The 115,343-nt window shown below is 70.1% G+C and carries 99 protein-coding genes, 1 tRNA gene and 5 pseudogenes (2 of these 105 only partly in view); 72 read left to right on the top strand and 33 right to left on the bottom strand.

Going from position 1 to position 115,343, the window contains the following annotated elements; all coding sequences use genetic code 11:
- On the top strand, positions 1 to 517 hold the 3' portion of the coding sequence (locus tag ACK1X7_RS11995; RefSeq protein ID WP_385151240.1) for an SCO1664 family protein. The gene continues 422 nt to the left of window position 1, outside the view; the window shows 517 of its 939 coding nt (coding positions 423–939); its start codon lies beyond the left edge, outside the window; its stop codon occupies positions 515 to 517.
- Positions 518 to 682: 165 nt separating this feature from the next.
- A complete protein-coding gene (mshC, locus tag ACK1X7_RS11990) occupies positions 683 to 1,912 on the top strand; it encodes a cysteine--1-D-myo-inosityl 2-amino-2-deoxy-alpha-D-glucopyranoside ligase (protein ID WP_385151237.1) in 1,230 nt (409 codons plus the stop codon).
- 169 nt (positions 1,913 to 2,081) lie between these two features.
- On the opposite strand, the gene ACK1X7_RS11985 is transcribed toward mshC, so the two are convergent.
- Positions 2,082 to 3,242, bottom strand: a complete 1,161-nt coding sequence (locus ACK1X7_RS11985) for a PAC2 family protein (protein ID WP_413115072.1) — start codon at positions 3,240 to 3,242, stop codon at positions 2,082 to 2,084.
- A 218-nt stretch (positions 3,243 to 3,460) separates the two neighbouring features.
- Here ACK1X7_RS11985 and ACK1X7_RS11980 point away from each other — a divergent pair, with 218 nt between their 5' ends.
- The 7 genes from ACK1X7_RS11980 to ACK1X7_RS11950 all read left to right on the top strand — a co-directional run bounded on the left by ACK1X7_RS11980 (position 3,461) and on the right by ACK1X7_RS11950 (position 11,377).
- Complete coding sequence (locus ACK1X7_RS11980) at positions 3,461 to 4,888, top strand: enolase C-terminal domain-like protein (RefSeq protein WP_413115071.1); 1,428 nt, start codon at positions 3,461 to 3,463, stop codon at positions 4,886 to 4,888.
- Positions 4,885 to 5,661, top strand: coding sequence for an SDR family NAD(P)-dependent oxidoreductase (locus ACK1X7_RS11975; protein ID WP_078640524.1), 777 nt, complete (start codon positions 4,885 to 4,887; stop codon positions 5,659 to 5,661). Before ACK1X7_RS11980 ends, ACK1X7_RS11975 begins: the two co-directional genes overlap by 4 nt.
- A 161-nt stretch (positions 5,662 to 5,822) precedes the next feature.
- A complete protein-coding gene (locus tag ACK1X7_RS11970) occupies positions 5,823 to 6,857 on the top strand; it encodes a sugar ABC transporter substrate-binding protein (protein ID WP_078640523.1) in 1,035 nt (344 codons plus the stop codon).
- Positions 6,858 to 6,859: 2 nt separating this feature from the next.
- Positions 6,860 to 8,446 (top strand): sugar ABC transporter ATP-binding protein, encoded by a 1,587-nt coding sequence (locus tag ACK1X7_RS11965; RefSeq protein ID WP_385151229.1) that lies wholly within the window; start codon positions 6,860 to 6,862, stop codon positions 8,444 to 8,446.
- Entirely contained in the window at positions 8,443 to 9,480 is a 1,038-nt protein-coding gene (locus tag ACK1X7_RS11960) for an ABC transporter permease (RefSeq protein ID WP_385151226.1), read from the top strand. Before ACK1X7_RS11965 ends, ACK1X7_RS11960 begins: the two co-directional genes overlap by 4 nt.
- A gap of 20 nt (positions 9,481 to 9,500) precedes the next feature.
- Positions 9,501 to 10,523, top strand: coding sequence for an aldo/keto reductase (locus ACK1X7_RS11955; protein WP_385151224.1), 1,023 nt, complete (start codon positions 9,501 to 9,503; stop codon positions 10,521 to 10,523).
- 2 nt (positions 10,524 to 10,525) lie between these two features.
- Positions 10,526 to 11,377 carry an amidohydrolase family protein gene (locus ACK1X7_RS11950; protein WP_385151221.1) on the top strand — a complete coding sequence of 284 codons (852 nt, stop codon included), beginning with the start codon at positions 10,526 to 10,528 and terminating at the stop codon, positions 11,375 to 11,377.
- Between the two features lie 22 nt (positions 11,378 to 11,399).
- Here the strand turns inward: ACK1X7_RS11950 and ACK1X7_RS11945 are convergent, their stop codons facing one another.
- From ACK1X7_RS11945 to ACK1X7_RS11920, 6 genes are all read right to left on the bottom strand, one after another.
- The gene (locus tag ACK1X7_RS11945) at positions 11,400 to 12,071 is read right to left on the bottom strand and encodes a FadR/GntR family transcriptional regulator (protein ID WP_014059528.1); all 672 of its coding nucleotides are present in this window, start codon (positions 12,069 to 12,071) and stop codon (positions 11,400 to 11,402) included.
- A gap of 162 nt (positions 12,072 to 12,233) precedes the next feature.
- The gene (locus ACK1X7_RS11940) at positions 12,234 to 12,704 is read right to left on the bottom strand and encodes a hypothetical protein (protein ID WP_385151218.1); all 471 of its coding nucleotides are present in this window, start codon (positions 12,702 to 12,704) and stop codon (positions 12,234 to 12,236) included.
- A 343-nt stretch (positions 12,705 to 13,047) separates the two neighbouring features.
- Complete coding sequence (locus tag ACK1X7_RS11935) at positions 13,048 to 14,658, bottom strand: glycerol-3-phosphate dehydrogenase/oxidase (RefSeq protein ID WP_385153945.1); 1,611 nt, start codon at positions 14,656 to 14,658, stop codon at positions 13,048 to 13,050.
- Positions 14,659 to 14,661: 3 nt separating this feature from the next.
- The gene (glpK, locus tag ACK1X7_RS11930) at positions 14,662 to 16,209 is read right to left on the bottom strand and encodes a glycerol kinase GlpK (protein ID WP_385153948.1); all 1,548 of its coding nucleotides are present in this window, start codon (positions 16,207 to 16,209) and stop codon (positions 14,662 to 14,664) included.
- A gap of 33 nt (positions 16,210 to 16,242) precedes the next feature.
- A complete protein-coding gene (locus ACK1X7_RS11925; RefSeq protein ID WP_382956919.1) occupies positions 16,243 to 17,037 on the bottom strand; it encodes an MIP/aquaporin family protein in 795 nt (264 codons plus the stop codon).
- Between the two features lie 297 nt (positions 17,038 to 17,334).
- Positions 17,335 to 18,099 carry an IclR family transcriptional regulator gene (locus ACK1X7_RS11920; protein ID WP_216342364.1) on the bottom strand — a complete coding sequence of 255 codons (765 nt, stop codon included), beginning with the start codon at positions 18,097 to 18,099 and terminating at the stop codon, positions 17,335 to 17,337.
- A gap of 238 nt (positions 18,100 to 18,337) precedes the next feature.
- On the opposite strand from ACK1X7_RS11920, the gene metH reads away from it, so the two are divergent.
- From metH to ACK1X7_RS11900, 4 genes are all read left to right on the top strand, one after another.
- The gene (gene metH / locus ACK1X7_RS11915) at positions 18,338 to 21,844 is read left to right on the top strand and encodes a methionine synthase (RefSeq protein WP_385153951.1); all 3,507 of its coding nucleotides are present in this window, start codon (positions 18,338 to 18,340) and stop codon (positions 21,842 to 21,844) included.
- 149 nt (positions 21,845 to 21,993) lie between these two features.
- Entirely contained in the window at positions 21,994 to 22,695 is a 702-nt protein-coding gene (locus ACK1X7_RS11910) for an HAD family hydrolase (RefSeq protein ID WP_390793886.1), read from the top strand.
- A gap of 339 nt (positions 22,696 to 23,034) precedes the next feature.
- Entirely contained in the window at positions 23,035 to 24,633 is a 1,599-nt protein-coding gene (locus tag ACK1X7_RS11905) for an ABC transporter substrate-binding protein (RefSeq protein ID WP_385153954.1), read from the top strand.
- Between the two features lie 51 nt (positions 24,634 to 24,684).
- Positions 24,685 to 26,280 carry an ABC transporter substrate-binding protein gene (locus tag ACK1X7_RS11900; RefSeq protein ID WP_413115070.1) on the top strand — a complete coding sequence of 532 codons (1,596 nt, stop codon included), beginning with the start codon at positions 24,685 to 24,687 and terminating at the stop codon, positions 26,278 to 26,280.
- A 129-nt stretch (positions 26,281 to 26,409) separates the two neighbouring features.
- Here the strand turns inward: ACK1X7_RS11900 and ACK1X7_RS11895 are convergent, their stop codons facing one another.
- Complete coding sequence (locus ACK1X7_RS11895; protein ID WP_009719179.1) at positions 26,410 to 27,081, bottom strand: response regulator; 672 nt, start codon at positions 27,079 to 27,081, stop codon at positions 26,410 to 26,412.
- Positions 27,082 to 27,094: 13 nt separating this feature from the next.
- Positions 27,095 to 28,000, bottom strand: coding sequence for a RecB family exonuclease (locus ACK1X7_RS11890; RefSeq protein WP_385142904.1), 906 nt, complete (start codon positions 27,998 to 28,000; stop codon positions 27,095 to 27,097).
- Between the two features lie 128 nt (positions 28,001 to 28,128).
- On the opposite strand from ACK1X7_RS11890, the gene ACK1X7_RS11885 reads away from it, so the two are divergent.
- The 3 genes from ACK1X7_RS11885 to ACK1X7_RS11875 all read left to right on the top strand — a co-directional run bounded on the left by ACK1X7_RS11885 (position 28,129) and on the right by ACK1X7_RS11875 (position 31,119).
- Positions 28,129 to 29,379, top strand: coding sequence for a site-2 protease family protein (locus ACK1X7_RS11885; RefSeq protein ID WP_216342375.1), 1,251 nt, complete (start codon positions 28,129 to 28,131; stop codon positions 29,377 to 29,379).
- Between the two features lie 48 nt (positions 29,380 to 29,427).
- Positions 29,428 to 30,393, top strand: coding sequence for a tRNA (adenine-N1)-methyltransferase (locus tag ACK1X7_RS11880; RefSeq protein WP_216342359.1), 966 nt, complete (start codon positions 29,428 to 29,430; stop codon positions 30,391 to 30,393).
- 96 nt (positions 30,394 to 30,489) lie between these two features.
- Positions 30,490 to 31,119, top strand: coding sequence for a hypothetical protein (locus ACK1X7_RS11875; RefSeq protein WP_385142901.1), 630 nt, complete (start codon positions 30,490 to 30,492; stop codon positions 31,117 to 31,119).
- A gap of 18 nt (positions 31,120 to 31,137) precedes the next feature.
- On the opposite strand, the gene ACK1X7_RS11870 is transcribed toward ACK1X7_RS11875, so the two are convergent.
- Positions 31,138 to 31,461, bottom strand: a complete 324-nt coding sequence (locus ACK1X7_RS11870) for a ferredoxin (protein ID WP_216342357.1) — start codon at positions 31,459 to 31,461, stop codon at positions 31,138 to 31,140.
- Between the two features lie 224 nt (positions 31,462 to 31,685).
- Here ACK1X7_RS11870 and arc point away from each other — a divergent pair, with 224 nt between their 5' ends.
- From arc to prcA, 5 genes are all read left to right on the top strand, one after another.
- On the top strand, positions 31,686 to 33,452 hold the full coding sequence (gene arc / locus ACK1X7_RS11865) for a proteasome ATPase (protein ID WP_137965053.1): 1,767 nt from the start codon (positions 31,686 to 31,688) through the stop codon (positions 33,450 to 33,452).
- A 259-nt stretch (positions 33,453 to 33,711) separates the two neighbouring features.
- The gene (gene dop, locus ACK1X7_RS11860; RefSeq protein ID WP_385142897.1) at positions 33,712 to 35,223 is read left to right on the top strand and encodes a depupylase/deamidase Dop; all 1,512 of its coding nucleotides are present in this window, start codon (positions 33,712 to 33,714) and stop codon (positions 35,221 to 35,223) included.
- A 135-nt stretch (positions 35,224 to 35,358) separates the two neighbouring features.
- Entirely contained in the window at positions 35,359 to 35,577 is a 219-nt protein-coding gene (locus ACK1X7_RS11855; protein WP_078640503.1) for a ubiquitin-like protein Pup, read from the top strand.
- A 109-nt stretch (positions 35,578 to 35,686) separates the two neighbouring features.
- Positions 35,687 to 36,532 (top strand): proteasome subunit beta, encoded by an 846-nt coding sequence (prcB, locus tag ACK1X7_RS11850; RefSeq protein ID WP_137965051.1) that lies wholly within the window; start codon positions 35,687 to 35,689, stop codon positions 36,530 to 36,532.
- Between the two features lie 53 nt (positions 36,533 to 36,585).
- On the top strand, positions 36,586 to 37,359 hold the full coding sequence (gene prcA / locus ACK1X7_RS11845) for a proteasome subunit alpha (protein ID WP_382962207.1): 774 nt from the start codon (positions 36,586 to 36,588) through the stop codon (positions 37,357 to 37,359).
- Positions 37,360 to 37,817: 458 nt separating this feature from the next.
- On the opposite strand, the gene ACK1X7_RS11840 is transcribed toward prcA, so the two are convergent.
- Positions 37,818 to 38,798, bottom strand: coding sequence for a LacI family DNA-binding transcriptional regulator (locus tag ACK1X7_RS11840; RefSeq protein WP_382962205.1), 981 nt, complete (start codon positions 38,796 to 38,798; stop codon positions 37,818 to 37,820).
- 1,027 nt (positions 38,799 to 39,825) lie between these two features.
- On the opposite strand from ACK1X7_RS11840, the gene ACK1X7_RS11835 reads away from it, so the two are divergent.
- The 11 genes from ACK1X7_RS11835 (at position 39,826) to ACK1X7_RS11785 (ending at position 51,100) form a co-directional block, all read left to right on the top strand.
- Positions 39,826 to 41,109 carry an MFS transporter gene (locus ACK1X7_RS11835; protein ID WP_385155731.1) on the top strand — a complete coding sequence of 428 codons (1,284 nt, stop codon included), beginning with the start codon at positions 39,826 to 39,828 and terminating at the stop codon, positions 41,107 to 41,109.
- Positions 41,110 to 41,118: 9 nt separating this feature from the next.
- Complete coding sequence (gene pafA, locus ACK1X7_RS11830) at positions 41,119 to 42,480, top strand: Pup--protein ligase (RefSeq protein ID WP_014059506.1); 1,362 nt, start codon at positions 41,119 to 41,121, stop codon at positions 42,478 to 42,480.
- 113 nt (positions 42,481 to 42,593) lie between these two features.
- A complete protein-coding gene (locus ACK1X7_RS11825) occupies positions 42,594 to 43,589 on the top strand; it encodes an FKBP-type peptidyl-prolyl cis-trans isomerase (protein WP_385155735.1) in 996 nt (331 codons plus the stop codon).
- A gap of 39 nt (positions 43,590 to 43,628) precedes the next feature.
- Positions 43,629 to 44,003, top strand: coding sequence for an FKBP-type peptidyl-prolyl cis-trans isomerase (locus ACK1X7_RS11820; protein ID WP_216343276.1), 375 nt, complete (start codon positions 43,629 to 43,631; stop codon positions 44,001 to 44,003).
- Positions 44,004 to 44,117: 114 nt separating this feature from the next.
- Entirely contained in the window at positions 44,118 to 45,083 is a 966-nt protein-coding gene (locus ACK1X7_RS11815; RefSeq protein ID WP_413115069.1) for a helix-turn-helix transcriptional regulator, read from the top strand.
- Between the two features lie 19 nt (positions 45,084 to 45,102).
- Positions 45,103 to 46,062 (top strand): helix-turn-helix transcriptional regulator, encoded by a 960-nt coding sequence (locus ACK1X7_RS11810; protein ID WP_119986468.1) that lies wholly within the window; start codon positions 45,103 to 45,105, stop codon positions 46,060 to 46,062.
- 13 nt (positions 46,063 to 46,075) lie between these two features.
- Positions 46,076 to 46,318 carry a hypothetical protein gene (locus ACK1X7_RS11805; RefSeq protein WP_014059501.1) on the top strand — a complete coding sequence of 81 codons (243 nt, stop codon included), beginning with the start codon at positions 46,076 to 46,078 and terminating at the stop codon, positions 46,316 to 46,318.
- 10 nt (positions 46,319 to 46,328) lie between these two features.
- Complete coding sequence (locus ACK1X7_RS11800; protein WP_385155741.1) at positions 46,329 to 46,532, top strand: hypothetical protein; 204 nt, start codon at positions 46,329 to 46,331, stop codon at positions 46,530 to 46,532.
- A 273-nt stretch (positions 46,533 to 46,805) separates the two neighbouring features.
- A complete protein-coding gene (tatA, locus tag ACK1X7_RS11795) occupies positions 46,806 to 47,096 on the top strand; it encodes a Sec-independent protein translocase subunit TatA (RefSeq protein WP_361501884.1) in 291 nt (96 codons plus the stop codon).
- Between the two features lie 66 nt (positions 47,097 to 47,162).
- Positions 47,163 to 48,128 carry a twin-arginine translocase subunit TatC gene (tatC, locus tag ACK1X7_RS11790; RefSeq protein WP_216343274.1) on the top strand — a complete coding sequence of 322 codons (966 nt, stop codon included), beginning with the start codon at positions 47,163 to 47,165 and terminating at the stop codon, positions 48,126 to 48,128.
- A gap of 149 nt (positions 48,129 to 48,277) precedes the next feature.
- Positions 48,278 to 51,100 carry a DEAD/DEAH box helicase gene (locus ACK1X7_RS11785; protein ID WP_390793890.1) on the top strand — a complete coding sequence of 941 codons (2,823 nt, stop codon included), beginning with the start codon at positions 48,278 to 48,280 and terminating at the stop codon, positions 51,098 to 51,100.
- Between the two features lie 70 nt (positions 51,101 to 51,170).
- On the opposite strand, the gene ACK1X7_RS11780 is transcribed toward ACK1X7_RS11785, so the two are convergent.
- The 4 genes from ACK1X7_RS11780 to ACK1X7_RS11765 form a co-directional block, all read right to left on the bottom strand.
- A complete protein-coding gene (locus ACK1X7_RS11780) occupies positions 51,171 to 52,433 on the bottom strand; it encodes an IPT/TIG domain-containing protein (protein WP_413115068.1) in 1,263 nt (420 codons plus the stop codon).
- A 164-nt stretch (positions 52,434 to 52,597) separates the two neighbouring features.
- The gene (locus tag ACK1X7_RS11775) at positions 52,598 to 53,389 is read right to left on the bottom strand and encodes an IPT/TIG domain-containing protein (protein WP_385145046.1); all 792 of its coding nucleotides are present in this window, start codon (positions 53,387 to 53,389) and stop codon (positions 52,598 to 52,600) included.
- Between the two features lie 395 nt (positions 53,390 to 53,784).
- Positions 53,785 to 54,666: a siderophore-interacting protein gene (locus ACK1X7_RS11770; protein WP_413115067.1), complete on the bottom strand. Its 882-nt coding sequence runs from the start codon at positions 54,664 to 54,666 to the stop codon at positions 53,785 to 53,787.
- A 46-nt stretch (positions 54,667 to 54,712) separates the two neighbouring features.
- Complete coding sequence (locus ACK1X7_RS11765; RefSeq protein WP_413116872.1) at positions 54,713 to 55,624, bottom strand: 5'-3' exonuclease; 912 nt, start codon at positions 55,622 to 55,624, stop codon at positions 54,713 to 54,715.
- Positions 55,625 to 55,856: 232 nt separating this feature from the next.
- Here ACK1X7_RS11765 and ACK1X7_RS11760 point away from each other — a divergent pair, with 232 nt between their 5' ends.
- From ACK1X7_RS11760 to ACK1X7_RS11740, 5 genes and pseudogenes are all read left to right on the top strand, one after another.
- Positions 55,857 to 57,005, top strand: a complete 1,149-nt coding sequence (locus ACK1X7_RS11760) for a quaternary amine ABC transporter ATP-binding protein (RefSeq protein ID WP_385145042.1) — start codon at positions 55,857 to 55,859, stop codon at positions 57,003 to 57,005.
- Positions 56,998 to 59,616: an ABC transporter permease/substrate binding protein gene (locus ACK1X7_RS11755; protein WP_390793893.1), complete on the top strand. Its 2,619-nt coding sequence runs from the start codon at positions 56,998 to 57,000 to the stop codon at positions 59,614 to 59,616. Before ACK1X7_RS11760 ends, ACK1X7_RS11755 begins: the two co-directional genes overlap by 8 nt.
- A 191-nt stretch (positions 59,617 to 59,807) precedes the next feature.
- Complete coding sequence (locus ACK1X7_RS11750; RefSeq protein ID WP_385145038.1) at positions 59,808 to 60,545, top strand: helical backbone metal receptor; 738 nt, start codon at positions 59,808 to 59,810, stop codon at positions 60,543 to 60,545.
- A gap of 276 nt (positions 60,546 to 60,821) precedes the next feature.
- Positions 60,822 to 61,457, top strand: a pseudogene (locus ACK1X7_RS11745) (alpha/beta hydrolase); the annotation flags it as partial.
- 33 nt (positions 61,458 to 61,490) lie between these two features.
- A complete protein-coding gene (locus ACK1X7_RS11740; RefSeq protein WP_385145056.1) occupies positions 61,491 to 62,387 on the top strand; it encodes a virginiamycin B lyase family protein in 897 nt (298 codons plus the stop codon).
- Positions 62,388 to 62,472: 85 nt separating this feature from the next.
- On the opposite strand, the gene ACK1X7_RS11735 is transcribed toward ACK1X7_RS11740, so the two are convergent.
- A complete protein-coding gene (locus ACK1X7_RS11735) occupies positions 62,473 to 65,784 on the bottom strand; it encodes an amidohydrolase family protein (RefSeq protein WP_413115066.1) in 3,312 nt (1,103 codons plus the stop codon).
- Between the two features lie 276 nt (positions 65,785 to 66,060).
- Between ACK1X7_RS11735 and ACK1X7_RS11730 the strand changes: the two genes are divergently transcribed.
- Positions 66,061 to 67,011 (top strand): alpha/beta fold hydrolase, encoded by a 951-nt coding sequence (locus ACK1X7_RS11730; protein WP_385145034.1) that lies wholly within the window; start codon positions 66,061 to 66,063, stop codon positions 67,009 to 67,011.
- A 33-nt stretch (positions 67,012 to 67,044) separates the two neighbouring features.
- Here ACK1X7_RS11730 and ACK1X7_RS11725 read toward each other — a convergent pair whose 3' ends face one another.
- Positions 67,045 to 67,968 carry a transketolase family protein gene (locus ACK1X7_RS11725; protein WP_398160092.1) on the bottom strand — a complete coding sequence of 308 codons (924 nt, stop codon included), beginning with the start codon at positions 67,966 to 67,968 and terminating at the stop codon, positions 67,045 to 67,047.
- A gap of 31 nt (positions 67,969 to 67,999) precedes the next feature.
- Positions 68,000 to 68,701 carry a transketolase gene (locus tag ACK1X7_RS11720; protein ID WP_413115065.1) on the bottom strand — a complete coding sequence of 234 codons (702 nt, stop codon included), beginning with the start codon at positions 68,699 to 68,701 and terminating at the stop codon, positions 68,000 to 68,002.
- Between the two features lie 225 nt (positions 68,702 to 68,926).
- On the opposite strand from ACK1X7_RS11720, the gene ACK1X7_RS11715 reads away from it, so the two are divergent.
- Positions 68,927 to 69,003: transfer RNA gene (locus ACK1X7_RS11715), tRNA-Pro, on the top strand.
- 234 nt (positions 69,004 to 69,237) lie between these two features.
- On the opposite strand, the gene ACK1X7_RS11710 is transcribed toward ACK1X7_RS11715, so the two are convergent.
- Complete coding sequence (locus ACK1X7_RS11710) at positions 69,238 to 70,329, bottom strand: integrase core domain-containing protein (RefSeq protein WP_385139588.1); 1,092 nt, start codon at positions 70,327 to 70,329, stop codon at positions 69,238 to 69,240.
- Between the two features lie 119 nt (positions 70,330 to 70,448).
- Between ACK1X7_RS11710 and ACK1X7_RS11705 the strand changes: the two are divergent.
- The 3 genes and pseudogenes from ACK1X7_RS11705 to ACK1X7_RS11695 all read left to right on the top strand — a co-directional run.
- Positions 70,449 to 70,805: pseudogene (locus ACK1X7_RS11705) on the top strand (RHS repeat-associated core domain-containing protein); the annotation flags it as partial.
- 288 nt (positions 70,806 to 71,093) lie between these two features.
- Positions 71,094 to 72,065, top strand: coding sequence for a polymorphic toxin-type HINT domain-containing protein (locus tag ACK1X7_RS11700; RefSeq protein WP_413115064.1), 972 nt, complete (start codon positions 71,094 to 71,096; stop codon positions 72,063 to 72,065).
- Between the two features lie 16 nt (positions 72,066 to 72,081).
- A complete protein-coding gene (locus ACK1X7_RS11695; RefSeq protein ID WP_385145025.1) occupies positions 72,082 to 72,522 on the top strand; it encodes a hypothetical protein in 441 nt (146 codons plus the stop codon).
- Here ACK1X7_RS11695 and ACK1X7_RS11690 read toward each other — a convergent pair.
- Entirely contained in the window at positions 72,514 to 73,023 is a 510-nt protein-coding gene (locus ACK1X7_RS11690) for a tyrosine-type recombinase/integrase (RefSeq protein WP_385145052.1), read from the bottom strand. The two genes, ACK1X7_RS11695 and ACK1X7_RS11690, sit on opposite strands and share 9 nt — an antisense overlap.
- Before the next feature lie 146 nt (positions 73,024 to 73,169).
- Positions 73,170 to 73,400, bottom strand: a pseudogene (locus tag ACK1X7_RS11685) (site-specific integrase); the annotation flags it as partial.
- A gap of 134 nt (positions 73,401 to 73,534) precedes the next feature.
- Between ACK1X7_RS11685 and ACK1X7_RS11680 the strand changes: the two are divergent.
- The 10 genes from ACK1X7_RS11680 to ACK1X7_RS11635 all read left to right on the top strand — a co-directional run bounded on the left by ACK1X7_RS11680 (position 73,535) and on the right by ACK1X7_RS11635 (position 83,369).
- Positions 73,535 to 75,127, top strand: coding sequence for a B12-binding domain-containing radical SAM protein (locus tag ACK1X7_RS11680; protein WP_236669566.1), 1,593 nt, complete (start codon positions 73,535 to 73,537; stop codon positions 75,125 to 75,127).
- A gap of 61 nt (positions 75,128 to 75,188) precedes the next feature.
- Positions 75,189 to 76,454, top strand: coding sequence for a radical SAM/SPASM domain-containing protein (locus ACK1X7_RS11675; RefSeq protein ID WP_236669565.1), 1,266 nt, complete (start codon positions 75,189 to 75,191; stop codon positions 76,452 to 76,454).
- A complete protein-coding gene (locus tag ACK1X7_RS11670; RefSeq protein WP_385142814.1) occupies positions 76,451 to 77,368 on the top strand; it encodes a phosphotransferase in 918 nt (305 codons plus the stop codon). Before ACK1X7_RS11675 ends, ACK1X7_RS11670 begins: the two co-directional genes overlap by 4 nt.
- A complete protein-coding gene (locus tag ACK1X7_RS11665; RefSeq protein ID WP_257630817.1) occupies positions 77,365 to 78,417 on the top strand; it encodes a hypothetical protein in 1,053 nt (350 codons plus the stop codon). Before ACK1X7_RS11670 ends, ACK1X7_RS11665 begins: the two co-directional genes overlap by 4 nt.
- Positions 78,414 to 79,244, top strand: coding sequence for a hypothetical protein (locus ACK1X7_RS11660; RefSeq protein WP_059148740.1), 831 nt, complete (start codon positions 78,414 to 78,416; stop codon positions 79,242 to 79,244). The genes ACK1X7_RS11665 and ACK1X7_RS11660 overlap by 4 nt, the downstream gene beginning before the upstream one ends.
- The gene (locus ACK1X7_RS11655; protein ID WP_390793899.1) at positions 79,241 to 80,257 is read left to right on the top strand and encodes a thymidylate synthase; all 1,017 of its coding nucleotides are present in this window, start codon (positions 79,241 to 79,243) and stop codon (positions 80,255 to 80,257) included. The genes ACK1X7_RS11660 and ACK1X7_RS11655 overlap by 4 nt, the downstream gene beginning before the upstream one ends.
- Positions 80,244 to 80,726 (top strand): nucleoside 2-deoxyribosyltransferase, encoded by a 483-nt coding sequence (locus ACK1X7_RS11650; RefSeq protein WP_385142802.1) that lies wholly within the window; start codon positions 80,244 to 80,246, stop codon positions 80,724 to 80,726. The genes ACK1X7_RS11655 and ACK1X7_RS11650 overlap by 14 nt, the downstream gene beginning before the upstream one ends.
- Positions 80,723 to 81,532 carry a bifunctional hydroxymethylpyrimidine kinase/phosphomethylpyrimidine kinase gene (gene thiD, locus ACK1X7_RS11645; RefSeq protein WP_385142799.1) on the top strand — a complete coding sequence of 270 codons (810 nt, stop codon included), beginning with the start codon at positions 80,723 to 80,725 and terminating at the stop codon, positions 81,530 to 81,532. Before ACK1X7_RS11650 ends, thiD begins: the two co-directional genes overlap by 4 nt.
- Positions 81,526 to 82,647, top strand: coding sequence for an NAD(P)/FAD-dependent oxidoreductase (locus tag ACK1X7_RS11640; RefSeq protein WP_413115063.1), 1,122 nt, complete (start codon positions 81,526 to 81,528; stop codon positions 82,645 to 82,647). Before thiD ends, ACK1X7_RS11640 begins: the two co-directional genes overlap by 7 nt.
- Positions 82,644 to 83,369 carry a TenA family protein gene (locus tag ACK1X7_RS11635; protein WP_059148735.1) on the top strand — a complete coding sequence of 242 codons (726 nt, stop codon included), beginning with the start codon at positions 82,644 to 82,646 and terminating at the stop codon, positions 83,367 to 83,369. The genes ACK1X7_RS11640 and ACK1X7_RS11635 overlap by 4 nt, the downstream gene beginning before the upstream one ends.
- Here the strand turns inward: ACK1X7_RS11635 and ACK1X7_RS11630 are convergent.
- On the bottom strand, positions 83,360 to 84,694 hold the full coding sequence (locus ACK1X7_RS11630) for an amidohydrolase family protein (protein ID WP_063805024.1): 1,335 nt from the start codon (positions 84,692 to 84,694) through the stop codon (positions 83,360 to 83,362). The genes ACK1X7_RS11635 and ACK1X7_RS11630 overlap by 10 nt on opposite strands.
- 80 nt (positions 84,695 to 84,774) lie before the next feature.
- Here ACK1X7_RS11630 and ACK1X7_RS11625 point away from each other — a divergent pair, with 80 nt between their 5' ends.
- From ACK1X7_RS11625 to ACK1X7_RS11610, 4 genes are read left to right on the top strand one after another with little or no spacing between them, the layout of a single operon-like run.
- Positions 84,775 to 86,172 carry a nucleotidyltransferase family protein gene (locus tag ACK1X7_RS11625; protein ID WP_413115062.1) on the top strand — a complete coding sequence of 466 codons (1,398 nt, stop codon included), beginning with the start codon at positions 84,775 to 84,777 and terminating at the stop codon, positions 86,170 to 86,172.
- On the top strand, positions 86,169 to 87,164 hold the full coding sequence (locus ACK1X7_RS11620) for a hypothetical protein (RefSeq protein ID WP_078640443.1): 996 nt from the start codon (positions 86,169 to 86,171) through the stop codon (positions 87,162 to 87,164). Before ACK1X7_RS11625 ends, ACK1X7_RS11620 begins: the two co-directional genes overlap by 4 nt.
- Entirely contained in the window at positions 87,161 to 87,667 is a 507-nt protein-coding gene (locus tag ACK1X7_RS11615; protein ID WP_078640442.1) for a hypothetical protein, read from the top strand. Before ACK1X7_RS11620 ends, ACK1X7_RS11615 begins: the two co-directional genes overlap by 4 nt.
- Positions 87,667 to 88,674, top strand: coding sequence for a pyridoxal phosphate-dependent aminotransferase (locus ACK1X7_RS11610; protein WP_413115061.1), 1,008 nt, complete (start codon positions 87,667 to 87,669; stop codon positions 88,672 to 88,674). Before ACK1X7_RS11615 ends, ACK1X7_RS11610 begins: the two co-directional genes overlap by 1 nt.
- A 15-nt stretch (positions 88,675 to 88,689) precedes the next feature.
- Here the strand turns inward: ACK1X7_RS11610 and ACK1X7_RS11605 are convergent, their stop codons facing one another.
- Positions 88,690 to 89,061 carry an inorganic pyrophosphatase gene (locus tag ACK1X7_RS11605; RefSeq protein WP_078640440.1) on the bottom strand — a complete coding sequence of 124 codons (372 nt, stop codon included), beginning with the start codon at positions 89,059 to 89,061 and terminating at the stop codon, positions 88,690 to 88,692.
- Complete coding sequence (locus tag ACK1X7_RS11600) at positions 89,054 to 89,305, bottom strand: phosphopantetheine-binding protein (RefSeq protein WP_059148728.1); 252 nt, start codon at positions 89,303 to 89,305, stop codon at positions 89,054 to 89,056. Before ACK1X7_RS11600 ends, ACK1X7_RS11605 begins: the two co-directional genes overlap by 8 nt.
- An 860-nt stretch (positions 89,306 to 90,165) precedes the next feature.
- Between ACK1X7_RS11600 and ACK1X7_RS11595 the strand changes: the two genes are divergently transcribed.
- The 8 genes from ACK1X7_RS11595 (at position 90,166) to ACK1X7_RS11560 (ending at position 100,892) form a co-directional block, all read left to right on the top strand.
- A complete protein-coding gene (locus ACK1X7_RS11595) occupies positions 90,166 to 90,639 on the top strand; it encodes a hypothetical protein (protein ID WP_125756106.1) in 474 nt (157 codons plus the stop codon).
- Positions 90,639 to 92,147 carry a class I adenylate-forming enzyme family protein gene (locus ACK1X7_RS11590; RefSeq protein WP_078640438.1) on the top strand — a complete coding sequence of 503 codons (1,509 nt, stop codon included), beginning with the start codon at positions 90,639 to 90,641 and terminating at the stop codon, positions 92,145 to 92,147. Before ACK1X7_RS11595 ends, ACK1X7_RS11590 begins: the two co-directional genes overlap by 1 nt.
- Positions 92,144 to 93,406, top strand: a complete 1,263-nt coding sequence (locus ACK1X7_RS11585; RefSeq protein WP_413115060.1) for a type III PLP-dependent enzyme — start codon at positions 92,144 to 92,146, stop codon at positions 93,404 to 93,406. Before ACK1X7_RS11590 ends, ACK1X7_RS11585 begins: the two co-directional genes overlap by 4 nt.
- Positions 93,399 to 94,601: an acyl-CoA dehydrogenase family protein gene (locus tag ACK1X7_RS11580; RefSeq protein WP_413115059.1), complete on the top strand. Its 1,203-nt coding sequence runs from the start codon at positions 93,399 to 93,401 to the stop codon at positions 94,599 to 94,601. The genes ACK1X7_RS11585 and ACK1X7_RS11580 overlap by 8 nt, the downstream gene beginning before the upstream one ends.
- A 322-nt stretch (positions 94,602 to 94,923) precedes the next feature.
- Positions 94,924 to 96,864 carry a condensation domain-containing protein gene (locus tag ACK1X7_RS11575; protein ID WP_398161497.1) on the top strand — a complete coding sequence of 647 codons (1,941 nt, stop codon included), beginning with the start codon at positions 94,924 to 94,926 and terminating at the stop codon, positions 96,862 to 96,864.
- Positions 96,865 to 97,015: 151 nt separating this feature from the next.
- A complete protein-coding gene (locus ACK1X7_RS11570; protein ID WP_385142772.1) occupies positions 97,016 to 98,920 on the top strand; it encodes an ABC transporter ATP-binding protein in 1,905 nt (634 codons plus the stop codon).
- Positions 98,917 to 100,746, top strand: coding sequence for an ABC transporter ATP-binding protein (locus tag ACK1X7_RS11565; protein WP_413115058.1), 1,830 nt, complete (start codon positions 98,917 to 98,919; stop codon positions 100,744 to 100,746). Before ACK1X7_RS11570 ends, ACK1X7_RS11565 begins: the two co-directional genes overlap by 4 nt.
- Positions 100,743 to 100,892 (top strand): hypothetical protein, encoded by a 150-nt coding sequence (locus ACK1X7_RS11560; RefSeq protein ID WP_390793906.1) that lies wholly within the window; start codon positions 100,743 to 100,745, stop codon positions 100,890 to 100,892. The genes ACK1X7_RS11565 and ACK1X7_RS11560 overlap by 4 nt, the downstream gene beginning before the upstream one ends.
- A 603-nt stretch (positions 100,893 to 101,495) precedes the next feature.
- Here ACK1X7_RS11560 and ACK1X7_RS11555 read toward each other — a convergent pair.
- From ACK1X7_RS11555 to ACK1X7_RS11545, 3 genes and pseudogenes are all read right to left on the bottom strand, one after another.
- The gene (locus ACK1X7_RS11555; protein ID WP_413115057.1) at positions 101,496 to 103,367 is read right to left on the bottom strand and encodes an AfsR/SARP family transcriptional regulator; all 1,872 of its coding nucleotides are present in this window, start codon (positions 103,365 to 103,367) and stop codon (positions 101,496 to 101,498) included.
- A 422-nt stretch (positions 103,368 to 103,789) separates the two neighbouring features.
- Positions 103,790 to 103,999, bottom strand: a pseudogene (locus tag ACK1X7_RS11550) (ATP-binding cassette domain-containing protein); the annotation flags it as partial.
- Positions 104,000 to 104,407: 408 nt separating this feature from the next.
- Positions 104,408 to 105,091, bottom strand: a complete 684-nt coding sequence (locus ACK1X7_RS11545; RefSeq protein WP_390793908.1) for a Gfo/Idh/MocA family protein — start codon at positions 105,089 to 105,091, stop codon at positions 104,408 to 104,410.
- 69 nt (positions 105,092 to 105,160) lie between these two features.
- Here ACK1X7_RS11545 and ACK1X7_RS11540 point away from each other — a divergent pair, with 69 nt between their 5' ends.
- Positions 105,161 to 106,243 carry an integrase core domain-containing protein gene (locus ACK1X7_RS11540; RefSeq protein ID WP_413115056.1) on the top strand — a complete coding sequence of 361 codons (1,083 nt, stop codon included), beginning with the start codon at positions 105,161 to 105,163 and terminating at the stop codon, positions 106,241 to 106,243.
- A gap of 493 nt (positions 106,244 to 106,736) precedes the next feature.
- On the opposite strand, the gene ACK1X7_RS11535 is transcribed toward ACK1X7_RS11540, so the two are convergent.
- The 3 genes from ACK1X7_RS11535 to ACK1X7_RS11525 form a co-directional block, all read right to left on the bottom strand.
- Positions 106,737 to 107,084, bottom strand: a complete 348-nt coding sequence (locus ACK1X7_RS11535) for a hypothetical protein (protein ID WP_123107486.1) — start codon at positions 107,082 to 107,084, stop codon at positions 106,737 to 106,739.
- Positions 107,085 to 107,515: 431 nt separating this feature from the next.
- A complete protein-coding gene (locus ACK1X7_RS11530) occupies positions 107,516 to 107,767 on the bottom strand; it encodes a hypothetical protein (RefSeq protein WP_385142753.1) in 252 nt (83 codons plus the stop codon).
- On the bottom strand, positions 107,764 to 108,864 hold the full coding sequence (locus ACK1X7_RS11525; RefSeq protein WP_413115055.1) for an integrase core domain-containing protein: 1,101 nt from the start codon (positions 108,862 to 108,864) through the stop codon (positions 107,764 to 107,766). Before ACK1X7_RS11525 ends, ACK1X7_RS11530 begins: the two co-directional genes overlap by 4 nt.
- A 132-nt stretch (positions 108,865 to 108,996) precedes the next feature.
- Between ACK1X7_RS11525 and ACK1X7_RS11520 the strand changes: the two genes are divergently transcribed.
- The 4 genes from ACK1X7_RS11520 to ACK1X7_RS11505 all read left to right on the top strand — a co-directional run bounded on the left by ACK1X7_RS11520 (position 108,997) and on the right by ACK1X7_RS11505 (position 110,911).
- Positions 108,997 to 109,497, top strand: a complete 501-nt coding sequence (locus tag ACK1X7_RS11520) for a hypothetical protein (RefSeq protein WP_413116871.1) — start codon at positions 108,997 to 108,999, stop codon at positions 109,495 to 109,497.
- An 87-nt stretch (positions 109,498 to 109,584) separates the two neighbouring features.
- Complete coding sequence (locus ACK1X7_RS11515; RefSeq protein ID WP_385142747.1) at positions 109,585 to 109,863, top strand: muconolactone Delta-isomerase; 279 nt, start codon at positions 109,585 to 109,587, stop codon at positions 109,861 to 109,863.
- A 203-nt stretch (positions 109,864 to 110,066) separates the two neighbouring features.
- Entirely contained in the window at positions 110,067 to 110,276 is a 210-nt protein-coding gene (locus ACK1X7_RS11510; protein ID WP_385142744.1) for a hypothetical protein, read from the top strand.
- A 110-nt stretch (positions 110,277 to 110,386) separates the two neighbouring features.
- Positions 110,387 to 110,911, top strand: a complete 525-nt coding sequence (locus ACK1X7_RS11505) for a hypothetical protein (RefSeq protein WP_385142741.1) — start codon at positions 110,387 to 110,389, stop codon at positions 110,909 to 110,911.
- 112 nt (positions 110,912 to 111,023) lie between these two features.
- Here ACK1X7_RS11505 and ACK1X7_RS11500 read toward each other — a convergent pair whose 3' ends face one another.
- From ACK1X7_RS11500 to ACK1X7_RS11490, 3 genes and pseudogenes are all read right to left on the bottom strand, one after another.
- A complete protein-coding gene (locus tag ACK1X7_RS11500; RefSeq protein ID WP_385142738.1) occupies positions 111,024 to 111,233 on the bottom strand; it encodes a hypothetical protein in 210 nt (69 codons plus the stop codon).
- The gene (locus ACK1X7_RS11495; RefSeq protein ID WP_385142735.1) at positions 111,230 to 111,763 is read right to left on the bottom strand and encodes a pyridoxamine 5'-phosphate oxidase family protein; all 534 of its coding nucleotides are present in this window, start codon (positions 111,761 to 111,763) and stop codon (positions 111,230 to 111,232) included. The genes ACK1X7_RS11500 and ACK1X7_RS11495 overlap by 4 nt, the downstream gene beginning before the upstream one ends.
- A gap of 302 nt (positions 111,764 to 112,065) precedes the next feature.
- Positions 112,066 to 112,344: pseudogene (locus ACK1X7_RS11490) on the bottom strand (SUKH-4 family immunity protein); the annotation flags it as partial.
- 38 nt (positions 112,345 to 112,382) lie between these two features.
- Here ACK1X7_RS11490 and ACK1X7_RS11485 point away from each other — a divergent pair.
- From ACK1X7_RS11485 to ACK1X7_RS11475, 3 genes are all read left to right on the top strand, one after another.
- Positions 112,383 to 112,691 carry a transposase gene (locus ACK1X7_RS11485; protein ID WP_385142732.1) on the top strand — a complete coding sequence of 103 codons (309 nt, stop codon included), beginning with the start codon at positions 112,383 to 112,385 and terminating at the stop codon, positions 112,689 to 112,691.
- 580 nt (positions 112,692 to 113,271) lie between these two features.
- Positions 113,272 to 114,432, top strand: coding sequence for a group II intron reverse transcriptase/maturase (gene ltrA, locus ACK1X7_RS11480; RefSeq protein WP_413115054.1), 1,161 nt, complete (start codon positions 113,272 to 113,274; stop codon positions 114,430 to 114,432).
- A gap of 106 nt (positions 114,433 to 114,538) precedes the next feature.
- Positions 114,539 to 115,343: the 5' portion of an IS3 family transposase gene (locus ACK1X7_RS11475; RefSeq protein ID WP_385142726.1), read on the top strand. The gene runs 89 nt beyond the window's last position; the window shows 805 of its 894 coding nt (coding positions 1–805); its start codon is at positions 114,539 to 114,541; its stop codon lies off the right edge, out of view.

Genomic DNA, 115,343 nt, shown 5'->3' with positions numbered 1-115,343 from the left:
CGGCGACGGCGATGGATCCGGGGAGACCGGGGGAGCGGAGCTGCTCGCGCTCGTCGAGGGCGACGAACCCGGCCCCGGCTGGAAGGCGATCGGCTACGCCGAGGTCGACGAGGGCCGCACGGCGCTGCTGGTCCACGCCGACGACGTACGGCTGCGCAGGCTGGCCGTCCTCGACGCGGTGATCAACAACGGCGACCGCAAGGGCGGCCATCTGCTGCCCGCGGCCGGTGGCCGGCTCTATGCGATTGATCACGGAGTGACCTTCAACGCCGACGACAAGCTGCGCACGCTGCTGTGGGGCTGGGCCGGGGAGCCGCTGCCGGACGATGTGCTCGAGGTGCTGCGCCGGTTGGCGGACGAGCTGGCCGACGGCGGCCCGCTCCGCGCCCGGCTGGCGGAGCTGATCACCGGGGCCGAGATCGAGGCCCTGAGGGCCCGTGTGGCCACGCTGCTGCGGACCGGGAAGCACCCCGAGCCCAGCGGCCAGTGGCCCGCCATCCCCTGGCCGCCGGTCTGAGACGGCCCGCCTCCGGGCGGCGCTCCGCCGTGTCCCCGCCCGGCGGCCGGGGAGGGCGGCTCAGGGGGCCCATGCAGCTCACGGGCGCGTCCACAAGACCGCCGATCCGGCCAACACCGCTGGTCCGGTTCGTATGCGGACGCTGCATCCGGTTACGCTCATTGCATGTATGCCTGGCCCGCTTCTGAGATTCCCGCCCTGCCCGGCAGTGGCCGGGACCTGAGCATTCACGACACCGCGACCGGGGGACGGATCACTCTGACCCCCGGTCCCGTCGCGCGCATCTACGTCTGCGGGATCACCCCGTACGACGCGACCCATATGGGTCATGCCGCGACCTACAACGCGTTCGACCTCGTTCAGCGCGTATGGCTCGACACCAAGCGCCAGGTTCACTACGTCCAGAACGTCACGGACGTCGACGACCCCCTGCTGGAGCGGGCCCAGCGGAACGGTGACGACTGGACGGCCCTCGCCGAGCGTGAGACCGCCCTCTTCCGCGAGGACATGACGGCCCTGCGGATGCTGCCCCCGCGCCATTACATCGGCGCCGTCGAGTCGATACCGGGCATCGTGCCGCTCGTGGAGCGGCTGCGCGATCTGGGTGCCGCCTATGAACTCGAAGGCGACATCTACTTCTCCGTGGAGTCCGACCCCTCCTTCGGGTCCGTCAGCCGGCTCGACGCCGAGGCCATGCGGCTGCTGTCCGCCGAGCGCGGCGGCGACCCGGAGCGCCCGGGCAAGAAGAACCCCCTCGACCCGATGCTGTGGATGGCCGCCCGTGACGGCGAGCCGAGTTGGGACGGCGGATCGCTCGGCTCCGGCCGCCCCGGCTGGCATATCGAGTGTGTGGCCATCGCCCTGGACCACCTCGGCATGGGCTTCGATGTGCAGGGCGGCGGATCCGATCTCGCCTTCCCGCACCATGAGATGGGCGCCTCGCACGCCCAGGTGCTCACCGGTGAGCGGCCGTTCGCAAAAACGTATGTGCACGCCGGAATGGTGGCCCTGGACGGCGAGAAGATGTCCAAGTCCAAGGGCAACCTGGTCTTCGTCTCGGCGCTGCGCCGCGACGGTGTGGACCCGGCGGCCATACGGCTCGCGCTGCTGGCCCACCACTACCGCTCGGACTGGGAGTGGACGGACGGGGTGCTGCGGGAGGCCGAGGAGCGCCTCGGCCGCTGGCGTGCGGCCGTCTCCCGGCCGGACGGGCCCTCGGCCGCCGCGCTGGTGGAGGAGATCCGCGAGGCGCTCGCGAACGACCTGGACTCCCCGGCCGCCCTGACCGCCGTCGACCGCTGGGCGGCCACGCAGACGGCCACCGGCGGTACGGACGAGGGGGCGCCCGGGCTGGTCTCGCGCGCCGTGGACGCGCTGCTGGGCGTGGCCCTCTGACGCGGCGTCGTATCGCCGCACCGCGACGGTGAACGTGAACGCGTGAGCCCGCGCCGGGATCCTCCCGGCGCGGGCTCGTCGCTGCTGTGCCGTACCGCTGTGCCTGCGCGTCGTATGGAGCGTGGCCCGTGGCGTACGCGCGCGGCGGCGCGGTTGTGGGGTTACCGGCCTACCGGCCGGAGCCGGACCCCTCGTCCCCCTCGCCGCCCCGCTCCGTGCCGCTCTCGTCCCGGCGGGAGGCGTCCTGGCCTTCGGAGCCCTGGGTGCCCTGGGTGCCCTGGGCGTCGTCCGGATCCTTGGCGTCCTCCTCGGCGCCGCCGCTGTCCTGCGCGTCGTTGGCCACCTCGTCCTTGGGGGACGGCCTGCGCGGCCGCCCATGGCCGGTGGCGGGATCCCGCAGATAGGGGGCGCCCGGGCCGCCTGTGCCGCCCTCTCGGCCCTCCGCGAGGCCGCCGCTCTCGGTCGCATGGCCGCCGGGGCCGGGCTGGCCGTCGCGGCGCCGCAGATAGCGCTCGAACTCGCGGGCGATGGCCTCGCCCGACGCCTCCGGCAACTCGGCGGTGTCCCGCGCCTCCTCCAGCGACTGGACGTACTCGGCGACCTCGCTGTCCTCGGCGGCCAACTGGTCCACGCCAAGCTGCCAGGCCCGGGAGTCCTCGGTCAGCTCACCGAGGGGAATGCGCACCGAGATCAGGTCCTCGAGGCGGTTGAGCAGGGCCAGGGTGGCCTTCGGGTTCGGCGGCTGCGAGACGTAGTGCGGCACGGCCGCCCACAGGCTCACCGCTGGGACGCCGGCGTGGGCGCAGGCTTCCTGGAGAACTCCGACGATCCCGGTCGGGCCCTCGTAGCGGGTCTCCTCCAGATCGAGGCTGCGGGCCAGGTCCGGGTCGGAGGTGACCCCGCTGACCGGCACCGGCCGGGTGTGCGGGGTGTCGCCGAGCAGTGCGCCGAGGATGACGACCATCTCCACGCCCAACTCATGGGCGTAGCCGAGGATCTCGTTGCAGAACGACCGCCAGCGCATGCTCGGCTCGATACCGCGCACCAGCACCAGGTCCCGGGACTTCTCCCCGGTGTCCGCCCGGACCACCGAGAGCCGGGTCGTCGGCCAAGTGATCTTGCGCACGCCGCCCTCCAGGGCCACCGTGGGCCGGTTCACCTGGAAGTCGTAGTAGTCCTCGGCGTCGAGCGAGGCGAAGACCTCGCCCTTCCACTCCCGGTCCAGGTGCCCGACCGCGGTCGAGGCGGCGTCTCCGGCGTCGTTCCAGCCCTCGAAGGCACAGATCATGACCGGGTCGATCAGCTCGGGAACCCCCTCAAGCTCGATCACCCAGCGCCTCCTTCCGACCGGGGCGGACGGATCGGTGCCGCCACCGGCTGCAGTTCCCATTGCGTGCCACCCAAGCCTACGGCTTTTCGGTGCTCCGGCCGCAGCCCCCGTCCAGAGGCACTAAGAGATTCATCCGATCTGTCTTCCGAAAGTTCCGGCGCACCTCTGGACGAAACCCTTTGGGCAACGCTATACATCGGATCACCGCGAAAGGTCCGATGTTCTCTCTCGCGCATCGTTTCAGGGAGCACCCATTGAGTCTGCGTCCATCCGTCACCGAGCTCGAGGTTCATGACATCCGGTTTCCCACCTCGGAGCAGCTCGACGGCTCGGACGCCATGAACCCGGACCCCGACTACTCCGCCGCCTACGTCGTGCTGCGCACGGACGCGGGGGAGGGAGCGGCGTCCGAGGGACACGGCTTCGTCTTCACCATCGGCCGCGGCAACGATGTCACCGCGGCCGCCATCCGCTCGCTCCGCCCCCATGTGGTGGGCCGCCCCGCGCCGCTGACGGCGGCCGACCTGGGCGTCCTGCACCGCGAGCTGACCCATGACTCGCAATTGCGCTGGCTCGGGCCGGAGAAGGGCGTCATGCATATGGCGGCGGGCGCGGTGGTCAACGCCGCCTGGGACCTCGCCGCCCGGCAGGCGGGCAAACCGCTGTGGCAGTTCCTCGCCGAGATGTCGCCCGAGGAGCTGGTCGACCTGGTCGACTTCCGCTACCTCACCGACGCGCTCACCCGTGACGAGGCGCTCGCCATCCTGCGCGCCGCCGAGCCCGGCCGCGCCGAGCGCGCCGCGCTGCTGCGCGAGCGGGGCTACCCCGCCTACACCACCTCGCCCGGCTGGCTCGGCTACTCCGACGAGAAAATGATCAAGCTGGCGCAGGAGGCCGTCGCCGACGGCTTCGGCCAGATCAAGCTCAAGGTCGGCGCCGATCTCGACGAGGACCTCAGGCGGATGCGGCTCGCCCGCGAGGCGGTCGGCCCCGAGGTGCGCATCGCCGTGGACGCCAACCAGCGCTGGGACGTGGCGGAGGCGGTGCGCTGGATGAGCGCCCTGGCGCCGTACGACCCGCACTGGATCGAGGAGCCCACCAGCCCGGACGACGTCCTCGCGCACGCCGCCATCCGCGCCGGACAGCCGGTCAAGGTCGCCACCGGTGAGCATGTCGCCAACCGCGTGGTCTTCAAGCAGTTGCTCCAGGCCGAGGCGGTCGACTTCGTCCAGATCGACGCGGCACGGGTCGCCGGGGTCAACGAGAACCTCACGATCCTGCTGCTCGCCGCCAAGTACGGCCTTCCGGTGTGCCCGCACGCGGGCGGCGTCGGGCTGTGCGAACTCGTGCAGCATCTGGCCATGTTCGACTTCGTGGCCGTGTCGGGCAGTTGGGACGACCGGGTCATCGAGTATGTCGACCACCTCCACGAGCACTTCGCCGATCCCGTGGTCATCGAGTCGGGCCGCTACCGCGCCCCGACCGAGCCGGGCTTCTCCGCCCGTATGTACCCCGAGTCGATCGCCGCCTACCGCTATCCGGACGGTCCCGAATGGCGGGCCCGCCTGGCGGGGCCCGAACCGGCACCGCCCGCACCAGCAACGCCCGCACCCGCACAGCCCGTACGACAGGAGGACAACCAGTGACCACCGGCGACTTCGAAGGGCTGGCCGCGCTCGTCACCGGGGGCGCCTCCGGTATCGGCGCCGCGATCGCCGCCACGCTGCGCGACCGGGGAGCGCGGGTCGCCGTGCTCGACCGCGATCCGTCGGGCGCCCCGGACGGCACGCTGGCGCTCAAGGCCGACGTCACCTCCGACGAGGCGATCAGGGCGGCGGTGGACGCGGCGGTGACCGAGTTCGGCGCCCTGCACACCCTCGTCGGCAACGCGGGCATCGGCGCGATCGGCAGCGTCGAGGACAACTCCGACGAGGAGTGGCACCGGGTGCTGGACATCAATGTGCTGGGCCTGGTCCGCACCGCGCGGGCCGCGCTGCCCCATCTGCGCGCCGCCGCGGCCGACCGGCCCGGCGCCGTCTCCATCACCCACACCTGCTCGATCGCCGCCACCGCCGGACTGCCGCAGCGCGCCGTCTACAGCGCCAGCAAGGGCGCGGTGCTCTCGCTGACCCTCGCCATGGCGGCGGACCACATCCGCGAGGGGGTCCGCGTCAACTGCGTCAACCCCGGCACCGCGGACACCCCATGGGTCGGTCGGCTGCTCGACCAGGCCCCCGATCCGGCGGCCGAGCGCGCCGCCCTGGAGGCCCGTCAGCCCACCGGACGGCTGGTCTCCGCCGACGAGGTGGCCGCCGCCGTCGCCTATCTCGCCAGCCCCGCCGCCGCGGCCGTCACCGGCACCGCGCTGGCCGTCGACGGAGGGATGCAGGGACTGCGGCTGCGCCCCGCCTCCTCCTGAGACACCGCCTCCTCCCGAGACACCGCTTCCCCCTGAGACACCGCCTCCACCCGGACAACGCCGCACCTCTGGACAACGGCTTCGCCCGACGCTACGCCCGAGACCAGCACCACCCGCACCACTCGACCCAGAACGACGAGAACGACCAAGGACGGGACTCGATGACGAGACTCCGCACCACCGGCACCGCCGCCTGCGCCGTGCTGCTGGCCGTCGCAGCGCTCACCGGCTGCAACCGCGAGAGCAATGGCGCCGGCGGCGGCAAGGTCGGCATCGACATGCCGCGGACGGACACCGACTTCTGGAACTCCTACCAGCAGTACCTGGAGAAGGGTGTCGACAAGGGCACCGTCTCCGCGCTGCCGCTGTCCAACTCGCAGAACGACATCTCCAAGCTGGTCGCCAACGTCCAGGCGTTCACCGATCAGGGCGCCAAGGCGATCGTCATGGCCCCCCAGGACACCGGCGCGATCTCCTCCACCCTGGAGCAGTTGGAGGAGAAGAAGATCCCCGTGGTGAGCGTGGACACCCGGCCCGACTCCGGCAAGATCTACATGGTGGTGCGGGCCGACAACCGGGCGTACGGCACCAAGGCGTGCGAGTACCTCGGCGAGAAGCTGGGCGGCAAGGGCCGGGTCGCCGAGCTCCAGGGCGACCTCAGCTCCATCAACGGCCGGGACCGCTCACAGGCGTTCGCCTCCTGCATGAAGAAGAAGTACCCCGGCATCAAGGTGCATGAGCTGCCCACCGACTGGAAGGGCGATGTGGCCTCCGCCAAGCTCCAGAGCCTGCTGGCCCAGCACAAGGACATCAACGGCATCTACATGCAGGCGGGCGGCGTCTTCCTCCAGCCCACGCTCGCGCTGCTGGAGCAGAAGAGGCTGCTGAAGCCGGCCGGTTCGGACAAGCACATCACGATCATCTCCAACGACGGGATACCCGAGGAGCTGGACGCGATCCGCTCGGGGAAGATCGACGCCACGCTCTCCCAGCCCGCCGACCTCTACGCCAAGTGGGCCCTGAACTACGCGAAGGCCGCTCTGGACGGCAAGACGTTCAAACCCGGCCCGACCGATCACGGCTCCAACATCGTCAAGATCGCGAACGGTCTGGAAGACCAGCTTCCGGCGCCGCTGGTCACCAAGGAGAACGTCGACGACAAGAAGCTGTGGGCCAACCAGCTCGAGAAGAAGTGACCATGGGCACGGTCGAGCAGCCCGCCGTGGTGCGGGCCCAGGGCATCGTCAAACGGTTCGGTCCCACCGTCGCCCTGGACCAGGCCCGGCTGGCCGTCCGGCCCGGGGAGGCCCACGCCCTCGTCGGGCGCAACGGGGCGGGCAAGTCCACGCTGGTGTCCGTCCTGACCGGGATGGAGCGCCCGGACGAGGGCGAGGTGACCTTCGGGGACGAGCCCGCCCCCGGCTACGGCGACACCGCCGCCTGGCAGCGCAGGGTGGCCTGCGTCTACCAGAAGTCGATGGTGGTCCCGGACCTGACGGTCGCCGAGAACCTCTACCTCAACCGCTTCCCGGGGGCGCGCCACATCCGCTGGCGCGCCCTGCGCGAGGACGCCCGCGCGCTGCTGGCCGAGTACGGCGTGGAGGTGGATCCGCAGACGCGGGCGAAGGACCTCAGCGTCGAGCAGCGGCAGTTCGTGGAGATCGCCCGCGCCCTCTCCTTCGGCGCCCGGCTGATCATCCTCGACGAGCCCACCGCCCAGCTCGACGCGGGCGGGATCGACCGGCTCTTCGCCAAGCTGCTCGAGCTGCGCCGGCAGGGGGTCGCCTTCCTGTTCATCTCGCACCATCTTCAGGAGGTCTACGAACTCTGCGACACCGTCACCGTCTTCCGCGACGCCCGGCATGTGCTCACCGCCCCGGTCGCCGACCTCCCCAAGGAGGAGCTGGTGGCGGCGATGACCGGGGACGACGGCACGGCGCCGGGGGGCGACTCCCGGGCGGCCGTCCGCGCCCCCGTCGCCCGTAAGGCGGCCGACCCGGGCGGGGAACCGGTGCTGCGCACCGAAGGGCTCACCCTGGAGGGCGAGTTCGACCCGCTGGACCTGGTGGTGCGCCCCGGCGAGGTGCTCGGCCTGGCCGGGGCCACGGCCAGCGGCAACACGGCGGTCGGCGAGACCCTGGTGGGCCTGCGCAAACCGGCCGGCGGGCAGCTCTCGGTGCGCGGCCGCCCGGTGCGCCCGGGCAGCGTGCCGCACGCCATCGACGCGGGCATCGGCTACGTCCCGGAGGACCGGCACGACCAGGGCCTGGTCCTGGGCCGCAGCGTCGCCGAGAACGCCACCCTGACCGTCACCGACCAACTCGGGCCCTACGGCACGGTGCTGCCCTCCCGGACCCGCGCCTTCGCCCAGCGGATGATCACCTCCCTGGACATCAAGACCTCGGGCCCCTCGCAGCCCGTTTCGGGTTTGTCCGGCGGAAATCAGCAGAAGGTCGTCATCGCGCGGGCGCTGGCCCGTGAGCCCAGCCTCCTGGTCGCCATCCGCCCGACCGCCGGGGTGGACGTGAAGTCCAAGGACGCGCTGCTCGGTGTCGTACGGGACGTCGCCGCGGCCGGCAGCGGCGCGGTCATCGTCTCCGACGAACTGGACGATCTGCGGGTCTGCGACCGGATCCTGGCCTTCTTCCACGGACGGGTGGTCGCGGAGTTCGACAGCGGCTGGAGCGACCGTCAGCTCGTCGCCGCCATGGAGGGCATGACGGAGCCGGGCACCAACGGCACGGCGGGGGACACCGAAGACCGCACAGAAGGAAGGCAGTCATGACCGATACCGCACGCCAGCGGACCGCCGAGGCGGTGGCTGACGGCCCGGCGGGGAGGGGCCGGCCGCGGATCGACATCGCGCGCTGGCGCGATCTGTCACTGGTCCCCGTGATCTTCGTCCTCGGGGTCATCGGCTTCATCGTCTCGCCCGCCTTCCTCACCGAGGACAACCTGATCGGCGTCGTCCAGCAGTCCACCGAGCTGGGGCTGCTGGTGCTCGGCGAGGCGCTGATCCTGATCAGCGGGCGGATGGACCTCTCCCTGGAGTCCACCATCGCCGTGGCGCCGGTGATCGCCCTGTGGCTCGTCCTGCCCGATCACGGGGCGCGGTTCGAGGGCCTGGGGCTGCTGCCGGTGTGGACCGCCATACCGCTGTGCCTGGCGGTCGGGGCGCTGATCGGCGCGGCCAACGGCTTCCTGATGCTCAAGCTGCGCGTCAACGGCTTCATCGCGACCCTGGGCATGCTGACCATGCTGCGCGGACTCCAGGTCGGCGTCGCCGAGGGCCAGTCGATCGTCAACGTCCCCGAATCCTTCCGCTACCTCGGCAAGGCCGACTGGCTGGGCGTCCCCGCCGCCGTGTGGATCTGCCTGGGGCTGTACGCCCTCGGCGGCCTGGCGCTGGGCTATCTGCGGCACGGGCGCGCGCTGTACGCGATCGGCGGCAACCCCGAGGCCGCGCGGGCGGCGGGCATCCGGGTGGACCGGATCACCTGGATCGTGCTGAGCGTCGGCGGACTCCTCGCCGCCTTCGCGGGCATCCTCTACACCGGCCACTACGGCTCGGTCGCCGCGACCCAGGGCAACGGCTGGATCTTCCAGGTGTTCGCCGCCGCGGTCATCGGCGGAATCAGCCTCAAGGGCGGCCGCGGCACGCTCTTCGGCGCGCTCACGGGCGTGCTGACGCTGCAACTGGTCGTCAATGTGATGACCCTGGGCGGGGTACCGCCCCTGTGGAACCAGTTCATCAACGGCTCGATCATCATTGTCGCGCTGATCATCTCCCGCTACGCCAGCGGCGAGAAGCAGGACTGAGAGCCGGTCGGGAGGAAGCCATGGTGGGCGACGGAGGACGGGTCCCGAGCGGCCCGCGCGAACTGGGGCGCTCGGGGGTGCGCGTACCACCCCTGGGCCTTGGCTGCGCGCCGCTGGGCAATCTCTACGAGGCGATGCCGGAGGAGCGCGCCAAGGACACCGTAAGGGCGGCGTTCGACACCGGCCTCACCTATATGGACACCGCGCCGCACTACGGCGTCGGTCTCTCCGAGGAGCGGCTGGGGCGGGCGCTGGCCGGGCGCGAGCGCGCCACGTACACCCTCTCCACCAAGGTGGGGCGGCGCTTGCGGCCGCGCGCCCCCGGGGAGCCGGTCCAGGCGGACGGGTTCGCCGACACCCCCGACCGGGTCCGGGAGTGGGACTTCACCCGGGACGGCATCCGCGCCACCCTCGAATCCTCCCTGGAGCGGCTCGGGGTCGACGCCCTGGACATCGTCTACGTCCACGATCCGGAAGACCACATCCGTGAGGTCTATGAGACGGGCTTCGCGGCGCTGGCCGAGCTGAAGCAGGAGAAGCTCGTCCGGGCCATCGGCTTCGGCATGAACCACAGCGACCTCCTCGCCCGGTTCGTCGCCGACTTCGATGTGGACGTCGTGCTGTGCGCCGGGCGCTGGACGCTGCTGGACCGCACCGCCCACGACGATCTGCTGCCGGTGTGCGAACGGCGCGGCACCTCCGTGGTGGTCGGCGGGGTCTACAACTCCGGGCTGCTCGCCGACCCCGCCCCCGGGGCCCGCTACGACTACCAGCAGGCGCCGCCCGAACTCCTGGCGCGGGCCCGGCGGCTGGCCGAGGTGTGCGCCGAGTACGAGGTGCCGCTGCGCGCCGCCGCGCTGCGCTTCCCCTTCGGCCATCCGGCGGTGGCCGCGGCGGTGGTCGGCTGCGCCACCCCGGCCGAAGTCCGGGACAACGCCGAGCTGTTCACCCACGACATCCCCGATGAGCTGTGGCAGGCTCTGGTGGCGCGCGGGCTGCTCGACCAGGACATCCCGCTGCCGGTTCCGAGCCCCCAGGAGTGACCTTGCCTCGCCGTATCGACGCCCACCACCATCTGTGGGACCTGACCCGCCGCGAGCAGCCCTGGATGGACGGCCCGTGGGCGGAGCCCATCCGCCGCACCTTCACCCCGGACGATCTCGCCCCGCATCTGGACGCCCATGGCATCGACGCCACCGTCGTCGTCCAGTCCAGCTCCTCCGTCGAGGAGACCCGGGAACTCCTGGCCCTGGCCGACGGGTCGGACCGGATCGCGGGCGTCGTCGGCTGGGCCGACCTCACCGACCCCGGGGTGGGCGAGGTGCTCGCGGAGCTGGCCGCCGGACCCGGCGGCGACCGGCTGGTGGGCCTGCGCCACCAGGTGCAGGACGAGCCCGATCCGCGCTGGCTGGACCGCGACGACACCCGCCGGGGACTCGCCGCCGTGGCCGCCGCGGGGCTGGTCTACGACCTGCTGGTCACCCCGCGCGAGCTGCCCGCGGCCATCGACGCCGTCCGCGAGCTGCCGCAGGCGCGCTTCGTCCTCGACCACGCCGCCAAACCGCCCGTGGCCGGCGGTGAGCGCGACCCCTGGGCCCGGCAGCTCACCGCGCTCGCGGCCCTGCCCAACGTCGACTGCAAGCTGTCCGGACTGGTCACCGAGGCCGACTGGGACGGCTGGAAGCCCGAGCAGGTGCTGCCATACGCGCAGCACGTCCTGGACGCCTTCGGGCCCGGCCGGGTGCTGTTCGGCTCCGACTGGCCGGTGTGCGTCCTGGCCGCGACCTACGACGAGGTGGTGGCCCTCGCGGAGCGGGCCACCCTCCCGCTCGGCGAGGACGAGCGCGCCGCCGTCTTCGGCGGCAACGCGGCCCGCGCCTACGGCCTCCGGCCGTAAGGCGCGCGCCGCCTGCCGGGGCTCACAGCGTGGAGCGCAGCCACTGCTCCACGCTCGCGATGTGCACCGTCGCCCAGGACCGTGCCGCCTCCGCGTCGCGGTCCCGCAGCGCGGAGAGGATCGCCCGGTGCTCATGGAGGGTGCGGCTGACCGCGTCCTCCTGGGTCAGACCGCGCCACACCCGGGCCCGGGTGGTGGGCCCGGAGAGCCCGTCGAGCAGTGAGCAGAGCACCGAGTTGCCCGAGCACTGGACGATGCCGCGGTGGAACTCCAGGTCGCAGGCGACCAGTTCCTCCACCGACGGCGTCTGCCCGAGCGCGTCGAGCTGTGCCTGGAGCCGGTCCAGCTCGGCCTCGCTGATCCGGGTGGAGGCCAGCGCCGTGGCCGCGGGCTCCAGGATCCGCCGTACCGCCAGGAACTCCAGTACGGTGTCATCGCGGTGGAAGTCCACCACGAAGCTCAGCGCCTCCAGCAGCAACTGGGGGTCGAGGCTGGTCACATAGGTGCCGTCGCCCTGCCGTACGTCGAGGATCCGGATCAGCGACAGGGCCCGCACGGCCTCGCGCAGCGAGTTGCGGGACAGCCCGAGATCGGCGGCCAGCTCACTCTCCTTGGGGAGCCGGTCACCGGGGCGCAGCGCACCCGAGACGATCATGCCCTTGATTTTCTCGATCGCCTCGTCGGTGACCGCCATGGTGGACCTCCCCGGAGCAAAACATCCGATGTATCAGGGGTCCATTATGACTTATGGCGCACGCGAAACCGGCGGCGTCTGCCGGGGGCGCCGCCGGTCCGCTGGGACCTGCTGCCGGGAGGGCCCGAAGACGGGCTCACAGCCGGTTGTTCATCGGATGGCTCAGAAGGTGAACGGCCCCGGGCTCTGGGGCGAGGTGGCGGTGCAGTTCACCGTGATCAGGCCGAAGATGACCAGCTTGAGCGACTTGGCCTCCAGGACGTCGCCCGCGGCCACCGTGCCCTTGAGCGGGCCGGTGGTCACATCGGAGCCGGTCGGGATGGCCGGGTTGGCGTTGCCGGTGAACGTCTTGGTTCCGCCGCCGCTCTTCGACAGCGTCAGCGTCGAGCTCACCGAGCCCGCCGGAACGTCGATCGGAGCCTTGATCGCGCCCGAGGAGAGGGTGATGGTCGCGGCCGTTCCGCTCTGCGTGGCCTTGAGGGTGGCCAGACCCGAACCGTAGGTCCCGCAGTCGGCGGTCAGGGTCGCGGTCGTGGGGTTGACCGCGGAGGCGGTCGGGGCCAGCGCGAGCGCGCCGGCTGCCAGTGCTGCTGTTCCCATTGCCGTGCTGATCCCGAGCTTGAAGCGTCTCATGGGACTGCCTTCCGGAGTGGGGGAGTGCGCCGATGTGTGGGGGGTTCCGCCCGTCATCCACGGGCGATGTCATTGATGCGCGCACCGCCGAAGAAGGCAAGAGCGATTCAGCAGATTTTTAACGCGCGAGTAAGTCCGCGGACGCCCTCCGGGATCACCGCCAACTGCCTTACGGACGACGGAACTTGGGGAAGCCTCAGGTCAGCTCCGCGGCGTGCTCGGCGCCCCCGGCGCAGCACCCCGGGGCGATCCGGCCCGGGCCCGAACCGAGTCCGGGCGGCCGGGTGGGAAGACGTCTCCTCCCACCCGGCCGCCCGGATCGGGGAAGGCGGCCCCGCGGGGGTCAGGGTCGCTTGGCCAGCAGATCCTCGACCCGGCTCCGGATGTCCTCGGAGTCCAGGCCGCGGATGGTCAGGGTGGTGCGGCGGCGCAGTACGTCGTCCGCCGTGCGCGCCCACTCGTAGTCCCGGGCGTAGACGACCTGCGCCCAGATCTCCGGGGCGTCCGGGTGGACGCGCTCCGCGAGCGCCGGGTCGCCGCTGGCCAGCCGGGCGATGTCGAAGGAGAGCGAGCCGTAGTGGGTCGCCAGGTGACGGGCGGTGTCGGCGGCCATGCGCGGGCCGGGGGTGCCGCCGTCCACCAGCAGCCGGTGCTCGACGGCGTGCGGATTGGCCAGGCCCGGCAGCGGCATGTGCTTGGGCAGCAGCTTGACCGGCTCCATGTCGTCGGCGAGCGGACGGCCCGGCAGCTCGGCCAGCTTCTGCATCACGGTGCGGCCGATGTGGCGGAAGGTGGTCCACTTGCCGCCGGCTATGGAGAGCATCCCGCCCCTGCCCTCGGTCACCACGGTCTCGCGCTTGGCCTTGGCGGTGTCGCCGGGGCCGCCGGGCAGCACCCGCAGCCCCGCGAAGGAGTAGGTGATCAGGTCGCGGGAGAGCTGCTGGTCGCGGATGGAGAAGGCCGCCTCGTCCAGGATCTGGGCGATGTCCTTGTCGTTGACCGCGACATCGGCCGGGTCGCCCTCGAACGCCTCGTCCGTGGTGCCCAGCAGCAGCATGTCCTCCCAGGGGAGGGCGAAGGTGATGCGGTACTTGTCGATCGGGGTGGCCAGCGCCGCCCGCCAGGGGGAGGTGCGCTTGAGGACCAGATGCGCGCCCTTGGACAGCCGGATCGACGGCGCCGCGTTCGGGTCCTCCATCCGGCGCAGATGGTCCACCCAGGGGCCGGTGGCGTTGAGCACCAGACGGGCGTTCACCCCGAACTCGGTGCCGTCGGCGCGGTCCTTGAGCTCGGCGCCGGTGACCCGGCCGTCGCTCTTGCGCAGGCCGATGACCTCGGCGTGGTTGAGGACGGTGGCGCCCGCCTCCACGGCCGCCCGGACCGTCATCAGGGCCATCCGGCTGTCGTTCATCTGGCCGTCGCCGTAGACCGCGACCGCCTTCAGGTTCTCGGTGCGCAGCTCGGGGACGTCGCGGGCGGCCCGCTCGGCGCCGATCACATGGCCGACGCCGTCCCGGAACGCGGAGAGCGCCGAGTAGGCGAAGACACCCGCGCCCAGCTTGGCCGCGCCGTGCGGGCCGCCCTTGTAGACCGGCAGATAGAAGGTGAGCGGGTTGGCCAGGTGCGGGGCGACGGTACGGGAGACCGCGCGCCGCTCGAAGTGGTTCTCGGCGACCAGCTTGACCGCGCCGGTCTGGAGATAGCGCAGGCCGCCGTGGAGCAGCTTGGAGGAGGCGGAGGAGGTGGCGCCGGCGAAGTCACCGGCATCCACCATCGCCACCCGCAGCCCGGACTGCGCGGCGTGCCAGGCAGTGGTGATGCCCAGAATGCCGCCGCCGATCACCAGGAGGTCGTACGTCGCCTTGGAAAGCTGTTCCCGGGTTTCGGCTCGGCTCGGGTTCGAACCGGCAGCCGGGTGCGTTCCGAGGGACGGAACGCATCGCAGGGTGGTCATTGATTACTCCTCGTCTTCGATCCAGCCCATGGTCCGCTGCACGGCCTTGAGCCAGTTCTTGTACTCGCGGTCGCGGACGTCCGCGTCCATTCGGGGGGTCCATTCGGCCGCCCGGCGCCAGTTGGCGCGCAGGGCGTCGGTGTCCGGCCAGAAGCCGACGGCCAGACCGGCGGCGTAGGCCGCGCCGAGGCAGGTGGTCTCGGCGACCATCGGGCGCACCACGGGTGCGTCCAGGGCGTCCGAGAGGGTCTGCATCAGAAGGTTGTTGGAGGTCATACCGCCGTCGACCTTGAGCGCGGTGAGCTCGACCCCGGAGTCCTTGGTCATCGCGTCGACGATCTCGCGGGTCTGCCAGGCGGTGGCCTCGAGCACGGCGCGCGCGATGTGCGCCTTGGTGACATAGCGGGTCAGGCCCGCGATCACGCCGCGCGCGTCGTCCCGCCAGTACGGGGCGAACAGGCCGGAGAAGGCGGGCACGAAGTAAGCGCCGCCGTTGTCCTCGACGGAGCTGGCGAGGGTCTCGATCTCGGCGGCGCTGTTGATCAGGCCCATCTGGTCCCGCATCCACTGCACCAGCGAACCGGTGACCGCGATGGAGCCCTCCAGGGCGTAGACCGGCTTCTCCTCGCCGATCCGGTAGCCGACGGTGGTCAGCAGCCCGTTGTAGGAGTTGACGGGCTTCTCGCCGGTGTTCATCAGCAGGAAGGTGCCGGTGCCGTAGGTCGACTTGGCCTCGCCCTCGGCGTAGCAGGTCTGGCCGAAGAGGGCCGCCTGCTGGTCGCCGAGCGCCGAGGCGACCGGCACGCCCGCCAGGATGCCCTCGGCCGTGTGGCCGTAGACCTCGGCGGAGGAGCGTATCCGCGGCAGCACGGCGGCCGGGATGTCCATCGAGGTGAGGATCTTCTCGTCCCAGTCGAGGGTGTGCAGGTTCATCAGGAGGGTGCGCGAGGCGTTGGTGACGTCGGTGACATGCACGCCGCCGTTGACACCGCCGGTCAGGTTCCAGATGACCCAGGAGTCCATGGTGCCGAAGAGGATGTCGCCCGCCTCGGCCCGCTCGCGCAGCCCCTCGACGTTGTCGAGCAGCCAGCGGATCTTGGGACCGGCGAAGTAGGAGGCCAGCGGGAGGCCGGTCTCGCGGCGGAAGCGGTCCTGGCCGACGTTGCGGCCGAGCTCGCGGCAGAGGGTGTCGGTGCGGGTGTCCTGCCAGACGATGGCGTTGTGCACCGGCTCACCGGTCTTGCGGTCCCACAGCAGGGTGGTCTCGCGCTGGTTGGTGATGCCGATCGCCTTGACGTCGATGGCGGTGATGCCGGCCTTGCTGATGGCGCCGGCGACGACCTCCTTGACGTTCTCCCAGATCTCGGTGGCGTTGTGCTCCACCCAGCCGGGCTTGGGGAAGATCTGCTCGTGTTCCTTCTGGTCCACCGAGACGATGCGGCCGTCGCGGTCGAAGACGATGCAGCGGCTGGAGGTGGTGCCCTGGTCGATGGCCGCGATGAACGGGCCCTGGCCGTGGGACGAGGCGCTCGTGGTGTGGGTGTCGGTCATGATCTGCTGCTCTCCTGCGGGTCGTGGGGTGGGCTAGGCGAAGGCGATCTCGTAGATCCCGCCGGCGATGGCGCCGCCGATGAGCGGGCCGACGACCGGGATCCAGGCATAGCCCCAGTCCGAGCCGCCCTTGTTGGGCAGCGGCAGGAGGGCGTGGGCGATACGGGGGCCGAGGTCACGCGCCGGGTTGATGGCGTAACCGGTCGGGCCGCCGAGCGAGAGGCCGATGCCGACCACCACGAAGGCGGTGATCATGACGCCGATGACGCCCAGGCCCTTGCCGTCGCCGTTGAGCCCCTGGGTGAGGATGGCGAGCACCAGCACGGCCGTGGCGATGATCTCGGTGGCCAGGTTCTGGGCGACGTTCCGGATCTCGGGGCCGGTGGAGAAGACGCCCAGCACCGGGCCGGCGTCGGTGGCCTGCTGCTTGTCCGCCGCCACCGTGTCCTGGGCGCCGGGGCCGCCGACGATCTCGCGGTCGGTGAGATGGGCGTGGAAGTGGCCGAGGTAGGCGAGCCACACCAGCGCCGCGCCGATCACCGCGCCGAGCATCTGCCCGAGGAAGTAGATGGGCACATCGCTCCACTCGATGCCGCCCTTGATGGCGAGGCCGAGCGTCACCGCCGGGTTGAGATGGGCCCCCGAGAGAGGCGCCGAGATATACGCGCCGGTGAGCACGGCGAAGCCCCACCCGAGGGTGATGGCGACCCACCCGGCCTCGAACGCCTTGGATCGCTTCAAGATCACGCCGGCGACGACACCGCAGCCGAGCAGAATGAGTACGGCGGTACCGATGGTCTCGCCGATGAAGATGTCGGAGCTGGACACCCGCGACTCCTTTGTCCTTCGTCCAGGGGAAGGCGAACCCCCGGGTTCTCACCGGTGGTCCGCGCCCTCGTGGGAGGGCGTTGGTCGGCCCGCGGCGAGTCCACCATAGCGAATATTGTCGTCAGGTGTTCGACAATGCCGACCGATGAACGGCAGTTTTCTTCACGGCGAAGACCCCGTCAAGGGTCGTGTGAAGGAAAAATCGCGCGTATGTGAAACCGTGATGAAGCAGGTCATGCCGGGATATGGGGGCAGATCCGCGCGGGTCGCCACGATTCAGAAACGGGCCGCCACGATTCAGAAACGCAGCGCGCCCAGGTCCCGGGAGACGGCGCGGGCGCAGTCCCTCACGGCGGCCACGAGCTCCGAGCGCAGCTCCCCGTCGTCGCACACCCGCTCGACCGCGCCCGTGATCCCCACGGCGCCCACGGGCAGCCGGCGCCGGTCGTGGATGGGCGCCGCGACCGACGCCACACCCTCCCAGGTCTCCTCCACGTCACAGGCCCAGCCGCGCGCCCGGATCAGGTCCAGCACGCCCTCGAACTCCCGCTCCCCGGTCACCGTGCGGGGGGTGAACGCCTTACGGTCGGCCTCGGTCACCTCGCTGTGGGCGACCGGGTCGTACGCGGAGAGCACCTTGCCCAGGGCCGTGGAGTGCAGCGGGTGCATCGCGCCGACCTCCAGCACCTGACGGCTGTCGTCGGGCCGGAAGACATGGTGGACGATCAGCACGCCCTGCTGGTGCACCACGCCCAGGTACACGCTCTCGCCGCTGGAGCGGGCCAGGTCGTCCGTCCAGACCAGGGCGCGGGCGCGCAGCTCGTGCACGTCCAGATAGCTGTTGCCCAGGCGCAGCAGCTCCGCGCCGAGCTGATAGCGGCCGGATGCCTCGTCCTGCTCGACGAACCCCTCCTGCTGGAGCGTGCGCAATATGCCGTGCGCGGTGCCCTTGGCCAGCCCCAGAGTGGAGGCGATGTCGGACAGTCCCAGACGTCGCTCACCACCGGCGAGCAGGCGTAGCATCGCGGCGGCGCGCTCCAACGACTGGATGTTCCGGGCCATCGCCAACCTCCTGACTGCGGTTCGACAATGCTGAACACTATCGGTCCATGTCGACCCCGCGGTACCGCAAGGCCCAGTGTCGACGATCAAGGGCCCGCCCGAGGGCCGCCCGGCCGCGCCCCATCCCGGCTGATGGAACGACCATCGTGAAATGACCACTGGCAGCTACCCTGGCGTGGTGCGCCGTCCCCAGGGAGGGCGCAAAGCCGACAGCCGTCGCACTCCAGGGAGCACATCCATGGCCTCGCACACGCCAACGCCCACATCCGCCGCCCGAGCCGAAGCGCTCCGCGAAGCGCTGGCCACCCGTGTGGTGGTCGCCGACGGCGCGATGGGGACGATGCTCCAGGCGCAGGAGCCCAGTCTCGACGACTTCCAGCAGCTCGAGGGCTGCAACGAGATCCTCAACATCACCCGCCCGGACATCGTCCGCTCGGTCCACGCGGAGTACTACGCCGCCGGGGTGGACTGCGTCGAGACCAACACCTTCGGCGCCAACCACGCGGCGCTCGGTGAGTACGACATCCCCGACCGCGTCCACGAGCTGTCCGAGGCCGGCGCCCGGATCGCCCGTGAGGTCGCCGACGAGTTCGCCGCCGACGGACGCCAGCGCTGGGTGCTGGGCTCCATGGGCCCCGGCACCAAGCTGCCCACCCTCGGCCACGCCCCCTATGTCACCCTCCGCGACGCCTACCAGGCCAATGCCGAGGGCATGATCGCCGGTGGCGCGGACGCCCTGCTGGTGGAGACCACCCAGGACCTGCTCCAGACCAAGGCCGCGGTCCTCGGCGCCCGCCGCGCCCTGGACGCCACCGGTGCCAATCTCCCCCTGATCTGCTCGGTCACCGTCGAGACCACCGGCACCATGCTGCTCGGCTCCGAGATCGGCGCGGCGCTCACCGCCCTCGAGCCGCTCGGCATCGACATGATCGGCCTCAACTGCGCCACCGGCCCCGCCGAAATGAGCGAGCATCTGCGCCATCTCGCCCGCCACTCCCGTATCCCGCTGTCCTGCATGCCCAACGCCGGCCTTCCGGTGCTGGGCAAGGACGGCGCCCACTACCCCCTGACCCCGGGCGAGCTGGCCGACGCCCAGGAGACCTTCGTCCGCGAGTACGGGCTCTCCCTGGTCGGCGGCTGCTGCGGCACCACGCCCGAGCATCTGCGCCAGGTCGTCGAGCGGGTCCGCGAGCTGACCCCCACCGAGCGCTCCCCGCGCCCCGAGCCCGGCGCCGCCTCGCTCTACCAGACCGTGCCGTTCCGCCAGGACACCTCGTATCTGGCGATCGGCGAGCGCACCAACGCCAACGGCTCCAAGAAGTTCCGCGAGGCCATGCTGGAGGCCCGCTGGGACGACTGTGTGGAGATCGCCCGGGAGCAGATCCGCGAGGGCGCCCATCTGCTCGACCTGTGCGTGGACTACGTCGGCCGGGACGGCGTCGCGGACATGGAGGAGCTGGCCGGGCGGTTCGCCACCGCCTCCACCCTCCCCATCGTCCTGGACTCCACCGAGGTCGACGTCATCCGGGCCGGGCTGGAGAAGCTCGGCGGGCGCGCCGTCATCAACTCCGTCAACTACGAGGACGGGGACGGCCCCGAGTCGCGGTTCGCCAAGGTCACCCGGCTCGCCCAGGAGCACGGCGCCGCCCTGATCGCGCTGACCATCGACGAGGAGGGCCAGGCCCGTACGCCGGAGAAGAAGGTGGAGATCGCCGAGCGGCTGATCGACGACCTGACCGGCAACTGGGGCATCCTCGAGTCGGACATCCTCATCGACACCCTGACCTTCACCATCTGCACCGGTCAGGAGGAGTCCCGTAAGGACGGCATCGCCACCATCGACGCCATCCGCGAGCTCAAGCGGCGCCATCCGGACGTCCAGACCACGCTGGGCCTGTCGAACATCTCCTTCGGCCTCAACCCCGCCGCCCGGATCGTGCTCAACTCCGTCTTCCTCGACGAATGCGTCAAGGCGGGCCTGGACTCGGCGATCGTGCACGCCTCCAAGATCCTGCCGATCGCGCGGTTCGAGGAGGAGCAGGTCAAGACCGCCCTGGACCTGATCTACGACCGCCGCGCCGAGGGCTATGACCCGCTCCAGAAGCTGATGGGGCTCTTCGAGGGCGCCACCGCCAAGTCCCTCAAGGCGGGCAAGGCCGAGGAACTGGCCGCGCTGCCCCTGGACGAGCGCCTCAAGCGGCGCATCATCGACGGTGAGCGCAACGGCCTGGAGGCCGACCTCGACGAGGCGCTCCAGGAGCGCCCCGCCCTCGAGATCGTCAACGAGACGCTGCTGGACGGCATGAAGGTGGTCGGCGAGCTCTTCGGCTCCGGCCAGATGCAGCTTCCGTTCGTGCTCCAGTCCGCCGAGGTCATGAAGACCGCGGTGGCGCATCTGGAGCCGCACATGGAGAAGTCGGACGACGAGGGCAAGGGCACCATCGTGCTCGCCACCGTCCGCGGCGACGTCCATGACATCGGTAAGAACCTCGTGGACATCATCTTGTCCAACAACGGCTACAACGTGGTCAACCTGGGCATCAAGCAGCCGGTCGCCGCGATCCTGGAGGCCGCCGAGGAACACCGTGCCGATGTGATCGGCATGTCCGGGCTGCTGGTGAAGTCCACGGTGATCATGAAGGAGAACCTGGAGGAGCTCAACCAGCGCAAGCTGGCCGCCCGGTTCCCCGTCATCCTCGGCGGCGCCGCCCTCACCCGCGCGTACGTCGAGCAGGATCTGCACGAGATCTACGAGGGCGAGGTGCGCTACGCCCGCGACGCCTTCGAGGGGCTGCGCCTCATGGACGCCCTGATCGCCGTCAAGCGCGGTGTGCCCGGCGCGGCGCTCCCCGAGCTGCGGCAGCGCCGCGTCCCCCAGCGCGCCGCCCAGGTGCGGGAGCCGGAGCCGGAGGAGGGTCCCGCGCGCTCGGACGTGTCCACCGACAACCCCCTCCCCACGCCGCCCTTCTGGGGCACCCGTGTCGTCAAGGGCATCCAGCAGGCCGACTACGCCTCCTGGCTGGACGAGGGCGCGCTGTTCAAGGGCCAGTGGGGGCTCAAGCAGGCCCGCACCGGCGAGGGGCCCGGCTACGAGGAGCTGGTGGAGAGCGAGGGGCGGCCCCGGCTGCGCGGCTGGCTGGACCGGCTGCACACCGGGAACCTGCTGGAGGCGGCCGTCGTCTACGGCTACTTCCCGTGCGTCTCCAAGGGCGAGGACCTGGTCCTGCTGAACGAGGACGGCAGCGAGCGGACCCGCTTCACCTTCCCGCGCCAGCGCCGCGGCCGCCGGCTGTGCCTGGCCGACTTCTTCCGGCCCGAGGAGTCCGGTGAGACCGATGTCGTCGGGCTCCAGGTGGTGACCGTCGGCTCGAAGATCGGCGAGGCCACCGCCGAGCTGTTCGCCGCCGACTCCTACCGCGACTATCTGGAGCTGCACGGCCTGTCCGTCCAGCTCGCGGAGGCGCTGGCCGAGTACTGGCACGCCCGGGTCCGCGCGGAGCTGGGCTTCGCCGGTGAGGACCCGAGCGAGATGGAGGACATGTTCGCGCTGAAGTACCGCGGCGCGCGCTTCTCGCTCGGTTACGGCGCCTGCCCCGACCTGGAGGACCGCGCCAAGATCGCCGATCTGCTCCAGCCCGAGCGGATCGGGGTGAAGCTCTCGGAGGAGTTCCAGCTCCACCCCGAGCAGTCCACGGACGCCATCGTGATCCACCACCCGGAGGCCAAGTACTTCAACGCGCGGTAGTCCTCCGGCGGCCGTTCGTGACCGCCTTACGGTGCTCACGAGGCGCGTCGGCGCCGCGCGACGTAGACTGGTCGATCCGGTAGAGGCCGGTCGCCTTCCCGCCAGTGGAAGGGGGCCGGCCTTCGTGCCCCTTATCCGGAGGTGTTTGGATGACCAGCAGCATCCCCGCCGTCGATACCCGTACGGCCGAAGGCTCGGCCCTGCAAGCCGTTCTGCTCGACATGGACGGCACCCTGGTCGACACCGAGGGCATCTGGTGGGACGCGGAGGTCGCCATCTTCGCCGAGCTCGGTCACGCGCTCGCCGAGGAGTACCGCCAGGTCGTCGTCGGCGGCCCGATGTCGCGCAGCGCCCAGTTCCTGATCGAGGCCACCGGCGCCGAGATCGCCCTCGCCGAGCTCACCGGCCTGCTCAACAGCCGCTTCACCGAGCTGATCGACGGCAGTGTGCCGATGCTGCCCGGTGCCCGCCGGCTGCTCACCGAGCTGGCCGCGCAGTCCATCCCCACCGCCCTGGTCTCCGCCTCCCACCGGCGGGTGATGGACCGGGTGCTGCGCTCGCTCGGCCCGGAGCACTTCGCCCTGACGGTGGCGGGCGACGAGGTCGAGCGGACCAAGCCGCATCCGGACCCGTATCTGTTCGCCGCGGCCGGGCTCGCCGTCGAGCCGGGGCGGTGCGTGGTCATCGAGGACACCGACACGGGCGTACGGGCCGCGGAGGCGGCCGGGTGCCGGGTGGTCGCGGTGCCGTCCGTGGTGCCGATCGAGCCCGCCGCGGGGCGTACGGTCGTCGGTTCGCTCGAAGAAGTCGATCTTTCATTTCTGCGTACTCTGGTCACTGCAATGCACTGAACGCGCACCGAGCGTATTTCTGTAAATTGCAAACTGAATAGCGCGGGCGCACTTTTCGCGTTCCGTTGGCGACAAGGGAACGTGATGTTTATCACTGCGCATGCGGTGGGCGGGTGGGGCGGTTGCCTGCCGCGCGTCCTGTCTGATGCGATTTGGGTGAACCCATGTGTCCGGATTAGTGGTATGCCGTACGAATCGTGGCGGCGTCCGGATATCGGTCGATGGCCGCTCGTTATCGGGGCGTGATATCGCCTCAACTTCGTTGTGTCTGAGCATGGTCGGCGCCGCGGACTAATCTCGTCGCGAGTAGCTTGATCGATGGCAGGGAGACTCCCGACAATGACGCGCAAGTCGCTGGTGCTGCCGGCTGTGGCCGGCCTCCTGATCTCCACGCTCGCCGCGTGCGGTGGTACCGACGGCTCGGGCTCGGACGGTAAGGCGATCGTCCTGGGCAGCACGGACCGCATAGAGGCGTCGAAGGCGGCGCCCGCTCCGCTGGACCCGGCCCTGGCCTACGACTTCGCCTCCTGGAGCGTGCTGCACAACGCCTTCCAGACACTGATGAGACTGCCCCGCTCGGGAACCGAGCCGATACCGGACGCCGCCGAGAAGTGCGGCTTCCAGGACCGGCAGAGCGAGCAGTACCGCTGCACGCTGCGCAGCGGGCTGAAGTTCTCCAACGGTCACGACCTGACCTCCAAGGACGTCAAGTTCTCCCTCGAGCGCGTGCTGCGCATCGACGACCCCAACGGCACCAAGTCGCTGCTGTCCAACGTGGACAAGATCGAAACCCCCAGCGACCGCGAGATCGTCATCCACCTCTCGCAGCCGGACGCGACCTTCCCGTCCAAGCTCACCACTCCGGCCGCCGCCATCCTGGACAGCGAGGTCTACAAGCCCGACGCGCTGCGCAACGGCTTCGAGATGACGGGCTCGGGCCCGTACTCCGCCAAGACCGAGGTGCGCGACAACCGGCTGGTCAAGGTCGTCTTCACCAAGAACTCGCACTACAAGGGCGATGTCCACCTGAAGGCCGACAAGGCGGAGATGCGTTTCTACGACTCCGCCTCGACCATGGAGAAGGCCCTGGCCAAGGGCGACATCGACGTGGTCCACCGCGGCTTCTCGCCCGAACAGATCGACAAGCTCAACAAGGGCGACGTCAAGGGCGTCCGGCTCTTCGAATCCTCCGGGCAGGGCATCCGCTATCTGGTCTTCAACACCTCGGACCCGGCGGTCAAGAACAAGGCGGTCCGGCAGGCCATCGCCCATCTCGTGGACCGCCAGGCGCTGGTGCGCGATGTGTACAAGCGGACCGCCGAGCCGCTCTACTCGATGATCCCCACCAGTATCTCCTCGCATATCAACTCGTTCCACAACGAGTACGGCGACCCGGACCCCGCGGTCGCCAAGAGCGTGCTGCGCGACGCCGGTATCAACACCCCGGTGAAGCTGACGCTGACCTACACCACCGACCACTACGGTCCGGAGACGGCCGGGGAGTTCAAGGAGCTGAAGAAGCAGCTCAACGCCAGCGGCCTCTTCTCCGTCACGATCAAGGGCTACCCGTGGCGGGACTTCCGCCCCGCGCTCATCAAGCGCCAGTTCTCCGCCTCCGGGATGGGCTGGCTGCCCGACTTCCCGGACCCCGACAGCTACACCGCGCCGTTCCTCACCACGGACAACTTCCTCAACTCGCCCTACCGCAACAGCACCATCCAGGACGAGCTGATCCCCAAGACCCGGCAGGAGGCCCAGCGCAGCCTCGCCGACAGGGACTTCCAGTCGATCCAGAACGCCGTCGCCAGCGACGTGCCCTATCTCCCGCTGTGGCAGGGCAACACCTATGTGGCCGCCCGCGAGAACGTCATCGGCGCCGAGTACGCCTTCGACTCCTCGACCATGCTCCAGCTCTGGGAGCTCGGCAAGGGCGACTGAGAAGAACCCACGGGGGTCAGGCACGAAACGACGAATGTGTGAGGAAGACCGTTGAGGAAACGTGATCAGTGGCTGGCAGCTCCCCTGGGCGCGGGACTGGCCGCCGCCCTGCTCACCGGATGCGGCAGTGAGGACGGGGACGCGGCGGGCAGCGGCGAGCACGTGGTCATGGGGATGTCGGACGAGGTGCTCGCCACCGACCCGGCCTCCGGCTACGACCCGGGCTCCTGGCTGCTGTTCAACAACGTCTTCCAGTCCCTGCTGAGCTTCCCGAAGGGCAGCACCACACCGCAGCCGGAGGCAGCGGAGAAGTGCTCGTTCAAGGACAACTCCAGCCGGGTCTACTCCTGCACGCTGAAGAACGACCTGACGTTCTCCAATGGCCATTCGCTCACCTCCGAGGACGTCAAGTTCTCCTTCGAGCGCACCAAGCGGATCAATGACGCGAACGGTCCGGCGCTGATGCTCACCTCCATCGGGAGCATCGACACCCCGGACAAGCGGACCGTTGTCTTCCATCTGAAGGACTCCGACGCGACCTTCCCGCAGAAGATCGCCTCCGGCGCCGGGTCCATCGTCGACCACCAGGAATACCCCGCCGACAAGCTGCGCACGGACCACAAGGCGGTCGGCTCCGGCGTCTACAAGCTGGACTCCTTCACCAAGGACGAGGCCGACTTCTCCGTCAACGGCGGCTACCGGGGGCCCGCCCGGCCGAAGAACTCCGGGCTGAGCCTGAAGTTCTTCCACGGCGGGCAGGCGCGGCTGAAGTCCGCCGTGCAGAAGGGCGATGTGGACCTCGCCTACCGCGGGCTGGCCATGCGCGACCTCGCCGACCTCCAGGCGCGGAGCCTCGGCGGCGGCAAGAGCCTGAACGTGGTCGAGGGCACCGGCGCCGAGGTCCAGCACCTGGTCTTCAACATGAAGGACCCGGTGGCGGGCAAGCTCGGCGTGCGCAAGGCCATGGCGTACCTCATCGACCGCTCCACCCTGGTGCGGGACGTCTACAAGCGCACCGCCGAACCGCTGTACTCGGTGGTCCCGGCCGGGATCACCGGCCACAACACCGCCTTCTACGACAAGTACGGCGACCGCCCGCAGCCCGGGAAGGCCAAGCAGGCGCTGCGGGACGAGGGCATCTCCGGCAAGGTCAAGCTGACGCTGTGGGGCACCCCGATCCGCTACGGCCCCGGCACCGTCCCCGGCCTGCGCCAGATCGCCCGGCAGCTCAACGCCAGCGGGCTGTTCGACGTCGATGTGAAGAGCGCGGACGTGGCCGCGTACGAGAAGGGCGTCGCCGGCGGGAAGTACGGCGTCTATGTGAAGGGCTGGGTGCCCGACTACCCGGACCCGGACAACTTCGTCGCCCCGTTCTTCGGCGCCGGCAACGTCCTGGCCAACCACTACACCTCGCCGCGGCTGTCCGCGCAGCTCATCCCCGCCACCGCCGAGCAGCCCAGCCGCGAGGCCACGGTCGGCGACTTCCAGCGGATCCAGGACATCGTCGCCGACGAGGTGCCGATGCTTCCGCTGTGGCAGGGCAAGCAGTACGCGGTGGCCCAGGACGACATCTCCGGGCTCCAGTGGACCCTCGACTCCTCGACGGTCTTCCGCTTCTGGGAGATCGCCAAGTCCTCCGACGGCTGACGGGGACGGCGTCTTGACGGCGGTACGTCTTTACGGCGTACGTCTTTACGGCGGTACGGCGGGAGGCCCGGGGCGCGCGCCCCGGGCCTCCCGCCGTACCGCCACCGTCCCCGGTGCCCCCGGTGCCGCCTACTGCGCGCCGGGGCGGACCAGGCCGCTCTCGTAGGCGTACACGGCGGCCTGGACCCGGTCGCGCAGCCCCAGTTTGGTCAGCACATGGCCCACATGCGTCTTGACCGTGGTCTCGCTGACGAACAGATCCGCGGCGATCTCCGCGTTGGACAGCCCCCGGGCCACCAGCTTCAGCACCTCGACCTCGCGCTCGGTCAGCGTGTGCAGGGTGTCCGGCACCGGCTCCTCGCCCGACGGGAGATGCCCGGCGTACTTGTCGAGCAGCCTGCGGGTGATGCTGGGCGCCAGCATCGCCTCGCCCGCCGCCACCACGCGGATGGCCTGCACCAGCTCGGTGGCGGGAGCGTCCTTCAGCAGAAATCCGCTGGCCCCGGCGCGCAGCGCCTCCACCACGTACTCGTCCAGGTCGAAGGTGGTCAGCACCAGCACCTTGGCCGGGCCGTCCCGCCCCGGACCGGTGATCTGGCGGGTCGCCTCCACGCCGTCCATCCGCGGCATCCGGATGTCCATCAGGACCACATCGGGCTGAAGCGCCCGCACCTGGTCGAGGGCCTGTAGACCATCCCCTGCCTCGCCGACGACCGCCAGATCCTGCTCCGCCTCCAGGATCATCCGGAAGCCGGTGCGCAGCAGCGGTTGATCATCGACCAGTAGGACGCGGATCGCCACGGGAACTCCTTCGCTAGACCGCGTCCATTCTGCCGGACTGAAGGGGCACGACCGCCAGGGGATACGGCGGCGGCGTACCCCCGAACTCCGGACAGTGCGCCTGGTGGTCGCACCAGCCGCACAGCCTGGTCTGGCGGGGGACGAAGGCACCGGTCTCCGTGGCCAGCCGGATTGCCTCCCACAGGGCCAGCACCTTGCGCTCCACCGCCCGCAGATCCCGCTCGTCCGGGTCGTACGTCAGCACATCGCCGCTGCCCAGATAGACAAGCTGGAGCCGCCGCGGGATGACCCCGCGCAGCCGCCACACCACCAGCGCGTAGAACTTCATCTGGAACAGGGCCTCGCCCGCGTACTGCGGCGCGGGGGCCTTGCCCGTCTTGTAGTCCACGATCCGCACATCACCCGTGGGAGCGATGTCGATCCGGTCGATGATTCCGCGCAGCCGCAGCCCGGATTCGAGCTCCGTCTCCACGAACAGCTCCCGCTCCGCGGGCTCCAGACGCGTCGGATCCTCCAGCGAGAACCACTGGTCCACCAGTGTCTGAGCCCCCGTCAGCCACTCGGCCAGCCGCTCCGGCGCCGGGGCGCCGTCCTCCTCCTGGAACAGCTCCGCCAGCTCCGGCTTGGCCGCCAGCAGCCGTTCCCACTCGCCCGGCACCATCGCCCGGGCCCGCGGCGAAGTGCGCTCGGCGGCCGGGGCGTCGAAGAGCCGCTCCAGCACCGCGTGGACCACCGTGCCGCGGGTGGCCGCCGCGCTGGGCTTCTCCGGCAATTTGTCGATCACTCGGAAGCGGTACAGCAGCGGGCACCGCATGAAATCGGCCGCCCGTGACGGTGACAACGAGGCGGCGCGGCCGGACTTCGGCGGCCCGTCCGACGGTTCGGCCTTCCCGGTGGTGGTTCCCGTGGTGGTTCCCATGGCGAAGACCCTACGACCCGCCACTGACAGCCGGACGCATACCATCGACGTCCGAGCCCCTCGCACTGCATGATCGTGGGGACCGTATCAAAAGAGGGGTGCGACCGAGCATCCGACGAGGGGACACCGTGGACAACAGCGGGCAGCGGCAGTCCGACAACGGGGAATCGGACCGCACGACCGAGCCCGAGGGCGGTAAACAGCCGCGCCCACGCGAGGCGGGCGGCGGCATTCTCATGGGGCGCCCGTTCGGCGTGCCCGTGTATGTCTCGCCGAGCTGGTTCCTGGTCGCCGCCCTCATCACCTGGGTCTTCGGCGGGCAGCTCGACCGGGTGCTGCCGGAGCTCGGCGCCGCTCGCTATCTGGTCTCGCTCTTCTTCGCGGTGGCCTTCTACGCCTCGGTGCTGGTGCACGAGCTGGCCCACACCGTGGCCGCGCTCCGCTTCAAGCTGCCGGTGCGCCGGATCCAGCTCCAGTTCTTCGGCGGTGTCTCGGAGATCGAGAAGGAGACCGAGACCCCCGGCCGGGAGTTCGTGCTCGCCTTCGTCGGCCCGCTGCTCTCCCTGGTCCTCTCGGGCGTCTTCTACCTGGGCATGCTGGTCGTGGAGCCCGGCACGGTGCCCGGGGTGCTGCTCGCCGGGCTGATGATCTCCAACCTGATCGTGGCCGCGTTCAACCTGCTGCCCGGGCTGCCGCTGGACGGTGGCCGGATGCTGCGCGCCGTCGTCTGGAAGATCAGCGGCAGGCCGATGACCGGCACCGTCGCCGCCGCCTGGAGCGGCCGTGCGCTGGCCGTCGCGGTGCTCATCGGACTGCCGCTGCTCACCCAGGCGGGCGGGCTCGGCGACGAGCCCGAGAGCTTCGGCAGCGTCGACTCGCTCACCGACGCGCTGCTGGCCGCCATACTCGCCGCGATCATCTGGACCGGCGCGGGCAACAGCCTGCGGATGGCCCGGCTGCGGGAGCGGCTGCCGGATCTGCGCGCCCGTACGCTCACCCGGCGCGCCGTCCCCGTGGCGGCCGACACCCCGCTCTCGGAGGCGCTGCGCCGGGCGAACGAGGCGGGGGCGCGTGCCCTGGTCGTGGTGGACGGTCACGGCACCCCGACCGCCGTGGTGCGCGAGGCCGCCATCGTGGGGATCCCCGAGCACCGCCGCCCGTGGGTCGCGGTCAGCGGTCTCGCCCAGGATCTCAAGGACGGTATGCGGGTCTCCGCCGAGCTCAGCGGCGAGGAGCTGCTGGACACCCTGCGGGCCACCCCCGCCACCGAGTACCTGGTGGTGGAGGAGAGCGGCGAGATCTACGGGGTGCTCTCCACGGCCGATGTCGAGCGCGCCTTCGTGGCGGCCATGGCCAGGACGCCCGCGGGCCCCTCCTGAGGCCCCGGTGTGGTCCGGGCAGGGCGAAGTGCCCGGTAGGCTGGTCACATGTCCGAACCGACCGGTGCCGCCCGCCGTCGCGGGCCCTTCCAGGTCGGGGACCAGGTCCAGCTCACCGACCCCAAGGGACGCCACTACACCTTCACGCTCGAGGCCGGGAAGAACTTCCACACCCACAAGGGATCCTTCCCCCATGACGAGCTGATCGGTGCCCCTGAGGGAACCGTCGTGCGTACCACGGGAAACGTCGCGTATCTCGCGCTGCGCCCCCTGCTCCCCGACTATGTCCTGTCCATGCCACGCGGTGCCGCCGTGGTCTACCCCAAGGACGCGGGGCAGATCCTGGCGATGGCCGACATCTTCCCCGGCGCACGTGTCGTCGAGGCGGGCGTCGGCTCCGGCTCGCTCTCCATGTTTCTGCTGCGGGCCATCGGCGACCAGGGCATGCTGCACTCCTACGAGCGCCGGGCCGACTTCGCCGAGATCGCCGCCCAGAACGTCGAGCGCTACTTCGGCGCCCCGCACCCCGCCTGGCGGCTCACCGTCGGCGACCTCCAGGACAACCTCAGCGACACCGAGGTGGACCGCGTGATCCTGGACATGCTCGCCCCCTGGGAGTGCCTGGAGCCGGTGTCCAAGGCGCTCGTCCCCGGCGGCATCCTGTGCGCGTACGTCGCCACCACCACCCAGCTCGCCCGCACCGTGGAGTGCATCCGCGAGCACGGCACCTTCAACGAGCCGTCGGCCTGGGAGACCATGGTCCGCACCTGGCATGTCGAGGGCCTGGCCGTACGGCCCGACCACCGCATGATCGGCCACACCGGCTTCCTGCTCACCGCCCGCCGGCTCGCGGACGGTGTGGAGCCCCCGATGCGCCGCCGCAGGCCCGCCAAGGGCGCCTACGGCGAGGACTACGTGGGCTGGGGCACCGCGAAGGACACCGGAGCCGGGGACGCCTCCGGGGGCGGCCGGAGCGCCTCCGGCGGCCAGGACACCCCGTCCGGCGACGCCTGACGGTCACCTGACGGACACCGGAGCCACAACGGCTCGGCGCGGCCACCGAATTCCCTGTGCGAGGGCGGTGGCCGCGCCCCTGTGAGATGTGGCACGATGCGGGACATCTCCCGCCTCAGCCCTTACATGGAGTCATCCCGCGTGCAGCCTCTGGGCCCGGATCTCGCGCACACCCATCCCCGTCCGGTGCACTGGGTCGCGACCGCGGCCGCCGTGGCCGCCGTCATCGCCGGGGGGTCGTTCTTCCAGCCCTCCGACGCCAAGGCCACCACGTCCACCGCCGCCTCCGCCCCGCGTGCCGGGGGGCTTCCGGCGGCCAAGGCCCCCGATCCCGGCGCCGCGGAGTATCCGATGGACTGCGGACGGGCCAGGCCCGACGTCGTCGACCGGGCCTCGGCGGACCTGGACGGCGACGGGCGGCCGGAGACCGCCGTCGTGGTGCGCTGCGCGACGGCGTTCGGCACCCCGCCCAGTGGCGTGTATGTGCTCTCCCAGCCGGCCCGCGCGGGCGCCGCGCCCCGCGTGGTGGCCACGTTCGTGGACCCGAAGGAAGGGATGAGCGTCAGCGATTTCGCGGTGCGCGGAAAGACGGTTTCGGCCACCTTGCTGGGATACTCCTCGGCCAAGGTGCCGCGGTGCTGTCCGGATCAGCAGCGCAAGGTCAACTGGCGGTGGCGGGACGGCAGGTTCGTCCTGAAGGCGCTGCCGGTTCCGGGGAGTGTGTGAGCGGTCGCTCGCGGAGTGTCACTCCGCCTCGGGGCCGTAGACCTCGACCCGGTCCGTGACGCGGCGTACATGGATGCAGTCGCCGGGGCATTCCTTGGCGGAATCCTTGACCTCGGTGAGCAGGGCCAGGGGGACCGGAGTGGTGGCACCCTTCTCCTGTAGCAGCTCATCGTCGGCGCTCTTGACGTAGGCTAGACCGTCGATGTCGAGTTCGAAGACCTCGGGGGCGTACTGGGCGCAGATGCCGTCGCCGGTGCACAGGTCCTGGTCAATCCACACTTCAAGATCGCCGAGCTCCTCGTTCCGCACGGTGTGCCCCCTGCTGTTCCTTCGATACGCCATTCAACAGTGTCTAAATATCGCCAGCCCTGACGGGTGTTGACCGTGTCGACGATACAACCGCTCGCTTTCCGATGTTGTTGGGTGGGTATTCGGCTGGTGTGAGGGAGTGCGCAAGGGTGAAGATCGGACACACGCCGACCGGGTTTGTGATCTAGGGGTTTCAACCCGCACCGGCCCAGGTAGGGTCAGGAAGCGTCCAGCTCCCCTTGGAGGAGGTGAGGACCGTGGCAGCCCACGACGACGACATCAACCGCGGCATCCGGCCGGGGCGGGGGTCTGATGACCCTGCCGGCCAGGTTGCCTATCTCGAGCAGGAAATCGCCGTCCTGCGCCGCAAGCTCGCCGACTCTCCGCGTCATACGAGGATTCTCGAAGAGCGGATCGTCGAGCTGCAGACCAATCTGGCGGGAGTCTCCGCACAGAACGAGCGGCTCGCGAACACACTCCGTGAGGCCCGCGACCAGATCGTGGCCCTCAAGGAGGAGGTCGACCGGCTTGCCCAGCCGCCGGCCGGCTTCGGAGCCTTTCTACAGGCGAACGAGGACGGTACGGCCGACATCTTTACCGGGGGCCGTAAACTCCGGGTGAATGTCAGCCCAAGCGTCGAGCTCGACGACCTCAAGCGAGGCCAGGAGGTCATGCTCAACGAGGCCCTCAATGTGGTCGAGGCCATGGAGTTCGAGCGCGCCGGGGACATCGTCACCCTCAAGGAGGTCCTTGAGGACGGCGAGCGCGCCCTGGTGATCGGACACACCGACGAGGAGCGGGTGGTGCGGCTGGCAGAGCCGCTGCTGCACACCACCATCCGCCCCGGTGACGCCCTGCTGCTCGAGTCCCGGTCCGGCTATGTCTACGAGGTCGTTCCGAAGAGCGAGGTCGAGGAGCTCGTCCTCGAAGAGGTTCCGGACATCGACTACAACAAGATCGGCGGTCTGGGAAACCAGATCGAGCTGATCCGCGACGCGGTCGAGCTCCCCTACCTCTACCCCGACCTCTTCAAGGAGCACGAACTGCGGCCGCCCAAGGGTGTGCTGCTGTACGGTCCGCCCGGCTGCGGCAAGACACTGATCGCCAAGGCCGTGGCCAACTCCCTTGCCAAGAAGGTCGCCGAGGTGACCGGCAAGCCCGCGGGGAAGAGCTTCTTCCTCAACATCAAGGGTCCCGAGCTGCTCAACAAGTACGTCGGTGAGACGGAGCGGCACATCCGGCTGGTCTTCCAGCGGGCTCGGGAGAAGGCCAGCGAGGGCACGCCCGTCATCGTCTTCTTCGACGAGATGGACTCCCTCTTCCGCACCCGTGGCTCCGGGGTCAGCTCGGACGTGGAGAACACCATCGTCCCCCAGCTCCTCTCCGAGATCGACGGCGTGGAGGGCCTGGAGAACGTGATCGTGATCGGTGCCTCCAACCGTGAGGACATGATCGACCCGGCGATCCTGCGCCCCGGCCGCCTCGATGTGAAGATCAAGATCGAGCGTCCGGACGCCGAGGCCGCCAAGGACATCTTCTCGAAGTACCTCACGGAGTCGCTGCCGATCCACACGGACGACCTCACCGAGCACGGCCAGTCGCCCAAGGCCGCGATCGGCGGAATGATCCAGTCGGTGGTCGAGCAGATGTACACCGAATCCGAGGAGAACCGCTTCCTGGAGGTCACCTACGCCAATGGCGACAAGGAAGTCCTCTACTTCAAGGACTTCAACTCCGGCGCAATGATCCAGAACATTGTGGACCGCGCCAAGAAGATGGCGATCAAGGACTTCCTGGACCACAACCAGAAGGGCCTTCGCGTCTCCCATCTGCTCGCCGCCTGCGTGGACGAGTTCAAGGAGAACGAGGACCTGCCGAACACCACGAACCCGGACGACTGGGCCCGGATCTCCGGCAAGAAGGGCGAGCGGATCGTCTACATCCGCACCCTGGTCACCGGAAAGCAGGGCGCGGACACCGGACGCTCCATCGACACGGTGGCGAACACCGGTCAATACCTGTAACACCGCAGTCCGGCTGCGGATGTCCTGGACGGGGCATCCGCAGCCGGATGCGCTTTTCGGACCGCATTCTTCGTATGAGTCCTACGAGCCCGACCGGAGCAATGACTGAAATGATCTCCGCAGCACCGCTTGGCCGTTCTAGGCTCTTCGGTACCGCACGATCGCGGCACGGGGGATCGGGGGCCGCATATGGACCGGGAGCGCAGCGGTACTTGAGCGCCGACCTCAGCCGGGGGCGGCGCCGGGCAAGGAGGGCCGCATGACCGTACGGCGCGTAATGGGTATCGAGACGGAGTACGGGATCTCCGTCCCCGGGCACCCGAACGCCAATGCCATGCTCACCTCATCCCAGGTCGTCAACGCCTACGCGGCGGCGATGCACCGGGCGCGTCGCGCCCGCTGGGACTTCGAGGAGGAGAACCCGCTGCGGGACGCCCGCGGCTTCGACCTCGCGCGCGAGTCCGCCGACGCCAGCCAGCTCACCGACGAGGACATCGGCCTGGCCAATGTGATCCTCACCAATGGCGCGCGGCTCTATGTGGACCACGCCCACCCCGAGTACTCCGCCCCCGAGGTCACCAACCCCCGGGACGCGGTGCTCTGGGACAAGGCGGGCGAGCGCATCATGGCCGAGGCCGCGCTGCGCGCCGCCGAGCTGCCCGGCGGCCAGCCCATCCACCTCTACAAGAACAACACCGACAACAAGGGCGCCTCCTACGGCACGCATGAGAACTACCTGATGAAGCGGGAGACCGCCTTCTCGGACATCGTGCGCCACCTGACGCCCTTCTTCGTCTCCCGCCAGGTCGTCACCGGCGCCGGCCGCGTCGGCATCGGCCAGGACGGCCATGAGCACGGCTTCCAGATCAGCCAGCGGGCCGACTACTTCGAGGTCGAGGTCGGCCTGGAGACCACGCTCAAGCGCCCGATCATCAACACCCGCGACGAGCCGCACGCCGACGCCGAGAAGTACCGCCGGCTACACGTGATCATCGGGGACGCCAACCTCTCCGAGCTCTCGACCTACCTCAAGCTGGGCACCACCGCCCTGGTGCTGTCGATGATCGAGGACGGCTTCATCGCCGTGGACCTCGCGGTGGACCAGCCGGTGCGCACCCTGCACCAGGTCTCGCACGACCCGACACTGCGCCGTCTGATCACGCTGCGCAGCGGCCGCACGCTGACCGCGGTGCAGCTCCAGATGGAGTACTTCGAGCTGGCCCGCAAATACGTCGAGGACCGCTACGGAGCGGACGCCGACGAGCAGACCAGGGACGTCCTGACCCGCTGGGAGGACGTGCTGAACCGGCTGGAGCGCGATCCCATGAGCCTGTCCGGCGAGCTGGACTGGATCGCCAAGCGGGAGCTGATGGAGGGCTACCGCCGCCGCGACACCCTGGAGTGGGACGCGGCCCGGCTGCATCTGGTGGACCTCCAGTACGCCGACGTACGCCCCGACAAGGGCCTGTACAACCGGCTGGCGGCGCGCGGCAAGATGAAGCGGCTGCTGGACGACCAGGAGGTCGCCCGCGCCCAGAACAAGCCCCCGGAGGACACCCGCGCCTACTTCCGCGGCCGCTGCCTGGAGCAGTACGCGGACGACGTCGCCGCGGCCTCCTGGGACTCGGTGATCTTCGATCTGCCGGGTCGTGACTCTCTGCAACGGGTCCCCACGCTGGAGCCGCTGCGCGGCACCCGCAACCACGTCAAGGAGCTGCTGGACCGCTGCCGCACGGCCGAGGACCTGGTCCGGGTGCTGTCCGGCGGCTGAAATGCCCCCCAGCCGGGAATCATCGAGGTGGCCTCCGTACGTTGTAGCGAGTGGGAGGCCGATGTCGGACCCGGCTTGTAGGGTCTGATCTTGAGACCGATCGAATCAGCGGGCGAACCGAGCGGGGTGAGGGACATGGCGACCAAGGACACCGGCGGCGGTCAGCAGAAGGCGTCGCGCTCGACCGAAGAGGTCGAGGAGCAGGCGCAGGACGCGCAGGCCGCGGACGACCTGAAGGAGCGGCAGGAGAAGCTCTCCGACGACGTCGACTCCGTGCTGGACGAGATCGACGACGTGCTCGAGGAGAACGCGGAGGACTTCGTGAGGTCGTTCGTCCAGAAGGGCGGGCAGTAAAGCGGGTCTTCTCCGTCCTGCGTCCCCGCGAAGGGGGCGCAGGACGGATGACTTCCATGGCCAGGGGTATGGTCCGTGCAGTATTTCAAGATCTGGTGGAAGGAAACGTGTGGAAGCCAACACTCGTAGCACAGGGCGTCTGCCGGCTGCCTTCCTGACGCCCGGCTCCTCGTCGTTCATGGACTTCCTGGGCGAGCACTCGCCCGAGCTGCTTCCGGGGAACCGTCCGCTGCCCCCGGTGCAGGGCGCCATCGAGGCCCCCCACGGCACCACCATCGTGGCGGTGAGCTTCCCCGGCGGTGTCGTGCTCGCCGGTGACCGCCGCGCCACCATGGGCAATGTCATCGCGCAGCGTGACATCGAGAAGGTCTTCCCCGCCGACGAGTATTCGGCCGTCGGGATCGCGGGGACCGCCGGTATCGCCGTGGAGATGGTCAAGCTCTTCCAGCTCGAGCTGGAGCACTTCGAGAAGGTCGAGGGCACCGTTCTCTCGCTCGAAGGCAAGGCGAACAGGCTGTCGACCATGATCCGCGGCAACCTCGGCATGGCGATGCAGGGCCTCGCCGTGGTCCCGCTCTTCGCGGGGTGGGACGTCGACCGGGAGAAGGGCCGCATCTTCTCCTACGACGTGACCGGAGGGCGTTCGGAGGAGCGCGGCTTCGCCGCCACCGGCTCGGGCTCGATGTTCGCCCGGGGCGCGCTCAAGAAGCTCTATCGCCAGGATTTGACCGAGGAGCAGGCCGCCACCGCCGTGCTCCAGGCGCTCTATGACGCCGCCGACGACGATTCGGCCACCGGCGGGCCGGATCTCGCCCGCCGCATTTACCCGATCATCACCTCCATCACCGAGGACGGTTTCAAGAGGTTCGGCGAGGACGAGGTGTCCGAGCTCGCCCGTGCCATCCATGAACGGCGCCTCGAAGAGCCGGACGGCCCCCGCGCCGCCCTTCTCTGAGAGGACGGTCCAGCCGGAATGCATTCGCCATTGACAGAAGGGACGGACAGCCGGTGACGACGCCGTTCTATGTTTCTCCTCAGCAGGCCATGGCCGACCGCGCCGAATACGCCCGGAAGGGCATCGCACGCGGCCGCAGCGTGGTCGTGCTCCAGTACGCCGACGGCATCGTCTTCGTTGCGGAGAACCCGTCCCGCGCGCTGCACAAGGTCAGCGAGATCTATGACCGGATCGCCTTCGCGGCGGTCGGTAAGTACAACGAATTCGAGAATCTGCGCATCGGCGGTGTCCGTTACGCCGATCTGCGTGGCTATACCTATGACCGTGAGGATGTCACGGCCCGCGGGCTGGCGAATGTCTACGCCCAGACCCTGGGCACGATCTTCTCCAGTGCCGCCGAGAAGCCGTACGAGGTCGAGCTGATCGTCGCCGAGGTCGGGGAGGGCCCCGAGGACGACCAGATCTATCGCCTCCCGCACGACGGCTCCATCGTGGACGAGCACGGCTCGGTCGCCGTCGGTGGCAACGCCGACCAGATCAGCACCTATCTCGACCAGCGCCACCGGGACGGCATGACCCTCGCCGAGGCTCTCAAGCTGGCCGTCGACTCGCTCTCCCGCGACAACAACGGCGGGGAGCGCAGCCTCACCGCCGAGCAGCTCGAGGTAGCGGTCCTGGACCGCAACCGGCCCCAGAAGCGCAAGTTCAAGCGCGTCCTGGGCGGCCAGCTCTCCCGGCTCCTGGAGTCGGGAGAGGGCGCCGCGGACTCGGAGGCGTCGTCCGACGCCGACGGGGCCGAGGAGTCCACCTCGGAGTCCGAGGACTGACCCGGCCGCCGCCGTTCGTTTCTCCGTCGCCGCCGCCCCGGGCCCACCCGGGGCGGCGGCGACGTTGTGGCGGCGGGCGGCGGCGTTGTGGCGGCGACGAGCCCACACGGCCCCCGCGCCCAGGAGCGTCCGGCGGACCGTGACGCCTGCGGCGGCCTGCTCCCCTCCCCGCCCCTTCCCGAACCGGGGCTCCGCCCCGGACCCCGGAGCCCCCGCTACCGGGCAGAGGCTGGCAGGCCGCCCGCTTCCCCGACTCGTCCGGCGGCATCGATATGCGGCTCCGCCGCGTGGCAGGGCTCTGCCCCGGGCTCCGAGCCCCAGACCCCGGGGTCCAGGGGCGGAGCCCCTGGTATCGGGAAGGGGCGGGGAGGGGAAAGCGTCGATATGCGGCTCCGCCGCGTGGTCCACCGGACACCCCGTAGGCCGCGCAACGACCGGAGAGGCGGCCCCGAGGCCGGTCAGGACCGTGGGGGAGGGGCCGTGGAGCCCCGGGGGATCAGCTCGACGGGCAGCACGGTGTCCCGGGGCGTCTCGCCGTCCAGAAGCGTCATCAGGGCCCGCATACCGGCCGCCCCCACCGCCTCCGCCGGGAGCCGCACCGTGGTCAGCTCCGGTTCCACCGCCGTGGCCAGCGCCAGATCGTCGAAGCCGGTCACCGAGATGTCGTCCGGGATCCGCAGCCCCAGCCGCCGGGCCGCCTTGCAGGCGCCCGCGGCCAGGATGTCGTCGTCGCAGACGAGCGCGGTCGGCCGGGGCCCGGGGCGGGCCAGGACGCGTTCGGCGGCCCGGCGGCCCTCCTCGACGGTCAGCCCCGCCGGTTCGGTGCCCAACGAGGTGCCCGGGACCTCGTCCATCGCCTCCGCCAGGGCCCGGGCGCGCACCTCGAAGGTCCAGGAGTCCACCGCCGCCGCGAGATGGGCCACCCGGCGGTGCCCGAGTGCCAGCAGATGCCCCGCCGCCTGCCGCGCCCCGTCCGCGATGTCGAGGTTGACCGTGGCCGCCGCGGCCGCGTCGTCCGGATCGCTGTCCAGCATCACCAGCGGCAGCCCGCCGCCGCGCACCGCGACCAGCGCGTCGGCCGCCATGGAGGAGGCGATCACCCCGTCGAGCGAGGCGCGCGCCGAGTCGAAGGGGTCCCGGGCCGGGCCCACGCCCTCGGGGGACGGATAGAGCACCACCCCGAAGCCGTGGTCGGCGGCGACCCGCTCGGCGCCGGTGTAGACGCGGGCGAAGAACTCGGTCGTCAGGGCGGGCACCACCATGAGCACGGTCCTGGTGCGGCCCAGACGGAGGCTGCGGGCCGCGAGGTTGGGGCGGTAGCCGAGATCGCGCGCGGCGGCCCGTACGGCCTCCACGGTGCGCTCGGAGACCCGTCCGGACCACTTCTCGCCGAGTACGAGGGACACGGTCGCCTGGGACACACCCGCCAGCCGCGCCACGTCCCGGCTCGTAGCCCGCCCCCCGACCGGCCGCCCCGCGGCCGCGCCCCCCGGTCCCGCGGCCGCCGCGTCCCCCGGACGAGCGGCTGCTCCGCTCCCCGGTCCCGCGGTCGCTCCGGCCCCCGGTCCCTCGGCCGCTCCGGCCCCCGGTCCCGCGGTCGCTCCGGCCCCCGGTCCCGCGGCCGCCGCGCTCCCTGGGCCTGCGGCTGCTTCGGCGACTGGGCCCTCGGCAGCCTCGCTCCCCGGGCGAGCGGTTGCTCCGATCCCTGAGCCCGCGTCCGCCGCGCCTCCCGGGCGAGCGGCTGCTCCGGCCCCCGGGCCCGCGGCTGCCCTGCCCCCTGGGCTCGTGGCTGCTCCGCTCCCTGGGCCCGCGGCCGTCCCGGTCCCTGGGCGAGCGGTTGCTCCGGCCCCTGGGCCCGCGGCCGTCGTGTCCCCCGGGCGAGCGGCTGCTCCGGCCCCCGGGCCCGCGGCTGCCCTGCCCCCTGGGCGAGCGGTTGCTCCGGCCCCTGGGCCCGCGGCCATCGTGTCCCCCGGACGAGCGGTTGCTCCGGCTCCCGGGTCCGCGGCCGTGCCGGCTCCCGGGTCCGCGGCCGTGCCGGCTCCCGGGTCCGCGGCCGTGCCGGCTCCCGGGTCCGCGGCCGTCCCGGCCCCCGGGCCCGCGGCCGTCCCGGCCCCCGGGCCCGCGGCCGTGCCGCTGCCGCCCGGGCCCTCGTGCCGTGCGGACTCACCCGTCCGGCCGGTTCCCCGGGGACCTTTCCCGGGGGCCCCGTCCGCCGTGTGGGCGCGGTCCGCGCTCGCCACCATCGCCTCCGCTCCCTCCGCCACCACGCGTCTCGCCGCCGGCTGCTCATTTTCGGTCCGCGAGTGGACCCGCGGTGGCGGCCATGGTACGTATGACGCTGGCAGTTATACGTACAACGTCACACACGACCCGCGCCGCACCCGCGACGCGCTCGCGACAACCCACAGGAATCCGCCGGACCTGGAGCAGGACCTGAAGCGGAGCCTGGCAAGGAAGGGGCAGGTAATGGCGGCTGGCTACGGGGAACTGCTGCGCACCCCGCACGCGGCACGGCTGCTCGTCGGCACGCTGCTGGGACGGCTTCCGAACGCCACCGCCGCCCTGGCCGTGCTGCTCTTCGCCCGTGCCGAGGGCGGCAGCTACGCCCTCGCCGGCGGGCTGTCGGCCGTCTACGGCGTGGCCAACGCGGTGGGCCAGCCGATGCTGGGCCGGGCCGTGGACCGCTTCGGCCAGCCCAGGGTGATGCTCCCCGCCGCCGTGGCCTCGGCGCTCGGGATGGTCCTGTTCGCCGTCGTCGGGCTCGATCCGCTGCCCGTGGCGTACGCCGCGATGCTGATCGCCGGGCTGTTCACCCCGCCGCTGGAGGGCGGGCTACGGGCGCTGTGGCCCTCGGTGCTGCGGCGCGAGGACCAGGTGCACGCGGCGTACGCGCTGGACGCCGTGGCCCAGGAGGTGATGTTCGCCGTCGGCCCGCTGCTGGTCACGCTGAGCGTGGCCGTGTGGTCCGAGGCGGCCGCGCTGCTGGTCATCAACGCCATCGGGGTCGCGGGCGCGCTCTGGGTCGTGGTCTCCGGCCCCTCGCGGCAGTGGCGGTCGGCGCCGCGCGAGGCGCACTGGCTGGGCGCGCTGCGCTCGCCGGGGCTGCTGGTGCTGCTCGGGTCGTTCTTCTTCATCGGGCTCGCCCTCGGCGCGATCGCGGTGGCCGCGGTGGCGTACGCCGACGAGCACGGTGGCGGCGCGGTCTCCAGCGCGCTGCTCTCCGCCCTCGGCGTGGGCGCGCTGGCCGGCGGCATCGTCTACGGCGGCCGCACCTGGCCCGGCACGCCCGAACGGCGGCTGCGGCTGCTGGTGGCCGCGCTGGCACTCGGCTATCTGCCGCTCATGCTGGTGCCGGGCGTCGTCATGATGACCGTCCTCGCCGGGGTGGCGGGGGTGTTCCTGGCTCCGGCGCTGGCCTGCGCGTTCGTCGTGGTGGACCGCCACGCGCCCACCGGCACGGTCACCGAGGCGTTCTCCTGGCTGGTGACCACGTTCGTGGTGGGGAACGCGGTCGGCACCGCCGTGGCGGGGCCCGCGGTCCAGCTCGGCGGAGTGGCCCCCGGATTCGCGGTGCCCGCGGCCGGTGGAGTGGCCGCGCTGGCGGTGCTGCTGGCCGCCCGGCGGTTCCTCCAGGACCGGCCACGCCCCGTCGTCCGGCCGACCGTTCACCCAACACCGGATGAACCCCGGGCGGAAAATGATCGCAACCGTGCCGTCGAACCCGGTTTCAGAGCACGCCATCAGGCGTAATGTTCAGGCATGGACCGCCGCATTTTCGGGCTGGAGAACGAGTACGGCGTCACGTGCACATTCAGGGGACAGCGCCGGTTGTCTCCTGACGAAGTGGCGCGCTACCTCTTCCGCCGTGTCGTCTCCTGGGGCCGCAGCAGCAATGTCTTCCTGCGCAACGGCGCCCGCCTCTATCTCGACGTGGGCTCGCACCCGGAATACGCAACCCCCGAGTGTGACAATGTGACCGAGCTGGTCACCCACGACAAGGCAGGCGAGCGCATTCTCGAGGGTCTGCTCGTGGACGCGGAGCGTCGCCTGCACGAGGAGGGAATCGCGGGCGACGTCTATCTCTTCAAGAACAACACCGACTCCGCGGGCAACTCCTACGGCTGCCACGAGAACTATCTGGTGGCACGGCACGGCGAGTTCTCCCGGCTCGCCGACATTCTCATCCCGTTCCTGGTGACGCGGCAGTTGCTGTGCGGTGCCGGCAAGGTGCTCCAGACCCCGCGTGGCGCGGTCTACTGCGTCAGCCAGCGCGCCGAGCACATCTGGGAGGGCGTCAGCTCCGCGACGACCCGCTCCCGGCCGATCATCAACACCCGCGACGAACCCCACGCCGACGCCGAGCGCTACCGCCGGCTGCATGTCATCGTGGGCGACTCCAACATGTCCGAGACCACCATGCTGCTCAAGGTCGGCGCCACCGATCTGGTGCTCCGCATGATCGAGGCGGGCACCGTGATGCGTGACCTGACCCTGGAGAACCCCATCCGGGCCATCCGCGAGGTCAGCCATGACATCACCGGGCAGCGCAAGGTGCGGCTCGCCAGCGGGCGCGAGGCGTCCGCCCTGGAAGTGCAGCAGGAGTACTACGAGAAGGCCGTCGACTTCTGCGAGCGCCGTGGCATCCGCACCGGCATGGTCGAGCGCGTCCTCGAGCTGTGGGGCCGCACCCTGGACGCGATCCGCACCGAGGAGCTCGACCGGATCGGCACCGAGATCGACTGGGTGATGAAGTACAAGCTCATCGAGCGGTACCGGGCCAAGAACAACATCACCATGTCCCATCCGCGGATCGCCCAGATAGACCTCGCCTACCACGACATCCACCGCCGCCGCGGTCTCTACTACCTGCTGGAGAAGCGCGGTCAGGCGGCCCGGGTCTGCAACGACTTGAAAATCTTCGAGGGCAAGTCGGTGCCACCGCAGACCACCCGCGCCCGGCTGCGCGGCGACTTCATCCGCCGGGCCCAGGAGCAGCGCCGCGATTTCACCGTCGACTGGGTACATCTGAAGCTCAATGACCAGGCGCAGCGCACCGTGCTGTGCAAGGACCCGTTCCGTTCGGTCGATGACCGGGTGGAGAAACTCATCGCCGGTATGTGACCGGCGTACGGCTTACCTTGTCCTCGGGCCCCGTGCGTTCTCCGGACGGGGCCCGAGTCACGTCGTAGAGTGGCGCGCATTGGCCATCGCAAGATCTACTTAACGAGGACTCCGTGCGCCGACGCTCCGTACTCCTTGCCGTGCCCGCGGGCCTGCTGACCCTCGCGGGCTGTGGTGACGACAAATCAGGGTCCGACAAGACCAAGCCGTCACAGGAGCCGACGAACCAGAGTCCCTCACCGGCCCCCAGCGGCAAGATCGTCTCCGGACCGGTGCCGCCCATTACCGCCGGTAAGAAGTTCGGTGAGAAGCCGAAGGTCGCCAAGGGCACGGGGAAGCCGCCGCAGGATCTCGCGGTCAAGACGATCAGCCAGGGGGACGGCAGGAAGACGGTCAAGGGGGATTGGGTCCAGATCAACTACCTGGCGCAGATCTGGGACACCGGTAAGGTCATCGACAACACCTTCGACAAGAAGAAGACCGCCGCCTTCCCGATCGGCAAGGGCCAGGTCCTCCCCGGCTGGGATCAGGGACTGCTGGGCCGGAACCTCGGCAGCCGGCTGGAGCTTGCCGTCCCGCCCGCCTATGCCTATGGCAAGCAGGGCCAGCCGCAGGCCGGTATCAAGGGGACCGACACACTGGTCTTCGTCATCGACCTCGTGGCCGCCTTCAACGCCAAGAGCTCGGCCAAGGGCAGCAAGGTGGAGCAGACCGACGCCGACCTGCCCAAGGTGTCCACCAACACCGACGGCAAGGCGCCCACCATCACCCTCCCCAAGAAGGCCGCGCCGAAGAAGCTGGTCTCCGAATACGTCATCGAGGGTGACGGCCAGGAGGTCAAGAAGACCGACGCGCTGCTCGTCCAGTACAAGGGCGTGCTGTGGGACGGCGGCAAGGAGTTCGACTCCACCTACAAGCGCGGTGAGCTCGCCCAGTTCTCGCTCCAGCAGGTCGTCAAGGGCTGGTCGCAGGGGCTCACCGGCAAGAAGGTCGGCAGCCGGGTGCTGGTCGTCGTGCCCCCGGACCTGGGCTACGGCAAGGCGGCCCAGAAGGGCATCCCCGCCAACTCCACGCTGGTGTTCTCCGTGGACATCCTGGCGGTTCTGTAGCCTGTGCGGGTTGCCCACAACGTCACAAGGAGCAATTTCGTGAGCATCGAGAAGCCCGAGGTCGACTTCCCGGGCGGCGAACCGCCGGCCGAGCTGGAGATCAAGGAGATCTGGGAGGGCGACGGGCCCGCGGCCAAGGCCGGCGACAACATCGCCGTGCACTATGTGGGCGTCTCCTTCAGCACAGGTGAGGAGTTCGACGCGAGCTACAACCGCGGCACCCCGCTGCGGATCCAGCTCGGTGTCGGCCAGGTCATCTCCGGCTGGGACCAGGGACTCCAGGGGATGAAGGTCGGCGGTCGCCGGCAGCTCATCGTCCCGCCGCACCTCGGTTACGGCGACCGGGGCGCCGGCGGCGGCCGGATCAAGCCGGGCGAGACGCTGATCTTCGTCTGCGATCTGATCTCCGTCTGAGACCACGGTCCATCGCGCCGAGGGCTCCTGCCAATGGGCGGGGGCCCTCGGCTTTTGCCGCGCGTCCCGGTAGCGGTACGGTCACGTGCGTAAGGTCACGAAGAAAGGGCGTCGATGGCGATTGCCAAGGCCGAGCGGCTGATGAACCTGGCCCTGTGCCTGCTGGGAACGCGGCGTCCGCTGACCAAACGGGAGTTGCGGGGCTCCATAGAGGCGTACCTCCAGACCGACGCGGCGAACGATGAAGCGTTCAACCGCATGTTCGAGCGCGACAAGGACGATCTGCGCGAACTCGGCCTGATCATCGAGACGGTGGAGGGCCTCGACGGCGAGATCGGCTATCTCGCCCGCCGGGACAGCAACCGCCTCCCGCCGATCACCCTCGACGCCGAGGAGGCCGCCGCGCTCGGCCTCGCCGCCAAGGTCTGGCAGCAGGCCCGGCTCGCGGGCGCCGCCAGCGGCGCGCTTCAGAAGCTGCGCGCCGCCGGGATGCCGGTCGCCGAGGATCCGTACGACACGCCGGGGCACAGCGCGCTGGAGCCGCGCATCCCGGTCCATGAGGCCGCCTTCGAGCCGCTGATGCTCGCCTGCCGCGACCGCCGCCCCGTGCTCTTCGACTACCGCAAGTCGAACGCCGCGCGCCCCGAGCCGCGGGAGGTCGAGCCCTGGACCCTGGAGTCCTGGCGCGGCCACTGGTATCTCGCCGGATGGGACCGCGAGCGCGCCGCCGAGCGAGTCTTCCGGCTCTCCCGGATCACCGGCCGGGTCCGGCTGCGGTCCGACGCGTTCACCGCCGAGGTGCCCGACCACGTCACCGTCCGGGAGACCGTGGAGACCTGGGCGGGTGAGACCGCCACCGCCACCGCCCGGATCAGGCTGCGCTCGGGCCACGGCTATCCGCTGCGGGCGAAGGCGCTGTCCACCCGGTCGGCCGGTGACGGCTGGGACGAGCTGGAGATTCCCTACGGGCACGGCCTGGACGCCTGGCTCGTGGAGTTCGGCCCGGACGTGGTCGTACTGGGGCCCGAGGAACTGCGGGCGGATGTCGTGGACCGGCTGCGAGCGGTCGCCAAGGGCTGAGGGGACGGATCACTTCATCATGGCCGGAAACGCCATTGACCAGACCCGGCGGATGCTCTCCCTGGTGACATATCTGCGCGAGCGCCCCGGCGCCCGCGTCGCCGATGTCGCCCGGGCCTTCGGCATCAGCGAGGACGAGCTGATCGCCGACCTCGATGTGCTGCCGCTGTGCGGCACCAGCTTCCGCGGCGGCGATCTGCTGGACATCGACACCGACGGGGAGCGGATCTGGTGGCACAACCCCGACGATGTCGCCGAGCCGCTGCGGCTGGCGGCCGACGAGGCCACCGCGCTGCTGGTCGCCGCCCGCGCCGTCGCCACCCTCCCCGGGCTGCGCGAGGGCGACCGAGAGGCGCTGCTGCGGGCCACCGCCAAGCTGGAGGCCGCGGCGGGCGAGGTGGCGGGCGCCAGCTCCCGGCTCTCGGTGATCTTCGAGTCGGAGGGCGGTGTCTTCGCCGACGTCGACCGCGCCATCTCCGAGCGCCGCAGGCTGTGGCTGCGCTACTACTCACCCGCGCGCGACGAGATCACCGAGCGCGAGGTCGACCCGATCCGGCTCTTCGCCGTGGGCCGCACCTATATGGAGGCGTGGTGCCGCCTCTCCGAGGCGCGGCGCACCTTCCGGCTCGACCGGGTCGTCGAGATCAAGCTGCTCGACGAGGCGTCCGATCCGCCGCCGATCGAGCTGCGCGATCTGTCGGACCTGTCCTCCGCGCTGGTGCAGACCGGTGCCGAGGACCCCGAGGTGGTCGTCGAGGTCGGCCCCGGCGGGCGCTGGGTCGCCGAGTACTACCCGCACGACAGCGCGGAGGAGCTGCCCGACGGCGGCCTCAGGATCACCCTGCGCGCGCCCGACCCCGGCTCGCTGCGGCGCCTGGCGCTGCGGCTGGGCAGGGACGGCCGGATCGTCTCGCCGCAGGGTCTCGCGGACAGTGCCCGGGACGCGGCGCGGCAGGCGCTCGCGGCGTACGGTGAGTGAAGGGACGCACACAGTGACCGCACGGGGGAGTGCCGCTTCGGTTGTCTTCAAGGCAGCCTGTCCGGAGTGCCGGGGCCGGTTCGAGCTGGCCGCGGGCGCGCTGCGGCTGGCCATCGGGGCCAGCGACCGCACCACCTTCTACTCCTTCACCTGCCCCGACTGCGGAACCATGGTGCGCAAACCGGCGGGGGAGCGGATCGTGGAGCTGCTCACCGGTGGCGGGGTGCGCACGCTGCGGCTGCACTCCACCGTCTAGGCTCTGCCGCATGCTCTGGCCGATGCTCGCCCTCGCCCTCGCCTTCTGCGGAATCGCCGTACTCGCCGTGCTCTCGGTGCGGGTCCACACGGAGGTCCGCAGGCTGGCCAGGCAGGTGTCGGACAGCTCGCAGCGGATCACCCGGGCCGCCGAGGACCTGGAGCGGGCCTCGGCCCCGCTGGGATCAACGGTGGACGCTCTGCGTCGCGAGTGAGAACCGCTCGCGTCGCGAGTGGGAGCCCGCCCCGCGCCAGAAGGTGGGGTCCGCAGGTGATGGGCGCTCTGCTGCCGCACAGCCGAGCGGGGTACGCTGAGATTTCGCGGCCCTGGTAGCGAGGCGGAGGGTCGCAACCCGGAGTCCGCACGGGGATTGCTTCCGGTTTACCCCCGCGCGCTACGATCGCAGACAGCACGGCTGCCGGACACCTGTCCGACCGGTCGGGCAGCCCCACCCCCAGCCGCCTCGGTGAGAAGGAAGACGCTTATGCTGTTCGGAAAGATCGGCGTTCCCGAGATTCTCCTCATCCTTGTCGTCGTGCTGCTGCTGTTCGGTGCCAAGAAGCTTCCGGACATGGCCCGCTCGCTGGGCAAGTCCGCCCGGATCCTCAAGAGCGAGGCGAAGGCCATGAAGGCGGATGGTCAGCAGCAGCAGACCACGCCGGCCGACCCGCCCCAGCCCGGCCAGGACGACTCCACCCACCGTACGATCCAGGCCGCGCCCGGCGACGTGACCAGCTCGCGCCCGGTATCGGAGCCGAGCGACACCACCAAGCGCTGACCCAGGGCCACTTGAAGGCGGCGGCATTGGAAGGCCGCCACCGGACGCACGAGATGAGGACGTGGGTTGCTCAAGTCTGCCCGCACGAAGGAGAAGGACCCCGAGGGGCGGATGCCCCTGGCTGAGCACCTGCGTGAGTTGCGCAACCGGTTGCTCAAGTCCGTCCTGGCGATCTGTGTGGTCACGATCGTCGCGATGTTCTACTACATGGACATCGCCAAATTCCTGATGCAGCCGGTGCTGGACGCCGTCGGCTGTGGCGGGGTCTCGTTGTCCGATCTCTCCGGCAAGGGGAGCAAGGGGCACGACTGCGCCTACTTCACCGTGAACGGTCTGCTGTCGCCGTTCACGATCATGCTCAAGGTCTCCTTCACGACCGGGCTGGTGGTCGCCACCCCGATCTGGCTCTACCAGCTCTGGGCCTTCCTCGCGCCCGGGCTGCACCGCAACGAGAAGAAGTACGGCCTGTTCTTCGTCGGGCTCGGCGTGCCGCTCTTCGTCGCCGGCGCGTACTTCGCGTACATGATCCTTCCGACCAGCGCCAAGGTCCTCATCGGCTTCACCCCGGAGGGGGCCAACAACCTCCTCCCGCTGGACGACTTCCTCGATCTGCTGTCCCGGATGGTCCTCGTCTTCGGTGTCGCCTTCGAGCTGCCGCTGCTGCTGATCCTGCTGAACTTCACCGGCGTGCTCACCGGGCGCCGGATGCTCGGCTGGTGGCGCGCCATGATCATGGGCATCACGGTCTTCGGCGCCATCGCCACCCCCAGCACCGACCCGGTCGGCATGTTCGCCCTGGCCGGGCCGGTCGTCGTGCTCTACTTCGGCGCCGTCGGCGTCGCCCTGGCCAACGACCGGCGCAAGGCGCGCCGCCGGGCCGCCGACCCGGACTTCGGCCTGAGCGACGACGAGGCGTCCGATCTGGATCTGACCCCCGAGGCCGTCGCCGCGCCCAGCGCCAGGCCGGAGCTCACCGACGGGGACGACCCCGGCGGCACCCCCCGGCGCAACGGCTACGACGACGTCACCTAGCCGTCCGTAACCGCTCCCGGGACGGGCGGGGCCGCCGTTCATGGCCCCGTCCCGGCCCGGTGAGGCCGAACAAAGCCCCGGCGGGCCGAACAAAGCCCCGATAAAGATCGCGTGCGCTGTCGGAGGTGGCCGGTAGGCTCGTAGATACGATGACCGACGAGCTATCTCCCGCCGAGCGCTATGCGGCGTCCCGCGCCCGGGCCGCCGAGCAGGCCACCGCGCTGGCCCCCTTCCGCGAGATGTACGACTTCGAGCTGGATCCCTTCCAGATCGAGGCGTGCAAGGCCCTGGAGTCCGGCAAGGGCGTGCTGGTCGCCGCCCCCACCGGCTCGGGCAAGACCATCGTGGGCGAGTTCGCCGTCCACCTGGCGCTGACCCAGGGTCGCAAGTGCTTCTACACCACGCCCATCAAGGCGCTGTCCAACCAGAAGTACACCGACCTGGTGAAGCGCTACGGCGCCGACAAGGTCGGTCTCCTCACCGGGGACAACAGCGTCAATTCCGATGCCCCGGTGGTCGTGATGACCACCGAGGTGCTGCGGAACATGCTCTATGCCGGCTCCCAGTCGCTGCTCGGCCTCGGCCATGTGGTGATGGACGAGGTCCACTATCTCTCCGACCGGTTCCGGGGCGCCGTCTGGGAGGAGGTCATCATCCATCTCCCCGAGTCGGTGACGCTGGTGTCACTCTCCGCGACCGTCTCCAATGCCGAGGAGTTCGGCGACTGGCTCGACACCGTCCGCGGTGACACCGAGGTCATCGTCTCCGAGCACCGCCCGGTGCCGCTGTGGCAGCACGTCCTGGCCGGGCGCCGGATGTACGACCTGTTCGAGGAGAAGAGCGGCCGGGACGGCGATCAGAGCGGGCGCCGCGAGGTCAACCCCGATCTCGTCCGGCTGGCCCGGATGGAGAGCAGCCGCCCCACCTTCGGCCGCGACAAGCGCCGTGGCCGCAATATGCGCGAGGCCGACCGGGAGCGGGAGCGCCGTCAGCGCAGCCGGATCTGGACCCCCGGCCGGGCCGAGGTGATCGACCGGCTCGACTCCGAGGGGCTGCTCCCCGCCATCACCTTCATCTTCAGCCGGGCCGGCTGCCAGGCCGCCGTCCAGCAGTGTCTCCACGCCGGGCTGCGGCTCAACGACGAGGCGGCGCGCGCCCGGGTGCGGGCCCTCGTCGAGGAGCGCACCGCCGGGATCCCCGACGAAGACCTCCATGTGCTGGGGTACTTCGAATGGCTGGAGGGGCTGGAGCGGGGCATCGCGGCCCACCACGCCGGAATGCTCCCCACCTTCAAGGAAGTTGTCGAGGAGCTCTTCGTCCGCGGCCTGGTCAAGGCCGTCTTCGCCACCGAGACCCTCGCGCTCGGCATCAACATGCCCGCCCGTTCGGTGGTGTTGGAGAAGCTCGTCAAGTGGAACGGCGAGCAGCACGCGGACATCACCCCCGGTGAGTACACCCAGTTGACCGGCCGGGCCGGGCGGCGCGGTATCGATGTCGAGGGCCATGCGGTGGTGCTGTGGCAGCGCACCATGGACCCCGCGGCGCTCGCCGGGCTGGCCGGCACCCGCACGTATCCGCTGCGCTCCTCCTTCAAGCCGTCGTACAACATGGCGGTCAACCTCGTCTCCCAGTTCGGGCGGCACCGCTCGCGCGAGCTGCTGGAGACCTCCTTCGCGCAGTTCCAGGCCGACAAGGCGGTCGTCGGCATCTCCCGTCAGGTGCAGCGCAACGAGGAGGGGCTGGAGGGCTATCGCGCCTCCATGACCTGCCATCTCGGCGACTTCGACGAGTACGCACGGCTGCGCCGCGAGCTGAAGGACCGCGAGACCGAGCTGGCCAAGCAGGGCGCGGCCCAGCGGCGCGCGGCCGCCGCGGTCGCCCTGGAGAAGCTCCGCCCCGGCGATGTCATCCATGTGCCCACCGGCAAGTTCGCCGGGCTGGCGCTGGTGCTGGACCCCGGGCTGCCCGCCGGGCGGGTGGGCGGCCACCGCGGCATGGAGTACCACGACGGGCCGCGGCCCCTGGTGCTCACCGCGGAGCGGCAGGTCAAGCGGCTGGCGTCGATCGACTTCCCGGTCCCGGTCGAGCCGCTGGACCGGATGCGGATCCCCAAGTCGTTCAATCCGCGCAGCCCCCAGTCCCGCCGCGATCTGGCCTCCGCGCTGCGCACCAAGGCCGGTCACCACGATGTGGGGCGGCGGCGTAAGGAGCGCTCGGCCGCCGCCGACGACACCGAGATCGCCCGGCTGCGCGCGGCCATCCGCGCCCACCCCTGCCACGGTTGCAGCGACCGCGAGGACCACGCCCGCTGGGGCGAGCGGTACCACCGGCTGCTGCGCGACACCCGGCAGTTGGAGCGGCGCATCGAGGGCCGTACGAACACCATCGCCCGCACCTTCGACCGGATCTGCTCCCTGCTGAGCGAGCTCGGCTATCTGCGCGGCGACGAGGTCACGGACGTGGGCAAGCGGCTGGCGCGGCTGTACGGCGAGCTGGACCTGCTGGCCAGCGAATGCCTGCGCGAGGGCGTCTGGGAGGGGCTGCCCCCCGCCGAGCTCGCCGCCTGCGCCTCCGCACTCGTCTACGAGGCACGGACGGCCGATGACGCGTTGCCGCCCAAACTGCCCCCGGGCCGGGCCAAGGACGCGCTCGGCGAGATGGTCCGCATCTGGGGGCGGCTGGACGCGCTCGAGGAGGAGCACAAGATCAATCAGGCGGAGGGCGTCGGGCAGCGCGAGCCGGATCTGGGCTTCGCCTGGGCCGCCTACCGCTGGGCGTCCGGCCATGGGCTCGACGAGGTGCTGCGGGAGATCGACATGCCCGCCGGTGACTTCGTGCGCTGGACCAAGCAACTGATCGATGTGCTCGGCCAGATCGCCGCGGCGGCCCCGGACGGCTCGGTGGCGCGGAGCGCCCGCCGCGCGGTCGACGGGCTGCTGCGCGGGGTCGTGGCGTACTCCTCGGTCGGCTGACCGGCGGGCCTCGGCTGACCCGGCGGCCTGCGGCTGACCGGCGGCCTCCCCATGGGGGCTTGGGTGCCCGTCAGGTGGGGTCGTAGACGAAGGGCAGGGCGTTGCTGTTCCCGGCCGGGGTGTGGGCCACCACATTCACCGTGCCGGGCGCCCCGCCCGGGGAGGTCGCGACCACCTGGGTGTCGGAGATCGCCGAGAACGAGGCCGGGGTCCCGCCGAAGGTCACCGCGTCGGTGAAGGTGAGATTGGAACCGGTCAGTACGACGGCGTCGCCCCCGGTGTCCTGGCCATGGGTCGGATTGAGGCTCGTCAGGACGGGTGCCGCGAGATAGGTGTAGAACGGATTCCCGCTGCCCCCATTGCTGGTGCCGCCCGGTGTGGTGACCGTGACGACGACCGTGCCGGTTCCGGCCGGGGCGGTCACGGTCAGTTGGGTGTCGGAGACCACGGTGAAGGCGGTGGCCGGGACCCCGCCGAAGTTCACGGCGGTGGTGAGCGTCAGATTGCCGCCGAAGACGGTGACGGTGTTGTTCCCGGTGTCCGGGCCGAGGTGCGGCGACACATCGATGACGGTGGGAGCGGCGATATAGAAGTACGACAGCGGATTGCTGGTCCCGCCGGCCGTGGTCACGGTGACACTGACCGACGACGGCGGCCCGGCGGGCGCGCTGACGGTGATCTGGGTGGCGGAATTGGTCAGGATCGTCGCCGAGTTGAGCCCGAACTTCACCGATGTGGCGCCGGTGAGGTTGGTGCCGGTGAGGGTGACGGTGTTGCCGCCGGAGGTGGGTCCTGAGGTGGGGGTGAGGGTGGTGATGGTGGGTGCGGGGGTGGTGGTGTAGGTGTAGGGGAGGGCGTTGCTGGTGCCGCCCGGGGTGGTGACGGTGACGTTGGTGGTGCCGGTGCCTGCGGGGGCGGTGGCGGTGATTTGGGTGGGGGTGTTGGTGAGGATGGTGGCGGGGGTGGCGCCGAAGAGGACTTGGGTGGCGCCGGTGAGGTTGGTGCCGGTGAGGGTGACCGTATTGCCGCCGCCGGTGGGCCCCGAGGGCGGACTGAGCGCGGTGAGCACCGGAGCCGCGACCGTCGCGTAGAGAAAGAACACGTTCTGGGTGCTGGTCCCCGTCGGTCCCGTGACCGTCACCTTCACCGTGCCGCTTCCCGCCGGGGTTCTGGCCGTGATCTGCGTACTGCTCACGATGACCACATTGGTGGCCAGGTTGGCGCCGAACCTGACCGCGGTGGCACCGGAGAAACCGGTGCCGGTGATGGTGACGGAGGTACCCCCCGCTGGAGCACCCTGGGCGGGACTGACACTGGTCACTACGGGAGCCATGACGCTCTTCTCCTTCTCGTACCGTCTGGGACGGCCGCGCCCCGGCCGGCGATCGTCGGCCAGGGCGCGGGGCGCCGCCGCCCGTCCGTGCCACGCGACGCGGACGGCGGCGACTTGGTGGGCGTGCGTGCCGTCGGTGCCCGGTGCCCGGTCGTCCCGGAGGGTCAGGTGACAGTGAACGCCTGGGCGTTGGAGTTGCCGCCACAGGTGTGGACCGTGATGGTCCCGGCGCCGGTGGCGAGTCCGGCGGGCACGGTGGCGACGAGCTGGGTGCCGCTGATGGGCGTGAAGTCCGCCGTGACGGTGGCCGCGGCACTGTCGGTGAAGGTGACGGTGTCGACGTTCACGAAGCCGGTTCCGGTGACCGTGATGAGGTCGCCCTCCGTGCCGGTCGTGGGAGCCACCGAGGTGATGGCCGGTGTGAGGTAGTAGTCGATCAGGGTGGTGCCCGCCGGGCTGGTGCCGCCGGCCGTGGTGATGTTCACCGACTGGGTCGAGACCGTGCCGACCTGGCCCGGGTTGGCCGGTGCGGTGAAGGTGACCTGGCTGGGCTGGGTGGGGGTGACCGCCACGTTCCCGACGGTGCCGACGCCCACCTGCGACCCGGTCAGGAAGTTGGTGCCGAACAGCGTCACCGAGCCACCGGTGGCGGCCGGAACACAGGTGACGCTCAGCCCCGTGGTCGTCGGCGCGGCGATGACGAAGAACGGCAGTGAGTTGCTGGTGGCGCCGGTGTTGCTGGTGACGCTGACGGAGACCTGTCCGGAACACGGCGCCGAGCTGGGCACGACGAAGCTGACCTGAGTGGCCGTCACGGAGGTCGGAGTGACCGCCGCCGAACCGAAGTTCACCCTCGTCGTGGTGGCCATGGCGGTGCCGTTGATCTGGACGGTGTCCCCCGCCTTGCCTTGGTTGGTGGTGGTGGTCGTATCCACCAGGGAGGTGATGGTTGCCATGATCGTTCTCCTTCGGTCGTGCCGCTGTGCCGGAGGGTGCGCGCGGAGAGCGAGCCGATGGCTGACGAGGCCCGCGACCGTGTGACACGGTCCGGTGGGGCGGGAAGGGCGCGTGAAGACCCGTTGCCTCGGGGCCGGCACCTGGGGCGGGTCGTCGTTGGGAAGCGATTCGGCGCCACAGCACGGGGCGCCGTCGATGTCGCTGTCATTGATTTAAGCGACTGGACGAACGATGCGACAGGTGCAATTGGTGCATCACGGTATTCATGTGTAAGTAGGGTTAAAAGCCCCTCGGATGGTGGTATCTGCCGTTGTGCGCCCCCTGGACACAAAAGGGCGGGTGGTCGGCCTCAGCCGTCCACCCGCCCGCCGTACCCACGGTGCGGTGCGGTGTCCTACGCTGCGGCCTCCTCGGGCCCCGCCGTCTCCTGCTCCGCCTCGACCTGCTGGTTCCACTCCCGCTTCGACGCCTGCCAGCCGTCCTCGTCATGGCCGCGCCGCCAGTAACCGGAGATGGACAGCCACTCGCGCGGGATCTGGCACTCGAGGCGCAGATGGCGGCGGATCTCCTTCACGAAGCCCGCCTCCCCGTGGACGAAGGCGTGCACCTGCCCGGGCGGGAACTCCAGCCCCCGGACGGCCGCCACCAGCGCCTCGCCGACCGGTGCGGCGCCCCGGTGCAGCCAGCTCACCCGGGCCCCCTCGGGCACGGTGAGCTTGAGCTCCTCCGCCTCGTCCGCCACCTCGATGAACGCGTGCACCGGCACCTCGGCCGCGCCGCCCGCCCGGCTGTCGGTGAGCCGCTCCAGCGCGGCGGCGATCGCGGGCAGCGCGCTCTCGTCCCCCATGAGCAGATGCCAGTCGGCCTCGGCGCCCGGGGCGTAGGCGCCGCCCGGCCCCATGAAGTGGATCTCCTCGCCCAACTGGACCCGGGAGGCCCACGGCCCGGCCAGTCCCTCGTCGCCATGGGTCACGAAGTCCACCGTCAGCTCGCGGGCCGCCGGATCCCAGGCCCGGACCGTGTACGTCCGGGTGACCGGCCACTGCTCGCGCGGGAAGTCGGCGCGGATCCGCTCCAGGTCGAACGGCTCGGGGTAGGTGGCGCCCCCGGTCGGGAAGAGCAGTTTGATGTAGTGATCGGTGCACTCGCCCACATGGAAGTCGGCGAGGCCGTCGCCGCCCAGGACGACCCGCACCATATGCGGGGTCAGCCGGTCGGTGCGCACCACCTGTGCGCGATGCGGCGTGCGCGTCTTACGGGCCGGACGGTCCGCCATGGCAACTCCCTGATCAACTAGAGTTAGGTATACCTAACTTAACAGCTCATCCCTCGAGAGTGGACAGCAATCTGCGCAAAGATCCGCCCAATCCCCACCGTTCCGTAAGCGCCTCCACGGCTGCGGGGTCGCGCGGCGAGCGCGGCAGTGCCGGGTCGAAGGCCGGCAGCGCCACATCCGAGGCGACCCGCACCACCTTCGGGGCGACCTCGATATACGGCCGCGCCTCGGCCAGCCGCTTGCGCTGGGTCGGGGTCAGCTTGGCGGCGGGGTCGTCCACCGCGGCCATGATCCCGGCCAGGTCGCCATGGGCGGCCAGCAGCTTGGCGGCGGTCTTCTCGCCGACGCCGGGCACCCCCGGCAGCCCGTCGCTGGGGTCGCCGCGCAGCAGCGCCAGATCCACATACCCCCGCCCGTCGACGCCGTACTTCTCGCGTACGTAGGACTCGTCGACCAGTTGCAGCGTGCCCACGCCCTTGACGGGGTAGAGCACCCGCACCCCGCGCTCGTCGTCCACCAACTGGAACAGATCGCGGTCGCCGGTGACGATGTCGACCGGGCCGCCCGCCCGGCCCGTGAGCGTGCCGATCACATCGTCGGCCTCATGGTCCGCGGCGCCCACCCGGGCGATGCCGATCGCGTCGAGCACCTCGTCGATCACCGGAACCTGCGGGGTGAGGGTGTCCGGCACCTCCTCCTGGTCCACCCCGGCCCCCTCCGGGGCCTCCTCGGCGACCCGGTGGGCCTTGTAGGTGGGGATCAGCGCGACCCGCCAGGCCGGGCGCCAGTCGAAGTCCATGCAGGCCACCAGATCGTCCGGGCGGTGGTCCTGGACGAGCCGGGCGATGAAGTCGAGGAGCCCGCGCACGGCGTTCACCGGCGTGCCGTCGGGGGCCCGGACCGAGTCCGGCACTCCGAAATAGGCCCGGAAGTAGAGGGAGGCGGTGTCGAGGAGCATCAGGCGTCGCGTCACCCCCCGATCATGCACTACCCGGCGGACAGAACTCCTGGGATAATGTGAGCTGGATCACCGTTTGGTTTACGCCAAACCGATCAGGGCAGGCGCGCCCCCGGAGCGAACCCGTTCAGTACTTCAACTATTGCGGCGGTCCGCGGTCCGATGCCGTGCCGCTCCACGACCCGCCGGCGGGGGTGGCGGGTCGTTTTTTGGTGCGATCTGAGAGGTACATGTGGCCACATTGCGAGCCGAACGCCTGTACAAGGTGTTCGGCAGACGACCCGATGAGGCGGTGGCGCGGCTCGAGGGCGGCGCGGACCGTGAAGAGCTCCGCGCGAGCGGGACGACAGCAGCGGTCATCGACGCGTCCTTCACCGTCGAGGCGGGTCAGATCTTCGTCGTCATGGGTCTGTCCGGATCCGGTAAGTCCACGCTGCTGCGCATGCTGAACGGGCTGCTGGAGCCGACCGCGGGGCGCGTGCTCTTCGACGACGACGACCTGACCGTGCTCAGCCCCAAGGACCTGCGCGAGGTGCGGTCCCGCAAGATCAGCATGGTCTTCCAGCACTTCGCCCTCTTCCCGCACCGCAGCGTGCTGGAGAACGCCGCCTACGGCCTCGAGGTGCAGGGCGTGCCTCGCGAGGAGCGCGTCCGGCGCGCCACCGAGGCGCTGGAGATGGTCGGCCTGGCCGGCTGGGAGAAGTCCTGGCCCGATGAGCTCTCGGGCGGTATGCAGCAGCGCGTCGGCCTCGCCCGCGCCCTGGCCACCGACGCCGACATGCTGTTGATGGACGAGTCCTTCAGCGCGCTCGACCCGCTGATCCGGCGTGATATGCAGGACCAGTTGCTCCAGCTCCAGAAGCGGCTCAAGAAGACCATCGTCTTCATCACCCACGATCTGAACGAGGCCATGCGGCTCGGCGACCGTATCGCCGTGATGCGCGACGGCAAGATCGTCCAGATCGGCACCGCCGAGGACATCCTGGTCACCCCGGCCAACGACTACGTCGCCTCCTTCACCCAGGACGTCGACCGCAGCCGGGTGCTCACCGCCGGCGCGATCATGGCCGAACCGAGCGAGGCCCTGGGCAGCAAGACCGACGACGGCACCACGCTCCGCACCGAGCAGGACGTGCTGGCGGCCGCCCCCGCCACCGTCCCCGAGAGCACGCCGATCATCGAGCTGTTCCGGCCCTGTTCGCTCAGCGGCGTCGCGGTCGCCGTCACCGACGACGACGGCGCGCTCGTGGGCGTCGTCACCCGCGCCCGGCTGCTCGCCGTCCTCGGCGAGCCGGACGCCGGACCCGACGGCGCGAAGCCGCCGGCCGGTGACACCCCGGACGCGCCCGAGGCCACCAAGAAGGTGATCACCGGTGCCTAGGCTTCAGCTCGGCGACTGGATCAACTCCGGCGTCAACTGGCTCCGAGACAATCTGAGCTGGCTCTTCGACTTCATCTCCAGCGTCGTCCAGGGCATGTACGACGGGCTGAACACCGTGCTCAGCGGCCCCGAGCCGCTGCTGTTCGCGGGCATCCTGGCGCTGCTCGCCTGGTGGCTGCGCGGGCTGCTGCCCGCCGTGCTCGCCTTCCTGGGATTCGCCCTCATCGACTCGATCGAGTTGTGGGGCGAGGCGATGAACACCCTCGCACTGGTGCTGGTCGCCGGTGTGATCACCATCGTGTTCGCGGTGCCGCTGGGCATCTGGGCCTCGCGCAACCGCGCGGTGAGCGCCGTGATCCGCCCGGTGCTGGACTTCATGCAGACGATGCCCGCCTTCGTCTACCTGATCCCCGGCATCTTCTTCTTCGGCCTCGGGGTGGTCCCCGGCGTCGTCGCCACCGTCATCTTCTCGATGCCCCCGGGCGTCCGCATGACGGAACTGGGCATCCGGCAGGTGGATGCGGAGCTGGTCGAGGCGGCCGACGCCTTCGGCACCCATCCGCGCCGCACCCTCCTGCGCGTCCAGCTTCCGCTGGCCCTGCCCACCATCATGGCGGGCGTCAACCAGGTGATCATGCTGGCGCTGTCCATGGTCGTCATCGCCGGCATGGTCGGCGCCGAGGGCCTGGGCTCCACCGTCTTCCAGGCGATCAGCTCCGTCGACGTCGCCATGGGCTTCGAGGGCGGTATCGCCGTCGTCATCCTGGCCATGTACCTGGACCGGATGACCAGCGCGCTCAACCAGCGCGTCTCCCCGCTGGCCCGCCGTGCGCTGGCCAAGGAGAAGGCCAAGGCGCTCAGCGGCCTCAAGGTGCTGCACTGGCGCCCCGCGACCTCCGTCGCCATGGTCGGCGTCGTCGTCCTGGCACTCGTCGCGGGCGGCATGAGCATGTTCGGCGACGACGAAAAGGGACCCGAGGTCTCCGCCAACGTCGGCAAGGGCCAGTCGGTCAACATCGGCTACATCAACTGGGACGAGGGCGTCGCCTCCACCTTCCTGTGGAAGGAGCTCCTGGAGCAGCGCGGCTTCAAGCCCAAGGTCCAGTCGTACGACGTCGGCGCGCTGTACACCGGTATGGCCGCGGGCAACATCGACTTCGAGACGGACTCCTGGCTGCCCACCACCCACGCCTCGTACTGGGCGAAGTACAAGGACAAGCTGGAGAACCTCGGCTCCTGGTACGGCCCCACCTCCCTGGAGGTCGCGGTGCCCTCGTACGTCAAGGGCGTCAAGACCCTGGAGGACCTCGAGAAGAAGTCCAGCACCTTCAAGAAGAAGATCGTCGGCATCGAGCCCGGTGCCGGTGAGATGAAGCTGATGCAGGACAAGGTCATGCCGGGCTACGGCCTGAACAAGAACTTCTCCCTGGTCAAGGGCTCCACCGCGGCCATGCTCTCCCAGTTGGACCGCTCCTACGCCAAGAAGGAGCCGATCGCGGTCACCCTGTGGTCCCCGCACTGGGCGTACGACAAGTACGACCTCATCAAGCTGAAGGACCCCAAGGGCGCCTTCGGCAAGGGCGACCGCATCGACTCCCTGGCGCGCAAGGGCTTCTCCAAGGACAACCCGCAGGTCGCCAAGTGGATCAAGAACTTCAAGCTGGACGAGAAGCAGCTCACCAGCCTGGAGTCGGCCATCCAGGACGCCGGTAAGGGCAAGGAGCAGGAGGGCGTGCGCGCCTGGCTCAAGAAGAACCCCGGCCTGGTCAACAAGCTGGCCCCGGTGCCCGGCGGCGAGCAGAAGGGCAAGGACGCCGGAGCCGCGCCGAAGATCGGCTACTTCCCGTGGGACGAGGACATCGCCACCACCTACCTGTGGAAGAACGTCCTCGAGCGGCGTGGCTACAAGCCGTCGATCAAGCAGTACGACGTCGGCTCCATGTTCACCGGAATGAGCACCGGGCAGGTCGATGTCGAGTTCGACGGCTGGCTGCCGGTCGCCCAGAAGCAGTACTGGGACAGATACAAGAAGAACCTGGTCGACGTCGGGTCGTGGTACGACAAGACCTCCCTGGAGATCGCCGTGCCGTCCTACGTCAAGGACGTGAAGTCCCTGGCGGACCTGAAGGGCAAGTCGTCCACCTTCAAGGGGAAGATCATCGGCATCGAGCCGGGCACCGGCGAGATGAAGATACTCAAGAGCAAGGTGCTGAAGGCGTACGGCCTGGACAAGGAGTACACCGTCAGTGACGGCTCCTCGCCCGCGATGCTGGCCCAGCTCGAGCGCTCGTACGCCAAGAAGGAGCCGGTCGCGGTCGTCCTGTGGACCCCGCACTGGGCCTACAGCAAGTACAAGCTGACCAAGCTCGCCGACCCGAAGCAGGCGTTCGGGGCCAGCAACCAGCTCCACACGCTCGCCAACAAGAACTTCCCGAAGAAGTTCCCCGAGTTCAACGGGTGGCTGAAGAAGTGGCACATGACCGAGAAGGAACTCGCGAGCCTGGAGGCGTCGATCCAGGACGCCGGTAAGGGCAACGAGGAGGAGGGCGTCCAGAAGTGGATTGACGCCAACCCCGGCATCGTCGACAAGATGGCGCCGGTGACTTCCTGATCCGCCACCAGGTGGTCTGCTGACCCACCGCAGGCATGACGCACACACCGCGGCCCGGAGCACCTGCTCCGGGCCGCGGTCGCTTCCTTGGTGCCGGCGGCTCGTACGCGGCCCTTAGGGCTCGCATCCGGCGTTGCCGGAACCGCGTGACCGGTCGCGTCGTACGGTGGAGCGCGTCGTACGGTGGAGCGATGAGCCCTCGCATCCCCGTACGGCGCGTGGTGTCCCTCGTGCCCTCGCTCACCGAGGCCGTCGCCGCCACCGCGCCGGAGCTGCTGGCCGGGGTGACCGACTGGTGCACCCATCCGCCCGGCCTCGCCGCGGAGCGCATCGGCGGCACCAAGAACCCCGACACCGCCCGGATCGCCGCCCTCGCACCGGATCTCGTGATCGCCAACGAGGAGGAGAACCGCCCCTTTGACCTCGCCGCGCTGCGCGCCGCCGGTCTCGAGGTCCTGGTGACCGAAGTGCGCACCCTGGACCAGGCGTTCACCGAGCTGGAGCGGGTCCTGGTGCGCGGCTGCGGACTGGCCCGGCCCGGCTGGCTGGACGCGGCCGAGGCCGCCTGGGCGGACGTACGGGCCAGTGACCCGGGGCGGCAGGCCGTCGTACCGGTATGGCGGCGTCCGTGGATGGTGCTGGGCCGGGACACCTTCGCCGGTGACGTCCTGGCCCGGCTGGGCGTACGGCACCTCTACAGCACGCACCCCGAGCGCTATCCCCGCATCCCGATCGAGGAGTTGACGGCGCGGAACGCGGATCTGGTGGTGCTGCCCGACGAGCCGTACCGCTTCACGGCCGACGACGGACCCGAGGCGTTCCCCGGCATCCCGGCGGCCCTGGTCAGCGGCCGTCACCTCACCTGGTACGGCCCCTCGCTGGCCGAGGCGCCCGCCGTCCTCGCGGCCGCGTTGACGGCGGCGCGCTGACGGCAGCGAGTGAACGGCGACGCGCTCACGTCCCAGGGGGTACACGGCCGAGGGCGACGGCCGTGGCCTCCTCGCGCTGGTCGTGCATAGTGATTCCCGCTACGGGAGTTGATCGCGACCCTCGCGAGTCCGGACGGACCACCCCGCGACGGACCACCCCACGACGGAGGACCCTTGCTGAACGTCATCGCCGTACCCGCGGAGCCCGGGGCGGTCCAAGCGGTCCGCGACCGCGCCGACGCGCTGATCGCCGCCCCGCTCCCGGACGACGCCGAGGTGCGCGGCGACTGGGTCCGCGCGCCCGGCGCCCGGGGCGGCGCGGTGATCTACGTGCACGGCGGCGGTTTCGCCCACACCATGCCCGAGGCCGAGCGGGTGATGGCCTATCGGCTCTCCAAGGCCACCGGACGCCCCGCCCTGCGGGTGAACTACCGGCTGGCGCCCGAACACCCCTACCCCGCGGCGCTCGAAGACGTTCTGGCCGCCTGGCGGAGCGTGCTGGACGAGGGCGTCCCCGCCGCCGAGGTCGTACTCGCCGGTGAGTCGGCCGGGGCCACGCTGGTGCTGTCCGCCCTGCTGGAGATCGGGCGGACCGGCGGTCCGCGGCCCGGTGCCGCGGTCGTGGTCTCACCCGTCACCGACTTCGCCCTTACCGGTGCGTCGCTCGCCGCCAACGACGGTAAGGACGTCATGAACCAGGCCACCCTCGGCTCCATACGCGCCCAGTACCTGGCCGGCGCGCCCGCCGACCGGGCCCCGCAGTCGCCGCTGTACGGGGACCCGCGCGGGCTGCCACCGCTGCTGATCGCCGTCGGTACGGACGAGGTGCTCCTGGACGACGCCCGCCGCTTCGCCGAGGCGGCCGACGCCGCCGGGGTCAGCGTGCGCCTGGAGCAGTACGCGGACATGCCGCACGCCTTCCACCTGTCCGAGCCGGGCGAGGTGCTGCTGGACCGGATCGGCCGGTGGCTCGCCGACCCGGTCCGCGTCTTCACCGTCAGCGAGCCCGACGCGGGGCCCTACGCGCTCACCGGCGGCCCCGACGGCGCCCTGTGGTTCACCCTGGTCCACCAGGGCGCGATCGGCCGCAGGGCCGCGGACGGCGGGATCACCGTCCACCCCGTGGGAGCCAGGCCGACGGTGATCGCCCAAGGACCCGACGGCGCCCTGTGGTTCACCGAGTACGGCACCCACCGCATCGGCCGGATCACCGTGGACGGCACGGCCTCCTCCTACGCACCGCCGACCGCCGACGGCGGCCCGTACGGGATCGCCGCGGGCCCGGACGGGGCCATGTGGTTCACGCTGTCGGGCGCCGACCGCATCGGGCGGATCACCATGGACGGCGACATCACCGAGTACCCCGCGCCCGGAGCCTTCCCGTCCGCCCTGGCGGCGGGGCCCGATGGCGCGCTGTGGTTCACCCTCAACCAGGGCAACGCCATCGGCCGGATCACCATGGACGGCCTGACGACCGTCCACCCCCTGCCGACCGAGGCCGCCGCGCCGGTGGGCATCGCCCAAGGGGCGGACGGCGCCCTGTGGTTCACCGAGATCGGCGCGGGGCAGATCGGCCGCATCACGGTGGACGGCACCGTCACCGAATACCCGCTGCCCGACCGAGAGGCGCGGCCGCACGCCATCACCCACGGCCCCGACGGGGCGCTGTGGTTCACCGAATGGGGCCGCGGCGGGGTCGGACGCATCACCACCGACGGCCGGATCACGGCGTACGACCTGCCCCGAGCCGACTGCGAACCGCACGGCATCGCCGCGTACGACGGCGCACTGTGGTGCGCCCTGGAAACGGGCTCCCTGGCCAGGACCGACGTCCCCCGGTAACCGCGACCCCCGAAGCCGTTGCCCAAGTGCTGGAACCTGGCGGGGTGGGCCGAGGACCGGAGCCCCCGCCCCACCCCCGGCACCCTCAGCCCTCCACAGCGCAGCAGGAGTCGCGCCGCAGCAGCCGCCCCACCTCCAGCCACTCATCCGCCGACCGCCCGTGCGGTGCCGCCGCGGCACCGGCCCCCGGGAAGGACTCGACCAGTTCGCGCTGCTCGTACGGCACCCCGCCGCGCAGCACCGACACCGTCCGTACCAGCGAGTCGAAGTCCGTGAAGGGATCGCCGTCCACGACCGTCAGATCCGCCAGCTTGCCGACTTCCAGGGTCCCCAGGTCGCGTTCGGCACCGAAGGCCCGCGCCGGGAGGACGGTCGCCGTGCGCAACGTCTCCTGCGGCGACAGCCCGAACCGGTGCAGGGCGCGCAGGGCCAGATGCAGATGGAGGCCCACCGGCACCAGCGGCTGGTCCGTCCCCAGGGCCACCACCCCGCCCTCGGCCAGGATCCGCCGGTAGACCCCGATCTCGGTGCCCAGCGTGGTCAGTTGGGCCGCCGTCGGGGGCGTCCCGGCGAGCTGCCGTACGAGCGCGGTGTCCCACGGCGGCATCAGCCGGGTGACCCGCTCGTCCTCCGCCAGCGAGGGGTCCGCGCCCACCAGGGGCGAGGCCGTGAACGGCGTGGCGATGAGCCGGAAGTCGGAGGTCGCGGTGTAGATCTCCGCCACGTCCTGCTGGGAGTGCCCGGACGCCGTCGTGGCGTGCCCGTACTCCAGCCGCTGGGTGGCCTGTAGATGCGTCGTCAGGTCCTGTCCGAGCTGTATGCCCGGTGAGCACAGATGGCTGCCGGTGCGCACCCCGAGCCGCTCATGCGCGAACCGGGCCGCCTCCTCCATGATCCATCCCGGTGCGCGCACATACGTCTTGACGAAGTCCCAGTCGAGCGCGGCACCGCGCGCCAAGGAGCGCCGCAGACCGTCCCGGGTGCGATGCGCCCGGCCCATGCTGTACGCGACGCGCGGCCCGTCCAGCAGCTCGCCGGTGGCCAGCAGCCGCGGCCCGGCCAGCGCGCCCGCCGCGACGGCCTCCCTGAGGCGCGCCTGCTCATAGGCGAAGCCGCCGAGGGAGACGGCCGTGGTGATGCCGTAGGCGAGCTGTAGGGCGGTCTGACGGCCGCCATAGGTGTACTGCCAGGGGTGGGTGTGGGCGTCCCACAGCCCCGGGATGACGGTGCGGTCGGAGGCGTCGACGCGCCGTTTCGCGGGCCGCCCGGCCCGGTGCGCCTCCACGGCCGCGATGCGTCCGCCGCGCACCACGATGTCCACGTCCTCGCGGACCGTGCCGTCCTTACGGCCGTCACCATCACGACCGGTGCCGCCGCCCTCGCCTCCGGTGCCGTCCCAGAACCGTCCGGCGTGCACGACGGTGTCCGCGGGGCGCGGCCGCCGGTGGTCCAGCGGGACGCGGACCGTGCGGGCGGTGCCGCGCTCGACGTCCAGCAGCCGCAGTCGGCCCGCCGACAGATACAGGACATGGCGGGAGTCGCCGGACCAGGAGGGATGGTCGGCGGCCTCGTCGGTCAGCCGGCGCGGTGCGCCGTCGGGGGTGCCGTCCGCCCTTACCGGCAGCAGCCACAGGGCGGACTCGACGATGAGCGCCATATGGCGGCCATCGGGGGACCAGACCGGTCCGGAGTCATAGCGGTCGGAGAGGGAGGTGTGCGGTGCGACGGCATGCTGCCTGGCCGTACCGGTGTCGGTGTCGATCACTCGGATCAGGTTGTAGCCCTCGCGGAACCGCTGGTTCAGCCGGTTGCGATCGCACAGTGCGACATAGCGCCCGTCGGGCGACCAGCTCGGTCGGCCGGGCAGTCCGCCGGCGCCCATCGGCGCGGCGAGCACCCGTTCCGTACCGGCGTCGAGATCGCGCAGAACCAGGTTTCCCGACATGTCGACACTGACGAGCCGCTTGCCGTCGGGGGAGAGCGCCGGATGCACCCTGCCCCCGGAGGCCAGCACGGTCTCCTCGCCCGAGGCGAGGTCCCGGCGGCGCGCGGCCAGCAGCCCGTCGCGGTCGTCGGCGTACACCAGGGCGCGCCCGTCGGACGTCCAGGTGGGGGCCAGCAGATACCGGGTGGGGGCCGCCCGTACGACCCGGCGGGGGGCGCGGCCGCCGGAGACATCGGCGACCCAGAGCGAGTTGAGCGCGGCGAAGGCCACCTTACGGCCGTCAGGAGAGAGCGCGGGCAGATGCAGCCCGCGCACCGGCCGCACCCCGCCACCGTCGAAGTCGTACCGCTTGACGCGATACCGGGGCCGGTCGAGGGGGAGGGTGGCGGAGAAGGGGATCTCCTCGTACGCGACGCCCTTACGGTCGGATTCCGCACCGCTTCCGGCCGCGCCGGACCGTACCGCCGGGGACACCCGGCACACCCGGAACCGCCCGTCGACGGTGAGCAGCAGCTCGTCCCGCGACACCCAACGGGGCGGCACGGGCTGCACATCCCCCGCGATCGCCACCGGCTTCCCGGCCACGACCAGCGTGCAGGAGGCGGCGGGAGCGGCCGTGGTCCGCAGATAGGCGAGGTGGCCGTCCGCCGACACGGACGGCGTCATCACCTGGGCGCCGGCCGTGGGATCGGTGTGCTCGGCCGTGACCGGACCGGTGCCGTCGGCCCGTACGGAGGCCACCGTACGGGCGTTCAGCGTCGTCCCGGCGAGCGCGCCGCGCACGAACAGCACCCGTTCGCCGTCCGCGGCCCAGGTGGGGTCGAAGTCCTCCCAGGCGCCGTCCTGGAGCGGCCCGTCCTGCCCGTCCGCGCCCGTGAGCCGGGTGAGCTCACCGCTGGCCACCTCCAGCACCCAGATCCGGTACGGGCTGCCCGCCACGGGGTCGCCGCCGCGCTCGGAGGCGAAGGCTATCCGGGTACCGTCGGGCGACCAGGCCGGACCGCGGTCGTCCCACGGGCCGTCCGTTCGCTGCCGCAAACCAGAGCCGTCGGGGCGCAGCGTCCAGATATGGAATCCGCCGCCCCGGTAGGCGCAGACGGCCAGCAGCTTCCCATCGGGGGAGTAGACCGGCCGGGTGGGCTCCAGATCGGCCGGTGTGAGCGATACGGCCTCGCTGCCCTTACGGGCGACCGACCACAGGACGTTCTGGACCTCGGCGATCATGCGGCCGCCGGACGGGGAGAGGGTCGCGGCGCCGTTGGTGGCGGCGGTGAAGGAGAGCGAGACCGGCCGGGCCGGTGCGGCGGCGGCCGTCTCGAAGGGCAGTGTGGCCGCGGTGGCGGCGGCGGTGCCCGCGGCGGCGGCCTGGAGAAAACGCCGCCGCGACAGGGCGGAGGCGGTTGCGGAGTCGGCTGCCGAGGCGGGGGAGAGCGAAGCGTCGTGCGTGTCCAACGGTCCTCCTGGAGCAAGGGAGTTGCATGGATCAGGAGTCGATACGCGGTACCAAGCCCTTGATCGTTACACCCCCCACGCCCCGGAGGACAAGAGCGCGTCGATGCCCTTGGCTTGCGGGCCCGGCAAAGGGAGAGTGAGCCGTCCACGCCGGACCGACTCGCACAGACCGACCAGCACAGACACAGACCGGCCGGCACCAAATCGATGTGCACCAAATCGATGTGCACCAAATCGATGTGTACCGGATCGATGAGCACCAGGAGATGAGACGGCATGCCCGACGGCGGTATCACCCACCGCACCGACCATCTGCCCACGCCCGACGGTGTGCGGGTCGCGACCTACACCTGGCTGCCGGAGAACGGCGCCCCGCGCGCGATCGTCCAGATCGCCCACGGCGCCGCCGAACACGCCCGGCGCTACGACCGGTTCGCCCGCTTCCTCGCCGCGCACGGCTATGCGGTGGTCGCCTCGGACCACCGGGGCCACGGAGCCACCGCCGAGTCGACGGGCGGCTTCGGCGTCGTCGGCGAGGAGGGCGACGGCTGGCGGGCGATCGTCTCGGACCTGCGCGCCATCGGCGACCGCGCCCGGGCCGCGCACCCCCCTGCGCCGCTGTTCCTGCTGGGCCACAGCATGGGTTCGATGCTGGCCCGGGACTGCGCCCAGGAGTACGGCGAGGAGCTGGCCGGGCTGATCCTCTCCGGGACCTTCCGCTCCCTGCCGGGGACCGAGACCGAGGAGGCGCTGGAGGGCATCGCCCAGGAGATCGCGGAACGGGGCCGGACCGCCTCGTCCACCTTCACCCCGACCCTCTTCGCGTCGTTCAACGACCCGTATGAGTCCCTTCAGGACCGGACGGGCTTCGAGTGGCTGTCGCGCGACCCGGCGGAGGTGGCCGCGTACGCGGCGGACGAGCGATGCGGCTTCGCGTTCAGCGCCGGGCTGTCCCTGGACTGGGTTCATGGCGTCCGTAAGATCAACGACCCGCGCCACCAGGCCCGCATCCCGGCCGCGCTGCCGGTGCATCTGGCGGTGGGTACCGAGGACCCGTGCAACCAGGGGATGACGCTCGTCTACGAACTCCTGGAGGACTTCCGCTACGGCGGCACACGGGAGCTGAGCTGGAAGGGGTACCAGGGGGCCCGGCACGAGATCCTCAACGAGACCAACCGGGACGAGGTCCAGCAGGACCTGCTGACCTGGCTGGAAAAGCACCTCTGAAACCCACCGGCCGGCCCGGCGGGAACCACCGCCTCAGCGCAGAAAGCCGGAGATGCGCGCGCGCAATGACGCCGGGTCCAGCCCCTGGCCCGCGAGATGCTCGTCGATCGTGCCGTAGCGGCGCAGCTCGCGCCGGGGGATGCCCAGGCCGAGCACCCGATGCGGACGATCGGCGAGCGCGTCGTTGACGGCGGCGGTCGAGGTGCCCGCGAGATACGGCTCGACAAGCACCACATCGACTGCCGCCCCGGCTCCCGCCCCCGCCCCCGCCCTCGCCCCTGCCGTCGCCCGCAGCGTCCGCGCATCGAAGGGCCGCACCGTCGTGGCGTACAACACGGTCACATCCAGCCCCTCGACGGCCGTGAGCACGCTGTCGAGCATCGGCCCGACCGCGATCACCACGCCGCCGCGCCCCTCCCGTACGGTCAGGAAGTGGCCGGGGTCGATGTCCCGCGGTGTGGAGTTGGAGTGTGCCGACAGCCGGACGTACACGGAGTCGTCACCCGCCGCGGCAGCGTCCCGCAGCAGCGCCTCGGCCTCGCCCGGATGGCCGGGCACATGGACGGTCCAGCCGTCGAGCGTGTCCAGCAGGGCCACATCGCCGGGAGCCATATGGGTGTAGCCGCCCGCGGGCCAGTCGTACGAACCGGCCGCGCTCACCAGCACCCCGCCCACCCCCTGATGCCCGAAGTCCAGCTTGACCTGCTCAAAGGGCCGCTCGACCAGAAAGCTGGCGAAGGTGTGCAGAATCGGCCGCATCCCGGTCAGCGCCAGCCCACCGCCGACGCCGACCAGCAACTGCTCGCGGATGCCGACATTGATCACCCGGTCGGGATGCGCCCGGGCCGCGTCCGTGAAGCCGTCCTTACCGATCTCCGCAAGCACGACGGCCAGCCGGGGGTCGTCGTCGAGAAGCCGGGAGACGGTGACGGCGAAACGCTCACGCATGGTGTCCATCGAAGACAGTTCCTCTCACCCTCGAAACAAATCAGACCTTGGCCTCGACCCGGGCCACCACGGCATGCGGCCGCCCCGGGTGCGGTGCGGTGTACGCCTCGTACAGCGCCTGGTGATCACGCCCGTCCACAGTCGCCGTGGACCACCCCGCGACCTCGAACCGCGCGGCGATGCCCCCGGGCCGGCCATGGGTGGCGGAGGCATTGTCGACAACGACGGTGTGCAACCGCTCCAGCCCGACGGCCCCCGCATACGCGATCGCCTCGTGATTGCTGCCCTCGTCCAGCTCGGCGTCGCCCACGAGCACCCACACCGCCGCCCCGGAAAGCCCCCGCGCCCGCAACCCGAGCGCACTCCCCACGGCCAACGGCAACCCATGCCCGAGCGAGCCACTGCTGATCTCGGCACCCGGTACGAGCACCCGATCCGGATGGTGCCCCAGCGGCGACTCGTACGCCCCGAACCCCGGCAGCCACGACTCGGGCAGAAACCCCTTGGCGGCGAGCACGGCGTAGTACGCCATCGGCCCGTGCCCCTTGGACAGCAGAAACCGATCCCGGTCCGGAGCATTCACCGCCTCCGGCGAGACCCGCAGCACCCGGTCGTAGAGCACCCAGACCACATCAAGCGTCGAGGTCGCGGCCGGCCCATGCTTCTCGTCCCCGGTCATCAGACTCATCAGCCGAGGAAGATCGTCGTACCCCTGCGCGGTGTGAACGTCGATGAAGGTCATAACCCGAGCGTGCAACTTAAACCCAACTTCAAGTCAAGAGCCCCGCCCTCTCCCCTCCCGGCTCCCCACTAACCCTGAGCAACCGCCCCATCCCACCGAGCGAACACCCCACCCGCTCCCGCCGGACTCCCGATCTTCACCCGGGGGTGGCAGCGGCCACCCCCTGAGGTGCGGTATTGTTCTTCATGCGCGGTCGGCGAGGGAAAGCCCAAGCCGAGCGAGCACCGGGACGTGGCGCAGCTTGGTAGCGCACTTGACTGGGGGTCAAGGGGTCGCAGGTTCAAATCCTGTCGTCCCGACCAGCGTTTTCGCAGGTCGGAGGCCGTTTCCGCGGGTAGCGGAGGCGGCCTTAACCATTTCCGGGCAGGGAGCGAGTGGGAGCCCTCTGGGAGCCCGCGTGCTCCCAACTCGCAGACGTGTCAACGGTGCCCGATTCGTCCGTCACCCGGTCCGGTAGACCTGCAGCGCCGTACCGAGCCCCTGCGTGCCGTCGTCAACCGTAGCCCTGTAGGTGCCGAGAAGTACGTCCGTGCAGGTCATGCGACGTGGTGGTACTCGTGGAGGACGCCGCTGAGGCGGTCGCGTCGGTGGACGTTGAGGTGGGCGAGCCTGTCCGGTTGGCCGACCGGCGCGGGCAGCGGGCGGAGAGGCGCGGCGCCCTTGAGAGTGCGGTGGGGTCTGTGATCGTTGTAGAACTGCTCGTACTCGCGTAGTGCGTGGAGCAGGTGGGTCTTGTTCCATATGAGGGTGCGGTCGAGGAGCTCGGCCCGGCATGACCGCACCCACCGTTCTGTGATGGCGTTCATGCGGGGTATCCGGACGCCGGTCTGGATGACCTTGATGCCCTCGGCCTGCAGGACTGCGTCGAAGGCAGCTGGGTAGCGGACGTCCCGGTCCCGGATCAGGTATTTCGCCCTGGCGTTTGTGTCGTGGAGGTCCATGACCATGTTCCGCGCGAGTTGGGTCACCCATGCCGCGGTCGGGTGGGCGGTTGCGCCGAGGATGCGGATGCGTCGGCTGGCGTGTTCGATGACGGCGAGGACGTACAGCGTCGCCCCGGTCAGGGTCTTGGTTTCGAAGAAGTCGGCGGCGAGGATGGCGTCGGCCTGCGAACGTAAGAAGGCCGCCCAGGTTGTGTGTTCCCGCTCGGGTGCGGGCGGGATGCCGTGTTCTTTGAGAATGCTCCATACCGTGGAGGCGGCGACCTTGATGCCGAGGGCGGAGAGTTCGCCGTGCACACGCCGGTAGCCCCAGCTCGGATTCTCCCGTACGAGGCGCAGAACCAGGATCCGGATGGAGCGGACGGTACGTGGTCGGCCACGGCGTTTGGGACGGGAGGCCTTTGCGTGGCGGCGGCGGAGCAGGTCGCGGTGCCAGCGCAGGAGAGTGTCCGGAGAGACGATCAGGCGGAGTCGGCGGAGCCGTGCTCGTGGGAAGCGGTGTAGCAGGGCCGCCAGGAGTGCCCGGTCGGGCCAGGTCAGCTGCGGGCGGCCTACCGTGCGCTGCAGCACGGCGACTTGGTGGCGCAGGGCCAGGATCTCCAGATCTTTCTCGCGATCGCTCATCGGCACGAGTCGTACGAACGTGAACACGGTCGACACGGTGAGGTAGAGGAGTCGCAGCAGCACAGTCAAGCATCTCGCGGTCGGTGCGGATGGGCTACACCCGGTCTTGGCCCAGGGGAGGAGAGAAGCGATCGCGTTGACCTTTCTCCAAGCTCACCGACAGCGCGACCTGCACGGACGTAATATCCGGCACCTACACCGGCACAAAGGGCCAGTCCACCACGAAGCTGACCTTCCTCGCCGCCGACCAGCACGGCACCGGCACCCTGGCCGTCGATGTCGACACTCGCGCGGTCGCCAAGCGCTACACCAGCCCCTTCGGCGCTCCGCGCGGTACCAAGCCCACCACATGGCCGGACGACAAGGAGTTCCTGGGCAAGCCGGCCGATGGCGTCACCGGCCTCACCCACATCGGCGCCCGCGAATACGACCCCGTCACGGGCCAATTCCTCAGCCTCGACCCGCTCCTCACTCCCGACCAGGGGCAGTCCCTCAACGGCTACAGCTATGCCAACCAGAATCCGGTCACTGACTCGGACCCCACGGGCCTCTGTGTAGACCCCGGCAACGGGCACTGCATGCCGACCAACGGCGGAGACGCTGGTAAAGACGCCCCACCGGAGAACCACTACCCCAGCGGTGGTGGTTGGCACCATGGCGGTGGGGGCGGCGGCGGTGGCGGAGGCGGCAGAGGTGGAGGTGGGGGCACTGCGTCCACTTCGGCTTCCTACCCGACGCCCGCGCCGAGTCCCGGACCTCCACCTGTGCCCGGCCCTTATCGCGATGAGAAAGCCGGCACGGGACTGTTCAGCGTCATAAAGCTGGCAATGGACTTCTTCGGCCCGGACACATCGGAATGGAAGAAGTGCGGAGACTTCAAACTCTCCGGGTGTCTTTGGGCTGCGGCTGATCTGCCGGGCCCGGGGAAGGCCCTCAAGGGCGTCAAGATCTGGAAGAAGGCACGGAAGGCCGAGAAGAAGGCTGACGATGCGGTCGACGCAGCCGAGAAGGCGGTCGAGAAGTGCCACAGCTTCACCGAAGAAACGCAGGTCGAGCTCGCAGACGGCGGCCACAGTGACATCAAGGACATCAAGGTCGGCGATAAGGTTCTCGCCACCGATCCCGAAACCGGGAAGAGCGAGGCCCGTCCGGTCGTTGCGACGATCGTCACCAACGATGACAAGGACTTCACCGACCTCACAGTGAGGACCGGTGACCGACCCGCGTCGATCATCGCCACCGACACCCACCCGTTCTGGGTAACGAGCGAGGCCCGCTGGGTGGACGCCGGCGACGTCATCACCGGCATGCAGCTCCGCACGGACAAGGGCAAGGCTGTGACGGTCACCTCCGTGCGCCACTTCACGAAGCTGCAACGTACCTACGACCTCACAGTCAGTAGAATCCACACGTACTATGTACTCGCTGGGCAGACGCCGGTTCTGGTTCATAACAGTGGAGGATGCCTTCCTGCTCTCCGGGACTGGAGCAGTCAGCGGTTCCAGTTAGGGAATCAGTCCTTCTTGCTGGACAAGAAGGGAATGGAGCACATCCTCACTCGTCATCACCCGAAGTATTGGGATGGCTCGGTGAAGAAAACGCAGTCCTTCTTCGATTCGAGCATGAGTGTTGATGACGTCCAAGGCGCTATCGGGCAAGTCATGCGGCAGAACCGCGATACGCTCGTTCAGCGAGGCAGTCAGGGAATGTATCAGATTCGCGGCAATGTCAACGGCGTCGATTACGTGCTCGGCATGAACAGAGGTCGAGTGGGCCAGTTCTATCCGGAATCTCCATAACCGAAGGGCCTGTGACGTGGTTGAGATTGAGACGTTCCTGAAGGGTGTGGACGGTGGGTTCGTGCAGGTGGAAGCCTGTCGAACTCCACCGCCCGACCTTGACTACATTGAAGGTGCCATTCGGCTGTCCGTTGATGGATTGGAAATCATCGGCACTGAAGAGTGGGACTACGTCGACCAACTCTGGTGCTATATAGCCGAGATGGTGACGAAAGTGCAGTCGTCGGGTTACGCGGAGACGTATTTCCCGGATCAGCCGATCAAGCTCTCTTTTCAGGCCACCGGGACTCGCGTCTTGGTGACCGCCAAGATTGGCGAAGAAGTTAAGAGGGCAAATGCTTCGTCGGCGGATCTTCTGGAATCCGTCAAAGCGGCTGGAATGAGCTTCTTCAGGAAGATGTCCGAGCTCGCCCCGGATAATTCGTATTCTGAGGCGCAGCAGGAGCTGTCAGTTTGACCGAACCAGAGGCTCCGCCGGGAATGCTTGAATCCGGCGGGGCCTCTGGGGCTCTTGACGGCAGTAGTTGACGGCAACGTCAGCGGACGGGGGCCGCGCAGAGCGGTGGTTCGTCGCCGTCGTCGGCTTGCCGGTGATCTCGGCGGGGTTGCGGAGGGCGTGGCCGAGGAGGTTGATGGCGTCACGTTGGAGTCGGAGCCGGACGTGGGCGTAGACGGTGGCGGTGACGCCGATGTGGGGGTGCCCCAACAGCTCCTTGATCACGATGAGTTCCACTCCTTGCTCCAGGAGGAGGGTGGCCGCCGAGTGCCGGAGGTCGTGGAACCGGATGCGGCGGAGTCTGGCCTGGCGGAGCACGGTGTTGAAGTGCCGGGTGAGGGTGGATCCTTCGATCGGGGCGCCATCGGGGCGGGTGAAGGCGTAGCCGCTGTCCTTCCAGCCCGTCCCCGCTGCCTCGCGTTTCTGGAGTTGTCGGTCGTGATGCTGTTCGAGGGAGCGCAGGCACGGCGTCGGCAGGGCGATGCGTCGTTCGGAGCTCTTGGTTTTGGTCGGGAAGGGGGCAGGCCGGCGGAGTTGGTGCGCTGGAGAGTGCGTCGGATGTTGGCGGTTCCGCCGGCGAGGTCGAGGTCTTCCCAGCGCAGGCCGAGGAGTTCGGCCTTGCGGAGCCCGGTGTGCAGGGCGAGTTCGCCCAGTGACTGCAACCGGTGGCCGTTGGCAGCGGCCAGGAACTTGCGGGCTTCGTCGGCGGTGAGGGGTTCGAAGCGGCGGGGGCGGGGTGTGCCGGTGCGGACGTTGCACGGGATCTCCTGCTCCAAGCGGCTCTCGTGCGGCAACGCAAAATAGATGAAAACCACCTCTAACGGAGTCCTACTAGTCATCTCCCTTCTCTCTGTGCAGCTTGCTGGGTCGTCGGCGTCACGGGCCAGGGGAATGCGGTGAAGTTCGCGAGTGCGTGTCCGGCGGCGATCCGACGCCGACCCGGCAAAGATCGCCGAGGGCGATCCTGAACCCCATGAGCAAACGGAATGGGCCGGACCGCATTGTGCTGGCCACGCCCTCGCCGGTCACGCACCGCACCGCGGAGGAAAACCTCGGTCTTGGGTACCTCGCCGCCTACCTGCGTCAGGAAGGGTACGAGGTCGCGCTCATCGACGGCTGGCTGCAGGGTATCGACGTGGAGGCGCTGGCGCGGCGCATCGTCGATGCTCGCCCCGCGCTGGTGGGCTTCGCCTGCTACCGCAGCAACATGATGCCCGCCATCGAGGCCATGCGGCTGGTGCGCCGGGCCGGGGTCCGGCCGGTGACGGTGGCAGGGGGCTACGGTCCGACCTTCCACGCCGCGGAGTTCCTGGAGGCCGGATTCGACGCGGTGGTGCGCGGCGAGGGCGAGTTGCCGATGCGGATGCTCGCCCAACACGTGTGTACCGGCACCCCGTCGCTGGAACGCATTCCGGGTCTGAGCTTCCGCGACACCGACGGGACCCAGCGGCACAACGCCGAGCCCGCCCCCAAGCTCCCCTTCGCACAGTTGCCGCACCCGCACCGCGACACACTCGACCTGACGATCGCGCGGCGCAGCCTTGTGCACCTGCAGACAGCTCGCGGATGCCAGGCCACCTGCACGTTCTGCTCCATCATCGCCTTCGAGCGGGTCGGCGGCGGACCGACCTGGCGCCAGCGCAGCATCCGGGACGTCGCCGACGAGATCGAGCGGCTGTGGGAACAGGGCGCCCGGTATTTCAAGGTCATCGACGACTCGCTGGTCGAACCGCCGCGGGACGCCGCCTGGTGCGCCGAACTCGCCGACGAATTCGAGTCCCGCGGAGTGAGCCCCCGGCTGCGCGGCTCGATACGTGCCGACCGCGCCGAGGAGGACGTGGTCCGGGAGCTGGCCCGGGCCGGTTTCTTCTCCTTCTCCTGCGGTATCGAGAACTTCTCCCCCTCCGCCCTGCGCCGGATGGCCAAACGCGCCACTGTGGAGCAGAACTTCGCCGCTCTGGACCGCTTCCGGGCGCACGGCATCTACGTCCAGGCCGGGCACATCCTCTTCGACGACCGCACCACGCTGGCGGAACTGGAGGACAACTACGCCGCGATGCGCCACTATTCGTGGACGATTTCCAAGGGCATCTTCACCGAGATGTACGCCGCGGCCGGCACCCGCTTCACCAGGACGCTGACCAGGCGCGGCGGGCTGCAGATTGACCAGGACGCGCTCGGCAACACCCGCTACGACGTGCTGGATCCCCGGGTGCGGTGCGTCTACGGCGCGCTCAAGCGCTGGCAGAAGGAGCACGCGGCGGTCTACGACAAGGCCATCGACCCGCTTTCCGCCCCCAAGGCCTTGGACGACGCCGAACTCGCCCTGATGCACAGACTCTCCGTCGAACTGCGCGAGACGGACCTGGATCTCTTCCGCCTGCTGCTCGACGTCGCCACCGGGCCCACGGCCACCGCGCACCTGGAAGAGGAGATCCACGACCTGGTCGAGGCAGAGATCGCCCGCACCGCCCCCCACTACCGGAAGCTCGACACGCAGGTGGAGGAGGCGTATGGCGAGGTCGGACTCGTCTACGACGCGGACGACAACCCCTTCCTGTGCTGATCCCCTCCGACTGCCCCTACTCCTCCCGCCGCTGGAGAGTTCTCCCTTTTACGGAAAGGCCGTGGTCAACGTGTCCGAAGAGCAGAGCGCCAAAGTGGAACTCCCCTGGCAGCGCAAGTCGCTCCCGCTTGCGGTGATCGACGCGAAAGAGCACTTCACCCGGCCGGTGGGCCCGATCGAGCATGAGGACGCGGACGAGTGCCCGATCGACATCAAGAACATCGGCTGGACGCTCGGCAACGACTGTCCCTACCGCTGCACCCACTGCTACTCGATGTCCGCCCGCGAAAAAGGCATGGACTTCACACCCGAAATCGTCGACCGCATCGTCGAGCAGCTGGCGGCCAACGACGTCGAGACGGTGAACCTGGGCGGCAACGAACCGCTCTTCACCAACGGGCCGAACCCCAAGAACACCCTGCTGCCGAGGATCATCGACGGTCTGACCGACGCCGGCATCATCGTGGGACTCACCACCTCCGGTATCACGGCCCTGCACCTGGAGCGTGACCACAACGCGAGCTGGCGCCGGCTCAACGACCTCGACATCAGCTTCGACTCCCCGTTCGAGGACGAGCACAACGCCAACCGCGGCGCGAAGATCTACAAGCAGGCGATCCGCACCCTCGAGCTGGCCAAGGAGTACGGCCTCGACCACTCGATCATCATGTGCGCGATGAACTGGAACTTCACCCAGGCCCACCTGGAAGGCCTGCTGGAACTGGCGGTCAAGTACGACGCGCACCTGCGGATCAACCCCATCAAGCCCGTGGAGTCCAAACACATGGACTCGCTCCTGCCTGCTGAGCAGTACTACGAGGGCTTCTCCTTCCTGATGAAGCACTGCTCTCCGGTCGACCTCGGCGAGCCGCCGATCGCCGCGGTGACGGACTACCAGAACGCCAAGGGCTGCCCCTGCGGCCGGACCTCGTTCCGCATCCACTCCATAACACCTGACGGACGCATCCCGGTCTCGCCCTGCGTGTACCTGCACGACTACAAGGTGGGCGACCTGCGGGTCGACAACCTCTACGACATCATCCGCTCTCCGCAGTTCGCCTCCTTCCGCCGCCGCAACGCCAACCCACACCTGCTGGAAGGGTGCGAAGGCTGCGAGCTGCTGCAGTCCTGCCGCGGCGGTTGCGCCGGACGCTCCTACCTGCACCATGCGCACGAGACGGGCAAGCGCTCGCTGTTCGTGCGGGACCCGTACTGCCCCAAGGACGTCGCGCCCAAGCAAGAGTTCCCGCAGCAGCCCACGGTGCCGACCGACAAACGCCTGGTGCACATGGACTACTTGTGCACCTGGATCGGCAAGCCGAAGTGACCGCGCTGCCCGGGAAGGGCGGCGTCCTCGACGGGGCACTGGTCGACCTGGTGCCGCAGCGGGTGGCCGACCGGATGGCGGCACGGATCGGTGCCGAGCACCTGGTCCAGGTGCGAGCCGACAGCTTCAAGGAGAGATCGGCGAACGCCTGGTTCCGCGGCACGGCCCGCAGGCGCGAGATCTTCGTGAAGCTCTACGCACGACAGGACCGGGCGGTCGTCGAACGGCTGGTCGCCCGATCGCTCGGTCCGGCGTGCAGCACGCGCCTGCTGGACAGCGGAACGGCCCCGGACCTCGGCGGATACGCGGTCTTCGACTGGGAACGCCTCGTCCCGCTCCCGCCGACCGCCGACTCCGCCGCGGCTGCGGGCCGCCTACTGGCCGCCGTGCACGAGACGGCTCCACCCGGCGCCGCGCCGCTGCAGGACCAGACGCCCTGCGAGGCGCATCTCGAAACGCACCTGTCGGCGCTGGCCACCGAAGCGCCGGACCTGTACGGGTTGATCCGCGGGCGGCTGGCCGAACCCGCCCTGAGCACGCTGGTGCGAGAGGCCGGACGGCGTTCGGTGACCGCTCCGCGGGTGCTGCTGCACGGCGACTTCTCCCTGCGCAACGTCGCCCGCGGGGCCGGGGGCCGCGAGGTGGTCTTCGACTTCGAGCGGGCCGCGCTCGGCCCGTTCGAAGTCGACCTGCAGAGGCTGTGGGACCGGGAGCTGGCAGCGATCAGGGGCGGCCGCACGGCGTTCACCGCCGCCTACCGCCAGGAGCGGGACACGGACCCGGGACCGCCCGACCCGGTCCTGCTCGACTTTGCCCGCCTGTCCTGCGCGGTCAGCACGCTGACCGCGGCACGGCGCACCGACGACCCCGACTTCGAGGCCGAAGGCCTCACAATCCTGAAAGTCCTGCGATGACGACCAAGAGCTCGACGTCCCGTCTGCTGGCCGTTCCGGCGGCCGGTATCACGCTGACCGTCACCGGAGACCCCCGTACGGTGGCCGCGCTGGAGGAACTGGCCGCTCCCTTCTTCCCGCCCTCCTGCGGCCCGGACGGACGGTCTCTGCGCACGCCACCCGCCCCGGAGAGCCACTGGCAGCTGGACCTGGTCCGGGGACCCGCCGGTGGCACGGCGGAGGCCGAACCGGACGGCACCCCCGCGCACCGCACGGACTTCGACACGGCCGCTCGCCGGATCACCGTGCTCTGCGCCGAGGCCGAGTGGCTGCCGGTGATCGGCCTCCGGTATGCCCGGACCCTCAGCCGGGCGGTGGCGATCGGGGCGGGCGCCGTCCCGCTGCACGGCGCGGCCGTGGAACTGGCGGGCACCGGGATCATCCTGACGGGCGAGAAGATGGCCGGGAAGACCACCGCCGCGCTGTCCCTGGTCCGAAGCGGCGGCGCACTGATCTCCAACGACGACGTCCTGCTCGTCGCAGGCCCGGAGGGCTGGCGGATGGTCGGCGGGCCGCGCTCGGTGGGCATCCGGATGGAGTCACTGGGCGAGCACCGACCGGTGCTCTCGGCGGCCCGGCTCGCCGAGGCGACCGGCGCGCACCCCTCCAACCGCCCCGGCAAGCGGTTCCTGGCCCCCGGAGCGGTCGAGCGGATAGGCGGCTCGGTACAGGTCCAGGCTCCGGCCCACGTGCTCATCGAGCTGGTCAGCGACCCGGATCGATCCGTACGGCACCGATCGGGCGATCACGCACTCGACGACAAGGAGGCAGCCACCGTGCTGCGCGCATACCTGGAGGATGCCGCCGACCGACGGCGTTTCGACCTGATCGACGCCCTTGGCGCCCCGCCGCCCTCACTCACCGCCGACGTCCTCGGCTCCGTGGTGGGCTCGCTGCGGTTCTTCCGCTTCACCCACCCGGTCAGTGGCTGGGTGGACGCCTTCCTGGACTTCGCCCGCGCCGTCGCACCGGTCTCCTCCGCCATGGCCGCCTGGACGGTGACCGCATGAAGCTCGGAGTCGTCCTGCGCGCCGAGAACCTCATCCGGGAGAAGGAGTTCCGCCACAACCGGGTGGTCACTCCTTACGGCCCGGTGGACCGCATCTTCAGCGGTGCCCTGCACGGGGTGGAGACCCACTTCCTCTACGGCCGCTTCCCCGGCCGGCGCACACCGAGCTGGGAGATTCCCTACCAGGCCAACCAGAGTGCCTTCGACGAGTTGGACGTGGACCACCAGATCGGTACCTTCGTCGTCGGCGGCGTCGACAAGGCGGTGCGCGGCGGCGACCTCGTCGTCCCGCACGACCTGATCAGCTTCTCGGGTCCCGGCATCAGCCTGCCGCCGCGCGATAACCGTTTCAGCAACGCGCACGTCGTCCCGGCGTTCTGCCCCCTGCTGCGCTCGCTGCTGCTCCGCGGGGCGCGCGAGACCGGGACGGCCGTGCACGAGAGCGGGGTGTACTTCAACTTCTACGGCTTTGCCCGCATCGAGACGGACGCCGAGCTGAGCCTGATGGAAAAGCTGGGCGTCCGGCTGGTCGGGCAGACCCTGGACCCCGAGTTCACCCTGGCACGGCTGCGCCGGCGGCATTACGCCGCCATCGCGGTGGCGATCGACTCCTACCACGACATGAAGAACGAGGCGGAGCAGGACCCCGACGTGTTCCGCGCCCGCTCCCGGCAGGCGATCGCCGACGGACGCGAGCACTTCGAGCGCATCATCGAGGCAGGACTGGCCACCCTCGGCGACGCCCCCGCCGAGGAGTGCGGCTGCGCGCGCGTCGCGACCGGCAACCACCGCGACATGTTCTCCTCCTTTCCCGAGGACCTGCTGTGAACCGCTTCCAGGGGCTCCAGGACGCCTACCTGCACCATCTGGCCGAGCTGCTGGACGAGCCGCAGTTCCGTAACGCCCCTCGCGGCCACGACAGCCAGGAGATCATCGGTTCCGGCTTCACCCTGGACGACCCGCTGCGCCGCCTGGTCACGCACCCGGTCCGGCGCACCAATCTGGTGTTCAACTTCGCCGAGGCCCTCTGGTACCTCTCCGGGCGCGACGACCTCGCCTTCCCGGCCCACTACGCGCCGAGTCTGACCCGGTACTCCGTCGACGGCAGGCACCTGACCGGCACCGCCTACGGGCCGCGGATCTTCCGCCACGGCCCCGGCGCGCTTGACCAGTGGGCCGCCGTCACGGAGACGATCCGGAAGGACCCCGACACCAAGCGCGCGATCATCCAGATCTTCGAACCGCGCGAGCTCCTGGTCCCGGCCAACCCGGATGTCGCCTGTACGCTCGCCCTGCAGTTCCTGCTGCGCGAGGGCAGGCTGCACGCAGTCGCCTACATGCGCGCCAACGACGCCTACCGGGGCATGGTCAGCGACGTCTTCTCGTTCACCTTCCTCCAGGAGGCGATGGCACGGCAGCTCCGCGTGCCAGTGGGCACGTACACACACGTCGCCGGATCACTGCACCTGTACCGGCCCGATGTGCAAGCGGCTGCCCGCCTGGTGGCGGATGGCACGCGCGGTGACCTGCCGCCCCACCGCATGCCCGCGCTCCCCGAAGGGGACAACCGGCCCCATGTCGCCCGGGTGCTGGAACTGGAGGAGGCGCTGCGCACGGGCGCGCTGCGTCTGGATGCCGACCGGATCGACGCCCTCGGCATGCCCCTCTACTGGGCGCAGGTCGTCACCCTCTTCGAACTCCACCGGCGGGCACTCGCCGCAGAGCCCGCCGGCGACCTGGCCGGCCTGCTGCCTCCGCTCTACCGCCACCTGATGTACCGCCGCTTCCCCACCCTGGGTGCGGCCCCGTCCTCCCTGGAGGCCACCGATGCCGCAGTCTGAACCGCGACCCGCACGCCTCACCGTCTTCCTCGGCGGACCCTTCAAGGGCCTGCTCGACCCGGTCACCGGAAGAGTCCCAGAGGCCGACCGGGCCGGCTACACCACCCTGATCGACGCGTTCGAGGAACGAGGATGGCGGGTCTTCAGCGCTCACCGGACCGAGGCTTGGGGCGACGCACTGGTCAGCGACCAGGAGTGCACCCGGCGCGACTGGGAGTGGATGCTGGGCTGCTCGGTGTTCGTGGCCCTGCCCGGCCAGCCCGCCTCCCCGGGCACCCACGTGGAGCTCGGCTGGGCCTCCGCACTCGGCCGCCCGACGGTCGTCCTGGTGGAACCGGGCACCGAGTGCGCCGCGCTGGTCGGGGGACTGCCCGGGATCGCCCCCGTACGGCTTCTGGAGCACACCGGTGACACCAAGGCCGTGTGCGATGCGGTGGAGGACGCGGCGTGGACGGGGGTACCGGCGTGAGCGGGAACCCCGCCGGGCCGCGCGCTCGCTGCCTCACCATCGGCTCCTCCGACTCCGGCGGCGGGGCGGGCATCCAGGGCGATCTGAAGGCGTTCGCCCGGGCCGGCGTCTACGGCGCCAGCGTGATCGTCGGTGTGACGGCGCAGAACACCCTGGGCGTGACCGCCACGACGTCGATCGGCACCGGCATGGTCGGCCACCAGATGAAGGCGGTGCTCGACGACATCGGCACGGATGGAGTCAAGATCGGCACCACCTGGAGCGCTGAACTGATCTGGCTGCTGGTGGACCGGCTGGTCTGGCTGGACGAGGTGCCGGTGGTCCTCGATCCGGTGATGGTGAGCGCAGCCGGCTCCGCACTGGGCGGCGACGAGGAAGCGGTGACCGCGGTACGCGAGGGACTGCTGCCGCTGACCTGGGTGGCGACCCCGAACATGACGGAGGCACGGCGGCTGACCCGGCTGGAGGAGGAGAAGGACCCGGCGAAACTGGCCGAGGCGATCGTCGAACTCGGCGCTCGCGCCGCCCTCATCACCGACGCCTTCCCCGGCGGCGCCGGCGACTGGCTCTTCGACGGTGAACGGCATCACGAGATCACCGGACCCCGGCGCGCCTCCGGATGTGACCACGGCGCCGGCTGCGCGCACTCCGCGCTGCTCACCGCCTTCCTCGCCCGGGGCATGCCGCTGACCCGCGCCGCGCGCACCGCGCACGCGACCGTCTCGCTCGCCATCGAGCACGGCGCGGCGGACATCGGGAACGGCCGCCATCCGGTCGAGCTGACCGCCGGAAGCCTGCCGTGGTGACTCGACTGGGCTGCGATGTCGCGGTCCTCGGCGCGGGAGTGGTCGGCCTCTCCACGGCCTGGCTGCTCGCACGCCAGGGGGCCGCCGTCACCCTGCTCGACTCCGGAACGGCCGGATCCGGGGCCTCGCTCGGCGCGCAGGGCCAGCTCGTGCCGCCCTCGCCGGAACTGCGGCCGTTGTGGCAGCGAAGTCTGGCCCTCTACGCGGAACTTGCGGAACGCACCGGGATGCCCTGGGACGCCGAGCCCCCCGGCACGCTGGTCCTCTCCGCGCCCGGCGCGGTCGACACCAGTAGAGCGCGGACCTTCCCGGATGCCGAGGTGCTCACCGGGGAGGAGCTGCGCACGCTGGAACCCGCTCTCGGTCCGCTGGTCACGGCGGGCCTGCTGCTCTTTGAGGGCCGCCGCATCGAGCCGTCGGCGGCCGTCGGCGCGCTGCTGGCCGAGGCTGCCGTTGCCGGGACGGCGCTGCGCCTCGGTCTGGGACCCCTCCGGCTGGAGGAGGCCGGTGCGTCCGGGTGGGCGTTCGTGCGCGCCGACGGGGAGCGGTTCACGGCACCCCGCGTCGTGATCGCCGCCGGGGCCGGCGCGCGGGCCCTGCTCGCCCCCCTCGGGCTGCGCGTTCCGCTCACCTCCGTGAGTGGGCGGGTACTGGTCACCGAACCCGCGCCGTTCACCCTCGACCACGTCCTGGCCGAGTCGGTGATCGGCGTGCCGCGGTCAGTGGCACTGCTGGCCCATCAAACGCCGGACGGCGGCCTCGTTCTCGGCGGCTCCTGGTACCCGCACGACGAGGCAGAGCCTGACGACCTCGCGGAGCGGATCCTGCGCCGCGCCGACGAGCTGGTCCCCGGCGTGGAGCGGCTGCGGATCACCGCCCAGCGCGGCGGCCTGCGGCCGTTCCTGCCCGACCGCGCCCCCGTCGTCGACCGCCTGGCACCCGGCCTCTACGGCTGCTTCGGACACGGCGGCGAGGGCTACATCGCCGGCCCCGGCTCGGCCGACCTGCTCGTCGGTCTGCTCAACGCCGAACAGGACGGGCGGGCCGCACCCGCCGCGGAGCAGCAGGCATTGCTCGCGGGGTTCCGGTTCGGACGATGGAAGGAGCCGACATGAGTTTCCTCCAGGAGTGCCGTCGGCACTGCGCCGACGTCTGGGAGGCCTACCGCCACCATCCCTGGATCGAGGCGATGGCGGCGGGCACGCTCAGCCCGGAACGCTTCGTCTTCTTCCAGCTCGACGACGGTCCGCATGTCGCCGAGTTCAACCGCACCCTCGCCCTGGGCATCGCCAAGGCCCCGGTCGGGCACGCGTGGGCCACGGCCGCCGCCCACGTCCTGGACGACCTGTCGACCGTCGGTGAACTCGGCGAGAAACGCTCCCTGGTCGAGGAGATCGGCTTCCGCGCCGAACCCGCCTTTGACCGGTGGACCTGCTCCCCGGCCCGCGAGGGCTACCTCAACCACCTGGTGCGCGTGGGATACGAGGGCACCTTCGCCCAGATCGCCGCCAGTGTCTACCCGTGTTCGCTCTTCACCGAGGTGATCGGGGAGCGCTTCGCGGGCGTGGAGATCCCCGGCCCGCCCGCCTACCGCCGCTGGGCGGACATGTACACCCGGCGCACCCGCACCGAGATGTGCGCGGCGCACGCCCACGTGGTGGAGCGGGCCGCCGCCGAGGGGGGAGCCGCCGAACGGGCCATGCTGCAGCGGCTCTACCGCCGCAGTCTGGAGCACCAGGTGCGCGTTTTCGACGCGGCTTGGGAACTCGACGGAGCCTGGCCGGGCGGCGCGGTGGCCCAGGCCGCCCGTGCGGTCGCCGCGGAGGACTACCCGTGACGGCCGAGGTCGACCGTGCCCGGCGCGAAGTCCCCCACCAGCTCGCCGCGCGGGCTGACGGTGCGGGCGACCTCGCGTCCGTGCCGCACCACGTGCAGCCGGGCGGGCAGCAGCCGCAGCGCCTGCACCGGATCGGAGGCGTCCAGCAGTACGAAGTCGGCGGGGCGGCCTTCGGCGATCCCGTAGCGTTCGCCGAGCCGCAGCACCCGCGCGCCCGAGACGGTCACCAGGTCGAGCACCCCGGCCAGTTGCGTGTGTCCGGTGAGGTGGCCGAAGAGCGCGCCCAGCTGGGCGACGGCGAGCATATCCCCGGTGCCCAGCGGCAGCCAGGCGTCGAGGACGGAGTCCTGTCCGAAGGCCACCGTGACACCGGCCTCCAGCAGCTGCGCCACGGGCGCCATGCCGCGGCGCACCGGCGGCGCGTCACCGCGGCCCTGGAGCACCGCGTTGACCATCGGATTGGCCACCACCGCGATCCCGGCGCGGGCGAGCAGCCCGGTCGCCGCCGCGAGGGTGCCCGGGTCGTAGGCGGCCATGGCGGTGCAGTGCCCGAGCGCGACCCGGCCCTGCCAGCCGCGGGCGAGTGTCTCACGGGCCACGACCTCGGCCAGCCGGGAGCCCGGATCGTCGCTCTCGTCGCAGTGCGGATCCATGTCGGCGTCGAACTCCTGCGCCACGTCGAAGAGTTCCTTGACGTGCCGCTCCGCGTCCCGGGGCGTGCGCTCGTAGTGCGGGATGCCGCCGACCACGTCGCAGCCCTTGGACATGGCCGCGCGCAGCGCCTCGCGCTGGCCGGGCTCGCGCAGCAGCCCGTCCTGCGGAAAGGCCACCAGTTGCACATCGCAGACGCTGCGGGCCTCCTCCCGCAGGTCGATCAGAGCGCTCAGCGCGTCCGGGGCGCCCGGACTCACGTCCACGTGGCAGCGCACGTGCAGAGTGCCGGCGGCCACCATCCAGCGCAGCACCTCGCGCGCGTTGCCGTAGATCTGTCGGCCCGTCAGCCGGGTCTTACTCCGCGCCCAGACAGCGATTCCCTCCCGCAGCGTGCCCGAGCGGTTGGGGTCGGCCGGATCCAGGGTGAGCGCGGAGTCCAGATGCATGTGGGCATCGACGAACGGCGGCACCACCAGCCGCCCGTCGGCGTCGATGACCCGGGCGACGGTGGCCGGCGTGCCGCGCCCGGACGACGCACCGATCCGGGCGAACCGCCCGTCGCGCACCAGGATGTCCACCAGGTCCGGTTGGTCGGCCAGCCGTGCGCGCCGCACCATCAGTTGCGCCGGTTCCGGTGCTTCCTCTGTTCCTCGGGCCGGTTGCGTGATCATGCCCAGATTATGTCCGCCCCGGTCCGGCCCTCCCACCCCCGTCCGGCCGTGCAGAGCCCTGACCCCGCCAGGAGACCACCATGCCCGATACCCGTGTCCCGGCCGCCTTTCCGGAACTGCAGATGGGAGTCCTCGTCCCGGCGTCGCCCATCGCGGAGACACTCGACCGGATCGCCTCGCTGGTCCGTCGGGGCGAGCGCCCGCTGGACCGCGTCGCCGACGTGATCCGGCGCAACCGGGTCGTACTGATCGCCGCGGACCATCTCGCCACCGCGTCGGACGGCGCTGAACTCGCCCGGGAACTCGAGCCCTTCGTCGCCGAGCGGATCAGGCGCGCCGCCGCGCAGGACGCCGCGACCGGGTTGCTCGACCGCCTCGGAACCGAACTCGGTATCCCGGTATGGGGCATCAAGGGCCTTTCCAGCCGGGCCGACTACCCGGAGCCGAAGCTGCGCGAACTGCGCGACGCGGACGTCTGCGTCGCCGGGGCCGAGGAGGCACTGGCGCTCGCCGACCGGCTGCGGCGACACGGTTACCGCACGGACCATGGCGAACTGCCGTGGATCAAACAGACCACGGACCGCAGGCCCTACGGGCAGTACAAACTCACGGGCCCGAGCGGATTCGCCGCCGTGGACATCCACTTCGGCCCCGGCTACTCCACGGGCCACTGCGGCCTGCTGCCGCTGCCCGCGCCGACCGAACCGGGCCTGCGCCCGCTGCCTCAGGTCGCGAATCTGCGGCCGATGCTGGGCAACAGCGGCGGAGACGTGCACATCACCCTCAAGGACGTCAACGACCTCTGGGTCGCGGCCCGGACGCTCGGCCCGGCCGAGGTCGGCGCACTCGCGGCCGACGCCAGGACCGCTGTGCTGGGCGGGCACCTGGCCGACATCGCACGCGTCGTCCTGGAGATCACCCGCACCGATGCCGGCCAGCGGGAGGTGCTGGAGGCCCTGATCGCGGCAGGTCCGAGGCGCGCCGCCCGGCCGGTGGTCGCCACCGGCCTGATGGCCCGCACCGCGCCCGTCCGTGTGCTGCGCACCACCGGCCGGGCCTTCGGGCAGGCCGGCGCGCACACCCGTTCGCTCCCGGCCCGCGCGGGTGCGGTGCTCGGCGCCCTCGCCTTCTACGCTCTGCCCACCCGTCCGCGGGTGGTCGCCGCGCCCGCGCTGTCGCGGCGGCCCGCACCGTGGCGCTGCGTGCGGCTGGTCCCGCTCGAACTGGCCCGCACGCTTGACCGCGAGGGCACGGACGCGGGCGACCGGTGGCCCGGCGACCGGCTCACGCCGGCCGCGGCCCCCACCACGCCCGCTTCCGACGCCGAAGACCGCACCGGGTCCGGCGCACCGGAGGGCGGGCTGCGCTGGTCGGCCGGCCACCGGACGCTGACCTACGGCTCTTCCGTCTTCGTCTCGACGGTGTGGGGCGTACTGCCGCGCGCGGTGGTCCGTGCCACCGGGAAGGCGGGCCGATGACCGGCACCGTACGGCTCCGGCCGCCGGACGCCGGGCAGGCGCTCGCCACCGTTGGCCTGACCGCCGGCCGGATCACCGCGCTGGTGGACGAGGGGAAGGCGCACGGGCCCCGCTACCTCGTCGGTTCACTCGCCTCCGGGTTCGGTAACGCCCGCAGCGACGTCGATGTGCACGTCCTGGTGGACGGGCTGGAACAACCCGTCGGATCCCGGCTGCACCATGTGGGCGACACGACCGTGGATGTGGAGCTGTTCCCCGCGCAGTGGCCCGCGCGCGAGGTGGCGCGTCTGAGCGGCGTCCCGGTCGCCGACCTGCCCTTCGGGCGGGTCGCCCTGGACCCCGCGGTGCGGGGCTCCCAACGGCGCTGGCTCTGCCGCTGGGTGCACGCCGTGCCGCTGGACGCCGGGACCGGGGCGCTCTTCTCCGAGGAGGAGGTCCGGGCGCTGCTGCCCGCAATCGTCCGGCAGGCCCTTGACCGTGCCCTGGTGGACGCCGCCGTCGCACTCCTTGCCGACCGTGCCACCCGGGAGGGGGCGGACGGGTGGACCGCGCAGGCGTCGGGCTACTTGTGGAACCGCGCGGCGCGCGGCGTCCTGGAGGTGCACTGCCGGGCCGCAGGCGATGTGACCACGGGGGAGAAGTGGCTGCCCGCCCGGGTGCGACGGCTCGGGCTGCCGCTGCCGCTGCCGGACCCGGGACCGCCCGCCGACGGCGGCGCCGGACTGCTCGCCCGGCTCGCCTGGACGCCTTCCGGTGTACTGGAAGCGGTCCGCGTCCGCCCCGCCGAGGGGCTGCGCCGGGCCGACCTGGCCGGGCGCGGCTTCCTGGTCAACCGGCACGACCGCTTGTTCACTGAGTGGCTGGAGGCCGAGGGCCCCCTCGCGCGGGTGCTGGGGGAGCACTCGCCGGGACGGCTGCTGGACGCCTTTCGGCGTGCCCAGCTGGACCTGGTGGCCGATCCCGACGTGGTGCGGGGGAGGCTGCAGCCGTGACTGTTTTCTCTTCGGATGACGGGATCGACGGCCTGTGGCTCGGGACGCACGGAGCCAACGGCGCCTGGCGGTATGCCCGTTCGGTCGACCCCACGCTGGAGGACATCGAGGCGGCGCGGGCCACGGGCGCCTGGGACCTGTGCGTCGAGGCATGCGCCAAGGCGCTGTACGCGATCCTCGTGTGCCACTGTTCCCTGGACGGGATGCAGGGAGTGCCCGAGCGGGAGCACCTGCACGCGCTTATCGCCTCCTCCGGCCATCCCGTGGCGGCAGCCCTGCGCGCCCTGCCCCTCTCCTACCGGGCCACCGAAGCCGACGCCGAGCGTGCGCACGCGGCCGTCGACGAGCAGGACGCCGTGCTCCGCGCACGGCTGCCGTTCGAGTTGCCGGTGATCCGGCAGGCCGGACGGCACGCGGCCACCGTGCGGGTCACCGCGCAGATCGGTCGCTTCCGGTCCGCGCGCGGGCTCGGGGCGCTGGACTGGGACCGTTCGGGGCTGTGATGCACGATCTGACCGGAGCCCCGTACCGGTGGCCGGACGACCTGGCGGAGCTGTGGCGGCGCTGCCTTCGGCGGGCGGCCTGTGATCCGGGCTGGGACGCCCGGCCGCCCTGGCAGGGCGATCCCGAGTTGCGGGCCGCGCTGGGCGCCGTGCTCGGACTGTCCGTGGCGGCGGGCGGGCCGCTCGTCAGCTCGGGAATCCGCCCTCTGGTGGCGCCGTTCGCCCTCTTGGGACGCAGAGTCGTGGTGGAAAGGCCCAGCTTCCTCGGAGTCGTCACGGCCTTCGAACGGTGCGGTGCCCGGGTGCTCCAGGCGGATCTGAGGGAGGCGTTGCGCATCGCCCGGCCCGCCCGCGAGCACCTGCTGTGGATCACCTCGCCCTGGCGCAACCCCGACGGCTGGAGCCTGGACCGGGCGGCCGCCGACCGCCTGGCCGGCTTCGTCGCCGACGGCGGAGTCCTGGTGCAGAATGAGACGTACCGGTTCTTCACCCCTCCTGGGCTCCGTGCGGAGGGCCTGCGGGTGCCGGGCGCGTTCGTCGCTGGGTCGATGACCAAAGCTGCCGGGCCGTGGGCCCGGCTGGGCTGGCTGCACGGTCACACGGTGCCGCCCCAGGTCGAGGCACACCTGCGGGCCGCTGCCCCGCCGGCGGTATGGCAGCGGGCCTGGGCCCGCTTCGCCGCGGACGGGGGTGTCGAGCGGCTGCTGGAGCGCTGCCGGGCGGTGGCCGCCCTCACCGCCCACGCCTCGGCCGTGTCCGGCACCCGGCAGCACGGCGGCGCCAGCGTGCTGGTACGGCTCGGCATCGAGGAGCCGGTGGACCACCTGCTGCGGGAGCACGGCCTGCGCGTGGGCGACGGACAGGACTTCGGGGCCCCGGCCGGGACGGTACGCCTGTGCTTCCTGGGCTGCCCGGCCGACTGCGACCACCGTGCGCTCGGCCTCCTGCCCTACCCGGACGCACACCGGGCCGGGGCACTGCCGCAACGGCAGGACACCGGCCCCTGAGGCCGCGCTCCGGGCCTACCGACGGGGCACCAGCAGTCCGCCGATCTCCAGTACGTCGTTGAGCAGGTGGTGCACCTGCTCGATCTCCTGGGGGGAGCAGTCCAGCAGGATCTTCACCTCGACGTCCCGCTTGAGCAGGTCGGCGGTCAGGAAAACGCCGACCACGCCGGCGTCCGACGCGTCGCCGACGAAGACGTCCGCCCCGTCGCCGTCACCGCCGGTGGTCCCTTCCAGATACCCGTAGTGGACGGGATAGACGGCTTCGGGGACGCGCGGGTGGCGCGATCCCTTCGGCCGGTCGACGACCAGCTCGGCCGAGGCGACCAACTCGTCGAGGTGGGCGAAGAACCCTGTCCCGCCTCCTGTCGCACCCTCCTGCTCAGCCATGGACGTTTTCCTTTCCGGCCACCAGGTCAGTAATGCTCTTCAGCGTCTCGAAGTTCTCGAAATTCAGCTCGTCGTCTTCGAAGATGATGTCGAAATCCTCCTCGATGCGGAGAGTCAGCTCGACGCTGAGCAGCGAGTTGAGACCGTGATGGGAGAGGATGTCCAGATCTCCGATGCCTTGGGCGTCGCCGAGTAGTTCACCGACCCGTGCGCGCACGATATCGGTGACCTCGCACCTGTCCATGAGTTCGCCTTTCGCGTTCCGGTGACGACTCGAATCGTCGCAGAATCCATTCCACTTTTCCAGTGCCGAGTCGCACGGAAACACCTCTATGGGAAAGGCGGCACAATTCGGCTGATGTCCGGTCGGGAGCGGGAGGCGTCCTGTGCCGTTCCGGCCGGAGCGCCGCCCGAACCCGTCAGGTCCGGGCTGCGGACTGAGGGGGCCGCTCGACGCCGGTGCCTTCGGAGCGTCCTGTCCGGATGACTCGCCGTCCCAGCGCCGGACACCGCGCCGCTCGCTCGCCGGGCCGTCTCCGCACGCCCGTGGGCCTGTCGGCGCCTGTCGCCGCAACGGATCCGACCTGACCGTGCACGACTACGGATCCCCCGCGGCAGGGACTCCCTTCCGGTGCGCGGGACTTCACCTCGGAGGCCGCCGACGCCTTCACCGCCGCGGCGCGGAACGGGGGGCGGACTCCGCAGGGACGCTGATCGATCGGAGATCGGAAATAGATCCGGCGGTCTTAAATTGAGGGAGAAGGGCATGGCAGCCCGCCCCGATCCGGTATTCGCGTATACCTGCCCGAATCCCATGTCTGAGGAGTCATGTACCCAGCCGCCATTCCGGAGACAGCGGTGGAGGACACCGGGACGCCGGCGGAATCCGAGGCCTCACCGAATTTCAGGGACCGATTCCTTCACGCCCGGGCGACGGGCGCGCGCGGCGCCCCTCCGGAATTCGGGATGTCCGTGGACGCCGCGGAATCCCGCCTGCGGCGCCGAGACACGGTCCGGGACAGGCATGGAGGGCCTGCGGAGCGCAGGCCGCCGCGGAAGGCAGCGCGGGCCCCCCTCGTCACGCTGCGGGGGCCGCGGGTCCCGGTGCGTCCGCAGACGCGGACCACCGGCTACACCGTCGCGTGCCCGGCCGCGGTCTTTGCCCTGCACGGGGTGATCGTCTCCGTCCGGCAACCGCGCGAGGCCCGCCGGATCCCGGACGGCGCCCGGGACCTCGGGGTCCGCCACCGGGGCGTGTGCTCCGTCCCGAAGGCACTGCGCGGACTGCCGCCGGGCGCGCTCCCGCTCCGGAACTTCAGCCACTTCGTAGTGCCGGACCGAATCGACGGCCGACGAGTGCATCCGGCCGATCCACAGTCCTGCCGGGCCGACACCCTTATGCGCGGGCCCGGAACCACCCTGGTTGTCATCGCGCACCGCCTCACCGCCGTCGAGGACACCGGCCGGATCGTCGTGCTCGACGAGGGCCGCGTCGTGCAGGCGGGGCGGCACGACGCGTCACCAGCGCACGACGGCCCCTGCCGCTCTTCGGTCCGGCCGGGCGGGGAGGGCGAGTGATGACGGACGTCGTTCCCACCACACCGGCGGCCCCCGGCATCCCCGTCGACCTGGTGACCGTCCTCGACCGGGCCGCCCGTCTGCACGGTCCGCGCCCCGCGGTGCGTGACGCCTTTGGATCCTGGACCTGGAGCCGGCTCTCCGCCGCCAGTTGGACGGTCGCAAGGAGACTCGCCGAGCACGGCGTCGAACCGGGCGGCAGGGTGCTCTCGGTGCTGCCGCCGGGCCGGGAGTTCGCCGCGCTGCTCTTCGGCGTGCTGCGGGCCGGGTGCTCCCTCGTCCCGGCCCGCCCGGCGAGCAGCGACTTCGAACTCTCCCACCTGCTGGCCGACGCACGGCCCGTGCTCGTGGCGACCGCCGACAGACCGGTCCCGGCCGCCGGCGGTGCCGCGGTCCGCGTCTCCACCCTGCTACGCGACGGTGTCCGCCCCGCCGCCGCCCCCGAGCCCCGCCACCAGGTCGGAGCGTCGGACGAGGCGCTGCTGCTCTACACCTCCGGCTCCACCGGACGCCCCAAGGGCATCGTCTGCCCTCACCGGGCGGTGGTCTTCGCCGCACGCGCCATTGCCGAGCGCCTCGGCTACCAACCGCAGGACGTCGTCTGGAACCGGTTGCCGCTCTCCTTCGACTACGGGCTCTACCAGCTCTTCCTCTGCGCACTCGCCGGCGCCGAACTGGTGCTGCCGCCGGGGGAGATGTCCGCGGGCGAGCTGGCGCGGCTGCGTGAGGGCGGCGCCACCGTGCTGCCCCTGGTCCCTGCCCTCGGTGTCACGCTGGCCCGGCTCGCACGGCGCGACCCGCGCCCCACCCGGGTGCGGCTGCTGACCAACACCGGCGCGGCCCTCGTCGGCGCCGACGCCGCCCGGGTCCGCGCCGTGTTCCCCGGCAGCTCCCTCGTGTGCATGTACGGGATGACCGAGTGCAAGCGCATCACCATCGCCGACCCCGACGAAGACCTGACGCACCCGGGCACCGTCGGCCGGGCCTTGCCGGGCACCCGGCTGTTCGTCGTCAACGAGCACGGCCGCCCGCAACCGCCAGGCACCGCCGGCCAGATCGTATCGGCGGGTCCGCACGTCATGGCCGGTTACCGGAACGCCCCCGAGGAGACCGCGCACCGCTTCGGCCCGGCCCCGGACGGCGACGGCACGGCCGTCTACACGGGCGACACGGGCCGGATCGATCCGGACGGGCGGCTGTACTTCCTCGGCAGGAGCGACGACATCTTCAAGCACCGTGGCTGGCGGATGAGCACCCTGGAGCTGGAGACGGCTCTGCTGGACGTTCCGGGGGTGAGGGCCGCCGCCACGGCGCCGCCCGACGCCGCCGGCGTACTGACCGTCTGGGCGGTCACGGATCTCGCGGCGCACGAGGTGCTGCGGGCACTGGTGGAGCGACTTGGCGCCGCGCGGGCGCCGGACCGCTGCGTCGTGCTGGCGGAGCTGCCTCGTACGGCCCACGGGAAGGTGGACCGTGTGGCGCTGCGCACAGGGGGGTGGCAGCGATGAGCCGCCCCGGGTACACCGTGATGCCCGACCTGCTCAGCCGGATCGCCCAGGATTACGGCACACCGGCATACGTCTACGAACTGGCCGCGGTGAGCGTCGCGGCCGCGACGCTCACCGCGGATCTGCCCGTCCCCAGCGGCTTGATGTACTCGCTGAAGGCGAATCCGCATCCGGCGGTCGTCGGCCGGCTGGTCACCGGTGGCAACGGTGCGGAGGTCAGCTCACCCGGCGAACTCGCAGCCGCCCTCGATGCCGGCTGCTCACCAGAAAAGATCATGTACACCGGACCGGGCAAGGATTTCCAGCACCTGGTCGGGGCCCTGACGGCCGGGGTGCGCTGTTTCTCGGTGGAGTCGCTGGTCGACCGGGACCGGCTGGCCGACGCCTGCCACATGCTGGGTGTCCACGCCGAATACCTCGTACGGCTCAACACCCCCCGAGGCAGCGCGCGCGGCGCCCTGCGCATGACCGGGCGGCCCACCGCGTTCGGCACCGACCTGGCCAACCGGCAGGAGATCGCCGCACTGCTGCGGGCCCGCGGCCGGGTCCGCCCCGTGGGCACCCACACCTTCAGCGCCACCAACGTCGACGAGCCCGCCGCGCTGCTCCAGGAGTTCCGCAGCGCCCTCGCCGCCGTCCGTACCGTGTGCGGCGCGGCAGAGTTCGCCCCGCGACTGCTCGCACTCGGCGGTGGGTTTCCAGCACCCATGGCACGGCCGGGCGCGCTGGCCCGCCATCCGGACCTCGCTGCGGGCCTCAAGGGTGAGCTGGACACGGCATTCCCGGGCTGGCGCCGGGGCAGGCCGCGTATCCTCTTCGAGTCGGGCCGCTACCTGACGGCCACCGCCGGCACCCTGCTCACCAGGATCCTGGACGTCAAGGCATCCGGCGGCCGGACCTTCGTGGTGCTGGACGCCGGGGTGCACGTGCTCGGCGGGATGGCCGGCCTCGGCCGCCTGATGGCGCCCAGTGCCCAGCCCTTCACCGTTGGCGGGAGCGGCGCCGGCGAGGAGACGGCGGTGACGCTGGCCGGCCCGCTGTGCACCCCGCTGGACGTGCTCAACGCCTCGGCCCGCCTGGTCGATCCGCGGCCGGGGCAGTTGCTCGCCGTGCCCAACACCGGCGCCTACGGCCCGACCGCCAGTCTGCTCGGCTTCCTGAGCCACACTGGCCCGGTCGAGGTCGTCGTCGAGGGCGCCCGGATCCACAGCGCCCGCCGCCTGGTCATCAGCTCGGAGAAAGTGACTCCCCTTGTCTGAGTCCCGCACCCGCCCCATCCCCGCCCGACCGGCCTGCGACGGCAGGACGCAGGACAACCTGGACGCGCTGGTCGCCCTGCTCGCGGTCAACGCCGCGGGCGTCGACCGCACCGCATGCTTCCCTGAGGAGAACCTCGCGGCCCTGCGCAGTGCGGGCTACCTCGGCTTCCTGATACCCCGCCGGTACGGAGGCATGGGCCGCGACCTGGCCGACCTGGTCACGGTGGCGCAGTGCCTCGCCGGAGCCTGCCTCTCCACGGCGATGATCTGGGCGATGCACTGCCAGCAGGCCGACGTGCTGGTCCGACACGCCGGCCCGCGTCTGGCCGCGGAGTTGCTGCCGCGGGTGGCCGCCGGCGAGGTGTATTTGGCCTCCGTCACCACCGGGACGGTGACCGGAGGCCACCTGCTCTCCGCGGCCGACGCTCTGGAGCGCGGCATCGAGGAGGAGATCCTGCTGCGGCGCGAGGCCCCGGTGGTCACCGGAGGAGAGCACGCCGACGGCTTCCTGATCACCATGCGCGAGACGGCCCACGCGGACGGGCACGCGGTCAGCCTGGTCTACGCCGACCGCGACGCGCTCACGGTCGAGGCAACCGGCGGTTGGAACACCCTGGGGATGCGGGGCACGGCCAGCGGGGCGCTGAAACTCTCCGGCGCGGTGCCCCCGGACCAGGTCGTCGGGCCGCCCGGTGGCTTCCGGGAGGTCGCCCTGGACAGCATGATCCCGGTGGGACACCTGGCCTGGAGCGCCTGCTGGCTCGGCGCCGCCCGCTCCTCCTTCTCCGCCCTGCTGCGCTGGCTCAGCAGGGAGCAGCGCGACCGCCTCTCCTCGCCCCTGGTGCACGAGCGCCTCGGCCGGATAAGGCTCGACCTGGAACTGGTCAGCGGATACCTCGGCGGGGTGCGCCAAGAGGTGGAGCGAGTACGCGCCGACCGGTCCCGGCCGGACTCCGCCGAGGTGCAGATCCACCTCAACTCCCTGAAGACAGCCGCTTCGGAGCTGACCTATCAGGCGGTCGACCGCATGGTGCAGCTCGCTGGACTGGCGGTCGGCTACGGCGCGGACTCGCCCGTCCCACTGGAGCGGACGCTGCGGGATCTGCGTTCCGCCGCGCTGAACTACTCCAACGACCGCTTGTGGACGGCCAACGGAGCGCTGTGCCTGCTCGACCGCGGCGTCACGTTGCTGTGAACCCGCCTGAGGCGGATACGCCGGCGTTCCGCAGCGCCGACTGCGCTGTGCCGCTCTCGACCCGGACCGGGCGATGCCCGGCCCGGAAAGAGGAACGCGACAGTTCCCCGCACAGGTCCGCGCCCACGTCGAGCACGTCTTTGCCCGTACGAAGGCCGGCAGACCGGCAGGACCGGACATCTCGTGAACGTCGTGGATTTTCGTGTGCGCTGCTCTTGTCGAAAGGAGAAAAATGACTCGCCGGCAGGACTCCATGAGTAGGGAACCGCATATGTCGTCTCCTGCCGAGGGGGTTCGAGTCCCTCTGATGTGGTCTCAGGAGATGTACTGGTACCAGTATCATCTCCCCCTCCCCGTCGTCGACAGCGCGAAGATTCCGCTTACCATCCGGATACCGGGACCGGGCGCCTCGGAAAAGTCGGTGGTCGATGCCGTACGAAACCTGATGTTCCGGCACGAGGCCCTGCGGACCCTTTATCCGACCGACTGCTCCGGTGTCCCCTTTCAACTGGTACTCGATCGATTCGAGGATCCTCTTCCGGTCCGTCGGGACGGCGACGGGCCGGAAGAGGTCGAGGTAGTCTTTCATGCCCTCTTCGACCCGCCTATGGATCAGTCCGCGGATCTCCCGCTCCGCTTGGGATTCACGATGGAGAACCAACGCGTAAAAACGCTCGTACTGCTGCTGAACCACATCTCGGCTGATGGGGCGAGCCTCTCTGTCGTACGAGCGGAACTGGAAAGGGATCTTGGCCTCTCCTCGCGGAGTGCGGGCCCTCGGGCAGCCGCTGAACGGCGACAGGTGAAGGTGCAGCCGTCGTCGCTCGCACGGCAGCAGGAATCAGGCATGCGCGATGCACGGAATGACAGGGCCCTGCGACACTGCGAGGATGTTCTGTCCTCCGCGCCGGCGGCGCAGTTTCCCCGCTTTCGTTCCACCGCGGGCGCGTACCCGCATGCGGAGGCCGGGAATCGCTACCAGCGGTCGTCCCTTCGGTCCTCTCGACTCCTCCTGGCCCTGCGAAAAACGGACAGGAAATCCGGATCCAGTGTGTCCTCCATGCTGTCCACCATATTCTCCGTAGCTGTCGCCGCGCTCTCTGGAAACCCCAGGGTCGTCTTCAGAACCAACTTTTCAAACCGGTTCCAGGAGCTTGAGAACTCGGTCGGTTGCTTTTTCCAGGAGGCGCTGGTCTCTGTGAACCCATTACCGGACGTCACCATCGGCGAGCTGATGACCGAAACCGAGCATCGCACTCTCGTAGGAGCCAGGCATGCACAGTACTCATATCTGCGGTTCCGGGACCTGAAAGCGCGAGTGGAGGCACAGCGCGGTCACCCGATCCGGCTGGGCACGATCATCAACTGCAGCAGCCGATTCAAGGAGGCGCTGCAGGGCCCCGGCATCCCGACCCACCCCGCAGAGGTCCGGCCGAGTTCCATCAAGAGGCTTGAGTGCCTGTGGCGCGATGAATACACCGATCTCTGCCTGAGGAGCTACCCGAAGGACGGAGAAGCGATCCTGGACCTCATCGGACACCGGACCGTGATCGGGCAGGACCAGATCGACAGGATGCTGACCGGGATGGAACGGTTCCTGATGGCCTGGGCGGACGAACCGGACCTGGCGAACACAACGGTGACGGAGGTGGTGGAGCGTTTCAGACTACCGGTCTCACACTACGGCGAGGGCTGGGTCCACATTGATCACAGCTGGGTGAACACGTCCGAACTGGAGCGATTGATCCGCACGGTCGAGGGGGTCGAAGCTGCTTCGGTCCGCGTCGCGGAACGCCCCCCACGTGAACATGCCCTCGTTGCCCGGCTCGTCGGCGAGCCGGGCAGGCAGGCGGAAGTGCGAGCTCGCATCCTGGCCGCGCTGCGTGAGGAAACGGACCTCATCTGCCCGCATGAGTTCGAATGGCGCGACAGGCCGCTGGAACCCGGCGCCTCGCTGCCCACCGACATCGCGCCCGGCACAGCCACCGCGTCCGCCGTCCACCGCGACTCGGACCGTCGGACCGCCGGGACGGGCGACCGGGCGCTGACGACAGCCCTGTTGGCGGCCATGGACGACGCCGAGGTCGATCTGGATCTTTCTTACGCGCAACAGGGAGGAACCGCCGTCATGGCACCAGCAGTGGTGAAGCATCTCGCGTCGCTGGGATTCGCGGGACCCACCCCGGACGATCTGCTGGGACCGTGGCCCCTGCGTGCTGTGGCGGAGCTCTGTGCCCCGCACCGGGAATCGCTCGGCCGATGAGTACCACGACTGCCGGCACAGAGCCCTCTCCGGCCCACCTTCCCGGACCGTCGGACGACGTCACGGACTGGCGAACCCGTCGGTGGACGGCTTCGCAACGAGAACGCCCGTCTCCGACGGGTACGGATCCTCTGGGGGACGGTTGAACAGGATGTCCACCGATCGAGGTGCGGGCGGGACGACACCCCTCACCAAGTCCCTGCTCACAGACCGTCTCGACCTTCTGCGGCTCTCCGCAGCCGACCGCCGTGTCAGCGGTCTCCTCGTCCTGGTCCACCTGTGGGCGGCGGCGGTGCCCGCGCTCACCGCGGTGGCCACCGGTTGGCTGGTGGCCGGACTCACCGGCGCCGCCACCGGGCGGGAAACCGTCTCGGCAGTGGCGTGGCCGCTGATCGCCGTCTCCGCGCTGCTGGTGGCCGACGAGATCCTCACCTCGCTGGGCAGAACCCTGGAGCAGTACAACGCCGGACGCATCGACGCGCGTATACGGCGTCGGGTCCGTCGCCTGGCCATGGCACCGTCGAGCATGGCGCACCTGGAGGACCCGGTCTTCGCCGATGAAGCCGCACGTGCCTCGGACGTCGGCGAGGGCCGGGTCCGATCACCGGGAACCGCGGCGGTGGGCCAACTCCGTCTGTGCTTCCGCTTTCTAGGGGCGCTGGGCTCCGCCGCCGTGATCGCCGTGTCCTTCTCTCCTTGGCTCGCCGTCGTCCTGCTGGTGGTCTGCGCCGTCAACCGGGCGCTGATCCGGCGCTGGTGGGTGCACCTCGCCGAGGTGCGCGACGAGCGCGAGAGCATGCGGCGCCGGGCGGAGTACTGGAGTGATGTCGCCTCGACCGGGCCGGCCGCCAAGGAGGTCCGTCTTTTCGGCCTGCACGAGTGGGTGGTCCGGCGGCGTACTCACGAACTGCTGGCCTGGGCGGAAACGATCTGGTCGGCTCGCCGTGAGATCCTGCGTCAGCAAGGCTGGATCGCTCTGCTGGCAGCGATCGCCGCCGGCTCCGCGCTGCTCCTGCCGGGGCTGGCCGCCGCGCGCGGCGACCTTTCCGTCAGCGCCTTGATGACTGTGATCGTTGCCGCATGGGGCGTCTTCCAGATCGCCTCCATGGGGCGCGAGGCATTCGACATCGAGTACGGCCTCGGCGCGGTCCGCGCGCTGGAGCGTCTGAACACCACGCAACACGGGATCGCCACGTCCGCCGGCACCGATGTCCAGCAGGCCGGCGAGCCGTCGGCCACCCCGGAAGAGGGTGCCCCGGCGACTCTGCGCACCGAAGGGCTCGTCTTCGCCTACCCCGGCAGTCAGCACCGGGTCATCGACGGTCTTGACCTGACCGTCCGTTCCGGCGAAGTGCTGGCACTGGTCGGGCACAACGGCGTCGGCAAGACCACCCTGATCAAACTGCTGTCCGGCCTTTACCTCCCGACCGCCGGCCGTCTGCTGGTCGACGGACGGCCCCTGGACGCGGCGGGGGCGTCGGCGTGGCGCAAGCGCGTCGCGGTCGTCTTCCAGGACTTCAACCGCTATCCGCTCTCGCTCGCTGACAACATCGCCCTCTCGGCGCCCGAACACCGCCACGACAAGGAGGGGATCCGAGCCGCCGCGCGCCGCGCCGGCGTCGACGTCCTCGCCGACCGGAGTCCCGACGGCTATGACACTTTGCTCAGCGCCGACCGCACCGGCGGCACGGATCTTTCCGGCGGCCAGTGGCAGCGCGTCGCGATCGCGCGCGCCGTCTTTGCCGTCGAACACGGCCGGGACCTGCTGGTCCTGGACGAGCCGACGGCCCACCTGGACGTCCATGCGGAGGCCCGCTTCTACCGTCAGGTCGTCGCCGAGGTCACCGGGGCGACGGTGGTGCTCATCTCGCACCGCCTGTCGACGGTGCGTCAGGCGGACCGGATCGTCCTCCTGGAGGCTGGGCAGGTCACCGAGCAGGGCACCCATCGCGAACTGCTGGACGACGGCGGTGAGTACGCCCGCCTCTTCAGGATCCAGGCCGCCCGTTTCACCGACACCGGGCCCCGCACCGGAGAGAAGGAAGCCGCACGATGAGTGCGAAGAGCTCCGCAGGCGCGGCGAGGTCCGGGTCTGGCACCCTGCGGACCGCGCGCCACACCTTCGCCCTGGCATGGCGTATCGACCCTCCTGTGGTGGGCGTGGTCGTCGCCCTCTCCCTCGCCCAGACGGGCGCGGTCGCGGCCACGGGCCTGAGCCAGCGCCGGGTCGTCGACGCGGCGCAGAGCGCCGGTGGGCATCCGCTCGGTGCCCTGGTCCTAGCTGTCCTGATCGGGGTGGCCGGTCATGTCACCGCCGCGGCGGGCAACCGCGTCCGGTACAACTACCAGCACGACCTCACCGACCGCGTGGACCTCGAGGTGAACCGGGAGATCCTCACCGCCACCGCCTCCATCCCCACCCTTGAGCACCTCGAACGTCCCGGCTACCTCAACCGCCTTGAGCTGCTGCGCCGCCAGACCGGCGCACTGGCCGGCTCCTGCTGGTCCCTGAGCGACACCGCGATCGACGTGATCAGCGCCGGGCTGTCGGTGTGGCTCCTGGCCGGTGTCCACCCGGCCCTCGCCGTCCTGGCGCTGCTTGCGTTCCCCCCGTTGTGGGCGGCCGAGCGGGCCAAACGCAGCCTTGCCGCGGCCCGTGCCGCCACGGCCGAGGACCAGCGTCTCGAGGACCGGATCCACCGCATGTTCCTGACACCCGAAACGGGTAAGGAGATCTACCTGGCCGGAGCCGGTGCCGTCCTGGACGAGACCGCCCACGCCGCCCGCACCCGCGCGGTCACCGTCGTCCTCAAGGCCCGGCTCGGGGCGATCGGCTGGCAGCTCACCGGCTGGGTCTGCTATGCGGCCGGGTTCATCGCAGCCCTGGTCCTCACCACCTGGCTGGTCGCCCGGGACGCGGCCTCGCTCGGGGATCTGATGCTGGTCATCACTCTGGGCACCCAGCTGCGTCTCCAGATCCGCGGCACCGTCTCCGGCTACTCCCGCGTCGCCGAGGCCGGCGACACCACCGGCCACTACATGTGGCTGCTGGCCTACGCTCGCCGGCAGCGGCCCACCGGTACCCACCTTGTCCCTCACATGCCGGAGGACGGCATCCAGGTGCAGGACGTCGCCTTCACCTACCCCGGTTCGCAGGAGCCGGTCCTGTCCGGGGTGAACCTCACGCTGCGGCCCGGATCCACCATCGCCGTAGTAGGGGTGAACGGTGCGGGCAAGACCACCCTGATCAAACTGCTGAGCGGGATGTACGCGCCCACCGCAGGGAGGATCGAGGTCGGCGGCGTTCCGCTGGACGAACTGGACACCATGGCCTGGCGCCGCCGTCTCACCGGCGCCTTCCAGGACTTCGTCCGTTTTCAGCTGCCCGTCCGTCACACCGTGGGGATCGGCGATCCGGACGCGATGGACGACCGGGAGGAGGTGGCCCGTGCAGTGCACGAGGCAGGGGCCGACCCGATCATCAACCGGTTGCCCGACGGCCTGGACACCCAACTGGGCACGGTCTACGGAGGAGCGGAACTCTCCCAGGGGCAGTGGCAACGCCTGGCCCTGGCACGCGCCCTGATGCGCCGACACCCGCTGCTGCTCGTACTGGACGAACCCACCGCCGCCCTCGACCCGCTGGCCGAGCACGAACTGTACGAACTGTTCATGCGGCAGGCGGGTGCGGACCCCGGCCGGATCACCCTCCTGGTCTCCCATCGCTTCTCCACCGTTCGGGGAGCCGACCACATCGTGGTCCTGCACGGCGGCCGCGTCAGCGAACAGGGCACCCATGCCGAGCTACTGGTCGCAGGCGGCCACTACGCGGAGCTGTACAGGACTCAGGCCGAGGCCTATCAGGAGGAGGGCGGCCGATGAGAAGGGCTCAGGAGCAGCCCTGTGAACCAGCCCTCACGTTCCGCAGGGACACCCAGCCGTTCCTGGGCACCGCCCGCGCCCTGCGACGTCGCACGCACACTGCGGATCTCGCGGCGCGGCTGCGGCGATCCCACCTCGCGGCGTGAGCCGGTTGGAATGCGGTGGCGTGTCTCCCGGCCTCCCACCAGTCCGATGACCGGGCACCGCACCGGGGCCTTGAGCCACACGAACGCCCCCGCTCGGCCACCTGTCCAATCGGCGGTCCGGCCGTAGGGGCGAACGGGTCGGGAGCGGGGCTGGTGTCGTAGGGTTCCCTCGCCTCTTCTTCGTGGCCCTGCACGGGCTTTCGCGCCGTGGCATCCGCCTCGGCCCGGACGCGTTGCGGCGGCTGGCGGGGCCTGCTCCCGGCGGCCCTCTTCGGACCGGACCCCGGACCCCGGACAGCCGCCGGCCGCGGTATGCACGGGGCGCTCCGTACGTGGGCCTTCGGTACCCGGCCGCAACGAGGCGTGCCCGCCGGCCTCCTGCCCGGCCGACGTCGCAGTCCGGGGGACTGACGCGGTCGCGGTCGCACGCAACAGCGTTCATCCGCACGAGCAGTTGGAGGACTTCCTCGCGGTGTTCGCCACCACAGGTGGGGGCTGCGGGCCACGCTGCGTGCGACGGAGACCGTTTCGTCCGTACGGACCGGTCCGGGAACCTGCGATGGCGCCCACGCCCGCGGGCCCCGGCACCTTCGGGGGCCACCGTCATTCCGGCCGGGACACGACGTACGTGGTCCGCCGCGAGGCGGCGGACAAGGCGGGCACCGTGCGAAGTTTCGCGGTCTCCTCCGCCCGTGTGTGATGGCGGGCGAAGCGGCGGACCAGGGGGTGCATGGTGTAGCTGCCGGGCGTCGCGGGTTCCAGCAGCACCGCGTCCACGAGCGCCTCGAGGAGGTCCTCCGTCGCGAACCGGTCCGCGTGGAGCACCGTCGCGGCGGCGGAGACCGTGATCTGCTCACCCGTGCCCCTCGCGAGCAGCCGCAGGGCGCGTGCCTGCTCCGACGGTAACCTACGGTAGCCCGGTTCCAGGGCGTTGCTCACGGAGAGTCCGCCCACCTGCAGTTCCGCGACGGTACGCCGCTCGTTGCCGAGCCGCTCGCCCATGACGGCGAGGGACCAGTCCGGACGGGCCGCCAAACGGGTCGCCAGGATGCGCAGCGCCAGCGGCAGCCCGCCGCAGGCCTCGGTGAGGAGCAACGCCTCGTCGGGTTCCCGCTCCAGCCGGTGCCGCCCGAGGGTCCGGCCGAGCAGTTCCAATGCCTCGTGGTGACTGAAGGAACGCAGTCCCAGCTGGCGGGTGAGCGGCAGCCCGGCCAGCCGCGCGCGGTGGGTGACGACCACGGCGCAGCTGGACGACCCCGGCAGCAGGTCCCGCACCTGGTCCGCATCGCGTGCATCGTCCAGCACCAGGAGCATCTTCCTGCCGTCCAGCAGGGAGCGGAACATCCGACAGCGGGCTGCCGTGCCAGCAGGCACCGCTTCCACGCCCAGTGCGGACAGGAACCCCGCCAGCACCTCACTGCTGTGCGCCGGACGGTCGCCGGTGCCCCTCAGGCCCCAGAACAACTGGCCGTCGGGATAGGCGTCGCGCACTCGGTGCGCCACGTGCACAGCCAGCACGCTCTTGCCCACCCCACTCATACCGGTGAGCGAGACGACGGCCGGCGCGCTGCCCCGGCTCCCGGTCAGCAGCTCGCACAACTCGTCGATCTCGGCAGTCCGGCCGGTGAAGTCCGGCAGGTCGGGCGGCAGTTGCGCGGGGACGAGACGGGCCGAGCCGGGCGGCGTCACCGTCACCGTCTCGGTGACGGTCGCCGGAAGCAGGTCCCCCTGCAGAATCCGCTGGTGAAGCTCCGTCAGCTGGGGACCGGGTTCGAGACCGTACTCCTCCACCAGAAGGGCGCGGGTCGCGTTGAACACGGCCAGGGCGTCGGCCTGGCGTCCCGCCGCGTACAGGGCCCGCATCAGCAGGCCGTGCAGCCGTTCGCGAAGGGGATACGCGTCGGCCAGTTCCCGTAAGCGCAATATGGTCATCTGGTGGCGGCCACGGGCGAGGTCGAGTTCCAGTTGCTCTTCGGTGACGGTCAGGCGCAGTTCGGAGAGCCTGTCACGCTGCCGTTCGGCGAAGGGGCCCGGCACGCCGGCCAGCGGATTGCCGCGCCACAGGTCCATGGCTTCGTCGAGTATGTCGCTTGCCGTGTCGGACTGCCCGGCGAGCCGCAGCCGCAGGGCTTTCTTCAGCATCGCCTCCGCACGGTTGGCGTCCACGGCGGATGCGTCGATGTCCAGGCGGTAGCCATCCCCCACGGAGAGCAGCTCGTGCGCGGGCGAGCCCTCGCTGCCCAGGAGGCCGCGCAGCCGCCAGATGTGGGTCCGGATGCTGCGTACGGCCGCGGCGGGGGGCTCCTCGCCCCACAGCGCCTTGACGAGTTGGGTCATCGACACGGCATGGCCCGCCAGCAGTAGGAGAACCAGCAAAGTGCCCTGCTGCTGCGGTGCCCCCAGCCGGGGCAGCTCCGTGCCGTCCCGATAGGCGCGCATCTCGCCGAGTACGTCGAATCCAAGCCCGGGGATCAATCCAACCTCCTGAGGAGAAACGGTACGGCCGCCTCGAAGGCGGTGGTCCGTCCCCCACACCACAGCCAGAGAACCCAGACGACTTTTACTGCCCATGCGAACAGCCGCAACACCAAACAACACCAAACCCACGCCCCCCATCGGCGGCGCGGTCGCCCCGGGTTGGGGTACCGTCGCAGGCCGCCTTCCCGGACTTTTATCGATGCCGGGGAGGGCGGATGGCCATCTGGTCGTCCGCTCGGTGTGTCGACGAGGTTCCGCACGTCCGTGGCCGTGACCAGCACCGTGCGAACGGCGTGCGACGGCGTCGGACGGGGACAGGACCCGGGCGGCGCCCTGGCAGTCGCCGCGGTGAGAGGGAAGTCAGGTACCGGTGCATGGCGCCGCTCAGGCGTCGCGGTCAGGGCAATGCCACTGCCTGGTCCGGCCATGCAGTGCATGAGCGTGGACTTGCCGGATCCCGAAGGTCCCATGATTGCTGTGAATTCGGTCTGCCGGAACCCGACAGAGACGCTGTCCAGGGCGACCACCTGGGTCTCGCCCTGTCCGTAGACCTTGGTCAGGGCCGTTGCGCGGGCCGCGGCCACGGCAGGGCGGGCCGTGGTGGGAGCGCTGGAGGGGAAGGCGGTCACGATGAAGTGCTCCTGTCGTATGGGGTCGTTGGACCGGAAGATGCCGAGGGCCCGCCGAGGTGGATCAACGGGATTTCGCTGTGGCTTCCATCGTCTGTGCCGGCGAAATCTCAGACATCCGACCGCATGCCCGTTACTGCTCCGGCCTTGAGTCGAAGACGGGCGTTGCTGGGTAGTCCTCAAGAAGGAGAGACCCCCGCCCTGAGTCGATGAACTGGCCAAACCTCAATGAGCTGCCACGGGACAGGACCGAACGTTTCATCGCCGAGTGTCGGTGGAAACAGATACGGCTCGGCGCCCGCACGACCGCTGCCTGGTGGGAGGCGGCGGGGCAGGAGCTGCCGCGCAGCCGGTTCGGGGTCCGGCAGCCCGGTGGCGCTCTTCGTTGTCCAGGGGGTCACCGGATCGTCAGTTGTTCGCGGACGTCCAGCGCCGCCCAGACCGCGCGGCCTGGGACACGGCCGCCATCAGGTCGGTATTGTGCCGCGCGTGGGCGAAATCGGGTGCGGACCGGCTGCCCGTCTGCAGGTCGCGAACCAGACATGCGTAGAGTTCGGCTACGTTCAGCGCGGGGCTTGCGGTGGTGGCAGGAGCCGCGGGCTTGTCGGGGGCGGCGAAGGAGATGCTGGAGGCCAGGCTGAGGTCCCCGCCTTGCACTCCGTAGAGGGTGCCGCCGGTGAGCGTGAGCCATCCGTCGGTGCCGCGCAGTTCGAACCGGAAGTCCGCGTCCTCGGGCGGCACACCGCCGACGACATCGGCGGTCACGATCGCTCCTGTCGTGGTCCGGGCCAGGACATCGACATGGTCGGGTACTTCCCTGCGTGCCTGTCCACCTGTGTCGAGGAGCTGGGGGTGCGGCCACAGAGTTTCGGTGCGGGCGTCCACCGCGGTGATCTCGCCGAGCACACCCTCGACGAGGTCGAGGGTGTGGCCGGCGGTGATCGTCAGCAGGGAAGCGCCGGACTCCTCCTTCTCGAAGTACTCGTACGCTGAGGTGCTCGCCGCTCCGAAGGCGGACGAGGTCGACACGACCCGCGCGTTGAGCGGTCGTCCGATGCGGCCCTCGGCGATGATCTGGGCTGCACGCCGCACCGTGTGCCGCTCGAAAAGTCATCGCCGCAGGTGAGCGGGGTGTGGTCGGGCCGCTGGGATCATGCGTAGGTGATCGTGTCTTTGCTGTACAAGGTAACCCGGAAGCTGCTGACGGTTCCATCGGTGCTCCTCCGTCGTGGGACGGCGAAGGACGCGGAACTGCTGGTGCTGCGGCACGAGAACGCGGTCCTGCGCCGCCAGTTGACCGGACCGGTCCGCTATGAGCGTGCTGACCGGTTCTGGTTCGCAGCCCTGTCCGGGCTGATACCTCGACGCCACTGGCTCAGGGTCTTCCCTGTCACGCCCGGCGCCCTGCTCGCCTGGCATCGTCGGTTCATCGCCGCGAAGTGGGACTACACCGCGCGCCGACGCACCGGACGCCCACCCACCCCGGCAGCGATCAAGACACTCGTTGTGCGGTTGGCCCGGGAGAATCCGCAGTGGGGGCACAGGCGGATCCAAGGTGAACTGAGCCGACTCGGGTATCGGATCGCAGCTTCGACGGTCTGGGAGATCCTCAACGCGGCCGGCATCGACCCCGCGCCGCGTCGCTCAGGTCCCACCTGGCGCGAGTTCCTGACCGCGCAAGCCGAGGGCATCATCGCGGCAGACTTCTTCCACATCGACACCGCCCTCGGCAGGCGGTTGTACGCATTGGCGTTCCTCGAGCACGGCACCCGGCGGCTGCACATCACCGGGGTCACCGCCCGCCCAACACGGGACTGGGCAGTGCAGCAAGCCAGGAACCTCACATCCGACCTGGGCGTACGCTTCGAGAACCTGCGCTTCTTGCTGCGCGACCGCGACGGCAAGTACGGCGAGGCGTTCGACGCCATCTTCCAGTCCGAGGAGATGGAGATCCTCAAAAGTGCGCCACAAGCTCCCCGCACGAACGCGCACTGTGAACGCATCATCGGCAGCATCCGACGCGAAGCCCTCGACCACGTCCTGATCATGAATGAGGCCCAGGCGCGCCACGTCCTCGCCGCCTACGAGCGGCACTACAACGAGCACCGACCTCATCAGGCCCGCTGCCAGCTCCCACCCGACGCTCATGAACAACTCGCCGCGGCGTATGACCTCCACATCCATAAAGTCCTGCGCACCCGGATCCTCGGCGGCCTCATCAACGAATACAGACATGCGGCATGACGTGCAGCGATGACTTTTCGAGCGGCACACGATTTTCATCTCGCGTGGACCACCGGCCACGCGTGAGCGTCTGCACGAGCGACTGTGGCCGACGACCGTCGGGACTCGGTGCACCCCGCTCCGATCCGGGCTGATGGCATTCTCGGCAAGCACAGTCGCATGAACTGCACACCCGAGGCATCGAGCCCACCTGGATCCTCGGCGGCCTCAACAACGGCGCTGGAACGAGAGCAACGTCATCCGTACCAGGTGATGTTGCAGATATAGATGCAGTGATGGCGTGGTACTGAGAGGAAGTTGATGAAGCCGCGTCCGCCGAGAATGTCGAATTCTCGGAGTCCGCCTTCTCGGTCGAAGGGCCGACCCACCTTTGCCGCGTCGACTCAAAGCGTGGCGAGTTCGGTCGCCAGTCGCTCGACCTCTGCTACGACACCTGGCGCAAGTCCGTCGGCGACGTACTCCTCACTCGGGTTGTACTCCCAGGTCCAGTCGGTCACAGCCCCGCCTCGGCCTCCGCGGCCTTACGGATCTGCTGAATTTCGTGGATGGCCGCCGTCGGGTCCTGTTCGGCCATATCGACGATCTGCTCGAGTTCACGGAGGCGGGCGGCGCGTTCCGGGTGCCGCTCGATGGCGACGAACACGGCCCATGAGTGGACGAAAGCCCGCAGGGGTGCGAGGCTCTGTGTCTGCTGTGCGTTTGTAGTCGCCTCGAACAGGTGCTGAGTGAGCGCAGGGACTCTGCTGGGAGCGATCCGGGCGACAGCCGTGCGCAGTGCGTCAGGGGTGAGGTCGGGCATGGGGATCAGGGGTCCATACGGGCCGTCTGGCTGCGCACTCACGATGACCTCCAGTGCAGGGTTGCTCGTCGTACCCTACCGTGCGGGCGCGGTAGCCGTGGGAGACCCTTGTCCGCTCCGCAAGCCGTCGCATGGCGTGGCTGTTGCTATGGGGGAGTGGCTGATGGCCGCGTTCTCCGTAGGCGCGCAAGGGCGCGGTACGGTTCCGAACCGAGCACTACGGTGCGGTACGGATCGTCGCGGAGAGTTGCCGCGCGGCTGGGGGTCAAGGGGTCGCAGGTTCAAATCCTGTCGTCCCGACGGTGTGACCAGCGGGTTTGCCAGTAATGGCAGACCCGCTGATTGCGTTCGTGTGACACGTGATGGCGACGTGATGACACCCGGTGAACGCTGAGGCACCGCCCTCGCGGTGCCCCTGGCCAGGGGCACCGCAGCACGGAGAAGCCTAAGGGAGAGCGGGGGAGGCGGAGGGTTCAGGCCGCCCGCTGTTCTGACGCTCCGCCAGGATCGCCGGTGGCGTGTTTGCGGTCGGCGCGTTCCAGGGCTGTGTCGATGGCGGCGACGGCGTCGCGGGCGGCGTGGGGGAGCAGGTGGCCGTAGAGGTTGACCGTGGTGGCCAGTGTCGAGTGGCGCAGGGTCTTGGTGGCGCGGCTATGGCCAGGTACGGGTGCAGACCGGTGGCCAGGGCGGGTGCCCTTGCCGAAAACCTCATCCGTGCAGGTCACGCGGCATTCCGGTACTCGTGGAGGATGCCGCCGAGGCGATCGTGCCGGCGTATGGCGAGGTGGGCTATCGCGTCCGGGTCGTCGATCGGCGGGGGCAAGGGCTGTAGCGGTCTGGCGTTGGCGATGCCCTGGTGTGGTCGGTGTCCGTTGTAGAACTGCTCGAACTCGCGCAAGGTGTGGAGCAGATGTCGCTGGTTCCAGATCAATGTCCGGTCCAGGAGCTCGCGGCGACAGGTCTGTATCCAGCGCTCCATAATCGAGTTCATTCGTGGCATCTGGATGCCGCTGAGGACGACGTCGATCCCCGCGTCCTTGAGGACGTCATCGAAGAGGGCGGGGAACTTCCCGTCCCGGTCCCGGATCATGAACCGTGCCCGGTAGCCGAGGTCTTCGGGGTCCATGACCAGGTTCTTCGCCGCTTGCGCTACCCAGGAGGCGGTCGGCTGCGTGGTGGCGCCCAGGATTCGGATCTGGCGACTGTTGTGTTCGATCACCACGAGCACGTACATCCGTACCCCCGACAGAGTGATGGTCTCCATGAAGTCGCATGCCAGCAGGGCATCAGCCTGAGAGCGAAGAAAGGTGGCCCAAGTACTACTGGAGTTCCGCTCGGGTGCTGGGTCGATGCCGGCCTCCTTCAAGATCTCCCAGACGGTGGACGCGCCCACCTTTACCCCCAGCACAAGCAGCTCGCCGTGCAGACGCCTGTACCCCCAGCTCGGGTTCTCCTTCGCCAGCCGCAGCACCAGGACGCGGATCGAGCGCACCGTGCGCGGCCGTCCCGGACGCTTGGGCCGGCAGGAGGCGGCATGGCGGCGCGCGACGAGGGTGCGGTGCCAACGCAGCACCGTGTCAGGGCGTACAAGCAGCCGTAATCTTCGCAGGACATGAAGTGGCAGCCGGTGCAGCAGCGCCGCCAGGAATGCCCGATCGCTCGGCGTGAACCGGACCTTTTCCTTGCCGAGTTGGCGTTCCAACACGGTGATCTGGTGGCGCAGGGCGAGGATCTCCGCGTCCTTATCTCGGTCGGTCATCGGCAGCAGGCGAAGCATCGCGAACGCGTTGGACATACCCAAGTAAGCCAGTCGCAGCAGCACGATCGATCATCATGACGTGCTGACAGCAGCTGCGCGAGAGTGTCGGCTCGAGCGACCGCGGCTAAGGTCTCGGGAATCCGAGGAAGCGGTCCCCACCAGGGCGGATGAGATTTCCGGCAAGGGCAATGCTGCCTGAGAACGGCTTGCGGCCTGCTGAGCTTTGACAGATCCAAACCAGCAGGTCTCCCGGGTGACATAATTCCCGGCACCCACAGGGTCGAGCACGTCGTCGAGGAGGTCGCCGCCGCCACCCGCCGGGGCATCAAGGGCACGATCGAGGGCCCGTACCACGTCCCCGGTGCTCCCGAACTCCCCAACGTCTCCACCCTGCCGATTGGCGACGAAGAGGCGGGTGCCGAACTCCTTTTCCAGGGGCAGGTCACCAGCGCGTCCGGCGACCCCCTGGCCGGCGCGCGGCTGGAGATGTGGCAGACGGACGACGAAGGGCTGTACTCGCGGTTCGCCCCCGGCATCCCGGAGTGGAACCTGCGCGGCAGCGTGGTCGCCGACGACCAGGGCCGGTTCGCGGTCACGACGATCCGGCCCGCCCCGTACCAGATCCCCACCGGCGGCTCCTGCGGACGACTCATCTCCGCCGCGGGCTGGCCAGGGGGTCGCCGGACGCGCTGGTGATCGACCCCTGGCCCACCGGAGACGGCCGGTGCGAAGTCACCCACGGCTTCGTCCTCGACGCCGCCTCCTGACCGACGGGAGATCGCCATGCTCTTCGCCGTCCACATGACCGTGAACCTCCCGCCCGACCTGGACCCCGAGACCCGTGCCACGGCCCTCGCCGCCGAGAAGGAGTACGCCCAGCGGCTCCAGCGCGGCGGCGAGTGGCTGCACCTGTGGCGCTGTGCGGGGCAGTACGCGAACCTCAGCGTCTTCGATGTCGCCGACAACGACCGGCTCAACGAAATCCTGTGGGGACTGCCACTTTTCCCGTACCTGGACATCACCGTCACGCCGCTCGCCCAGCATCAGTCCGCGCTCCACTGACATTCAGTGGAGTGGCGCCATCCCGCTCCATCACTTCGCACAGCGCAGCCCCCACTCCAAGGGGCTGTGCTGACGAGACTGCGGGTCCAACAACTGCAGACGATGCACCCGGCAGACCTCGCCCGGTATCTGGGCACGTACTCGGCCGTAAGTTCGCTTTCCGGCTCAGGCCCGTCCTCCGCGGTCAGGGAAGTGCAGGGGACGTGGACTATCTCGCGGTGTACGTGCTCAAGTACCTCGGAAAGGACAACAAGCGCACTCCGCAGGAGCGGGTCACCAAGTGGATGCGAGCAATGAACGGCCTGTCTGCCGCAGGGCAGGCATGGGTGGAGGACGCCACCCGGACTGCATGGACCTTGGTTAAACGCTATCAGCTTGCCACGCTGGCGGGCCTCCCGGAACACGCCCGGTGACGCCTGGCGCACAGCCTGACGACTGAGCCGCGAGACCTGCTCCGCGGGCGCGGCCTGAGCGGATGGCGCCGTTCACCGAAGTATCCGGTACCGGCGCCTATGTTGGGTCGGTGAGCAGTTCTCCGGCCCCGGCGGGGCGACCCGCGCGCAAGGAGCGGGTCCGCACTCGTCGGACGGACTATGCGGGTGCGGTCTATGGTTCGCTGCTCGCGGCATCGGTGGTGGCCACCGCCGGTGCGGCCGGCGACTTCCCGCGGCTTCAGCTGATCGTGCTGCTGCTGGTGACGGGCGTGGTCTTCTGGGCAGCGCACGTGTACGCGCACGTAGCCGGTGAACGGATCGTCGGCAGGCCGATCAGCCGCCGGGTGGTGCGGCGGGTGGCCCGGCGCGAGTGGCCCATCGTGGAGGCCGCGGTGCTGCCTGCGGTGGCGGCGGCGCTCAGTCCGGTGCTCGGCCTGGGCCTGTCCGGCACGGCCTGGCTGGTGCTCGCCGTCGCGATCGCCCAGCAGGTGGCCTGGGCGACCCTCGGCGCGATCAACGCGGGCGCGTCCCGCCGGATGGCGGTCGGCGAGGGCGTCGTCAACCTGCTACTCGGTCTGGTCATCGTGGCCGCCAAGGCGGCTCTGGGGCACTGACCCCCGCCTGGTCTCAACGGCCATTCAATCTCGGCGGCACTTCCTCTACTGCAACTACTCACACCCGGCTATCGGGCGGCCCCTCCCGCGACAGTGGAGCGGGGGTTGCGGTTCAGGCGGCGCTGGTCGACCGCGAGCGTGGCGCCGAGCCGAGGATGCGGTCGGCCTTGGGGCGGTTGCGCTGGGTGATGTACTGGCGTACGAAGGGCGAAGGGCCCTCCAGGTACCGCAGTTGGGCCTCGCTGTGCAGGGTGTCGATGGTGTCGCGGGTCTTGCCGGCCCCGGCGGCGTGTGGGGCCGGGAAGCGCATGTCCGGTGTCACGCCTCGTCCGCCTTCCCGCCGAGCTTGGCGAGGTCGGGGGCGAACACGGCCATCCACTGCGGATGCAGCCGGTAGAAGACCACGTCGTTGTCCCAGTCGAAGGCGTCGTCGCCGTAGAAGTCCCGGAAGTACGCGAGCAGGTCCGGCCAGTCGGCAGCCGGTTCGCCGCGGTGGGGGTTGAGGGTCTCCGCGGTGCCGTGTGTGAACACGCCCAGGTCCTCCCCGCGCATGTGCGCGGCGCTGACGGCGGGCCGGGCGGCGAGGTGCCGGGCCTTGGCGGCGCCGCGCGCGGTGCCGAAGTGCCATTTTCCGTGCAGGAAGTGCCCGTCCACGCCGCTGATCCGCGGCTCGCCCTTCGCCGTCACGGTGGACAGCGCGAGCGTGCACATGCCGGTGAGCACGCGAGTGAGCTGCTCGGCGGTGAGTGTGCGCTTGCTGCTGATGATCGACCGCAGGTGCGCCGTGGAGCGGGAGAGCGAGGCGTCAAGGAGGGCTTGGAGCCGGTGGAGGTCGTCGGGTGTTTCGCGCATGAGGGTCCTTGTCTGTCCGTTGTCCCGGCCCGCGCCACCACGACACCGACCGGCGCCCCCACTGTCTCCACAAAGACCGACATCCTCTGTCGTATTTCTTGCGGTGTCCTCTACACCCTGCCACCAAGCGACGACCGGCTGCGCACGCCGCGCCCCTACGCCGCGCCTGTGGGGGCCACTTCTGGACGCGGGCACCGGCCCCGGGACTGGTGAGCTCATGTTGAGGTGTCGCGTATTCGCGGCCGCTGGACGCCCCGCACACGGTGAGTGATCGATTCGGGCAACGTGACGGCGGTGAGCAACTACCAGAGCCAGCGATCGAGGAACTCGGCCCAAATGAACCCGATGTAGCCGTCGAAGGCAGGGGGATCGATCTTCTTGAGTTCGTCAGCCAGCACACCGAGCTCAGCCAGGGCTTCGTCCTCACGGTCATCCGGATCGCTGAGGATCTCGGACTCGCTGACGTGCAAGCCGTAGTGGTGCAGGGTTCGCAGCCACAGGCCGATGGAGGAGTTGGCGAACCATGCCTCGCCTTCGGGGAGAACGTAGTAGTGAAGCTTCCCCTTGTGAGTGGACACCTGGAGACTGGAACCTGAGGTTCCAGAGGAAGTAGTGCCAGGTGGGTAGTCAGTACTCGAAGCGGTATTCGGAGGAGTTCAAGCGGGACGCGATCGCGTTGGCCCGCTCCTCCAGCAAGACGATCACGGAGGTCGCGCGGGATCTGGGCGTGAGTCCGGAGAGCCTGCGCGGCTGGGTCAAGCGTGACCGGATCGACCGCGGTGAGGGCGGGGCGGGTGAGCTGACCAGCGTGGAGCGCGAGGAGCTCAAGCGGCTGCGCCGGCAGAACATCGAACAGCAGAAGACGATCGAGATCCTGAAAAAAGCCGCGGCCTTCGTGTGTCCTGAACGGGTGGTGACTGCCGGATAGGTCGGTAGGCATCAGATGGTGCTGCACAGGTGATGAGGGTTTTGGCCCCTCGGAGTCGCTCTGCGGAGAGAGGCTCCAAACCGCCTCCCGCTGCGTTGGCTGAAGACCGTCGTGGTGAGCGAGGGAGGAAAAGGCGCCCGGTGAGGCGTCAGGTGGGGATCGGGAAGGCGAGCGCGAGCGAACCACTGCTGATGCGTCGAAATGCTTGGATGACATCGAAACCGGGGCTTGAAGGCGCTCCGGGATGAGCCTGGCGGGCGATCCGCTTACTGGCCAGGTGGTGTCCGGCGTGAAGGTGGCGCGAGTCCGATCTGCGGGATCTGTGCGGAACAGGAGAAAGCGCGCGTGACCCGTTGTCAGGCGCGCTGGCGGACCAGCTCGTAGTAGTGAGGAAGTCCCTGTAATGGGGGCGGAGCGAAGGGGCTGGGTCGTCCGTGACTTATTCATTCGATCAACCGGAAGTGCTCCGGGAGGAATGGTATGGATGAGTTGAAAGCATCAGGCAAGCCGTTTGATATCTCAAAGTGGCAAGTGATGGAGGCTTTGGGAGAAGGTCAGGGCGAACAAAGGTGCACCCGGCGTGGATGCGGTATCTATTGCGGAGTTCGAGAAGGATCTCCAGGGAAACCTGTACAAGATCTGGAATCGAATGTCCTCTGGGTGCTACTTTCCACCGCCGGTACGTCTGGTGGAGATCCCGAAAGCGCAGGGTGGTGTCAGGTCGCTCGGAGTACCCACTGTCGGTGATCGCGTGGCGCAAACGGTGGTGGCATTGGTGCTGGAGCAGAAGGTCGAACCGATCTTCCACTCCGACTCATACGGCTACCGCCCAGGGCGTGGGGCGATTGACGCGGTGGGGACGTGCCGGGCGCGGTGCTGGAAGTACGACTGGGTGATCGATCTGGACATCAAGGCGTTCTTCGATTCGGTTCCGTGGAACCTGATGCTCCGGGCGGTGGGCTCGGTGTGTGGTCTTCCGTGGGTGTTGCTGTACGTCAAGCGGTGGCTCTCGGCCCCGCTGCAAGAGGCAGATGGCACTCTGCGGGAGCGCACGATGGGCACGCCGCAGGGCTCAGCGGTTTCTCCGGTCCTGGCGAATCTGTTCATGCACTACGCGTTCGATATGTGGCTGACGCGGAGTTTCCCGCACGCCTCGTTCGAGCGCTATGCCGATGATGCGGTCATTCACTGCCGAAGCCTCGCAGGGGCAAGGGTGGTACTGTCCGCATTGGAGGAGCGCATGAGTGGGGTCGGCCTTCAGTTGCACCCTGAAAAGACGCGGATTGTCTACTGCAAGGACGCGAATCGCAAAAGCTCGTTCGAGCAAGAGGGATTCACCTTCCTGGGGTTCGACTTCCGTAAGCGCACCGTGGATGGCAGGACCGGACTGTTTCGGAGTTTCTCTCCGGCAGCCTCGGCTGCGGCTCTCAAGCGGATGGGCAAGGTGGTGCGGTCCTGGCGACTTCACCGCTGGGCTCAGGGTGAGGCACGAGACCTTGCGGACTGGATTAATCCGGTCGTGCGGGGATGGATGCAGTGCTACGGGGCCTACAATAAGTCGGCCTTGTTTCCTCTCCTGAAACGGATCAATGCCTATATGGTCCGGTGGTTGCGCGGAAAGTATCGACGGTTGAGGCGGAGTTGGTCGGTAACCATGCGTGCATGGTGGGACGCGGTGGAACGTGCACCTCGGTTCTTTTCCCACTGGGCATGGGTGAACGAACCCGCCCGAGTGTGGTGACCAGGATGACAAGAGCCGTATGACGGGAGACTGTCACGTACGGATCTGTGGGAGCCGGAGGGCGAAATTCCCTCCGGCCACCCGACTTCGCCAAGGACAGCGACCGGTGAGCGAGGTCTACCGGTTCATCGCCGCGGAGAAGGCCGTCCACCCGGTGGCCCTGCTGTGCCGTGTCCTGGGCGTGGTCCGTTCCTCCTTCTACGCCTGGCTGGAGGCCGAACAGGCCCGGCAGGCACGGACCCGCGCGGACGAGGCCCTGGCCCACGAGATCACCGTGATCCACCTGGCTTCCAAGGGTGCCTACGGTGTCCCGCGCGTGCACGCTGAACTGCGGAGGCTGGGCCGGGCGGTGAACCGCAAGCGGGTGGAGCGGATCATGCGTGAACGCGGCATCGCCGGCGTCACCCGCCGAAGACGCCGCTGGCTGACCCGCCCCGACAAGCAGGCGAGGCCAGCCCCGGACCTGATCGGCCGCGACTTCACTGCCGACCGACCCGGCACCCGGCTCGTCGGCGACATCACCTACCTGCCCACAGAGCAGGGGTGGCTGTATCTCGCCTGCTGGCTGGCCCTGGCCACTCGCGAGGTTGTCGGCTACGCGATGGCCGACCACCACCGCGCCGAGCTGGTGGTAGACGCGCTGCGGATGGCCCACGGCCGCGGTGGTCTGGAACCCGGTTGCATCACGCACAGCGACCGCGGAAGCGAATACACCTCATCCGAATTCCGCGCGGAGATACGCGCGTTGAGCCTTCGTCAAAGTACCGGCCGGACCGGCTCCTGCTTTGACAACGCCGCGGCCGAAAGCTTCTGGGCTGTGCTCAAGGAGGAGATCGGCACCCGGCTCTGGCCCGACCGAGCCACCGCCCGCGCCGAGGTCTTCGCCTTCATCGAGACCTTCTACAACCGGC

It is taken from the genome of Streptomyces sp. CY-1 (assembly GCF_047218265.1).
GTDB classification, from domain to species: Bacteria; Actinomycetota; Actinomycetes; order Streptomycetales; family Streptomycetaceae; genus Streptomyces; species Streptomyces niphimycinicus.
This window is presented reverse-complemented; position numbering and strand designations above follow the sequence as displayed.

Coding starts and splice junctions, on each gene's coding strand:
- mshC (WP_385151237.1), top strand. CDS start 683: ATGTATGCCTGGCCCGCTTCTGAGATTCCCGCCCTGCCCGGCAGTGGC.
- ACK1X7_RS11980 (WP_413115071.1), top strand. CDS start 3,461: ATGTTCTCTCTCGCGCATCGTTTCAGGGAGCACCCATTGAGTCTGCGT.
- ACK1X7_RS11970 (WP_078640523.1), top strand. CDS start 5,823: ATGACGAGACTCCGCACCACCGGCACCGCCGCCTGCGCCGTGCTGCTG.
- ACK1X7_RS11965 (WP_385151229.1), top strand. CDS start 6,860: ATGGGCACGGTCGAGCAGCCCGCCGTGGTGCGGGCCCAGGGCATCGTC.
- ACK1X7_RS11960 (WP_385151226.1), top strand. CDS start 8,443: ATGACCGATACCGCACGCCAGCGGACCGCCGAGGCGGTGGCTGACGGC.
- ACK1X7_RS11955 (WP_385151224.1), top strand. CDS start 9,501: ATGGTGGGCGACGGAGGACGGGTCCCGAGCGGCCCGCGCGAACTGGGG.
- ACK1X7_RS11945 (WP_014059528.1), bottom strand. CDS start 12,071: ATGGCGGTCACCGACGAGGCGATCGAGAAAATCAAGGGCATGATCGTC.
- ACK1X7_RS11940 (WP_385151218.1), bottom strand. CDS start 12,704: ATGAGACGCTTCAAGCTCGGGATCAGCACGGCAATGGGAACAGCAGCA.
- ACK1X7_RS11935 (WP_385153945.1), bottom strand. CDS start 14,658: ATGACCACCCTGCGATGCGTTCCGTCCCTCGGAACGCACCCGGCTGCC.
- glpK (WP_385153948.1), bottom strand. CDS start 16,209: ATGACCGACACCCACACCACGAGCGCCTCGTCCCACGGCCAGGGCCCG.
- ACK1X7_RS11920 (WP_216342364.1), bottom strand. CDS start 18,099: ATGGCCCGGAACATCCAGTCGTTGGAGCGCGCCGCCGCGATGCTACGC.
- metH (WP_385153951.1), top strand. CDS start 18,338: ATGGCCTCGCACACGCCAACGCCCACATCCGCCGCCCGAGCCGAAGCG.
- ACK1X7_RS11910 (WP_390793886.1), top strand. CDS start 21,994: ATGACCAGCAGCATCCCCGCCGTCGATACCCGTACGGCCGAAGGCTCG.
- ACK1X7_RS11905 (WP_385153954.1), top strand. CDS start 23,035: ATGACGCGCAAGTCGCTGGTGCTGCCGGCTGTGGCCGGCCTCCTGATC.
- ACK1X7_RS11890 (WP_385142904.1), bottom strand. CDS start 28,000: ATGGGAACCACCACGGGAACCACCACCGGGAAGGCCGAACCGTCGGAC.
- ACK1X7_RS11880 (WP_216342359.1), top strand. CDS start 29,428: ATGTCCGAACCGACCGGTGCCGCCCGCCGTCGCGGGCCCTTCCAGGTC.
- ACK1X7_RS11875 (WP_385142901.1), top strand. CDS start 30,490: ATGCGGGACATCTCCCGCCTCAGCCCTTACATGGAGTCATCCCGCGTG.
- ACK1X7_RS11870 (WP_216342357.1), bottom strand. CDS start 31,461: ATGGCGTATCGAAGGAACAGCAGGGGGCACACCGTGCGGAACGAGGAG.
- dop (WP_385142897.1), top strand. CDS start 33,712: ATGACCGTACGGCGCGTAATGGGTATCGAGACGGAGTACGGGATCTCC.
- ACK1X7_RS11855 (WP_078640503.1), top strand. CDS start 35,359: ATGGCGACCAAGGACACCGGCGGCGGTCAGCAGAAGGCGTCGCGCTCG.
- ACK1X7_RS11835 (WP_385155731.1), top strand. CDS start 39,826: ATGGCGGCTGGCTACGGGGAACTGCTGCGCACCCCGCACGCGGCACGG.
- pafA (WP_014059506.1), top strand. CDS start 41,119: ATGGACCGCCGCATTTTCGGGCTGGAGAACGAGTACGGCGTCACGTGC.
- ACK1X7_RS11815 (WP_413115069.1), top strand. CDS start 44,118: ATGGCGATTGCCAAGGCCGAGCGGCTGATGAACCTGGCCCTGTGCCTG.
- ACK1X7_RS11810 (WP_119986468.1), top strand. CDS start 45,103: ATGGCCGGAAACGCCATTGACCAGACCCGGCGGATGCTCTCCCTGGTG.
- ACK1X7_RS11800 (WP_385155741.1), top strand. CDS start 46,329: ATGCTCTGGCCGATGCTCGCCCTCGCCCTCGCCTTCTGCGGAATCGCC.
- ACK1X7_RS11785 (WP_390793890.1), top strand. CDS start 48,278: ATGACCGACGAGCTATCTCCCGCCGAGCGCTATGCGGCGTCCCGCGCC.
- ACK1X7_RS11780 (WP_413115068.1), bottom strand. CDS start 52,433: ATGGCTCCCGTAGTGACCAGTGTCAGTCCCGCCCAGGGTGCTCCAGCG.
- ACK1X7_RS11775 (WP_385145046.1), bottom strand. CDS start 53,389: ATGGCAACCATCACCTCCCTGGTGGATACGACCACCACCACCAACCAA.
- ACK1X7_RS11770 (WP_413115067.1), bottom strand. CDS start 54,666: ATGGCGGACCGTCCGGCCCGTAAGACGCGCACGCCGCATCGCGCACAG.
- ACK1X7_RS11765 (WP_413116872.1), bottom strand. CDS start 55,624: ATGCTCCTCGACACCGCCTCCCTCTACTTCCGGGCCTATTTCGGAGTG.
- ACK1X7_RS11750 (WP_385145038.1), top strand. CDS start 59,808: ATGAGCCCTCGCATCCCCGTACGGCGCGTGGTGTCCCTCGTGCCCTCG.
- ACK1X7_RS11730 (WP_385145034.1), top strand. CDS start 66,061: ATGCCCGACGGCGGTATCACCCACCGCACCGACCATCTGCCCACGCCC.
- ACK1X7_RS11725 (WP_398160092.1), bottom strand. CDS start 67,968: ATGGACACCATGCGTGAGCGTTTCGCCGTCACCGTCTCCCGGCTTCTC.
- ACK1X7_RS11720 (WP_413115065.1), bottom strand. CDS start 68,701: ATGACCTTCATCGACGTTCACACCGCGCAGGGGTACGACGATCTTCCT.
- ACK1X7_RS11700 (WP_413115064.1), top strand. CDS start 71,094: ATGGACTTCTTCGGCCCGGACACATCGGAATGGAAGAAGTGCGGAGAC.
- ACK1X7_RS11680 (WP_236669566.1), top strand. CDS start 73,535: ATGAGCAAACGGAATGGGCCGGACCGCATTGTGCTGGCCACGCCCTCG.
- ACK1X7_RS11665 (WP_257630817.1), top strand. CDS start 77,365: ATGACGACCAAGAGCTCGACGTCCCGTCTGCTGGCCGTTCCGGCGGCC.
- ACK1X7_RS11660 (WP_059148740.1), top strand. CDS start 78,414: ATGAAGCTCGGAGTCGTCCTGCGCGCCGAGAACCTCATCCGGGAGAAG.
- ACK1X7_RS11650 (WP_385142802.1), top strand. CDS start 80,244: ATGCCGCAGTCTGAACCGCGACCCGCACGCCTCACCGTCTTCCTCGGC.
- ACK1X7_RS11635 (WP_059148735.1), top strand. CDS start 82,644: ATGAGTTTCCTCCAGGAGTGCCGTCGGCACTGCGCCGACGTCTGGGAG.
- ACK1X7_RS11630 (WP_063805024.1), bottom strand. CDS start 84,694: ATGATCACGCAACCGGCCCGAGGAACAGAGGAAGCACCGGAACCGGCG.
- ACK1X7_RS11625 (WP_413115062.1), top strand. CDS start 84,775: ATGCCCGATACCCGTGTCCCGGCCGCCTTTCCGGAACTGCAGATGGGA.
- ACK1X7_RS11620 (WP_078640443.1), top strand. CDS start 86,169: ATGACCGGCACCGTACGGCTCCGGCCGCCGGACGCCGGGCAGGCGCTC.
- ACK1X7_RS11610 (WP_413115061.1), top strand. CDS start 87,667: ATGCACGATCTGACCGGAGCCCCGTACCGGTGGCCGGACGACCTGGCG.
- ACK1X7_RS11605 (WP_078640440.1), bottom strand. CDS start 89,061: ATGGCTGAGCAGGAGGGTGCGACAGGAGGCGGGACAGGGTTCTTCGCC.
- ACK1X7_RS11600 (WP_059148728.1), bottom strand. CDS start 89,305: ATGGACAGGTGCGAGGTCACCGATATCGTGCGCGCACGGGTCGGTGAA.
- ACK1X7_RS11590 (WP_078640438.1), top strand. CDS start 90,639: ATGACGGACGTCGTTCCCACCACACCGGCGGCCCCCGGCATCCCCGTC.
- ACK1X7_RS11585 (WP_413115060.1), top strand. CDS start 92,144: ATGAGCCGCCCCGGGTACACCGTGATGCCCGACCTGCTCAGCCGGATC.
- ACK1X7_RS11575 (WP_398161497.1), top strand. CDS start 94,924: ATGTACTGGTACCAGTATCATCTCCCCCTCCCCGTCGTCGACAGCGCG.
- ACK1X7_RS11570 (WP_385142772.1), top strand. CDS start 97,016: ATGTCCACCGATCGAGGTGCGGGCGGGACGACACCCCTCACCAAGTCC.
- ACK1X7_RS11565 (WP_413115058.1), top strand. CDS start 98,917: ATGAGTGCGAAGAGCTCCGCAGGCGCGGCGAGGTCCGGGTCTGGCACC.
- ACK1X7_RS11560 (WP_390793906.1), top strand. CDS start 100,743: ATGAGAAGGGCTCAGGAGCAGCCCTGTGAACCAGCCCTCACGTTCCGC.
- ACK1X7_RS11515 (WP_385142747.1), top strand. CDS start 109,585: ATGCTCTTCGCCGTCCACATGACCGTGAACCTCCCGCCCGACCTGGAC.
- ACK1X7_RS11495 (WP_385142735.1), bottom strand. CDS start 111,763: ATGCGCGAAACACCCGACGACCTCCACCGGCTCCAAGCCCTCCTTGAC.